This window comes from Methylomicrobium agile (assembly GCF_000733855.1).
Classification (GTDB): domain Bacteria; phylum Pseudomonadota; class Gammaproteobacteria; order Methylococcales; family Methylomonadaceae; genus Methylomicrobium; species Methylomicrobium agile.
Genome location: NZ_JPOJ01000001.1, coordinates 2,174,857 through 2,289,178, shown reverse-complemented (window position 1 = coordinate 2,289,178; position 114,322 = coordinate 2,174,857). Strand labels below are relative to the sequence as shown.

Genomic DNA, 114,322 nt, shown 5'->3' with positions numbered 1-114,322 from the left:
GTTAACGGCTTTCGGCGGTGGTCGGATCGATCACGGTCCTGACTTCGGAGATCCGGTTGGCCGGAAAGCCGCCTTTTTCGGCATGCTCCCTGACGCTGGCTTCGTCCGGCGCGATATACACGCAATAGACCTTGTCGTCGGTCACATAGCTTTGCACCCACTGGATTTGCGGCCCCATGGAGCGAAGCACGCCGCATGACTTTTCGGAGATGCCTTGCAGCTGTTCCGGGGTTAAGGCGCCGGCATTCGGAATGTCGCGTTCGATGATGTATTTGGGCATTGCGGTTCTCCTCGTAGTTATGAATGGCCCGCCCGGCAGGGCGGAATGGGTCGAGCCTTGAAATAATCGCCGAGCAGGTCGCGGCAGCATTGCCGGAGCGGCTCGGCCGATTTTTCGATTTTCATGCGCAGCAGCGCGCCCTGCCAGGCGTTCGTCAACAGATCGGCCATCGCCTCGGCGGACTTGTCGGTTCTGACGGTACCTTGCCGCTGCGCGGCGGCCAGTCCTTTCGCCAATAAATCACGGTAGCGGTGCACGGCCTGTTGCAGCGATTCCCGGCACGGCTCGCTGGTGTCGCCGACCTCGCCCATCAGATTGCCGAGCAGACAGCCCCCCTGAAACCCGGAGGTTTCCAGCGCGCCGATCAATTCATCGAAATAGCGTTCGATCGCACCCAGCGCATCGCCCTCTCCGTCCCGCAGGTGGCCGTCGAGCTGCCGGATGAACGGCTCGATATAGTGCCGGACCACTTCCGCGGCGAACTGCTCCTTGCTGCCGAAATAGTTGTAGAAGGACCCCTTCGGAATCCGCACCGCATCGAGAATCTCCTTCAGCCCGGTGCCGTGGTAGCCCTGCCGCATCAGCAAGGACACACCCTGGCTCAAGAGGTTTTCGCGATTGAATTGTTTTTGTGATTTGGTTTCCATGAAAAAATAATATGACCGGTCGTCTCAATATGTCAAGATAAATTTTTAGCGAAAGCTCCGGGCTTGACGGAACTCCGCCCTTCGCTCTTCGACTTTCTTCATCTTCGCATTACAATACTCTCAACTCAATTTCAATCATTCGACCGTATGCAAAAAGTCAAAGTCCTATTCGTCTGCATGGGCAACATCTGCCGTTCGCCGACGGCCGAAGGCGTCTTCACCAAGCTCGTGCACGAGCGTGATCTAGCCCATCATTTCTCGATCGACTCGGCCGGCACCCATGCCTATCATGTAGGCGATGCGCCCGATCGGCGCGCGGAAAAAGCGGCCGGCGAACGCGGAGTCGACATTTCGCATTTGCGCGCACGGAAATTCGTACTCGGCGATTTCGAAGATTTCGAGTATATCCTCGCCATGGACGGCGACAACTATGCGATTCTGTCTTCGGCCTGCCCTGCGCCGCACCGGCACAAAATCAACTATTTCCTCGACTACGCGCCGCACCTCGGCACCCGCGAAGTCCCCGACCCGTATTACGGCGGCGCCTACGGCTTCGAACGGGTACTGGACATGGTGGAAGCCGCTTCGGAAGGCTTTCTGAACGAATTGCTCGAAACGGGCAAAATCAAATCGAACAAACAATAGGAGCATGTTATGGCGATCGTCTCGAATACCGTCAATTACATGGACGGCGACACCGTTCTGGAAGCCTTTTTCGCCTACGACGACGCGATCGAAGGCCGCCGCCCGGCCGTATTGATCAATCACGCCTGGGGCGGCCGCGACGAATTCGTCGGCAACAAGGCGATCAAGCTCGCCGAACTCGGCTATGTCGGCTTCGCGCTCGACATGTACGGCAAAGGCGTGCTGGGCTCGGGCCCCGAGGAGAACGCGAAACTGATGCAGCCGTTCGTCGACGACCGCGCGAAGCTGCAAAGACGGATCGGCGCCGCACTGTCCGCGGCAAAGCTGCTGCCCTGGGTCGACGACAAAAAAATCGCCGCGATCGGCTTCTGCTTTGGCGGCCTCTGCGTGCTTGACCTGGCGCGGACCGGTGCGGACCTCAAGGGAGTGGTCAGTTTTCACGGCCTGCTGAACGCGCCGGGCAATACCGAAGACAAGCCCGTCAGGGCCAAGATCCTCGCCCTGCACGGCCACGACGACCCGATGGTGCCACCGGAGCAAGTACTCGCATTCGAACGGGAAATGACCAAGGCCGGCGCCGACTGGCAGGTGCATGTGTACGGCCACACGATGCACGCCTTCACCAACCCGGTCGCGAATAACCCGGATTTCGGCACGGTTTACCAGGCCGACGCGGACCGGCGTTCGTGGATTGCGATGAAGCAGTTTCTGGAGGAAATTTTCGAATAGCCGCGGATCATCGGCGAACTTCCTTGCAGGAACGGCTTAAAAAGCGGCTCGTCACCTTTGGACAACGATCGGCGATCTAAAAGTACAATTTTCGCTCTAATGATTAAGCTGCTTCGAGACCTTTGCCGGAACAATCGGGAGGTGGTCAATACGAAGAAAAAATGGAGGCATGACGAACGGCATTCAAAAGGCTATCATTTATTCACCTTAATCTCAGCCTTGACCTCAATGAATAAACCCACAGCCAAGATCATTGCCGGCCTGGCCTTGACCGGATTGCTCGTCGCCTGTTCCGGGCACAAGCCTGCCTCCCTCGCGCCCAGGATCGCCGCCGTCAAGCCCCAACCCCAGGTCCAGCCCGACCGGCAAATGCAAATGTATTACATCCCTCCCAAGCCGTCCGGCGAACGGACCGTAGCGGATGTGCTGCAAATTTACGGCGAACATACCACGACCAAACTCAAATCCTATTTCGCCAAAGCCAAAGTTTCCTATCCTCCGCAGGAAGTCACCCTTGTGGCCTTGAAACAGGAAATGAAGCTGGAGCTCTGGGCCCGGGACAGCGGCGCATTCCGTTTCATCCGCGACTACCGCATCCGCGCCGCCAGCGGCGTGTCCGGCCCCAAACTGCGCCAGGGCGACATGCAGGTCCCGGAAGGCATCTACCGAATTGCGGGACTGAATCCGAACAGCCATTTCCATTTATCGATGAAGCTCGATTACCCGAACGAATTCGACCTTTTCCATGCCTGGCAGGAGGGGCGCACGAATCCCGGCTCGGATATTTTCATCCACGGCCAGGCCAAGTCCATCGGCTGCCTGGCGATGGGCGATGAAACCATCGAGGAACTGTTCGTGCTGGCCGCGCACACGGGCGCAGGAAACGTGAAAGTCGTGATCGCTCCGCACGATCCGAGGACTTATCCGCTGGCGGCGGATATCGAAGGACTGCCGGCGTGGACCCCGGAGCTGTATTCGATCATTTCCCGCGAAATTAACGCCCTGACGCCTGGGGTAAAATCGGCGAAAACGGGGTTGTGATCATCGAGCTTGAAAATTTCAGGCTATACTTTTTTGTAATGTACATAGCTCGCTCTAGCAGGCAAGTTTGAAATCGGGGCCGGGTAATCCGGCCGAAACCCGAAGCTTTTTAACCCCGTCCCCCACGTTTAAAGACCTACCGCCAACATAAAATCATTGTCTGTATTCGCGCGATTCCAAACGTTACGGACGGGATAAATATCCCGTCCGGCATCGGTATCTTACGGGTTCAGTCCCGTAGGGTACGCTGTGCGTACCTTCCATGTTGAAAGGTACGCACAGCGTACCCTACGGGGCTGGCTTCAGACGGTGAGGACTTCCCTACACACGATATGAAAATGCTCTAGATAGTGTCGTCACAAGATAAGTCTTTGTCAGGTATAATACGGAGATTGTCGTTGCTGATGAGATTAAAGAGCCATGTCCCAACCTGCCCACCGCCGCCATGACATTTCCGATACGGTTTGGAGCTTACTGGAACCCCATCTGCCCGGCCGTGCCGGGGCCTGGGGCGGAAAAGCGCGAGACAACCGCTTGTTTATCAATGCGGTCTTCTGGATTTTGCGTACCGGTGCGCCATGGCGCGACCTGCCACCTGACTATGGCGATTGGAAGAACACCCATCGCCGGTTTTGCCGTTGGCGAGATCACGGCGTCTGGGAAGCCCTGTTGGAACAGTTGGTCACCGAACCCGACTATGAATGGTTGATGATTGATGCCAGCCACATCAAAGTCCATCCGCATGCGACCGGCGCGCAAGGCGGCAATCAGGGCATGGCGGTCACAAAAGGGGGCTCAACAGTAAGATACATCTGGCCGTGGATGCGCATGGTATGCCGGTCAGAATCCTTATTACAGCAGGTACCACAGCAGATTGTTCGCAGGCTTCAGCCTTGATCGAAGGCGTGGATGCTCAGTACTTATTGGCGGACAAAGGCTACGATAGCGATGCTATCGTAGCCCAAGCCGAAGCAAATCAGATGACGGTGGTCATTCCGCCACGCCGCAATCGAAAACAACCCCGCGACTACGATCGCGACCTGTACAAACTGCGGCATTTAGTAGAAAACGCGTTCTTGCACCTCAAGCGCTGGCGAGGTATTGCCACACGCTATGCCAAGAACACCGCATCGTTCCTGGCCGCTGTGCAGATCCGGTGCATCGCCCTGTGGACAGCTATCTTATGACGACACTATCTAGTGAATAAAGTCTCTGTTTTAGGTAATGAACTTTTTAGAGCATAGGCTATTCTATTTTTTGCCGGTTTATGAGGCTTTATCCGGCTCTTTCCAAAAAACGATGGGTTGATAATAGGTAATAACACGATGATTCCATTTTTGCGTTCCCTGATTTTACTGGGGTTGTTGACCGGTACCGCCGCGGCTTCGGAGGAAGCGTTTACCCAGACGGCTTTCGATCGTTTACAACAGCAAGGCGCTCCGATTCTGGTGTGGATTCATGCCGATTGGTGTCCGACCTGCCGCGCCCAGGAGCCGGTTTTAAAAGAACTGCTGGAGCAGGAAGAGTTCAAGCCGATCCGGGCGCTGCGCGTCGACTTCGACCGACAGAAAGAGATCGTGAAAGCGTTCAAAGTGCTCAAACAAAGCACCTTGATCGTATTCAAGGGCGGCAAGGAAGTCGACCGGAACTTGGGCGTGACCCGCGAACAGGACATCGCGGATTTCTTAAGAAAAGCCTTGTAACCGGCCGCCGCGATGATTGTGGGCATGGGCGTTTATGGGCTCAGTCTCGTAGCGGGAATGCTGTCCACGCTGTCGCCGTGCACGTTGCCGTTGATCCCGATCATTCTCGGCACCGCCTTGACGGCGCATCGATGGGGACCCTGGGCATTGGCTGCCGGTCTGGCGCTCGCCTATGCGCTGGCAGGCATCTTTTTGGCTACCGTAGGTCAGATGATCGGGTTGGACCCGGCGCTTTTCCGCTATTTTGCCGCCGGGCTATTGATCCTGTTCGGAGGGGTGTTGCTGTCGGCGCGATTACAAGGGGTTTTTGCGGAAGCCTTGGCGGGCTTGAGTCGCCGAGGTCAATCCTGGCTCGAACACGTAGCAACCGACTCTTTGGCAGGGCAGTTTCTGTTGGGCGCATTGTTGGGCATCGTCTGGAGTCCTTGCGTCGGCCCGACCCTGGGCGCGGCGATTGTGCTCGCCGGCCAGGGCAAAGACCTCGTTCACGTATCGGCCATCATGGCCTTATTCGGCGTGGGCGCCGCGCTGCCATTGGTTGGCTTGGGTTTGATGTCGCATCAAGCCATGCGGCGTTTTAGAAGCCGGTTGCTCGCGACCGGCACCCTCGGTAAAAAACTATTGGGCTCGATGCTGTTGCTGTTAGGTTCGATTGTGGTGACCGGGATGGATAAGGTGTTTGAAGCCTGGATTTTAACGCACGCCCCGGCATGGCTGAGCAACTTGACGATTTCGGTTTAAGGTCGTGCCCTTTGGGGGACGGGAACGTTCCTTCGCGAATCCAACATAAACAAGGGCCGTAGGATGTGGTGAGGAACGAACCGCATCGTTCGCGATTGATGCGGTTCCTATCGTCACCGCATCCTACAGCCCTATCGAGCTACTGACATCCTGAGCCCTTCATGAAGGGGTGAAGGTAAAAGTGAAGCTTCTGAAACTTTTCTCAAACAAATCTTTATCGGCCGGAACCGGCAGCGGCGAGGCTTGGAGCACCGCATTCCGAGCCGAAGTATCGAACGTTTCATCGCCACTCGTGGCAATGATCTCGGCATCAACGACACGGCCATCCGGCATCAATCTGACTCTGACTCGGCATTTAAGGCCCTTTTTCGCCATTACCGGGCGAATCCAACTGTGGTTTATCTTGAGCCTAATGGCTTGAATCGCGCTGGCGATCTGGGCTTGCTGTGCGGTAGCGAGAGCGTTTGCCTCGGCTTGCGCTCTTGCCGCTGCTTGGGCGGCTTGTTCCGCGGCTTCCTGGCCCTCGCTTTCCATCGCTGATGGCGCCGGTACGGTATCCGGAATCGCCGGGTTGGTGGGGAGTAGAGGGGGGACCGTGGTCGGCTCGGCCGTTACAGGTTGATCCTGCGTTTCTGCGGGCCGGGAATCCGAGGCCGGTTGAATGCCATCGCTATGGCTTTCGTAAAAATCGTAGGCGTTGAACGCCGTCCATAAAAGCAGTAAAGCGGCGGCTCCATATAAAACCGGACGCCCCTTAAAAAACCGCAACCTATCGGCGGTTCGGGCGGAACCGGAAGGGACCAAAGGCGCGCCGCACCGGTCGCAATATCGGGCGGTAGTCCGGTTTTCGGTCTGGCATGAGCGACAGTAAAGTACCTTGAGCAGCGAAGCTCCGCAATGATCGCAAAACTGCGCGTTAGGCCGATTCTCGGTATGACAGAAAGAACACTTCATGCAGGTTAGCCAGTTTTTGAAATGGGGAAGCGATTATGGCATGAGGGTTAGTTGATCGTCATCTCGATATTATCTGCAGCCGATTTTGTTCGTCTGGTTCAGAAAAACATCATTCAAAATGGGATGGTAACCGAATCGCCCCCTTTCGGTATTTTAACTGCCAAGCATGCGGAAGTCTTTAAGTGGTAGGTTATCATTCCAAACTTGGGCTTATCCGCTCTAAACTGACAACCACTTATTCCAATACCTATTCCGCCAAGATTATGATGATGTGATCAAGCCACCATTTGCCGCAAACTCTGCTGCATGGCGGCCTTGAATGCCGGATCGTTGGCCAGCAGTTTATACAGCTCCAATTCATTGCGCCGGTTCTTGAGTATCACGTCTTCGAATATCTTTTCGAATGCCAATAGCCGGGTATGGACATCGGGGTTGTTTTGATATTTTTCCTGGAAATCCGGGTGCGCCTTGATGCCGTCGGCGATGTTGATGAACTTGATGCGTTGCGCTTCCGGCGTTGCACCCCAGCCCTGAAACCAGCGTTCGTTAAAACTGCGGATGATTTCATCCAGCGGATCGCGTTCCCCGCCACCGCCATGCGTTCCACGCGGATTGGAATTTGACGGCTCCAATTCGGATTCACTGGCATCCAAGCCAATGCCGTGATTGAGTTTGATGCGCTCCAGGCCGTATGACGACAAATCGACTGACTCCAGTAATTCGTCAATCCGATCCGCAGAGGGGTCTTTGACGATCAGCTTGGGAATCAAAAATTTCAAGAACCAGAACAGCTTCTCCCACGCCGCAATTTCAAAAGGCATGATGGCGGCCATTTGTCCGTAGATTTTGACGAACTGTTTGGCTTTGATCTTGAAGTCGGCTTTAGCCAGTTCATCGAGCGCCAATTCCTGATTGAACCGGTCCGCCGCCGTATCGATAATCGGGCTCAGTTGCTGGGCATCGGCATTGCCAAAATACAATTCGACAAACTGCTCAATCTCAAACCACTCATATACCGCCACTTCGTCCAGCGCGTCTTTTAACTCATGCAACACATTGACGTCCGTGGCTTCCGACAAGCGCGTGGCGGTGTAAAAAGGATCGAAGGCCGTTTTAATATCGTCCACCGAGTTAAAGAAATCCAGGATGAACAAATCCTCGGTCTTCTTGCCCCACTTCGGCGCCGCCCGATTCAACCGCGACAAAGCCTGCACGGCCAGCACGCCTTGCAATTTTTTATCGACATACATCGCGCACAGCTTGGGCTGATCGAATCCGGTCAAGTATTTGTTGGCCACGATCAACAAGCGATATTCATCTTTATCGAAAGTGTCGCGGGTTTCGTTTTCGGCAAAACTATTGATTTGCGCTTCGCTGTACTCGATGCCATCCACTTCTTTAGTGCCGGAAAAGGCAATCGCGACCTTGAACGGATTGCCTCGATCCGTCAATAACTGGCTAATCGCCCGGTAATAACGAATGGCCGCCTCGATGTTCTGGGTAATCACCATGCCCTTGGCTTTGCCTTTCAGCTTTTTGCTGTTGACCACCTGCGGAATGAAATGGTCCAGCATGATTTCCGCTTTCACGGCAATGGTTTGCTGGTGGCGCTCGACAAAGGCGCGCAGCTTTTTCTGCGCCTTGGCGCTGTCGAACAGCGGATTGTCGGCGACAGATTTTTGGATCTCGTAATAGCTTTTATAAGTGGTGTAGTTGGCCAGCACGTCCAGAATAAAACCTTCCTCGATCGCCTGTTTCATGGAATACAAATGAAAAGGCTCGAAACTGCCATCCGCTTGTTTAACGCCGAACTTTTCCAAAGTGGTGTTTTTCGGCGTCGCGGTAAAGGCAAAATACGAGGCATTGCCGCGCATTTTTCGCGATTGCATGGCTTGCAGGATTTTATCCTGCACATCCACCGCGTCTTCCTCGGCCTGCTCGCTTTTGCCCATCGCCCGGTTCATATTGTCGTGCGCCGAGCCGCTTTGCGAACTGTGGGCTTCGTCGATGATCACCGCAAAACGCTTGTCGCTCAAATCGGCAATGCCGTCGATGATAAAAGGGAACTTCTGGATGGTGGTAATGATGATTTTCTTGCCTTGCTCTAGGGCGCTTTTCAGCTCCGAAGACTTGAATGCCGGGGCGACGATATTCTTGACTTCGGAAAAATCCTTGATATTGTCGCGCAGTTGTTTATCCAGCAGGCGGCGATCGGTGACGACAATCACCGAATCGAACAGCGGCTTTTCCAAAGCGATAGCACCCGGCGTGTCCAGACTGGCCGGATACGCTTCGATCAATTGATACGCCGCCCAGGTGATGGAATTGGATTTACCGGAACCGGCCGAGTGTTGAATCAAATAGGTTTGCCCAACGCCATTTTGACCGGCATGCGCCACCAATTTGCGCACCACATCCAGTTGGTGATAACGCGGAAAAAACAAGGTGCGCTTATCTAGCGGCTCTTTGCTGCTACCGTCCAATCGCACGAAATGCTGAATGATGTTGGCGACGCTGTTCTTGCTGAACACAGCCTGCCATAAATACGCGCTTTTGTGGCCGTTGGGATTGGGCGGATTGCCGGCCCCAAAATTGTGGCCTTGGTTGAACGGCAAAAAAAACGTTTGTTGCCCGGCCAGTTTGGTAGTCATGTAGATTTCGTCGGTATCCACCGCCATGTGCACCAGACAGCGGCCGAATTGCAGCAATGGCTGGTTGATGTCGCGGTCTTCGCAGTATTGTTTCTGGCCGTGGTAACGCGCGGTCTGGCCGCTCCAGGGGTTTTTCAGTTCCAGCGTGGCAAACGGCAGACCGTTGACGAACAGCACCAGATCGATTTCTTCCAGGGTATTGCTCAAGGAATAGCGCACTTGGCGGGTACTGCTAAAGAGGTTGTCGGCAAAGTTTTGTTTCACTTTGTCGGAACTGCTGGCCAGTGGCGCCGGATACATCAGGTGCAAGGTGGCATCGTCGACGCTCAGGCCCTTTTTCAGCAAATGCAGCAGGCCGTATTTCTTGATCAGCTTGTCGAAGCGCTCCAGTACTTTAAGCCGCCAATCGCCGCCGTGCTTTTGCAGTTTTTCCAGCCCGTCATGCTGGGTGTGCTCCAGAAACGCCCAAAAGCGTTTACTGTCGATGGCGTAACGGGCGTTGAAATCCTGCGCCAAGCCGAGTTGGTAGCCGTGGTTGGGGCTGAACGGCAAATCGCCCACTTCGGCAACACTTTTTTGCGCTTCCAGACAGGTGCCGGTCAATTGTTTTTCAATCGCGATTTCCAGTTCTTTCTCGGTGGTTTTGCTGACCATGGCACTCACTTGCTGAATAGACGGGGCTTTGCAGAGCCCAGACGCTCCACAAACGGGTTTGTTGCCGATAGCGGCTCCATATACGATTCATTAAACTTCCATCGTACTCACACAGAGCGTGAAATCCATAAAAACAGGTCATCATCAAATGAAGCGCTCTTAGTATGCTTTTGATTTGTATGTACAAAACAAAAACCTCCCTGAATCGAATGCTTGCACAATCAAATGACCATCAAATGAAAACAGGTCATGCCCAAAATGGCACATAGCGGTAAGCCTTATGGTTAGCCGTAGATGCGGCAAGACACGAACCACATCTTTCGCGTTTTGCAGAGTCCAGCCACTCCACAAAACAATTTGTGGAGTCTATTTTTAAATACACGCTCCACAAACTTATTTGTTGCCGATAGCGACTCCACAAAATAGTCATAAAATTTTCCTCCCTTCCGCCAGATTCAGTAGCGCAGGAAAACAAAGCGTTGCAGAACGGCGACCGCTACCGGGCTGTAAAATCGACAAGATGCCAGCCTCTTTTAGCTGCCTAAACAAATCGGCTGTGTTTTTTTCGTGTATCGCGTAAGTACGGCTAAGCTGTTTGGTGACATCTGAAACCCGAAAAATCGGTTTATTAAAAATGGCATCCAGTAAATACACCGAATACTGGGACCGCGTGATTTCATGCACTTGAACTTTCATCGTTTCATACAGCACCATGATTTCCTTCACGCGACGGCTATTGTCCTTGGCCTGATAAGCAACCGCCTGTAAGAAAAAGGCAATCCAGCCATTCCAGTCACCCGCCGACGAAATTGAACTTAAGCGTTGATAATACTCGTCGCGATGGCTTTCAAGATATTCGCTCAGATAAAACATCGGTTCGGCCAACAGTCTTTTCTGATACAGAAACAGCGGTATCAAAATCCGGCCAATACGGCCATTACCGTCGTTAAACGGATGCAGCAATTCAAATTGGGCGTGTACCACGGCTGTTTGCAACAACACATACTGTCCTCTCTATCCATATAACCTATCAAGGCTTGCAGATAGTCCGGCAGCCGCAGGGGATCAGGCGGGACAAAACTGGCTTGTTCAATGCTGCAACCTGCTGTACCAATCCAGTTTTGCGTGCGGCGAAATTCGCCGGGTTCTTTGTTTTCGCCACGCACACTGGACATCAAAATTTTGTGCAGTTGCAAAATAAACCCTAGGCGAATCGGATAATCCTGTAAATAATCCCGCGCCTGATATAAAGCCGAGCGGTAATTGGCAATCTCTTGAATGTCCTTATAGTTCTCACCCTCCTTGGCTAAACCCGCGTCGTATTCCAACACATCGTCCACGGTCGCCTGCGTGCCTTCAATTTTGGAGGACAACACCGCCTCGCGAGTGGTCAACGGCGACAGCATCACCGCCGGGCTGGGAATGCCCAGTAATAAGCCGTCATAGCGCGCCAGTTCGGCGCTGGCATCAGCCACCAGCGCAAATAAGCGTTGATAATCGAGCTCGGTAATCGGCAACTGATCGGGAACATAGGGTTTCATCGCACCCCCTCAAGCTGAACAGCGTCAGAAATGCGGACTTTGCCGGTGACGGCGCTGTTGATCAGGGTCGCTTTGTATTCCTTGAGCTTGTCGATTTGCTGTTGCTGAATGGCAATGGCTTGGTCGATTTTGGCGGATTGGGTTTCGATGTGGGTGACGATGGCGGTTTGTTCCTCCATGTTTGGCATAGGTAGAACAAGATTTCCCACAATAGCTGTATTCAAGTTGTCCATCGTTGAACCTACTGAATCTAATCCTAATACTTCAGCAACACCTCGACCAGATATTATTCTAAAAAAATATTTAACATTGAAATAATCATGTTTCAACCGAATCACAATAGAGCCTGTGCCACATAGCCATCCGTGTTCCTTTGTTGAAACAACTGCACATCTTCCCAGTTCTCCACGCCTGGCCATAATTAAATCACCATTTGCCAATTGGTATTTTTTTAAGCGTAGCAGAGTATTGTTGTCTACTGAGCAGGTGGCGTCTGGAATTATATTTCCCTCTTTCATATGCTTGGGATTGATAAGAGGGGTCCCATTTTCTACATAATCATGGGCATGTAATTCTGCCCCAAACGGCCCAGTTTGTATGAAATAAACTATGCGCTTTAACGTAATCAATTCCCAGTGCTCCGGAATCTTGCCGATCCACTCCACGCCGGAGTTGCGCATCGGTACATTGGGGTCAAGGCCGCGGGTAACGGCATTTTGAATCAGGATTTGCTTGCGCTCTTTCAGCAAGGCGATTTGTTGCTCCTTGATCGCCACGGCTTGGTCGATTTGCGCGGTTTTGCAGTCCAGAAAAGCGGCGATGGCGGTTTGTTCGAAAAGTGGTGGAAATAAAAAATGAATATTAGTTAGCTTTTCTTTAGTTAAATGAGCAATACTCACTCTATTAACTATAGAGTCAAATAAACCAATTTTTCCAGTTATAAAAAATAGGTAAAGAAAAAATCGAGAGTTATTCTCTTTTGAAAAGGTAATCTTATGAGCTGAATTTTGAATGTAACATTCATCAAGCTCATTGTTCCAAATACATGTTTTTCCAACTTCGCCTCCCTCGCTTAAAATCAAATCACCATGCATCAAGCGATAAAGCTCAATTTCTGATGGAGAAAACCACATTTCATCAGTAGAGGATATATCAACGTTAAGCCACTGAATATTTTTTGATTTCAAGTATGGTTTTAATTGGTAGTTGCCTTTATTTTCAGTGCAGAGCATTTTCCCTAAAACAACATTAGCTTCATATTTAAGCCTTTTAATATTCCAATACGCCGGAATCTCCCCCAACCATTCCACCCCGGAATCCTTATAAGCCTCGTAAGTCGGCATTTCCGCCAGTTGCTCAATCATCGTCCGCCTCGTCCGTTTTAGTCAGCAATTGCGCCTGTACCTTAATCCGCTCCCGTTCCAATTCGCGTTTCAGCTCCGCCTCGGTCGGTAGATACGGCAGGTATTTGGCGGCGAACAATTGTTCGCTGTCGGTCAACACCGAATATTTCACGACCGCTTCGCTTTTCTGGCTGCACAGGATCAGGCCGATGGTCGGGTTGTCGTCCGCCGAGCGTTGCTGTTGGTCGTAGATGCGCACATAGCTGTCCATCTGGCCGACATCCTGATGGGTGAGTTTGCCCAATTTCAGGTCGATCAGTAAAAAGCACTTTAGCTTGAAATGGTAAAACACCAGATCGATGTAAAAGTCTTGGTCTTCGGTTCGGATGCGCTGTTGCCGGGCGACAAAGGCAAAGCCTTTGCCCAATTCCAACAAGAAGGCTTGCAGGTTATCCAGCAGGCCTTGTTCCAGATCGGATTCCAACCAGTGCTGGCCGGGCAGGTTCAAAAAGTCGAGAATATAGGGGTCGCGCAATACATCTTGGGGCCGCAGTTGTTGCTCACGTTGATTTTCTTCGGCAATTTTTTGTTCGGCCTCGGCCTGAACCGGCGCTTTATCCTGAGTGGACAACAGGCGTTCGTAGTAGAGTTTGTCGATTTGCCGTTCCAGTGCGCGGGCGCTCCAATACTGTTCTATCGCCTCCCGTTGATACCAACTTCTGGCATCCGGATTTTCCACCCGGAGTAAGGTGCGGTAGTGCGTCCAGCTTAATTCGGTACGCACTGCGTTCCAATTTGGATAGGCCAGAAAAAAACTTCGCATATTGCGCAGGTTGCGAGGATCAAATCCCTTGCCAAATTCCACCGTCAATTGCGCGGAGAGTATCTGCAATTGTTGTTTGCCGTAGGCGGCTCTGGCCTGTCCGCGTTGCTCGTGCTCAACAATCAAACAACCTATTTGCCAATAACATTGCACCATTTCGCTATTCACCGCCTGTTGCACTTGCTGGCGAGCCTGCTGAATAACGCGGGCGATGTTTTCGAAAAGCGGCGCTAGTCCATCGGATGACGAAAGTGGGGCGTTGGCTGATTTCAAGGGTTTGGCATCGTTCATCATCGTCACCTATAGCAGGTTCACGTCAATGCCCAAAATATCGGCAATCAAGCCTTCGGCCTGCTTTTCCAGGGCGATGATGTCTTTAGCCACCTCATCCATGCCGCGCAACGGCTTGTGCCGGTAGAAATATTTGTTGAAGCTGATTTCGTAACCGATTTTGGTGGAATCGAGGTTAATCCAGGCCTCTTCGACATGCGGCTTTACCTCGGCCAGGAAATAGCGGTGAATGCGGTCGTTCAGAGGCACCGATTCGCTGTCACGCAGGTCGGCGTGGGTTTCGTAGGTGAGATATTCACCTTTTTTACCGGTGGGGTAATAGCCGAAATCCGGTAGCCCATCTTCGCTGCAATCCAGATGATGCAGTAAAGCATCGAGTTTGTCGCCACTCAGTTTGAGCTGTTGCGCGATGACTTTTTCGGCGGTTTCGTCGTACCAACTGACGGCATTGAGGATGGCGTTTTTGTCGCTGGCGGTCAGCTTGATCGTTTGCGCCTTGAGAACGGCGTCTACGGAGGATTTGAATTGGTTGAAATCGCTGGATTCGTCGGTACCGATCGCCGCCATCAGGGTTTGAGCGGTTTGCATCAGGTTTTGCTGCTTCAGCCAGGTGTCCAGGCTGAGCAATTTGCCGCGATTTTTGGCATTGAGCCCAAGCTCGTTATCTTCGCACCAGGCCAGGATGGTTTTTTCGTGCTTCCCCAACCAGCCGGCTTGATAGACGGCATCGCCCCATTGCCGGTAGATCCACTGCATCGGCTGATTCAGCGCCTTGTCGAAACGCAAGGTTTCAATGCGCTCCAGGCTGAATTGGGCCTTGCGGCGGTCGGGCCGTTCGATATTGACCTTGTAATAGCCAAAATCGCTATTGTCGAAAACCTGAGCGGCAATGCCGGAATCATCCGTCTCGCGTTCCTTTGTTACCAATTCCAGGTAGGTGTCTACGATTTCCCGGATATGCTCGGGGGCGAATTCGCAGTTTTTATTGCCGAGATTTTTGCGCAGCTTGCGGTAGAGCTGGCTGGCATCGGTCAACTGCACTTTGTTTTTACGCGATGGCGCCTTGCGGTTGGACAGCAACCAGATATAGGTGGTGATGCCGGTGTTGTAAAACAGGTTGTTGGGTAGCTGAATAATGGCTTCCAGCAAGTCGTTTTCGATAATGTGGCGGCGAATATTGCTTTCACCGCTGCCGGCATCGCCGGTGAACAGGCTGGAGCCGTTATGGACGGAAGCGATGCGCGAGCCATGCGGACTTTGATCCAGGCTTTTCATCTTGCTGACCATTTCCATCAAGAACAGCAATTGGCCGTCGCTGGAACGCGGGGTGGCATCCAAGGTTTCCGGCTTGCCCCAGTAATCTTTCAGCGTGACCCGAAAGCGGGAGTCGATCACGTCGCCGCCGTCTTTGATATATTTCTGCTCGCTGGCCCAGCTTTTGCCATAGGGGGGATTGGACAGCATGAAATCGAAGCGCGTGCCTGAAAATTCGTCGCTGGACAGCGTGGAACCGACACGAATGTTGGCCGGGTTGTTGCCCTTGATCATCATGTCGGATTTGCAGATGGCATAGGTTTCGTCATTGATTTCCTTGCCGTACAAATAGACGTCGCCGGTTGCCCGTATCGCGCCTTCCTCGTCCTTGATGAAGTTTTGCGATTCGGTGAGCATGCCGCCGGAGCCGCAGGCCGGGTCGTAGATGGTCATGACCGGCGGCAGTTGGTCTTTTACCGGATCGAAGATCAAATGCGTCATCAACTCGATCACTTCGCGGGGCGTGAAATGCTCGCCGGCCTCTTCGTTATTTTCTTCGTTGAATTTTCGGATCAGCTCTTCAAACACGTAGCCCATGCCCAGATTGGTCAGGGCTGGCAGTCGATTGCCGTCCGGGTCGCCCTTGTCATACGGCGTGAGGTTGATATAAGGCGAGGTAAACTTTTCCAGCACGCCGAGCAAAACATCCTTGCCGGCCATGTGGCGAACCTGGGATTTGAGATTGAACTTGTCGACGATTTCCTTGACGTTGGCGCTGTAGCCGTTCAAGTAGTCTTCGACATTGGCTAATAGAATTTGCTGATTGTTGGTCGCGGTTTTCAGCAATTGCGTGAGCGTCCATTTGCTGGTGTTGTAAAACACATAGCCGGAGGCCTCTTTCAAGCCGTTATCGTCCAACTCGGTCAGGCCCATGTCGTTTTTTTGGAAAGCGAGTTCGCCCAGCACTTTGTCCTTGCTGGGTTCGAGTAATGCATCCAGGCGGCGCAACACCACCATCGGCAAGATAACATCGCGGTATTTGCCGCGGACGTAGACGTCGCGCAAACAATCGTCGGCGATCGACCAGATAAAGGAAACGAGTTTATTGTGTGCTGCGTGATTCATGCGCTGGGTTCACTTGTCCGAATCTTAAATGATTTTATTAGTTAAACACTGGATCTTTTTTAATCTTCTCCATCGCCTCATCTTCGCTCATGGTTGGCAAACGATCACGACTCAGAAAGAAAAAGTCTAGTGCTGCGGGGTGTTCTCCGTTCAGCCCGGCGTTGTGCAAGTCCATGCTTCGATCTTGAAGGAACCTTGCTTGTGGCGCTCTTTATTATCAAGGACATTAGTTTTCACATGCCCTTCACTTTGGCCCAGTCCAGACCGAACTTGGCCAGGTATTTGCGCAGGCGGTCGGAATCGTTGCTGCTGCCGCGCCGGGCGCGGGACGCCGCGAACAGTTTCCGGCCCGCTTCCGACAGGCTGTGGCAATCCTGGCACGCGGCGAGCACGGCCTCCAATTGCAGGCGGTCGAACAAGTCCAGCCCGGCCAGTTGTTCACTGTCCAGCGCCTGCGTCATGTTGCCTTGGGTTTTTACCTGCGGCTGACCCCAAAATATAGACAAACGGCCAATTTCCTGCTCAACCAGTTCCTCAGTGATCCGTCCGCCCTGGGCCAGGGTCGATAGGCGCAAGATGGACGCGCTCAGGTCGCGGAAATTGCCTTGCCAGGTCGCAGAGGGTGAAGTGGCGAAATCAAGATACTTGCGTCTTGCCTCCTTATTGAAACTGACTTTTTGACCCAGCTCGGCAAATTGCTGGGTCAGCAGGTAGTCGATGTTGGGCTCGATGTCCTCGGGCCGTTGGGCGAGCGATGGCAAATTATAGGTCCACAGGTTGATCCGGGCGAACAAATCCTCCCGGAACCGCCCGGCCTGCACGTCCTGGCGCAAGTTCCGGTGGGTGCCGGCAATCAGTTGGAAGTCGCTGGTTGCCAACTTGTCGCCGCCGACCGGATAAAACTGTTTCTCTTCCACCGCCTTCAACAGCATGGCCTGTTCGTCCGCGCCCAACTCGCCGATCTCGTCCAGAAACAACAAACCCTTGTTGGCGCTTCTCAACAAGCCCGCCCGGTCATGTTGCGCCCCGGTGAAAGCGCCTTTGACATGGCCGAACAACGCGGAAGCCGCGCCGTCGCCGCGCAAAGTCGCGCAATTGACTTCGACGAACGGGCCGCTGACCTGATGCCGGGCCTTTTTCAGTTCATACACCCGCTTGGCCAGGAATGACTTCCCTGCCCCAGTCTGCCCCATGAACAACAGCGGCGCTTTGGAACGCACCGCCACCTGCTCGATTTCGCCGATCATCTTGTTGAAGGCCGGATTCAAAGTTTCTATGCCGGATTTCAACAAAGTGATGGCATCGGCCTCCGCCCTGGCGTAGCGCTGGGCAATCGCATCGTAATGGCTTAAGTCCAAGTCGATCAGGGTATAACTGCCCAAGGCATCCCCTCTTTTCTTGGATGGCGGAGAAGTTTGCAACAGCACGCCCGGAAAATACCGCGCTTCCACCATCAAAAACAGGCAAATCTGGACGACGTGGGTGCCGGTCGTGATGTGGATCCAATATTCTTCATGTTCGATGTCAAACGGGTATTGCTCGGCAAGATCGAATAAAGCGGCGTAGACCTGGCCGAAGTCCCACGGGTTGGCAATGCTCATTTCCACGGGCGTGACCTCCGTTTCCGGCGACACGGTGGCGATGTCCTGCTTGAGCAAATCGGCCAATGCCTGGTAATTGCGGTCGTACAGCAACATCATCTTGTCGATGACCAAGTTTTCGCGCAGCACCAGCGAGACGGTGGGCCGCCAGCGTTCCCAGCGGCTGGCCGCGATTCCTGAATCCAGTTGGGTACCGATGAAGCCGATGACCACTTTTTTCTTCATGAGAATAATTTATAAATCCAGATAAATATTTCTACAGCCAGCAGTATAGCCGAGTTTTAAAAACCCAAGCGCAATTAAATTTTTTAAAGAACTTATCCCATAATATCAGTCAGTTAAAAACATAAAACAAGTTGAAAGCAAAGCTGGCACAGTTATCGCTTTTTCTGTAAGCGTCGGTGAGTGAAGTCAGTGCTTACAAGTGGCGCATTCCGGCACCCTGGCGCGGTTTATCCTGGTTTAGGTCATCAAGCCGTATCGCCAGCTTCAGGAATGACAGGCAGAGAAACGATGGCATCGCCTGTAGTTCAGCTCCACGACAAAATTGAGTGGCTCAATCGGAGTCCATCTGTCGCATGATTCGATTCCTACTCCAATTCGGTCAATATCCGTTCGTACCGAGTCCTGAGTTTATCGAAGGGTCGAAGCATGAACGGATAATTTCACAAACGTTTGTAAAAGGCAATGTGACGTAAAGTCATATCAGAATAGAGAGATAACAACCATGCCTAGCCAAAATTACCAAGTGCTGCAAGAAGACCAGGGCAAGCCGATCAAACTGTGGGCGCAGGGCGTGCCAGTCGATGACGCTGCCAAGAAACAGTTATTGAACATGGCCCGGATGCCCTTTGTGTTCAAGCATATTGCGGTGATGCCGGACGTGCATTTTGGTTTGGGTTCCACCATCGGCAGCGTGATCCCCACGCGGGGCGCGATCATCCCGGCGGCGGTGGGCGTGGACATCGGCTGCGGCATGATGGCGGCCAAGACCACTTTGACCGCCAGCGACCTGCCGGACCACTTGCACGGCTGGCGCACCGCCATTGAACGGGCCGTGCCGCATGGTTTGACCTTTAAAGGCCGCGACAAGGGTTCCTGGGAGAACCCGGCAGCGAACGTAGACCGGCAGTGGGCGGAATTGTTGCCGGAATTTGAAGCCATTTGCGATAAACATCCGTGCCTGAAGAACACCAATAACTATAAGCATTTGGGTACTTTAGGAACCGGCAACCACTTTATCGAAGTCTGTCTGGATGAAAGCCAAAACGTCTGGTTCATGCTGCATTCCGGTTCGCGCGGCGTAGGCAACCGCATCGGCATGCACTTCATCGAACTGGCGCGGAAGGACATGGAAAAATTCTATATCCAGTTGCCGGATCGGGATTTGGCCTATTTCCCGGAAGGGACGGAACATTTTGACGACTACGTACAAGCGGTCAGTTGGGCGCAGGACTTCGCCAGACGCAACCGCGAGCTGATGATGCACAACCTGGTGGCGGCCGTCCAGGCGATTTGCCCCAAGCCGTTCACGACGGATGTGGAAGCGGTGAACTGCCATCATAACTATGTGCAGCGCGAGCATCATTTCGGCCATAACGTACTGGTGACGCGCAAAGGCGCGGTAGCGGCCTGGCCGGGGCAGATGGGCATCATTCCGGGGTCGATGGGGGCCAAGTCTTTCATTGTGCGCGGCAAGGGTCAGGCGGAATCCTTCTGCTCTTGCAGCCACGGCGCTGGCCGGGCCATGTCCCGCACCGAAGCCAAGAAACGGTTCAGCATTGCCGACCAGATTGCGGCCACCGAGGGCGTGGAATGCCGGAAGGATGCCGATGTCATCGACGAAATCCCGATGGCGTACAAGGATATCGACGCGGTGATGGCGGCACAAACCGATCTAGTGGAGATTGTGCATACCTTGAAACAGGTGGTTTGCGTGAAGGGTTGATAGGCCGCGGCAGTTCCCGTGCCAGACAAGCACGGGAACAAAATTAATTTGTCATTAGGCTAAACCACAACACACCGCCGTTATTGACTTTGAACGACGAATTGAAGGTTTTGGAATTCTACAAAGTAGTCGATCCTTTCACGGCATTCAATAACATATCGGGCTTTATATCCGGTGTGCTAGGCAGCAAGGAACACGAAATGGTCCACATTAACGACAAAGACATGTTGGTCGCTAAAGGCTTTGACCAATGGTCTTTCAAAACCATGAAAAGTAAACAATCATGACAATTGAAATTGACGGCTCCCAAGGCGAAGGCGGCGGGCAAATCCTACGCACTGCGCTGACTTTGTCGGTCATTACTGGGCAAGCCTTCCGCATTAACAACATCCGCGCCCGGCGCAAGTCGCCCGGCCTGATGCGCCAGCATTTGACCGCCGTGCAAGCGGCGGCAGCCATTTCGGGAGCGGAACTGGTTGGCGCCGCAGTGGGTTCGCTTGAATTGAGCTTTTGCCCACGACATTTACAAGGCGGCCATTACCGCTTCGACATTGGCACGGCAGGCAGTTGTACCCTGGTGTTGCAAACCGTATTGCCGGCGTTGTTGCTGGCGGCGGAAGATAGCCGTGTCGTCATCACCGGCGGCACCCACAATACCATGAGCCCGCCCTTTCACTTTTTACAGCGGGCTTTTTTGCCGTTGTTAAGGCGCATGGGCGCGGAAGTTGATTTGCAGTTGAACCGCTTCGGCTTTTATCCGGCGGGCGGTGGCGAGATCGTCGCCACCATCACGGGCGGCACTCAGCTTGCGCCCTTGCATTTGGCCGAACGCGGAACGGCATTGAATAGCTATGCCGAAAGCTACATCGCGGCCCTGCCCGTCCACATTGCCGAGCGCGAACTGGCCTTGGTCAAGTGGAAGCTGGCTTGGGACAATGAGCAACTTCGACTGCATAAACTCGACAACAACCAAGGCCCCGGCAATGTGCTGCTGCTCACCTTGGAGCACGAACAGGTTACTGAAGTGTTTACCGGCTTTGCCGAACGCGGCGTGCCGGCCGAACATATCGCCCAAAGCGCGGTCGCCCAGGCGCACAAATATCTTGCCAGCGCGGCGGCGGTGGGCGCCAACTTGGCCGACCAATTGCTATTGCCCTTGGCCCTGGCGGGCGGCGGTTCGTTCACTGCCACCGAATGGAGTCAACACGCCGACAGCAATGCGGAAGTCATCCAGCGGTTTTTGCCTGTTCGTATCCTGTCCAAGCCAACCCATACGGACTCAGTAGGGGTGGAAGTGGCTGGACAATAAAGCTTGGCGAGATAGGCTGGCTAGAGCATTTTCATATCGCCTATAGGGAGATAATGCCGTTAAGTCAAACCGTCATCTCGGCAGGGATTCATGCCAGGCTTTCCTGCCTGGCCCCCTTCGGGTCAATGCAAATCTGTTCCAGACAGATTTGTGCCGAGATCCAGACTGCAGGGATGCATTAAAGCTTGCCATCCCTGGCTTCTGGATTCGGCAACCGCTCCCTGCGTTGCTCTCGATCGCGTGTTCCTGACGCGATCTACCTCGCCCTTCCTTGGGCTCGTATCTCCTGCATCCCTGCAGTCGTCCGGCAATCCCTGCCGGAATGACGCGTTTCCCCTCACTTTGCGGTATTGATTATGATCGTACACCCAAAACGAAAATGCTCTAATGTTTGTTGTCTCGCTTTGGACTGAGAAATCAAGGCTTAAAGGAGCATGACGAAATGATAAACAATCCTTTGATGAAACAGGCAGAAGCCTTTGACCAATTCGAGTTGAAGATTGACATTAAAGCTTCTGACACGTCGAACCAACCACACTCTGTGTAACACCAGCGGTCTTTTATCAATGGCAATGAACTACAACGCCTGGTGGCCGCCATCGAGGCTCAAACGCTGGATGAGGTGCGAAGCGCGCTGGCCGCAGCGCAAACTCCAATGCCTATCATGGTGCGTATTCCATGCTAGGGCTACATGACAATCATGGTTGTGATATTACGGACAGGTATTTGGCAGAACAAGCTGCCGCTGAAATAACAGACAGAAAACCGAACTCATGATAACCCAACGCTATTTCATCATCGAACCGAAATATTCCGACCCCGATACATTCTGTCATTTCATTGTCGGCAGCGACCGGGTACGGGCTTCCATTCAAATCTACGCCGACCGGTGCATACTTGACGAAGTGGCTACTGCACTCTTAGCTCCGTCGCTAAAGGAGGAAACAGCTCGCCCTTTCTTTGTCGATTACAAGGATGACGATGATCTCTTTCATTTCTTCCTGACGGTTCTGCCGCATGAAGGCAAAAACAGGTGCCTTCGCTTTTGTATCTTTCAGGGCTTCCTTGATGACAGCGCACCGTTCCGGGCCGACATCCGTTTCAACCTCACGCCGGAGGAGGCTGAAGAGCTCGCCAACGATCTGAAAGCGTGGTGCGCCAACCCGGTGTATCAATTTGTATGGAAAGAGGATTAGACAACGCCATGAACAATGAAGAAAACACGCCATTCATTCCTGTCCTCACCGTAATGGTGGACTACGGCAATGCGCCGTTCCTGTGGTGGGTCAAGAGCCCAGACGAACGCGGCGTCGGTGGTAATATCTGCGACGGCGCCTATTGGGATGAGTCGCTCCCGGTGTCGGAAGGGCTATGGCAGAAGTTCGCGGTTTGGGCCATCACGTTCGACCGAACATCGTTCTACTCGGACGACTTCGATGCCGATAGCTGGGACTGGATCGCTTTTAATGTGCGCGGCCTGCAACTGTCGCGCTGGCTCAAGGAAGAAGTGGGAAACGCCTACCGCGTCGTTTATATCAAGCCCGGCGAGGACCCCAACCACAGCATCGACGAGCGCACCGAAATCCTCGCCGGTGGCTGGCTGTCGCCACTGCCTTCGTTCCGCAGGCTGTACCAGACATTTCCCGACCCGCCGCGTTTCTGCCAACACATTGTCTCCGGCGGACAGACCAGCGCGGATCGTGGCGCGTTGGATTTCGCCATCCATCATGGCTATCGCTACACGCACGGTGGTTGGGTACCACGCGGACGCAAAGCCGAGGACGGCATCATCCCGTTGAAATACCAGCTCACCGAATTGGCCGATGGGGGCTACCGCCAGCGCACCCGCCGCAACGTGGAAGACAGCGACGGCACCCTGATTGTCAATCTGGGCGAACTGGAAGGTGGAACGTTAGCGACCCAAGCCTTCGCCCAGCAGATAGCCAAACCACATCTCGTCGTACAGCTCGATGCCGGTGTTACGGCGGAAGCAACGGCCAGCGTACTTGCTTGGTTGCGTACGCACATCATTAAGACCCTGAACGTTGCCGGCCCGCGTGAGAGTAAGCGGCCGGGCATTTACCACCTGACCGTCGAACTGCTCAAAGCCGTTGATGTCGCGTTTAAGACCTAAATTTGTGCTGACAATTGCAACACAAAAACCGAGCATAAATAGCCCATTACCCTCCGGTCATTTGAAATGAAAACAGAATAACTTTCCGCCGAGGTCAATATCCATCTTCGCGGCCGTGCCGCCGAATTGCTGGGTTCCAATCGCTCGCAATTTATGTTGGCATCGGCGCTGAAGGAAACCAAGAACGTCATTCTTGACCAAAGCGCATTCCATGTCGATAACAAAACGTTTAATCAGCTATTGGATTTGCTGGTTCGGAGGCCAGCCAAGAACAGCTTGAGGGTATGAAACGCTTACATTCCACATCATTGCCCTGATCGCGTGACTAAGGGGCGGTAAAACGATAATCTAGCCGCAGTTAGCCAGCATGTCTCCTATAAACTGGCTGTAGCCGTCCTTTATGGGCAAATCGAAGTCTACTTTTATGCGGCTTCGATAGGCTGTTGCAGGTTCACCGGTCAGCGGGTTCATCGCCGTTTTTTCATAGCTTTCCCAATACACGCCCGTGCCGCGTTTTTGCCAATTGGGGAGGTCGTTGAAGTTGACGCCTTTCTGGAAAAGCAATTCGTTTTTCTCGGCCACTGATTTTTTAGATAAAGCTGTGGTCGCGTTCTGAACCGATGCGCCTTCCTTGCGAAGGCTCCAATAACAATGGGCATTCAAGGCGTTTCGGCGGGCATCTTCCTGCCGCCACCGAAAATAATCGATGACCAGTTGTTGGGTCGGCAGTTGGCAAATCCGGCAATCGAAAGCGGCGACATCGCCCAAGAGCAAGCTGAATTTCGCGCTGGCTTCTCCTGCCAGGATGGAATTCAGCTTGCGTTCCTTGCGCTCAAACAGGCCGTCATTCAGATCAAGCCAAAGCGAAATTTCATCGCTTTGGGTATAGCCGTAATTGATCTTGAACCCGCATTGCATCAAGTGTTTGACAGTCTCGATCATCATATCCCGAAACTTCAGGTCAAAAGGCGCTTCAAGCCGATGCTTGTCCTTGGTCAAGGTAGTAAAGCAACGCCCATCAATGCGGGCGACGATGTGGATGCCCGGCAACACGCAGTGGTCGTGCGCGGTCTCGAACACGCGCATTTTTCGGTCAAGCTCACTGAATTTCATGTTTCCAGCCTTCTACCTTGAAGTGGTTGTGGTGGATGCTCACATAATACAACTGGTCAAACCCTTCTGCGTATTCCGGCAACTCCAGTTTATTGTAAGTGCCCTTGAGACCAGCCTCGGGAATGTTTCCCTTGCCTGTTCGCAAGGCATTCCTCTTGAGGCAGGCTTCCAGATTGGCCGAGAAATAATAGCCAATGACTTCAAATCGATGTGTCTTAAAGCCTTTGATGTATTTTCCCCGCTCTTGTCTGGTTGGATTGGTGTTGTCAATCACCACGGGTTGTTTTGCCTCCAGGCAGGCATGGAGCAGCAGATTTTCCCGATGACGGGTTTTCAGCATGTCCATGCTCAGCCGGATATGGGTCTTGGCAAATTGCTGAAAATAAAACGTGGTTTTGCCGCTAGCTTGCAGTCCAATGAGAATAATGCCTTGCATGGGGTGAAGGGGAATTGATTTTTTCTTGCCAGTTGTTTCTGCTTGGGAGCTGAAAAGGGTATCAGGTAGCCGCGCCAGTATTTAGTGGATGATCGCCGATTACCATTCGATCCTTTTTTCAGCTTCCGCCAGCAAAACGGTCAGATAGTCAGCCACCTCGTTCAGCTTCGTCTCGTACTCTTCCATCAGCCCGGCCCGCTCGATCTTCTCCACGAGATCATCCAACCGCTTAAAGGCATACATGTCAGTCTTTGACGGCAAGGATGCGATCTCCGCGTCGATCTCGGAGCGGGTATTGGATACTTGGCCTTTTACGGCTTCCGATGTTTCAGATGCCTCATTAAGCTTAGGATAGCTATTTAAAAGAAGCTCTAACTGCCCTATATCTTCCGCATATTCCCTAGAAGATCAAAAACTGTATACGCTTAAAGATAGATGTCGTGTCTTTAAAAAATCCCAATACAGGGAAACCATGGACAGGAGACAGACAAATCAGGAAGTTTTGGGGATGGGCTCTTAAGCGTACAGGTATTCGTTACCGTAAACCCTATCAAACTCGTCACACTTATGCCTGCATGATGTTTTGACTGCATGTGAATCATTGGCCTGGATAAGTTGGCAGATGGGTCAGGCTCAGTCATCATAACAACAAAGTCTTATGCGCGATTCATTAAAGACAGCCTGCCCGATGCAGGCAACAAAGCGGTGGAGATGTTCACATAAAAAACAGACATTCATTTCGATTTATATCTGTTTATTTCGGTTTTAATGTACGTTTTTCCCTGAAAATACTAATTTCATTGGTCGGGACGAGAGGATTTGAACCTCCGACCCCTTGCACCCCATGCAAGTGCGCTACCAAACTGCGCTACGCCCCGATGATTTGACAACTGCTCGGGCACGCCGCCTTTGCAATTTATAAGATAAGGATAAAACCGGCTTTTGAAAAAAGCCGAAGAGGGAGAATTATATTACAGCCGACCTTATTTAAGCAATTCCAGAATGTCTTCGAGTTCTACGACCATCTGGTGGATCAGTTGCTTGGTGCGGGTCGCGTCCTCTTTGTGCTGGTCACTGGTCAGGTGTGCCCTGGCGCCACCGATCGTGTAGCCCTGCTCGTACAGCAGGGAACGGATCTGGCGGATCATCAGCACGTCGTGACGCTGATAATACCGGCGGTTGCCCCGGCGTTTGACCGGGCTCAGTTCGGTAAATTCCTGCTCCCAGTAGCGCAGTACATGGGGTTTGACGGCGCATAGCTCGCTGACTTCACCGATCGTGAAGTAGCGCTTTGCCGGGATGGGAGGCAGTTCGTTATTATGACTCGGTTCCAGCATAGGCTTCTACCCGCGCTTTGAGTTTTTGTCCGGACCTGAATGTTACCACACGTCTGGCAGTAATGGGTATTTCTTCTCCGGTTTTCGGATTTCTTCCCGGACGGCTATTCTTGTCGCGCAGTTCGAACTTGCCGAAACCGGACAGTTTGACTTGCTCGCCGCGCTCCAGAGCGGTTTTGATTTCTTCAAAAAACAGCTCCACGATATCTTTGGCTTCACGCTTGTTCAAGCCGAGCTCTTCGAAAAGTTTTTCAGCAAAATCAGCTTTGGTTAATGCCATTTAATCAATCCCTCAACTTCGCACCAATTTTATTTTTCAAGTTTTCCAAAAGCTTACTAACTATAGCATCGATTTCGGAATCTGTCAGCGTCTGTGAATAGTCCTGCAGAGCCAAGCTCAGGGCGATGCTCTTGTGGCCTTCGTCGACGCCTTTGCCGCGGTATACGTCGAAGGGGACGACAGTTTGCAGCGCAGGTTCCCGGAGCTCGCCAATGCAATTCGTGATCTGTTCGGCGGTGACATCCTCCCTGACGATCAGCGCCAGGTCGCGCCGTACCGACGGATATTTCGACAGCGGCGTGAACCGGGCCTTCTGTTTGGCGAGCAATGTGTCCTGATCCAGCTCGAACAGGAATACCCGGCCGTCGAAGCCGAACCGTTTTTCGAGATTCGGGTGCAGCATGCCGATCAGGCCGATCAGTTCACCGTTCGGGGCCAGAATTTCGGCGGTCTGGCCGGGATGCAGCGCCGGATGTTCGGACGGGACGAAGCGTGCGGCGCAACCGGTCAACGAGAACAGGGCCTCGACATCGGCCTTGACATCGTAGAAGTCGACCGTTCGGGACGGCTCGCCCCATTGTTCGGGATGTGCGCTGCCGAGCGCTACGCCGGCCAGCATTTTTTCCTGCAGCACTTGGCCCTCGAACCGGACGAAACGCAAACCGGTTTCGAACAGGTGGACCCGGTTCTGCTGCCGGTTGACGTTATGCTGGGCCGCCTTGATCAGTCCGCACCAGAGCGTGCCGCGCATCACCGACAATTCGGAGGAAATCGGGTTCTGCAGGGTGATCATGTCGGCGCCCGGCGTGATCGCCTGCTGCGTTTCCGCATCGACAAAGCTGAACGTGATCGCTTCCTGATAGCCGCGGTCGACCAGCAGGTCGCGGGCGCGATCCAGCTCCAGCAGCGATTCGCTCGCCTTGTGCAGTTCCGTGCGCACCAGCAGGCGATTGCTCGGCAGGTTGTTGTAACCATAGATGCGCGCGATTTCTTCGATCAGGTCGGCTTCGATCGCGACATCGAAGCGGAAGCCGGGCGGCGTTACGTGCCAGCCGTCCGCAGTCGTTTCGACCGCCATGCCCAGGCGGCGGAAGATGCCGGAAATCTGTTCGTCGCTCGGCAACAGACCGAGCAATCTTTCGATTCGCGCGCGGCGGAGTTCGACCGGAAGCCGTTTCGGTAGGTGGGCTTCGGAAACCGCCTCGCCGATCAGGCCGGCGCTGCCGCCGGCGATTTCGGTAATCAGTTGCGTCGCGCGTTCGATCGCACGTTCCTGCAGAAACGGATCGACGCCGCGCTCGAAGCGGTGTGAGGAATCGGTATGCAGGCCGAAGCGGCGCGCCTTGCCGGCAATGCTTTGCGGCGTAAAAAACGCGCATTCGAGGAAGATGTTCCGCGTTTCCCCGCCAACCGCCGATTCGCTGCCGCCCATCACACCGGCCAGGGCCAACGCGCGCGCGTCGTCCGCAATCACCAACGATTCGGGATCGAGCTTGACCGTCTGACCATTGAGCAGCGCCAGTTCTTCGCCGTCTTTCGCCCAGCGCACATGGATGCTGCCGTTCAATTTGTCCGCATCGAATGCGTGCAAAGGTTGTCCGAGTTCGAGCAAGACATAGTTGGTCACGTCGACCACCGGACCAAGGCTTCGGAGGCCCGAGCGCCGAAGCCGTTCCTGCATCCAGAGCGGCGTTTCGGCTTTCGAATTGACGCTCTTGATCAGACGGCCGAGATAGCGCGGGCAGGCATCAGTCGCATCGACGGCAATATGCAGCGTATCGCGATGCGCGGCGGACGCCTTTTTCATCGGTGCGCCTTGCCAGTCAATTTGATTCAGCACCGCGACTTCGCGGGCCAAGCCTTCGATGCTCAGGCAGTCGGCCCGGTTCGGGGTCAGAGCGACCTCGATCAGGTTATCGTTCAGCGACAGGTATTCGCGGATGTCGGCCCCGACCGGCGCGTCCTGCGCGAGCTCCATCAGGCCCTGTGATTCTTCGGCCAGACCGAGTTCCTTTTCGGAGCAAAGCATGCCGTAGGATTCGACCCCGCGCAGCTTGGATTTCTTGATCTTGAAATCGCCCGGCAGCACCGCACCGATCAGCGCGGCCGGAATTTTCAGGCCGGGACGCACGTTGCTGGCGCCGCAGACGATTTGCAGCGGCTCGCCCTGCCCGACTTCGACCTTGCAGACGCGCAGGCGGTCCGCATCGGGATGCTGCACCGTTTCGAGCACTTCGCCGACGACCACGCCGCTGAACACCGCGGCAGCCGGGGTGACCGAGTCGACTTCGAGACCGGCCATGGTCAATTGCGCGACCAGTTCTTCGGTGCTGACGACCGGATTGACGTAAGTTCTTAACCAAGCTTCACTAATTTGCATGACGTACGGCTACTTACTTGAATTGTTGCAGGAATTTCAGATCGTTTTCGAAAAACAGGCGCAGGTCGTTGATGCCGTAACGCAGCATCGCGAGCCGTTCGACGCCCATTCCGAACGCGAAGCCGGTGTATTTTTCGCTGTCGATGTCGACCGCCTTGAACACTTCGGGATGAATCATCCCGCAGCCCATCACTTCCAGCCAACCGGACTGGCCGCAGACGCGGCAGCCCGAGCCGTTACAGATCACACATTCGATGTCGACCTCGGCCGACGGTTCGGTGAACGGGAAATAAGACGGCCGGAAACGGACCCGACTGTCTTTCTCAAAAAAGGCCTGCAGAAAATCGTAGATCACGCCTTTCAGGTCGGCGAAGCTGACGTCGCGGTCGACCAGAAAACCCTCGACCTGATGGAACATCGGCGAATGGGTCAGATCCGAATCGCAGCGGTAAACACGGCCGGGGGCGATCACTTTGAGCGGCGGCTCTTCGGACTCCATCACCCGAATCTGCACCGGCGACGTGTGGGTCCGGAGGACGGTGTGCGCATCGAAATAAAAGGTATCGTGCATCGCCCGCGCCGGATGGTGGGCGGGAATGTTCAACGCCTCGAAATTATGATAGTCGTCCTCGATCTCGGGGCCTTCGACGGCTCTGAAACCGGCGCTGGTAAAAATCTTCGCGATCCGCCGCAACGTGGTCGTGACCGGATGCAGGCCGGCAACCGCCTGGCCTCGTCCCGGCAGGGTGACGTCGATCCGCTCGCTCGCCAGCCGGGTGGCCAGTTCCTTCGCCTCGAGCACTTGCTTGCGGCCGTCCAACTGCTCCTGGAAACGGTCTTTCGCCTGATTGATCTTCTGGCCGGCTTCGCGGCGCTGGTCGGGATCGAGCGCGCCGAGCTCCTTCATCAGCTGGGTCAATAAGCCCTTCTTGCCGAGGTAATGAACGCGGACCTGATCGAGTTGCGTAAGGTCTTGGGCATCCGCAAGCGCTGTCGAAGCTTGCGCGAGAATTTCTTCAGGAGTGAAAGACACTGCTTGGCTCGCTGCTGGAATGGGAGAAAATGGAGTTACGCTAACACGACAAAGCGGCTGCGGATCGATCTCCGATCCGGCCGCTTTGTCTGACAAAACACTTATAAATTGCCTGACATATCCGCTGGGGTCACGCACAGGATGGGTAGAGCGAAGCGAAACCCATCATTAAGCTTTCCCTCATGAGTTTCGACGATGGGTTTCGGCTGGCGCCTCTCGGCAACTGCTCCCTGCGTTGCTCTAACTCCTGCATCCCTGCAGTCGTCGGCAACCGCTCCCTGCGTTGCCCTGCCTCCTGCATCCATGCAGTCGTACCCACCCTCCGCTCTACCTTCGCATTCCGCCCACCTCGCAGGGTGAAACGGACGGAGCTTCTTCGATGCGGACCAGCCGGTTTACAGCGGGCTGACGTTGGCTTTCGCGATCTTGGCGATTTCGGCGAAAGCGTCCATGTCGCGTACCGCGATGTCGGCCAGCACCTTACGGTCGATCGCGACGTTCGCGTTCGACAGGCCGTTGATCAGGCGGCTGTAGGACAGCCCGCATTGTCTGGCGGCGGCGTTGATACGCACGATCCACAAGGCGCGGAACTGGCGTTTTTTCTGTCTGCGGTCGCGGTAAGCATACTGGCCGGCCTTGATGACGGCTTGCTTCGCAACGCGGTAGACCCGGCTGCGGGCACCGTAGTAGCCTTTGGCCTGCTTTAAAATTTTCTTGTGTCTCGCTCTGGCGGTAACGCCGCGTTTCACTCTAGGCATCGTGATTCTCCCGGCTTAGGTGTAAGGCAGCATGCGGGCTGCGCTACGCACGTCGGATGGATGAATCGAAGCCGGACTACGCAATTGGCGTTTCCGCTTGGTGCTTTTCTTGGTCAGAATATGACGCTTATGCGATTGGCCGCATTTGAAACCGCCGTTGCCGGTGCGTCTGAAACGCTTGGCTGCGCCGCGGTTGGTTTTGATTTTTGGCATTTGTTTGCTCCAACGTTAACAATAAAAATCCCTGAGAAAATAACCCAGCAAGGCAAAATGCATGGCCCTGAAGAATTAGGCGCATCGAATCGATGTTAAGATGCTGGCAGATTCATCCTGAAGCTGCAGGAAAGATTCAGGCCCGTCGGGTGCGGGTGCGCGCCGACGGGCCTGCTTGAATTTTACTCGCGTTATTTTTTCTTTTTCGGGGCCATTACCATAATCATTTGACGGCCCTCCATCTTCGGAAACTGCTCGACGACCGCAATGTCTTCCAGATCCTTTTCGAGCCGCTTTAGCTGCTCCATGCCGATTTCGCGATGCGCCAGTTCGCGTCCGCGGTAGCGCACGGTGATCTTGGTCTTATCCCCATCGTTCAGAAACTTGATCAGGCTTCTGAGCTTGACCTGATAGTCGCCTTCGTCCGTACCCGGCCTGAATTTGATTTCCTTGACCTGAATCTGTTTCTGCTTTTTCTTGGCAAGGGCCAGTTTCTTGTTCTGCTCGAACTGGTACTTGCCGTAATTCATGATCTTGCAAACCGGAGGATCCGCATTGGGCGATATTTCGACCAGATCCAGATCGGCCGCATAGGCCAACTGCTTGGCTTCTTCCAATGAAATGATGCCCAATGACTCGCCATCGGCACCTGTCACCCTCACCCGCTTGGCGGTGATCGCATCGTTCAGGCGGATTTCATCTTTTTTAGCAGCGATACCTAGATCCTCCAGCTACACTCATTTTCTGTCCGCGACTTCCTGGCCCAGCCGTTCGCCGAATGCCTCTATCGCCAGACTACCCAAATTGCCACCCTTTTGCGTGCGCACCGTAATCGTCCGATCTTCGAGCTCCTTGTCGCCGATGATCAACAGGTAGGGTATACGCTGCATCGAGTGCTCGCGGATTTTAAACCCGATCTTCTCATTTCTCAAGTCAATTTTGACTCTGAAGCCCCGTTTTTCAAGGGTTTTCATTACCTCGACCGCATAATCGTCGTGACGGTCCGCGATCGTCAGTACGACGGCCTGCACCGGCGCCAGCCAGACCGGGAAAGTGCCGGCATAGTGTTCGATCAGAATGCCGGTAAAACGCTCCAGCGAACCGAGAATCGCCCGGTGCAGCATCACCGGCGTTTGCCGCGAGCTGTCCTCGGCGATATAAGCCGCGCCGAGGCGGCCGGGCATCGAGAAATCGACCTGGATCGTACCGCACTGCCAGACCCGGCCGATGCAGTCCTTCAATGAAAATTCGATCTTCGGGCCGTAGAAAGCGCCCTCGCCCGGCTGCAAATCCCACTTCAGGCTCTTGTTGTTCAAGGCCAGTTCCAGCGCATTTTCGGCTTTGTCCCAGACCGCATCGTCGCCAACCCGGCTTTCCGGACGGGTCGACAGCTTGATGACCACCTCGTCGAAACCAAAGTCTTTGTAGACGTCGAACAGCATGTCGATAAAATTCGACACCTCGTCCTGAATCTGCGCTTCGGTACAGAAAATATGCGCATCGTCCTGCACGAAGTTTCTGACCCGCATCAGCCCGTGCAAGGTGCCGGAAGGCTCGTTCCGGTGACAGGAGCCGAACTCGGCCAGACGGATCGGCAGATCGCGGTAGCTTTTCAGCCCCTGATTGAAAATTTGAACATGGCACGGGCAGTTCATCGGCTTGATCGCGTAATCGCGGTTTTCCGAATGGGTCGTGAACATGCCGGCGCTGAATTTGTCCCAATGCCCGGATTTCTCCCACAGCGAACGGTCGACGATCTGCGGTGTCCTGACTTCGCCGTAGCCGTTCACGCGCAGCTTCTCGCGAATGTATTGCTCGATCTGCTGATAGATCGTCCAGCCTTTCTCGTGCCAGAACACCATGCCGGGCGCTTCTTCCTGGGTATGGAACAAGCCCAGGGTTTTACCCAATTTTCGGTGATCGCGTTTTTCGGCTTCTTCGAGACGCGTGAGGTAAGCCTGCAACTCTTTTTTGTCGCCCCAGGCGGTGCCGTAGATGCGTTGCAGCATTTCGTTTTCGGAATTGCCGCGCCAGTACGCCCCGGCAATCTTCATCAGTTTGAACGCTGTTAGCTTGCCGGTGCTCGGCACATGCGGACCGCGGCACAAATCGGTAAAATCGCCCTGCGAATATAAGGAGATGGACTGATCGGACGGAATCGATCCGATGATCTCGGCCTTGTAATTTTCGCCGAGTTCGCGGAAATATTGCACCGCTTCGTCGCGGGGCATCAGCGCGCGGCTCACTTTGCAGTCGTCGGCGGCCAGCTTCTGCATTCGGGCTTCGATTGCTTCGAGATCTTCCGGCGTAAACGGGCGCTGATAGGAAAAGTCGTAGTAGAAGCCGTTTTCGATGACCGGGCCGATCGTGACCTGGGCGTCGGGGAACAGCTGCTTGACGGCCTGGGCCAGAAGATGGGCGGTGGAGTGACGGATGATGTCGACGCCTTCGGCATCCTTGGCAGTGATGATCTGCAGCGAGGCATCCCGATCGATCAATGCGCTCGCATCGACCAGCCTGTCGTTTACCTTACCCGCCAGAGTCGCCTTGGCCAACCCGGCACCGATGGACTGCGCAACTTCCAGCACAGTGACCGCGCGGTCGAAATCGCGCCTGGAGCCGTCGGGAAGGGTGATTACTGGCATGCTAGATCAACACAATTCGAATTCGGTTTCCGCAATAAAAAAGCACTGCGGAGCAGTGCTTTAGGATATCTGGTAGGCGCGATTGGACTCGAACCAACGACCCCCACCATGTCAAGGTGGTGCTCTAACCAACTGAGCTACGCGCCTGAAGTAGTCACTTCAGCCCGCGCATTATAGCGAGGAATCGGCGATGAGTAAACCCTCGTTTTCCAAAATAATCGAACTCATTCGTTCTTCGCCTTTTCGTAGAGCCGCTGGCAGGCCACGCAACGCTTGGCGGTCGGAAAGGCCAACAGCCGCTTGAAATAGATCGGATACCCGCAGTCCTGACAAATGCCGTATTGGTTTTCGGTGATACGCGTTTGCGCTGCCTCGATATCTTTGATCTCGTTCAGATAGTGATTCAGGTCGATCCTTTTCAAGCCGGCCAAAAGATGCGCCAATGCCGCCGTCGCCGCCTGATAAACCGTCTCGGCGATTTTCGAGCCGTACTCTTTGTCGATCGAAAGAATCTCTTTATAAAGGTCGGAGCGCACCATGTAGAAGCGGTCGTGCAGCAGATTCTTGAACTGTTCGAGCTGAAACCCGGTCAGTTTTTCGGACATACCCGACACTCCCCTCACGCCTTGCCCGGCTTTCCAAAGTATCCGTCCGCATAGCCTCCGGCCGCCTCAGAGAATCCCGCGTACACGTTCGACATGAACTTTTCCGCTCCGCCTGAAATAATGACGCCTCATCCGGGTTTTTTAGGAGGTAAGCCGCCTTTGGATGTTCTTATAGGCAACCTTCAATTCTTCGCCCACGATACGGGTTTTTTCGACAAACTCGGCCGTGGTTTCCTTGCTTTCATCAATAATCTCGGCGAGTTTGTCTTTGAAATGCCCCCATTCTCTTTCGCTTTCTTCCCAATCATCTTTCAAATCGGCAGTGGCCAGATGAATCTGCAGCCTGATTTCATCGCGTTGCTGTTTGAGAGTGTCGGACAGTTTGCCCAATTCTTCATACAGTTCCATACCCGTTCCCCCGGATTTTCAGAATGGGCTCAATCTAAAGAATTTTTCCGGGACTGACCATTCGTATGATTGCCTAAGTAGTCATACTAATTGTATCGCGCGGCTATTTTCGGTAATGACTTGTCGGATAAAATAAAAATGCGATTGCCAAGCTTTCGGCCGGCCGATAGACACTCTCGCGAACGCCGAGCCTGAGGCATCGCATCGTACCCGCGTTCGAAGCGGGAGTGAAGGAAATAAGGAAGCAAGCCGTCCCACCTTGCCGAGGCCGGGACGCAGCACCTGATGTGTCAACACTTTTCTGGACACATGGTTAAGCCGCTTTATGCAGCAATTCGTAGTCCACTGGCGACCTATAGCCATTGGCGGAATGCAGTCGCTCGCGGTTGTAAAACACTTCGATATATTCGAACACAGCCTGTTTAGCTTCCGATCGGGTTTGATAGGTCTGCTGATGCACCCGTTCGGTTTTCAAGGTATGGAAGAAGCTTTCTGAAACACTATTATCCCAGCAGTTGCCCTTACGGCTCATGCTTTGCCTTATGCCATGCCGGGCTAATAGCGCCCGATGGCTTTCCGAGGCGTATTGACTGCCGCGATCGGTATGCCACATCAGACCCTTCTCTGGCTTTCGCTTCCAAATGGCCATCAATAAGGCGTCGTTGACCAGCTGAGTCCGCATATGCTCGGCCATGGACCAGCCCACCACCTGCCGGGAATAGAGATCAATCACCACGGCTAAATACAGCCAGCCTTCCTGAGTAAGAATAGAGGTAATGTCGCCGGCATAGACCCGATTGGGCTGATCCACGTTAAACTGCCGATCCAGATGGTTAAGCGCAATCGGCTGATCATGCTGGGAGTTCGTTGTGGCTTTGAATTTGCGCTTAGTTTTACAGGCTAACCCCGCTTCTCGCATCAGACGGCCTATTCGCCGGCGACTGACCGTCCGATCTCGGCCTAATAAGGCAGCCTTGAGGCGGCGAGTCCCGTAGGTGGCTCTGCTCTTGGCAAAGGCGATTTTAATGAACTCGGTCAACACGGCATCCTCTTTTTCACCGGCGGTTTCAGGGCGCTGCAGCCAAGCATAGTAAGCGCTCCGGGACACCTGCATAAACCGGCACATCGTCTCCACGGTAAATTCGCTGACATGCTGTTGGATCCAGGCGTACTTCACCGGGGCTCCTTGGCAAAGTACGCGGCCGCCTTTTTTAACAAATCGCGCTCCTCGGTCAGACGGGCAACTTCTTTCTTGAGGCGTTTGAGTTCGTCGTAAAGATGCTCGTCGGTTCGTGCCGTTTTATCGTTCTCTTTAGGACGGCTGTACTTGCTGATCCAGGTGTGCAGGGTATTGACGTTAATGCCGAGATCTTTGGCGACCTGAGCGATGGGTTTATCTGATTCATTCGCCAGCTTGACGGCTGAAGCCCTGAATTCGGCTGTATAAGTATTGGGTTTTTCTAGACTCATTGGGGGGCGCTCTTGTTTGAGAATATTTTAAAGAGTGTGTCCGGTTTAGTGTAGCCACTTCACACCCGGAGTTAAAAATAAAAAAAGGAGAACGCCCCGCCGCGGCGTCCTCCGATGAGGAAAAGCCTGCACACAGAGCGCCGCGACGGCGGCATATCATTTCATCAATGAGTAGCCATACTGGCCATTTGTTTGCAGCTTTCGGCGCATTCGCGGCAAATCGACACACATTCATCCATATCTCCGATACTGGCGCAGTCCTTGGCGCAAGCTTCGCAGATTTCGGCGCACACTTCGCAGGTACGGGTATGGAAAGGCGAACTGCTCAGCATAAAGTTGGCCGACAACCGGCAGATTTCCGCACAGCAGATCATCAGGCGAAAGTGCTCCGGCTCAACGTGCCGTCCGCCCATTTCCAGACATTGGTTCATCGCCGTCTGCAGACAGGTCTGGGCGCAACGGTTACAGTTGTCTATACAAGGCTGCATGGATTGAAAAGCTGCAGTGGAGGTTTTTTGGGGTTCAGTTTGAGGCGTATACATGATGCCATTCTCCTAAATATCGAAATAACAAATACCAACTGGAAAGGAATGCGCGCTATTTTTTTGAAAAAAATCAGATTTCGGCGCGCCTTATCGAGGGGCGTCCCTTAAATAGACCGGCATATCGCACAATCAAATCGGACACTTAAACCGAATCAGACCGCTTCTATTCAAGGATCGCCTCAATGAATCAAAACCGGATAAACAATTTGAACCGAACAGGTAAAAAAATCGGTGCGTTGCCACACCTGTAACCTTCGATGCCTCCACGCTCCGGGCAATTTTTCGCTCCGTTATACCGCCTGGATAAACAGCCCGTCCGGAAAGCAGACAAACCTTGCCGTTTCGTGCGCATACGGAAAATACTAAGGCATCGGCCCCTGCGGCGGCATCGGTTTTCTGCCCGCCTGCGGCTTGCGCATGGAGGCTTCGACCATGCCCATATCCATTTGCAGCTCCTGTTTGCGCAGATTGAGTTCTTCGCCCAGCGCGGCCAGATCGATCGATGATTTTTTCAACTTGGGGAACATCTTGCCTTCCTCTTCCTGGACATGATGCTCGACCATGTCTCTCAGAACATTCACTTCGGCATCGAAATAATCATCCTCCGGCGCCATCGACACCACCTGGTCGATCTGCTCCTTGGCTTTCCCATGTTCGACCAGCGCTTCATCCATGATGTCCAACTGGCCGATCGCATCGATGGCGGCGGGATAGAAGATTTCTTCTTCGAGCTGCGTGTGGATTGTCAATTCCATGCATATCCGCTGCACCAAATCCAGCTTGTCATCTTCGCCGCCCTCTTCCGCTTCGAGCATTTCGAACTCGTCGAACAACTCTTTTACCCTCTCGTGATCCCGAGTGAGCAGCACAATGGCATCCTGTCCCCTGCCAGCGCTTCCCGCTGCATGTCTTTGTTTTTGATTCATAATGCTTACCTCTCATCCATTGGCAATGACACAGGCACCGCGCTTGCAAGACCTTGATTTTATGCGGTCGTATGAGTTAGCGGCTCATGCTTTTCTCGCGCGCCTCTCCGTCCGGCATCTGTGTGCCGACATAACCGCCTACCGCGGCCGCGACGGCGCTCACCAGGATTACCAGAAAACCCCATAAGGCCGACCATGCCACCGCTTTCGCCGTCTGATCGGCGGCTTCCCGTACTTTTTGTTCGGCCTGTTCGTAGATTCTTTCCCATCGATTTACTCGATTGGTCGCTTCGTCGATACTCAACCCGGTCCGCGCGGTCAGCAGATTGATCAACGCGGTGCGATTGGTTTCCTTGACGTTTCTGTCTTCCGCCGTCAGAAACCGTTCCAGCGCCATGCTGAACTCCGGATCCATGATGGCCGAACGAGACTCTCCGCCCGCACGGGGTTCAATCGTCTGCGGAATTCCCGGCCTCGACCGCAGCACCCCTTCGGCATCCTTTCTGATATCGTCCCACGAAACGACCGTTACCGCTTTTTCCGCCACGCCGCGCGTGCCTGCGCTCAATACATTGCTGGCGCCGCTCGCTACCGAACCGATCGCGCTGCCCAGGAAATAGATCGTGACCAGCGTACCCAGCGCCCAGACGAGCAGCCCGTGCAAGATCCCGTCCAGATGGCGCAGGTACCCCGAAAACTGCGCCGCCACCCAGCCGCCGATAAACAGCGAAAGAAAGCTCGAGACGACCCACCATAAGCCAGCGCCGATGCTGAATTCGCGCACAGTCGGCGTATCATGCGCACGCAACGGGTCGATCATGCTCATCCCGATCCCGGTGCCCAGCGTGCTCAGCAGCATCTGAACCCCCAAAGCGACCACCACCCCGGCAAATACCGACGTCCAGGATATCCCTTTTATCCACCGCATCCGTCTCGATCTCTGGGGGGAAATGCCGGAGCCGATATGCGGTTTGTGCGTTTCTTCATAAGGTAAATTGCTCATAGCCATATTCTCCACAACCGGTTAAAAGAAACTGATGAACACCTACTCGGGCGATAGCCGCCAACCCAAAATCGAATAGCTGCTCAGCGTGCATTTGTTCGGTCTCTATATCAATAGATGCGCGAAAGATTACCGGTTTACGGGCGCCCCGTCGGTACGCTTAGGCACATAAACCGGCCGCGGCCGGCAACCCGGGCGGCAAATTCTTCTTACTCGAAATGAGTTTTCAAAGTGCGGCACCGTACCGATTTTTTCCGGCGCTGCAGTTATTTTTCCGCCTAGGGTTCTGGACGAAATGTTCCAGTGATTTCGATTTATTTCATGATTGGGGACACGAAGATGAGTTATGTAGATCGCGATACTTACGGCATATACAAAAACCGGCTCGGCGACGAAGGTCCGGGGCCGCACCTGATGGGAGCGGACACGCTGCTTGGCAATGATGTCTACAACGGCAAGGAGGAAGATCTCGGAGATATCAAAGAGATCATGCTGGACATGACCACCGGCAAAGTCGCTTATGCGGTCTTGTCTTTCGGAGGCATCCTGTCGCTCGGCGAAAAATTGTTTGCCGTACCATGGAATGCCTTAAAGCTCGATACGAAAAACAAACGCTTTACTTTGGATGTCGACAAGGAACGCCTGGAAAGCGCGCCGGGCTTCGACCCCGACCGCTGGCCCGATATGGCCGACGAAACCTGGGTCAACGAAGTGCATTCGTTCTATGGAACGCAGCCGTATTCCAGCGAATCCGGCACGACACGTCATTAATCCACGGATTTTTTTACCGCGCTGCCAAAGCGGCGCGGTTTCGTTCCGGGCTTGCACGGCCCGTTTTTTTCGGCAAAAGGAGATTCCTGATGACTATTAAAATGATCAATATGCTGTCCGGCATTATGCTGGGTTTGGGCGCCGTTACCGTCTATGCGGAAGAAAATCACCTTCAGCAAGCTGTCGAGCATACGATGATGGCCGCCAAACAAACCGACGGCAAGGCAATCGCCCAACACGCTCAAGAAGCGCTAACACATGCCGTAACCGCCGACCAGCACCTGGATGCGGGCATCAAGAGCCTGCAGGAGGCGGTCAATCAAGGCAATCAAAACAACGGCAGCGCCGCTCAGAAGGCCGCTCAGGAAGCCAGTCAACATCTGACGGCGGCCCAATAGCGCTTATTCGACACTTGCCCGGAAAAAAGAACGGCAATCAATCGCAAACCGATTGAGCGCCGTTCTTTATCGAGGATTGGACAGTTCCACCCCGGCTTCCGGTTTTCCGGCTACGGCAGCAGGTTCCGTTTTCGGCTTCGCCTCTTCTTCGGCCGGATGGAAAGTTTCCATGATCCAGGCGGGCGGCAACGCGTGAAACAGCGCAATCAGCAAACTGCCGAAATCCAGCGCTTCCTTCAAGGGCGTCGCTTCGGCACGCAAAGCACCCTCGATCGCCTTGTCGGCGGCTGCGTATTCCGGTTTGGACGGGCGCTTTTTAGTCAATTCGCCGACAATAAAACCCAGCTCGCTCACCAGTAACAACGTCGTGGGCGACGCCAGCTCATGCCTCAGGTCCTTGATCAATGCCCCCGTGTGGACATGCGTACTCAGTTGCCGGTCCAACAACCGGCGCTCGGTTTCCTCGATCCGAGCGGTCAGCGTACCGTTGTCCTCTTTGCGGTGATGATAATTCCGGTCCGCCATTTTTTACTCCTTATCTCGAAAGCTATTAACCGTCTCAGGAAAGAGCAGGTCACGGCTCTTGCGCCGCACGAACCAGAACAGAAGCCATGCAGCCACCAAATTGGCTCCGGCAATCGATAAAATGGTTTCGATATCGCCCATGACATGACTTTTCATCAAGGCCAGCGCAGCGGCGGCCATCAGCCCGCCCCACACGCCGATCAGCAGGACCGCCATCACCACGCCCGCCGCCAGCATGGCGGCCAAGCTGGTGCCGGCCCGTCTCGCTTCGAGCGCGGCAAGCTGCAGATGATCGTGCGTCAGTCCGCGCAGATCAAGCCATAGCAGATGGAGATCTTCCAACAAGTCCGCATGCCGTTCCGCCGGTTCGGCGGGAGCGGCGGAAAAACGGGCCGACCGCTCTTCATGGGGACGAATCGCCATTTATCTTCTCCGGTGCTCGCAGGTATGGGTCATCCGGCTCAAAATATAACCGGCCGCCAATGCGATGCCGATCGAGGTGATCGGATGATTGCGGATGCAGTCGCGGCATTGCTTCACGAGCCGCTCCTCCATGTCCATCAATTGTTCACCCTTTTCGCCAAGCGCTTCGGCGGCCTGGCGGGTGGCGCCGACGATTCTTTCGCCCGCTTCTTCTGCCGCACTCGACAATTTGTCCATGTTTGCCATAACAGTTACCTCCGTTAAATATTAAAAAATAGGCGTCCCGGCGGAACCGAAGCCGGTATGAAACAGCCTCCGGCAGCCGGAATTACCGGCCTTTTTCCCGGCTTTTTTCCATCACCAGATTGCCATACTCGTGTTCTTCCAGGCGTCCCGTCTTGCCGGCATCCACCTCATCGAAGCGCTTGAGCAAGTGCGGGTAGTCCGCCAGCTCGTCCTTGGTCACGTAATGGTCGCCGTTTTTATCCGCTTCCCGGAAGCTGGGGGCCTGCTCTACGGGGGCGCCTTTTTCCAAGGCACCGCCCGGCCCGGTTTCTGCGCCGCGTGAATGCGAAAGTTGAGCGATACCGGCCAGCATGACGCCGAACACGAACGGCGCCCCTCCTTTTTTCCGGAGAAAAGTGAAAGTCTTCATCTCGATTACCTCTAGCTCTGGAGCAGCCTGTTGAGAACACGGATATTCTCTTGTTGGGAATTCATAAACTTCGACTTGATCAGGTCGCTCACTTCGAGAGGCACGTCGGGGTCCTCCGCGGCGTCCTGATAATCGTCCAGGCCGCTCTTTTCCCCGGCTAAAAGCGCATTCAGCATCGCATCCTTGCCGATCAGCTTGGCGCCACCCATCAGCGCTTCGGACCAGGACCCCCATAAGCCGGAGCCGCTGGGGGGCATGCCGCCCAACTGCTGAATTTTTTCCTGCAGCTCGGAAACCGCCTCGGTATGTTCTTCGTAAATCGGCTGCAGCGAACTGATTTCGCTGCCTTGGGCCTCTTCTTCGAACTTTTCCAGGGCTTGATGATAGGTTTCCGCCGCTGCCATCTCGTTCTTCAGCAATTTCTCGATTTTGTTGATATTCAGCATCTGGACCTCCTCAAAGGTTGGATAACACCACGGAATTTCAATAATGTCTGGGCTCGGAGCGGCCGGACGAAGAATAGCGCTTAGGTTGGGCTTCGCCGGTCGATGAAATATCTTCCGCGTTCTCGCGCTCGAAAATGTCTTCCACTTTCGAGCGGGCTTCCGGAGTCTCGGTATGGACGGAAATCAGGGCATTGCCGCCCTGAATCCGGCTTTCATAACGTTTGGCCTCGTATTCGGGAATCCCCAGGCCCACCAACGCGCCGGCCAGACCGCCCGCGGCAGCCCCCACTCCGGCGCCACCCAGCGCCGCCATGATAGGTCCCGCCGCGACGAAGGGCCCCAGGCCCGGTATGGCGAGAGTACCGATACCCGCCAGCCAGCCCAGCACCGCGCCGGTGCCGATGCCTATCGTGCCGCCGATCGCGGTGCCTTCCGGCGATTTGGTATGCTTTTCATGGCCCGCTTCGCGTTCGCTAGTCTTGTCCGGCAACAGCACGGAAATATCGTTATTGGAAAAGCCCGCCGCTTTCAGTTCGCTGACGATGCGTTCCACTTGGTCGTTCGTTTGAGTGATGCAAAAAACTGCTTTCTTCATGACGTTCTCCTGCAATCGATTAGGGCGCCCGGACTTCCAGCTGATTGTCGACCTGGTTTACGCCGGGCGTTTTCTGGGCGATGTCCTGCAGTTTGTTTTTTTCGGCATCACTGTTGACGGGTCCCCGCAAAGTGACCGTACCGTTGCGCGTAATGACTTTCGCATTATGCGCGTTGACCGACAGCGAGCCGTCGCCGGTAATCGCTTTGCGGACATCGGCAGTGATCCTCAGGTCGCCCTCATTCTGAAGCTGATCTTCCGGCGTCAGGGTTGCATTGCCTTTATCGCGCACATTGCGCTCGGTACTTTCTACCGGACTGCCGGCCGTTCCACCTGCGGCTCCGGCCCAATCCGCGATCAGCATCAAACCGGCAGCCAATATGATGGCCAGTCTTGAGAATCTTTTTGACATAGGGTTTCTCCTTAATTAAGCGATGGAATAAACGCCCCGTTTCCGCGTCCGGACAGCCTCGGCAATCAAGCGGCGCCCTGCTCGCCTCGCGGAAAAACACCGGCACTTCCGCTCGTTTGCACATCACCCCGTAAAATACGGTTTGAACCCGCAGTTGTCTGCGTATCGGAACGCAACGCGAGCGGAATGGGAATAAAGCGCCCCGCATAACGGTACGGTAAAGGCCGGAGAACGGATGAAGCGATGTCCGAAAGGCAGCGCAAACCCGATTCAGCGATGCCCCATCAGACGGCTCAAAATAAACCCGCTGCCCAGGGCGATGCCCAGCGAAGTCACCGGATTTTCGCGGACATATTCGCGTATCTGTTCCTGCAGCCGCTCCTGAGCGTCCCTGACCTGTCCGCTTCTTTCGCTGAGGGTGTCCGCCGCCCTGAGCGTCATGTCGGCCGCTCTTTCTACTGCTTCATGCGCGCCTGCTTTGACGCGTTCCACGGTTTCATTCGTAGCGCCTGTTCTTGTCGTTTCCATAATTAACTCCTGGTATTGATGGGTTAAAAGATCATAGGGATCTCAATAAAAGTGCCGTCACAGCACCGGTTATTGATTACGATTCCGGATGGCGAACGCCTCTCGGCAACCGTTGAATGAAAAATCAATTGAAGATCAGATAAATGATAATCAGTAAAGACACCGGCACGCCGAGTAGCCATGCAAGTACATATCTGCCCATCGTGTTTCTCCTCTGAAATAGTGAGGTACCGTCGCTCCGTTTACCGTAACCGCCGGGTACAGGCCAAAGGGAACTCGATTAGCGAGATGCCCTTTTCCATGCGTTTCCGCCGACTGGAGTTGCCCATCTATAATGCATCCTGAGCGTCATCATAAAAACAAAACGACACCGCGTCGGTTCGATAGCTCACAAAAAACATTGAACCGTAATCGGGAGAAGCATCACCCGCCGGCACACCGTTCGCAGAAAAGCTTAAGAGCCGCGGCGATAGCTAATCCGAGACAGTACAGTCGGACCCGTTCGCCGTACCCGCCGCCGGAGAGTTGGACCGACAGCCCGATCATCGCGGGCAGAGACCCGGCTTTCATGAGCCGGATGCCGCCAAGCGTTCCTGCAGCAGATCGGCCAGTTCGTCGGCATGCTCCTCCTCCACCGCGAGAATGTTTTCCAGCATATTGCGCGTGGTCGGGTCATTGTCGCCCAGATACAGGATCATCTCTCGGTAACTGTCGATCGCTATCCGCTCCGCCACCAGATCTTCCTTGATCATATCGACCAGCGAACGGCCTTCCACATATTCCGCATGGCTGCGGCGGGACAGGGTATCCGGGGAAAAATCGGGTTCGCCGCCCAACTGTACGATGCGCCGCGCGATCTGGTCGGCATGTTCCTGCTCCTCGTTGGCGTGCGTAAGAAACTCCTCGGCGACGCCTTTCGATTGAATGCCTTGCGCCATGAAATAATGACGGCGGTAGCGCAGAACGCAGACCAGTTCCGTGGCCAGGGCCTCGTTGAGCAGTTTGACGACCGACTCCGCGTCCGCCGCATAGCCTGCGGTGACCGCGCCCTGCTCGATGTGCCGGCGGGCTTGCGCACGTAAAGTCTGGACCTCGGTCAAATGATGCTGGTTGGACATAAAAAATTCTCCGCATGGGAAATCATGAATCGAACCGAAAACCGCCAGCCCGCGCGAATGCGATGGCTCGCCACCTGCCCGGCTTATCGCGCGCGGCTTTTAAGACGCATATCGTTCTTTACCGATTTGACGCCTTCGACCTGTCGAGCCACTCGAACCGCCCGTTCGATATCTTCCTGAGATTCCACAAACCCGCTGAGCTGCACATTGCCTCGATAAGTCTCGACGCTGATTTCCGCCGAATCCAGACCGGGCTCATTGAAGATGGCCGTTTTAACCTTGGTGGTGATCATGCTGTCGTCAAGGTAGGCGCCGGCGCTTTCTCGCGCCGAGCGGTCGCCGTCGGACGCACAGCCGGATAGGGAAGTCAACACGAGAACCAGAAACCATACCGGATAATATTTGACCGATTTCATAACACACCCTCCTTATGAAGAACCCATTTGACTCGACTCTAAAAGGTTCGGCGCCCGCTGTCGGTGCGATGCCGAACTAATGATCGGGCCGATCATCACTTCTCCGAGCACTCATCGTTATTTATGTAGTGGTACGTTGGGTGACGCAATCGCTAACCCCACCTGCGCGCATTGTTGCAGTGGGTTTACACTCCAAAAAGGCACAAACCGCCGTAGGGTACGATCCCAGGGTGGGAGGAGGTAGATCGCGCCGGGAACACGCGATCGAGGGCAATGCCACCACTGAAGGGTGGTCTAAGGACAAAGCAATTGCCGACGACTGCAGGGAGGCAGGAGATAGAGCAATGCAGGAGCAATTGCCGACGACTGCAAGGAGGCAGGAGATAGAGCAATGCAGGAGAGCAATTGCCGAGTGCGTACCTTTTCAATCCGCATGGTACGCACAGCGTACCCTACAGCTGAAAAGGGTTGAGGGTGTAAATAATTCCGTGTAACCGCTTATTTTCAGTGTAGTAAACTTCTCTCAAGGAGAGCAGAAAATGAGCGATATTATTAAAGACCCCACGATGGTTGCCGCTTTACAAGATTTGGCCCGTGGCGTTAAGTCAGAGCGTGATTTAGCGGCACTGACTCAGGATTTACTGAAAATCACGGTAGAAGCCTCGCTGAATGCCGAAATGGATGCCCATTTAGGGTATGCCAAGCCTTCTCCCGAAGGCTATGGTTCCGGCAATAGTCGCAACGGTTATGGCACAAAAAAGCTGAAAAGCGGACACGGGGTCATTGAGATTGACACCCCACGCGATCGTAACGGCAGCTTCGAGCCGCCGCTGGTCACCAAGCATCAAACCCGCTTGAGTCATTTTGACGATAAGATTCTGACCTTGTATGCCAAGGGCATGAGCACGCGAGATATCGTCGAAACCTTCCGCGAACTCTATGGCGCCGATATCTCGCCCACCCTGGTGTCTAATGTCACGGAAGCGGTACTGGGCAAAGTGATCGAGTGGCAATCCCGACCCTTGGATGCGCTCTATCCTATCCTCTATCTGGACTGCATTGTCGTCAAAATCCGGCAGGACAAGCGAGTCATCAACAAAGCCGTTTACCTGGCGCTCGGCGTCACCCTGGAAGGCAGAAAGGAGTTGCTGGGTCTGTGGCTGTCCGAAAATGAAGGCGCCAAATTCTGGCTGTCGGGCCTGACCGAACTGAAAAACCGCGGCGTCAAGGATGTGCTCATTGCCTGTGTCGATGGCTTAACCGGTTTTCCGGAAGCGATCGCCGCCGCTTTCCCAAGCACACAAGTCCAACTCTGTATCGTGCATAGGGTGCGCAATTCCTTGCGTTTCGTGTCCTGGAAAGACCGCAAAACCGTCGCCGCCGGGCTCCGGAAAATCTACCAGTCCGTTACCGTGACTGAAGCAGAACAGGAATTGGAAGCCTTTGCCGCGCAATGGGACGGCCAATACCCCTCCATCAGTCGCTCCTGGCGCAACCACTGGGCCAACTTGATCGCATTCTTCGATTACCCTGACGCGATCCGGAAAATCATTTACACCACCAATGCCATTGAATCGATCAATAGCGTGATTAGAAAAGCCATCAATCAACGGAAACTGTTCCCCAATGACGATTCGGCTATGAAAGTCATTTATTTGGCAATCGAGAATGCCTCTAAAAAATGGTCCATGCCATTGCGCGATTGGAAGCCGGCTATTAATCAGTTTATGATTATGTTCCCAGACCGCATGCCCAATTAAATTTAACCGCGGTTTACACGGATTGTTTTACACTCTCTTAAAGTGTGGGGTTATTGGTTTTCCACGGCCTTTCTCCTCGCTTAAACCGATAGGAATCGCTTCCCGTTTCTAATCCTTTTTTTAGCCTACAGCATGAGGTGTACGGTAATGAAGACGATACCAATTAGCAAGTCCTTTACTTTGATTGAACCTGGGCCAGTTATCCTCGTTACGACAAGCGATGGGGAGAAGAACAACATTATGACCATCTCCTGGACCATGGTGATGGATTTTTCTCCGAGATTTGCCATAACGACGGGTCCCTGGAACTATTCCTATAAGGCGCTTCGGAACTCCAAAGAATGCGTCATTGCTATTCCTACCGTGGACCTAATAGATCAGGTTGTTGGGATAGGAGCTTGTTCCGGCAGCGATACGGACAAGTTTTATAAGTTCGGATTGACTCCTCTCAAGGGAAAGCATGTCGGTGCGCCGCTGATCAAGGAATGCCTGGCAAATATTGAATGTAAAGTGATCGATGTCGTCGAAAAGCACAACATCATTATCCTTGAAGGTGTCGAAACGTACTTAGATGATTCACGAGAAGAGAAGCGGACTATTCATGCAATCGGCGATGGCACCTTTGTCGTCGATGGAGACAAGTTGGATCGAAGGGAAATGATGCGCTCGAAGCTTCCAGAGGGTGTCTAACGACGTCATTTGAAAAATTAGCAACAAACCGCTCGTGGCCGAATTTGCTCTATCAAAACTGAAGGAGCAAAACCGACCCAAAGCGGGCATTCAACAATTCTCGCTCCCTGTGGCAGGTAACTGAGTAGAGCAGACGTTCGGAGGCACTTCACATCGGCCAAATCCGATGTTGAGCTTGTTGATTACTAACCGGCCGTAACAGGGTTCGACCGGCCGTTGGACAATTCAGGCGATTGGCGGCGGCAAGCTCGAATGAAGTAAACAAATCTGCTCATCAGCCCAGTCCTTAAGTTCTATCACAAGCTTAAGGAGAGAGTAAAATCGCATGCATGAAGACAGTATTTCGTTTAGCGCGGCCTAATTCTGGTGTAGGACTTGAAATATCGCAGTTTCAAGCCCCCGCCTCCGCCGGTTTCAACATTGAGGTTTTACCGACCATAATGTCGACGGCTTTGCGCAGCCTTTTGAATAACGAATCCTGGCAATACGGAATACTGTGCTTCTCGCAGAGAGCCTTAGCCTGCGGTTGCAACTTCTGATACTGGCTGAGTGGCAAATCCGGCCATAGATGATGTTCGATCTGGTAGTTCAGCCAACCGTAGAGGAAGTCGTTGGCATTGGAGCCGGTCGGATAGTTGACCGAGCCGAGTATTTGGCGCAGGTAAAACTCGCCCTTGCTGTGCGCCTTTTCATCGAAGCTCATCACATCATCGCCGGCATGGTTGGGAATCATCACCACAAAGCTGTGGATGTTGGTCAGGATTTCCGCCAATACGGAATTCAATAACACACTGGTCACGGCAACACTTCCTAATGGCAGAAATAACGCCGGCAGCAATACAAAGCGGTAAGCGACATAGGGCAGAATGCTTTTTAACCACAAGCCTCGGCCCTGGGGAGTGAATAAACTCCAGGCGTCGATGCGGGTCATCGTGGGTGCGGGCTGATGCTGGTGCCGATATTCGTTAAGGCGTAATTCTTTGTGGGTGCGTGGGGTGTAATAGCTAAGCTTCCAAACGCCCGAGAAAAATGCCACGATCGCGTAGCGTAACCACATCGGTAATTTCGACTGTCGCAGCCATTCCATGTTGTGCTGGGCATTGTTGGGGTCGGCCGTCTCGCCAAGGCGGTAGTGATGCAGGACGTCGTGTTCGTGGTGCCAACCCGCCGGCGTCATCCAGTCCGGCCAATCCAGAAAACGGCGGCAGCCTTTAGCGAAGCCTTTGCTTTGGTAACGTGCACTGGCGCTGTCGATTTTGTCGTAACCGCGATGCTGGATCGGATGCGCAACTTGAGTCCAACGGGTAAAACTACCCTGACTGATCAGCAGCGCGGACACGAGATTGGGAGCTATCCATGCGGTCGCATACCCCAACAATGAACAGGCTTGGCCCCAGAGCTCCATCCGCTTCATATGGCGAAAATCTTCCGGTCCCATGTCGGCCTGCGCTTGCAGATACAGCTGTTTAATATCTTTGGCTAGCTGTTCTCGGTTGACGGTCTGGTAACTATTCAAGCTCAAATTAGGTAGCCTCGCTGAAGTTCAATTGGAAAATATTCATTTCATTTATGCAATGTTTGATTACGGAAACAAAAAAAAGCCCCTCGACCAGAAGTAGAGAGGCTGGATGGTTTTGATCTCAGAATCAAAGATTCCGAGACCGATCCCTTTATCCCGAAGTGAAGTTATAACCAAAAAGTCCTGAGAAGGATCGACTTCGACTGCTACGGTGTCACCCATTCAAATGGCTAATCAAACGGCTAATGAGGAGGTAACCGACGGAGTGACCACCACATAAAGTGTAAGCGTCTCCTTCAAACATCGGGGATTGCATTAAACTATTAATTATCAGGATTGAAAAGTGCAAAAATTCGCTCATACCTATCGAATTCATCGATCAATATGACCTCAAACCATAAAATTTCGCTGGACCAGTGGCGAGCCCTTGTGTCAGTTAAGGAAAGATTTCAGATTGGCAAATCCTTCGCGAGCTGCTTTCAATTCTTGCGCAGCACCTGGAAAATCCGATTTTTTCGCGGCATCGCGAGCTTTTTTCAGGACTTGTTGCACTTTGGTGCGTTCAAAGTCAAATTTGTAATTGGCGTCCAGTTCTTTAGTTTTTTCGTTAGCGTCTTTGATTAAGGTAGCCAGTTGTTGTGCATTGCCTGCAGGAACGGCCTCTAAAGCGATTTGGATTTTGGCATCGACTTCTTTCAACGTGTCAGACACGTTAACTTTGGCTTCGGCGAAAGTTGCGCCGGAAAAGCCCAGCATGGCGAAAAACAGAGCGAATGCGATAAATACTTTTTTCAATGACATGATTTAATCTCTATAAAAATAATGGGGTATTAAAATATCTTTCAGGTATGACGTTTGACTTTCTTGTTGTCTGCTCCTCATAAAGTGTAAGTGTCTCCTTCAAACATCGGAGATTGCATTAAACTATTGATTATCAGTATTGAAAAGCGCGAAAATTCGCTCATACCTATCGAATTCATCGATCAATATGACCTCAAACCATAAAATTTCGCTGGACCAGTGGCGAGCGCTTGTGTCAGTTGTGGATGCGGGCGGCTATGCGCAGGCTGCTGACCAACTCCACAAGAGCCAATCCACGATGACTTATGCGGTGCATAAACTGGAACAGTCGCTGGGCATTAAAGTCTTCGAAATACAGGGCCGAAAGGCAGTGCTGACCAGCGTCGGTCAAGTGTTGTATCGACGAGGAAAGACACTCATGGAGGAAGCCGTGCGTCTGGAACACGTGGCGGCCAGCCTGGCGGCAGGTTGGGAGCCAGAATTGCGACTGGCCGTGGACACCATTTTCCCCACTTGGCTGTTGTTGGAAGCCTTGGCGCGCTTTTCCGATGAACATCCCGAAACACGCATCGAGCTTATCGAGACGGTGCTGAGTGGCACCGATGAAGCGTTGCAGGAGGGCCTTGTCGAACTGGGTATCGGTCCGACGGTGCCGGCGGGATTTGTCGGCGATCCACTCATACGAGTGCGCTTCATCGCCAGCGCCCACCCTGACCATCCACTACATCAGTTGAGACGGCCGCTTACGATGGCGGATTTGCGTCAGCACAGGCATCTGGTGGTTCGTGACACTGGCCGTGAGCGAACGCGCACAGTCAGCTGGCTCAATGAGCAGCGCTGGACCGTGGGCCAGCAGGCTACCTCGATTCGTGCCGCTTGCCTAGGACTAGGTTATGCTTGGTATGCTGAGGATCTCATCCGTCTGGAACTCGATACAGGAAAGTTAAAACCGCTCCCGCTGGAGGAGGGGTCGGAACGCTGGTCGACCCTGTACTTGATCTTCGCCGACCGCGATGCAACAGGTCCTGGCGCCTTGCGGATCGCTGAAATCCTTCGCGATCAATTGGCCCTACGATGTCCCCAATCCTGCCTGACGGATACCATCCTAGGGCGGAATACTTCGCCGCCGAACGGTTAGTCAAAGGCAGCAGCTCCGGTCTGTGATTCCAGCAGAACGCCATACCGCCTTGGGTGTTCCGTCATCCTGAGCGAGCACAGGTGAAAGCTTCAGAGCCCCGCGTGGCCGCGAAGGGATTGCGGGCCGATGCCCAACTTCTGATGAGCCAGCATGTCAGCCATCTTAAAGCCGATGCCGTGAATATCTAATGCTAAGCGATAGGGATTTTCGCGCACTTTCTCGATTGCCTGCTCACCATAAGGTTTTGTATATTCGCACCGAACGCGAGGTACCGACGCCATGCGATTGGAGAAAAAGGGCGGCGGTTTGTAGGAAGGCAATAAAGAATCATACCGGGTAATAAAGTCTCATACTGGCTAGGCAATAATGTTTCATACCATCGCAAAATCAACGACATAAACACCTGTGGTTGATCGGGTATGCAACGAAACCACGTTTTCAGTATGAAACTTTAATTTTCAAGCGATTTTTGTTGATGTGACGAAATACGGCTTGCAGCCGTTTCCAGTATTAATCTTTAATTGCTTAATTACATGGTTGCCACGGCATTGGCATCGATTTGACCCTCGCTTCCGGGCTATCGCGGCCATTTGAGTGTCTGCTTGCCCGCAATGATGAACTTCCGCTTTTGGCCGCTAGCACTCGATGGCAATTTGGCTGGTACTATCGACTCTAAGAGGGCGCTTGATCTTGGACCTTGAGTTTATAACCCATTTATACCGAACCGGATCTTCGCGAAGCAGGAATGCCCTTATTTCCTCGCGTTTAGCCTTATCCGCACGCAGGAAGATGCCATGCAGGTCATAGTCAATCGTCCGCTCACTGGCTCCGCGTTCTGTCGCCTTGGCATACCAGTCCCTCCCGAGGTCGTAAGTTTCCCATCTCGAAATTTACCGCACCTAATAGGGTGCAGGGGCGGAAATCCTTCGGCGTCAGAGCATGTGCCTGGTCGTCAAAATTCAAAGCTTCATTGAAACGCTTCAAATCTCGCATCACACCGCCATGGGTCGTGCAGATGGCAGAGATCAGTTTGGGGGCTTTCTGACGCCCGGCAGGGATCGAAGCCAGCCGATCATGGGCTTTTCTGGCTTGGTTGCACTTGCGGTAGTGGCCGCTGGCATTCACCGCATTCCATGGATCAGCTGTTCGTTTGTACTCAGCCGTATAGAACTCAGCCTCGCGCTCATGAAAGGCCGTCTGTAGAGCCTCAGTATAGTAATCCGAGCCCTCGGTGGTAAGCCACAGAATGTCTTCGTCAGAGAGACGATTGCCACCGTCTAGGCGATGAAGAATGTCCATCAAACGGGCAAAAAACTGTTTTTCAATGAACTGATCCAGCCCATAGCGTGACCGAAGCTGCTGGTTTTTTATTTTGGCGAACTATTTCGGGTCGCTCTCCCGCTGACGTCGAGCTTCCTCCGCCTGCTGACACTTACGTTCGTATTCGGCTTTACGGATAGCCTCTTGAGCTTTTTCTTGTTCAAATAGTCGCAACTGCGCCGTGAATCACGCTGGTTTTTCAAGGCTCCCCAAGCGACAATAGCGGCTGGAAAGGACATTGCCGGCAATGACCGATAGCGGCTTGCCGAATGCGTCCGTTAATAGAGCTTCTGTATCAATAAGACGAGAATGAAAGACAAGTTAAATCAGGGCCATGGAGAAGGCCAGCAAAAAGAACATACGCCGATGATGCAGCAGTATCTGCGCATCAAGTCCGACTATCCCGAAACCCTGCTGTTTTACCGGATGGGGGATTTCTATGAACTTTTCTACGACGATGCGAAAAAAGCCGCGCGGCTGCTCGACATTACGTTGACCGCCCGCGGCCAGTCGCAGGGCCTGCCGATACCGATGGCGGGCATTCCGTATCATGCAGCGGAAGGCTATATCGCGAAGTTAATCCGGATTGGCGAATCGGTCGCGATCTGCGAACAGATCGGCGATCCGGCCGCCTCCAAGGGGCCGGTCGAGCGCAAGGTGGTCCGAATCATCACGCCCGGCACGGTCACCGACGAAGCGCTGCTCGAAGACCGGAAGGACAACCTGCTGGTCGCGCTCTGCCAATTGCAGGGGCGTTACGGGATCGCAAGCCTCGACTTGACCAGCGGCCGTTTCGTGCTGCAGGAAGCCGAATCGGAAGACCAGTTGCTCGGCGAAGTGGGGCGGCTTAATCCGGCGGAACTTTTGTACAGCGAAAGCTGGCCGCTGCCGGACAATCTGAAGCAGCGCAGCGGCCTGTGCCGGCGTCCGCCCTGGCATTTCGAAGCGGAAAGCGCGCGGCTGTTGGTGTTGAAGCAGTTCAAAGCGCACGATCTGAAAGGTTTCGGCTGCGAGGCGATGCCGGCGGCGGTGGCGGCGGCCGGCGGGCTTCTGCAATACGTCCGCGATACCCAGCAGAACGTGCTGCCGCACATTCAGGGCATCCGTACCGAAACCAGCGACGATTCCATTCAGCTCGACGCGTCGAGCCGGCGGAATCTCGAAATCGACACGCATCCGAGCGGACAACTGCAATTCACGCTGCTCGGCGTGCTGGACAAAACCGCGACCGCGATGGGCAGCCGCTGCCTCCGGCGCTGGCTGAACCGGCCGCTCCGGGATCACTTCGTCCTGAACCGGCGCTATGCCTGCATCGAAACCCTGCTTCAGGACGGCCTGTACCGGGCGCTGCAGGACACCTTGCGGCAGGTCGGCGACATCGAGCGAATCAGTACCCGGATCGCGCTGAAATCGGCCCGGCCCCGCGATTTGCTGGTGCTGCGTTCGACGCTGGCGGCCCTGCCGGTTCTGCAGAAACGCCTGGACGGGTTCGACGATCCGCATCTGGCCGGGCTGCGCGCGGACATCGGCGAACATCCGGCCATGCTGGAGCTGCTCGGCAGGGCAATCGTCGACAATCCGCCGATGCTGATCCGCGACGGCGGGGTAATCGCGGCGGGTTACGACGAAGAACTCGACGAACTGCGCAATCTGAGCCAGAACGCCGACCGGTTTCTGATCGAGATGGAGCGGCGCGAGCGGCAAGCGACCGGGATTCATAACCTGAAGGTCAACTACAATCGAGTGCACGGTTTTTACATCGAAATTTCGAACGCGAACGCGGACAAGGTGCCGGTTCACTATACCCGCAAGCAGACCCTGAAAGGCGCCGAACGCTACATCACCGAAGAGCTGAAGGCGTTCGAGGACAAGGTGCTGAGCGCCCGTGAAAAATCGCTGGCCTTCGAGAAGGCCCTGTACGACGAACTGCTGGACGTGATCGCCAGTTCTTTAGGCGAACTGCAACTGTGCGCGGCGGCGCTGGCCGAACTCGATGTGCTGGTCAACTTCGCCGAGCGCGCCGAGACGCTGAACCTGTCGCGGCCCATGCTGCAGGCCGAGCCGGGCATCCGGATCGAAGCCGGCCGGCATCCGGTGGTCGAGCAGGTTGGCGGCGTGCCTTTTGTGCCGAACGATTTGAATTTGGCAGGCGAAAGCCGGATGCTGGTCATTACCGGTCCGAACATGGGCGGCAAGTCGACCTACATGCGGCAGGCCGCGCTGATCGTACTGATCGCGCATGTCGGCTGTTTCGTGCCGGCAAAGTCGGCGGTTCTCGGGCCGGTCGACAAGATCTTCACCCGGATCGGCGCTTCGGACGATCTGGCCTCGGGCCGTTCGACGTTCATGGTCGAAATGTCCGAAACCGCCAACATTTTGCACAACGCGACCGCGCAAAGCCTGATCCTGATGGACGAAATCGGCCGCGGCACCAGCACCTTCGACGGTCTGTCGCTGGCCTGGGCCTGCGCGGACCACCTGGCGAGAGTCACGCAGGCGTTCACGCTGTTCGCCACCCATTATTTCGAATTGACCACGCTGGCCGAGGAGCGTCCGTCGATCCGCAACGTGCATCTGGAGGCGATGGAGCACGGTGACCGGATCGTGTTCCTGCATGCGGTGAAGGACGGCCCGGCCAACCAGAGTTACGGGCTGCAGGTGGCGGCGCTGGCCGGCGTGCCGCGCGCGGTGATCGAGAAAGCCAAAACCAAACTGGCGCATCTCGAAAACAACGCCTATATCGAGCAGCGGGCCGAATCGGGCATCGATCAGTTCGACCTGTTTTCCGTGCCGGAATGCCACCCGGCGGTCGGCTTGCTGGAGGACATCGATCCCGACGCACTGAGTCCGAAACAGGCATTGGATGCGTTGTACCGGCTCAAGGCGCTGTTATAGGACCCGCCACTTCGCGGGATACCGCGAAGCATTCCGGGCTTTCGCCGTCTCGAAGACTGACGAAGCGGTGCCTTCCTCATTCGCTCTGCTTTATCGTTTGACGCGCGGCTCCCCCGTATCCGGGCGGCCGCGAATAAAAAGTCGCACTTGCAAACCTTATTTGACTCTAATGGACGACTTGCATCATCAAAAAGGAGTGAAACGGCGTAAAACCGGGTTGCTGTCCCGATGTGGGCGGACCATTCCGTGTGCGGCTCAGGGTACAGACAGCGCCCTAACCTAACCGTAGATTAAATCTACGGGCCTGTTCTTGGGCATCAAGCCGGGTATCCGGAGGGTGCCGGCGATTGGGTTTTGAATCATTTGCGGTGCAGATTCAATACCGCCGCGGGAGCGAAGCGGGGATGCCGGTACCGAAGTCTCGGGGTTCCAGGCCGAAGCCCGGCTTCAGGATTAGCGTTTACGTTTTATGGAGAATCGTTATGTCGACAAGTACTCTATTGCTGGTCATTTTACTCTTGATCATTTTGGGCGCGGTTCCCGTTTGGCCTTATAGCCGGAGCTGAGGGTATGGACCCAGCGGCATACTCGGCCTGATACTGGTAATTTTTCTCGTTATGCTGCTCTTGGGCGCGGTATAGGCATGAGGAGAGCCGTGATTCCCGGTTCCCCGAATAACCACGGCCAAAAACACATGGATAAACGGCCTTGAGGCTTTTGGCTTATCCGATAAATCCGCTGAAACGGAGGTTTTCGTCGAACTGTTTCCCACTCTCGCGAACGGCGGTAAGGATGTAATCAGCAGGACGGGGCGGAATGGGGCAATGCCGTTAAGTTAAGGGGCCGTAGGATGGATAAGCGAAGCGCATCCACCACGCACAATCGGCCGGATACCCCCCGCCCCGGCGGGCACTCACCTTAGCGATTTACCGTGCGAAGGAAAGCCTAAAAAACGACCCTCTAACAAATCCGTTATTAGAGAGCCGTTTTTATTACGGAAATGAATGAATTTAATGCGCTCTTCCTTCCCCTTCCCCTCCTTCTTCTTCTCTGCCGCCGCCATGCGAAGCTTTGCCGCCTTTGCGTCCGGCTTCCCGGGCTTCTTCGGAAGTGAACTCGTGGGCGGTGCCTTTCTCGTGGGCGGCCTTGCCGCCTTTGCGTCCGGCTTCGCGGGCTTCTTCGGAAGTGAACTCGTGGGCGGTGCCTTTCTGATGAGCGACCTGGCCGCCTTTGCGTCCGGCTTCGCGGGCTTCTTCGGAAGTGAATTCGTGGGCGGTGCCTCTCTCATGAGCGACTTGGCCGCCTTTGCGTCCGGCTTCCCGAGCTTCTTCCGGCGTGAACTCGTGGGCGGTGCCTTTCTCATGGCTGGCGTGGCCGCCTTTGCTGGCAATTGCGCGTTGTTTTTCTTCATCCATTGAAGCAAAGCCGCGGGCTGACTTGCCTTGGCCGGTTTCTTCTCTTTGTCTGGGCATGATATACATCCTCGAAAATATTAATGAATCATTGGTTGATTTGTGTCTGAAATCTAGCCAATTACCCCATTCTTTTTATATAAAAAGAATGATGAAAATATACGGGGCTGATATAAAAGTTCTGTACGGTATCGAACATTCCCTGTGGCATGAATCAAACAAAATAAAGCTTTATGAAGAAAGCAGCTTAGTATGAGTTATAGTTTATATTTATTTTTTTATATAAATAATTCACTAAATGTAAAGAAATTTTTCCCGAGAAATGAATTAACGAAGTTATTTTTTAATCGAAGTATTTAGAAGTTATCGTTTGGGTTTTATTTAATAATCATGGCTCTTAAATAATCGATTCGATAGTTTTCGCGATGAAAATATTGAATGTCAAAAATGTCCTTCTTCAAGGCAGCTTATGCGCGCTGTTGAGTGCGAGTCCGGGATTGCCGGGGTGTACCGGGAAAGAAGAAGGGGAAGCGGCCTCCAAAACGGAGACGAAAGTTCAGGATGCAGCGCCCCGGAAGGCTCATAAAGAAGTAGGGGAAGCCTCTTGGTACGGTCCCGGTTTTCATGGCTGCAAGACGGCCAGCGGCGAGGTTTTCGATCAGCGGGAAATGACGGCTGCCCATCCTGAGTTGCCTTTGGGGACCGAAGTGGAAGTGACCAATCTCGAAAACAAGAAAAAGGTCGAAGTCGAGATCAACGACCGAGGGCCCTATGCGAAGGATCGCGTAATCGACCTCTCGAAGGCCGCGGCGAAAAAGCTTGGAATGAAGGAACAGGGAGTCAGTACGGTCAAGATCGAAACCGCCGAGCCCGTCGAAAAAAAAATTCGCCGCCCAAGACTTCGAGTCAAACCCGGAAAAAGCGGGCCGGCAAGTCATCGCAGGCGATATCCTCGAAGAGGTAGGCGCTGTCCGGTCAGCGGAAAATCGGGCATACATCGGGAGACGCTAGCGTAGAGAAGCCAAACAACGCCTCTTATGTTGTAAGCTCCGTAACCCTTTGAGAGGGTAAAACAATCCGTGTAAACCGCGGTTAAATTTAATTGGGCATGCGGTCTGGAAACATAATCATAAACTGATTAATAGCCGGCTTCCAATCGCGCAATGGCATGGACCATTTTTTAGAGGCATTCTCGATTGCCAAATAAATGACTTTCATAGCCGAATCGTCATTGGGGAACAGTTTCCGTTGATTGATGGCTTTTCTAATCACGCTATTGATCGATTCAATGGCATTGGTGGTGTAAATGATTTTCCGGATCGCGTCAGGGTAATCGAAGAATGCGATCAAGTTGGCCCAGTGGTTGCGCCAGGAGCGACTGATGGAGGGGTATTGGCCGTCCCATTGCGCGGCAAAGGCTTCCAATTCCTGTTCTGCTTCAGTCACGGTAACGGACTGGTAGATTTTCCGGAGCCCGGCGGCGACGGTTTTGCGGTCTTTCCAGGACACGAAACGCAAGGAATTGCGCACCCTATGCACGATACAGAGTTGGACTTGTGTGCTTGGGAAAGCGGCGGCGATCGCTTCCGGAAAACCGGTTAAGCCATCGACACAGGCAATGAGCACATCCTTGACGCCGCGGTTTTTCAGTTCGGTCAGGACCGACAGCCAGAATTTGGCGCCTTCATTTTCGGACAGCCACAGACCCAGCAACTCCTTTCTGCCTTCCAGGGTGACGCCGAGCGCCAGGTAAACGGCTTTGTTGATGACTCGCTTGTCCTGCCGGATTTTGACGACAATGCAGTCCAGATAGAGGATAGGATAGAGCGCATCCAAGGGTCGGGATTGCCACTCGATCACTTTGCCCAGTACCGCTTCCGTGACATTAGACACCAGGGTGGGCGAGATATCGGCGCCATAGAGTTCGCGGAAGGTTTCGACGATATCTCGCGTGCTCATGCCCTTGGCATACAAGGTCAGAATCTTATCGTCAAAATGACTCAAGCGGGTTTGATGCTTGGTGACCAGCGGCGGCTCGAAGCTGCCGTTACGATCGCGTGGGGTGTCAATCTCAATGACCCCGTGTCCGCTTTTCAGCTTTTTTGTGCCATAACCGTTGCGACTATTGCCGGAACCATAGCCTTCGGGAGAAGGCTTGGCATACCCTAAATGGGCATCCATTTCGGCATTCAGCGAGGCTTCTACCGTGATTTTCAGTAAATCCTGAGTCAGTGCCGCTAAATCACGCTCTGACTTAACGCCACGGGCCAAATCTTGTCAAGCGGCAACCATCGTGGGGTCTTTAATAATATCGCTCATTTTCTGCTCTCCTTGAGAGAAGTTTACTACACTGAAAATAAGCGGTTACACGGAATTATTTACACCCTCCACTTTAACTGGGAACTATTCGACGCTCTTTACTGGAAACTGTTCAACTCTGTTTGACGCTAACGTGCTGGAGCAACCAGACGGTCTCCGTTGATGCGACTTTTCCCTTCAAACCTCCCGCGACACGCTTGCTTTCAACTGCCTTTAATTGGTACATAGCGCCATAATGTTGCTTGACTTCGTTTTCGTTAACTGAAAACGGAGGGCCATCCATCAACCGTTGGTCGTATTCATAACAGATCAGCAACTGCGGCGCTGTGCCGGTTATGTTCATCAGATGGGACGTATATCGCTCTCGTATGCTGGAAGGCAAGGCGACTAAAGCAGCGCGATCGTATATCGCGCTTATGGGCCCAAGAAATTCAGCAGACACATCAAAAATATCGCCCACGAATATGTCGATATCTTTAGCGCTGTAGCGGACCAACTCCCTAGCTTTAAAGATTTGCGGCTCTAACCCAAGTTCTTTAAACAACTCGTTAACGGCGAGTTCGCTCAATTCGGCGCCAGCCACTCGATAACCGCAGCCAAGTAACCAGGAAATGTCGCGTGTTTTGCCGCATAAAGGCAGGAACACACGGCAACCTTTTGCCAGCTTTAATTTTTCAAAATGGGCTATCAGAAATGGGTTTGCTTCGCTTTCATGAAAAGCAATCTCACCGCGCTCCCATTTTTGATGCCAGAAACTTGCTTCCATATCGACTCCTTAAATGTTCAAATATAAAAAATCACCACAAAATTATTGCTTCAGTGTTGTACCACGTTATGTTCAGGGCTAGGATAAAATTTCAAGTCAACTTGAAGTCAAGTATTAATTACGACAGGTGAAATAATGGATATATCTGAGGTAGCAAAGGCAACTGGCTTGCCCGCTTCAACGTTACGGTTTTATGAAGAAAAAGGACTGATCCAGTCTACCGGTCGCTTGGGTTTGCGCCGTCTATTCAGCGCCAATGTCAAATCGTAAAAATTGTTCCATGGAACAAGGGTAAGTTGATGGGTCAGCTTCTTCCATGCCGCAACTGATGAGCAACCCAGCGATTCGGATGCACGTACGTTTAACCCGAACGCCGGTCTTTACCATGGTACAATTATTTGCACTTTACGATTCGGCGGCTTCTCGCCAAAACCCATCTGCACATGAGCGACTTTTAGGGCCAAAAGCGTGTTAAATCCGGGGCCATGCGCCTCGGTAAACATCAACCCGTTTGAGCTTAAATTCTGAATGAAGAAGAACAAGAAAAATAAGAATCTTTGGCTGAAAGAATCAGAGATTGCAGTTGGCGATTTGTATTTCACCACAGCAAATCAATATCGCGCGGTCCTGGCCATGAAAGGCGGTTTTTTAATCTATGCGCCAAGCTTGGAAGGAATGGAGCCTTTGCGTTCAGATTCAAAAATGCCATTCGATAATTCTCCGGTTAAGAAATGCCAAATCGCTACCTTTGCTCAAAAGGAATACCAACCATTTGAATGGCATGGTGTTGCATCAATCAAGCATCAATTAAATAACGCGCAACTCGCCGAAGCCATCGCTCAATGCAATGCGAAAGCCGCTATTGAAGCTCTGTTAGCCGAATAAAAGTTGAGAGCCGTTCAGCGGCAGACTTTTCAACGGGTTTTTTGTTTATGGAAAACCGTTTGAAAATTAACCCCCTCTAACTGGGTCTCTATAAACCGTTAGCGTTCTTTGATTCTGACAGAGCAGGTTCGGCCGCCATTTGCTGACACGGAACACGCATTGACCACTGGCCGTAAACTGGCTCAATCCTGCCAATGATTTGGTTTGCTTCAAAATCCAGATGTAGGGTACGCACCGCGTACCTTGTTGGGCGATCCAATTGCCGAGGCTTCAAAAGGTACGCGGTGCGTACCCTACTTGGCTACTTGGCTGGAGAGAGATCGCAAGAAGCTGTCGGAAGACAGGAAGAAAAAGGGAGAACAAAAGATAATGACCGAACAAGAAAAACAGTGGTTTGATGAGCTGGCAACGCGCCGTGTTAAGCTTGCCGACGCATTTGATGACCCAGCCGCACGCGGCATCTGGGGCGGCATCGTGGACAAATATTCCGATCAAGCGCACTTCATCTACGAGCTTTTGCAAAACGCAGATGATGTCAAGGCGACAACTGCCACATTCCGCCTTGAAGAAAGCGGACTTTATTTCACGCATAACGGCTCTGTCCGATTCACCATTTCCAATCCGCAGAACGAAGAAGCGGATACGAACAACGGCACTCTGGGGCATATCAACGCCATTACTTCCATTGCCAATTCAAACAAGACGGAGGCTTCCATCGGCAAGTTCGGCGTTGGGTTCAAGGCGGTCTTTCAATACACGCAAACACCGCACATTTACGACCCGGAAATTCGGTTCAAGATCGAACGCTTCATCGTGCCGCACATGCTGGATGCCGACCTTGATTGGCGGAACTCTTCAAAGACGGTGTTCTTCTTTCCGTTTGACCATAAGAAAAAACAGCCCCAAGAGAGCCATGATGAAATTCTTGAGAAACTAAAGGCTCTGGAGTTTCCTGTCCTGTTCCTTTCCAGTCTGAAATCCGTGTCCTTTGAGGCGGAGAAAGTCTCTGGTAAATACACCAAGAAAGTCACTCGGAAAATTGAGGAAGGAGGCATAACCGCTCAGTGGATCACGCTGGCATTGAAGTTGGACGGCAAAAGAACTAGCCAACGTTTGGTGATGTTCACGCGAAACAACGCGAGCGGGCATCCCTGTTCCATCGGCTATGCCTTGGGAGAGAGCGGAAATCTCGTGCCGATTGATCGCACGGCATTCTGTTTTTTCCCGACAAAAGAGGCGACGAATCTGAATTTCATCCTTCACGCGCCCTTTCTTCTGACGGATAGCCGCGAAGGCATCAAAGCCGGAGAAAAGCACAATAATGAATTGATTGAGCAGTTGGCAGAACTCGCCGCGAACAGTTTGCCGATTCTTCGGGATGAAAAACTGATTGACGACGGCATCCTTGACATCATCCCCTACGACGAGGCGAGATTCAGCGAACTGGGCGATAGACGCATAATTTCATTCAAGCCGTTCTATACCGCTTTTAATTCAAAATTACAGACAGAAGCATTGCTTCCTTCCACGGACAATCTATTCGCAGAATCGAAAAACGCATATTGGGCATCTGTTCCTCGAATTGCGCAGCTCATTTCTAACAAACAATTGGCGCACATAACCAACAACAAGAATGCACGCTGGGTGTTTACTTCATTTGGACGTGACGAGTGCTTACGCAAAAACAAAGAAATTGCGACGTATATTGATGAAGTTATATGCACATGGTTGGACGAAAAAGACATTCTTACCGGTTGGAAAGGTGATGGAGGCAAAAGCTTTGACGGTATTTCTGCTGACTTCATAAAAAAACAACCGCACGACTGGTTGTTTAATTTTTATCAATGGCTGTCTGAAACAAAAACAAGAACAGAGATAACAAAAAACAGGAAAATCTTCATTGACAGTGTCGGTAATGCCGTTGCCTCGTATGGCCAAGACGGAAAACTAATCCTATTTCTTCCAGACAATGATGGTGATGGCTATACCACTTTGTCTTCTAAATTATTTTCCAAAGTGGAAAAAATTCTGCAACGCATTGATAGTACAAAAACTCAAACCGCCAAGGAGTTTTTTGACCGTTTTGGTATTCGAGGGCACACCGTAAAAGACGAAATCGAATCTGCCATTGAAAAAATGAAGAAGGGCGAAATTCCGGCAGATAATTTCCTTATTAAATCGTTCAAATACTTCAAAGATGAGTGTCCACAAAATGAGATTGAGGAATTCATTTCAAAAATCCGATCGTTGGCGTTTTTGCCTTATGAAACAAAGATCGGAAAGACTGGTTTTTCATCAGGACAGGGGTTGTACTTCCCAACCCCACGTCTCGTTTCCTTCTATGTGCTTAGGCCAGAAACAAAATTTGTCGCTTGGGAAACACTTCGTGCGAGATACCCTGAATCCGACCATGAGACATTGAAAAATTTCTTGGGGAAATTAGGCGTCAATAGTCAGGAACCGTCTAAACGCGATGAGGTTTATAATATTATTCTTCCTCAATGGCGGCAGAATCAAAAGCCCGACAACACCGTTGATGAAGGACTTGTCCATTTTAAGACATTCTTCGACTATTTCACGTCTCTTTCTCAATACCTAGGCGATACTTTCTTAAGAGACATCATAGAACTGCCTTTTCTTCTCTGTTCAACCAAACAGGATTCAGAAAAAAAATGTTTCTGGGGGAAATCCGCCAATATCTATCTGCCGACCGATGATTTGAAAGTGTGGTTTGAAACCAAGCCCGACAGTATGTTTCTATTGTTAGATAAATACTATAAGACGGTGGATGAAGAAGACCGCGCAAACCTCAAGGGGTTTTTTGACAAATTGGGGGTCAGGAAGACCCCAAGTGTGCTTTCTCGTACGATCTCGCCTGCGGAGCTTGGTAATCAACGTGTGTCGTGGAGCGGGAAACATCATGAGTTTGAAGATAAATATCTTGATGGATGCCAACAAGTCATCGAAAACATTAACGCTACTCGCTCCGTCCTGCTATGGCGTGTTCTTGCAACCACTGTCCAGCTTCATGGTTTGAGAGGGCGGCACACTTGGTTTTATTACAGCCATCAAAGCGAATACTTCAAATCAACGGAAGAACAGAGACTCCTGACGGCGAAGTGGATTCTCAACAAGGCGGGCGAACTGGTTTCTGCCGATGCCGTGACAATCCAATCACTTTCAGATCAATATGACACAACCAGCGCAGGAGCAGAGGCGCTCATCAGGTTTTTGGGAATCCATGACGAAGCACAGGACACCGCGCATCTAAACGAGGAGGAGCGGCGAAAGATTGCGCTCGCGGAGAAAATCGAAAAATCAGGGTATTCCCCTGAGCAAATTCTTTCGCTAATCGAAGATGACAAGCGTACAAAGGCCGCTCAGACCTCGACGGTTACGATTGGAGGTGGTAGCGAACAGACCTCTCCTGGATCGACTCTGATTCAAGAGATTCAAAAGCGTCGCCCCTCCGTCAAGCACGACAACTCGTCGGGTCGTCAGGAAAATGATCCCACACCACCTACCCAGCCAAGTGATGCCAACGAAGACGCGGACGACTACACACCGAAAGCAGTGGACTACGGCAAAAAACTGGATCGCGCCAAAGATCGTTACGCCAGCGAGCTTGACCGTATAGAGCGTGAGCAGGTTCTGCATGACAAAGCCAATACTTTGCCGCGTTACAGCTACGGCTGGTTTCTCGCCCTGCTGGAACTGGAGTGCATGGCAAGCAGTGAAAAAAACGCGGACGGCAAGACCATTTCCATCAGCTTCGGCAAGGTGGAGCGGAACAGTCAATCGTCCAGAACCATCGTCCTGAAAGAGCCGAGCCGTTTCATCCCGCAGTCCATCGAAGAGTTTTCGGGCGTGCGTGTGGATCTCGATTTTGGCAATGGCCGCACAGGGACGTTGCATGTCGAATCGTTTACTGCCAGAGAGTTTTCATTGCTCGGCAAACTGGCGTCCGCGGGTGAGTTGAGCGGGATTGACTTGGGCGAGGTATTAGAGGCACGCATCGAAGTTCAGAATCCGTCCTTCCTGTTGCAAGAGTTGCTGGAGCGATTCCGTGAGTTGAGGCTTGCCGAAAAATTCGACATGAAGGCGAGCCTGACGCCCGACATCGAATTCGTATTCGGCCCGCCGGGAACAGGCAAGACCACTCACCTCGCGGAAAAGGTGCTGATTCCCATGATGCAGGCAACGGAGCAGGCAAGAGTGCTTGTCCTGACGCCGACCAACAAAGCGGCCGATGTGCTGACGACCCGCATAATGGAAAAGATGGGCGCGGATACTTCATTTCTGAACTGGCTGGTTCGCTTCGGAACCTCGGCTGACGAGCGCATCGAGAAAGCAGGCGTGTGGCGGGATCGTTCTTTTGACATCGGTGCATTGCCTCGCTCCGTAACGGTTACGACCATTGCCCGCTTCGCCTACGATGGGCTTGCGGTCGAGTATGGCAGCAAGAAGCTGCATGAAATGGAGTGGGATGCCATCGTCATTGACGAGGCTTCGATGATTTCGCTTGCCAGCATCATCTACCCACTTTACCGCCAGAAACCCCGGAAATTCATCGTTGCCGGAGACCCTTTCCAGATTGAACCGATTGTCGCAGTCGAGCAATGGAAGGACGAAAACATCTACACGTTGGTCGGCCTCAATAAGCCAGGCGCTTTTGCAAAGCCTGCTACGAAGCCACACGACTACTTGGTGACGAATCTGGAAACGCAATACCGAAGTATCCCGGCCATCGGCGAGATTTTCAGCCGTTTCACCTATGACGGCATCTTGAAGCACCACCGCGCGACTGGAACGCAGCGTCCACTGGAACTTGACGGCCTTGCTGTCCAACCGCTCAACCTCATCAAGTTCCCCGTCAGCAAATACGAAAGCATCTACCGGGCGAAGCGGTTGGAGAGCGGAACGCCCTATCAAACCTATTCGGCACTGTTCACTTTCGAATTCGTCCGGTGGCTTGCAGAGCAGATACGGATCGGCCATGAAAACAAATTTCGCATCGGGGTCATTGCGCCCTATCGTGCCCAGGCGAACCTGTTGAGCAGGCTGAACGACTCGTGGGCGTACAAGCCTGATGTCGTGGAGATTCAGGTCGGCACAATTCACGGTTTTCAGGGCGATGAGTGCGACATTATCATTGCCGTTTTCAATCCACCGCCGACTATCTCTTCAAGCCCGCAGATGTTTCTCAACAAGCGGAGCATCCTGAATGTCGCCATCAGTCGTGCACGAGACTACCTCTTTATCATCATGCCGGACGATGAAACAGAGGGCCTAAGAAATCTGCACAAAATTGCCAAGATTGAAGGACTTGTGAAGTCAGGTGGTGCGTTCGGTGAGTATGCGTCCCGTACTATTGAGGAAATGATCTGGGGCAATGCAAATTACCTTGAGGAAAACACCTTCTCAACCGGCCATCAGATGGTGAATATTTATCGCAACCCGGAGCGTTACTATGAAGTCCGTAGCGACGATTCGGCAATTGATGTTCAGATTCACGGAAAACAATGAAGGAATCCTCAAACCCGTGTGCTTCGTGATCGACTTCGCACCCAAAAAAAGGAAAAGAGGACGCTACCCTTTTTCGAAGCACATCGCTTTTTTGCTTGTGGCTGCACGGTTTTGGATGTACTCTCTGGCCTAACAAAACGATCAAAGGCGCGCCATCCGTTGGCGGTTTTGAAGTTTGGTTTTTATCATGGTGAGAAGGTCACGGTCTGGGAATCCTACCTGCGACGTTCCTGCGTCATTTGTGGTCGTGTTCCGCAACTTTTCGCTTCAATGACAAGATCAACGTCATTGGCTGGGTCGGTGAAGCCACAAAGCCATGATGTTCATAAAAAGCCTTAGCTTCAGCGGAGAGGGCATGCACCAAAAGGCCTCGAATGCCGAGAATTTCACTCGCGTGGAGCGTGCGCAGCACTGCGTCTTGCAACAGTGCGACGCCCACGCCTCGACCTTGCCACGCTTGATGGATGGCCAGACGGCCGAGTATGGCGACCGGTACGGGATCTGGCATATTGCGACGCAGTAAAGCCGGCGCATCGCTCAAGGCCAACGCCCCGGAGGCTAGGCAGTAATAGCCGACCACCTGCGTCCTTTCAGCGACCACATAGGTCCGTGAGGCGCCGCTTACCTGATTAGAACGAGCGCGCCGCTTAAGCCAGTCGTCCAGACTATCGACTCCGCAGGCAAAGTCATCCAGCCGATGTTCCGGCGAGAGCGGAGCCGGGGCGGATAGCATTATTCCTGCCAGGGTTTGGCAGCAGCCATCAGGCGTTCAAACCCTTCACCGCTCGGCGGCTGATCCAGCACCTCGAGAAAATGGTCATACGTTTTTTGATCGACGCGCACGAGGGTTTGATCGAGCAAGGATTCTTCAGCGGCACGGCGCGCTGCATCAATCATAAAGTCTGAGCGCGTCTTACCCTGGGCCTTGGCGGCTCTGTCAATCAAGGAACGAATGTCACTGCGCACCCGTAAATTGACTGCCTGGGTTTGCGTATCCGTGGGTGTTTGGTGCTTAGGGGGCATGGCAACCTCTTTCATTATCTGTAGGAATGAATCCTAACATAGTAGATACACATTGTGTATCTCATTTTTAATTGATCGATCCCTCGCACGGTCCGATCTTCGTAGCCGACGCCGATGCGCTTCGGAGCGGGTTGTCGGCACCTAAGCGCTTTTTGCACAGAGTTGAGCTCTTCTTCATGGTGACGAGAGTCCGGTTATCGGGGCAAGCTCGAACAATTGGATGCCGAAAGCCTTGCGCAGGTGCGCACCGCCAAATTGACTAACATAGGCGCCTGATTTGATGAAGTACGGCCTTGGCATCATTGTAGTCATATTGGATGGCGGTAAAGACACCTTCTTTTTCCAATAAGAGTGTCGGAAAACCTTTTACTTCCAGTCTGCGAGTGCATTCAATCTCTTTTAACAGCTCCTCCTGGACGGCTAGACTTTCGATATCCGCTGAAAAGAGCGCCCCATCCAAACCGATCTCACCGGCAAGTTCAATCAGCGTGTTTTTATCGGCAGGATTTCTTGCCTCCAAATAGTAGGCCTGTTGGATTGCCAGGATCATCTTTTCTTCATGGCCGGAATTTTGTCGCCGGGCAGCGATGACGGCACGACAGGCCGCATAAGTGGACCGCCGAGGCACACATTTCTCCCAGAATTCAAAATTGAACGGCGTCCCGGGAACCGTGTGTTGGATTTTTTGCCAGATACTTCTCAGCTTGGTCTGCATTTCTGCCGGCATCGTTTGATCCGTGTCCGGAGCCAGACCTCCCAGAACACGTTGGCTATGCACATGATCTGGAAGACCCGCAACGATTTCTTGCCAGCGCGGACTGAAGGCCCAACACCAACTGCACATGGGATCATGGAAGTAGTAAAGCGTAAGCGGCATAGCCGAACCTGTGCGAATGAGAGGTGATCAAAATTTTATCGCCACTGAGCCTTATGAAATTTATTATAGAGACAGGACTGACAATCAGTCCCGGATATTGACTTCCTTCTAAAGGTCAATAGATAGCATCTGCATTTTTCCGTATAACCGTTCCGGCATTTTTGTATTTTGTTTCAAAAGTAACATGGTAAATTCCAAATCAATGCGCTGAGGTTTTGAAATGATGGCTTTCCCCTCACCTTCTTCAAACAACCGAAATGCCGAAGCCAAGGTCTTTCTGGTCACCGGCGCGACCGGCGCGATGGGTCAAGCCATTGCCCGGCAATTGGCTGCAACCCCGGATTCCGAGGTCGTGCTGGTCTGCCGCCATCAAGATAAGGCCAAACAGGCGGTCAAGGAAATCGTCGATTCGACAGGAAATTCCAGGGTGCGTTATGAACTTGCCGACTTGAGCCGGCAGGATGACATCCGCGGACTGGTGGCGCGCTGGACAGGTCCCCTGCACGTCTTGATCAACAATGCCGCCTGCACGCCGCGCACCCGGCAGGAGACGCCCGAGGGCATCGAAATGCAGTTTGCCACCAATGTGCTCGGTTATTTTTGGTTAACCGAGGCATTCACGCCGGTTTTAAAAACATCTGCACCCGCGCGTGTCGTCAATGTCGCCAGCTACTGGGCCGGCGGCCTGGATTTAAACGATTTGGAATTTGTCCGCCGACGCTACGACAACGACACCGCCTACCGTCAGTCCAAACAGGCCGACCGCATGCTGAGCGCTGCCTTTGCTGAAACGCTCGCGCCTTACCGCATCAGCGTCAATGCCTGCCATCCCGGCGACGTCCATTCGACATTAAGCCATAATCTGGGGTTCGGAGGTCACGAAACGCCGGACCAGGGGGCTGCGACGCCTGTCTGGCTGGCGACCCATCCCGTCGGCCAGCAATCTACCGGACGCTATTTCGAGCACAGGTGCGAGTCCAACTGCGCTTTCAGCCGCGACAGGCAGGCGGTACGCACCCTCTATGAGCTATGCGCCAACTACTCAAACGGTAAACTCCGGCGCTAACCAGCGATTTTTGCAGGATGCTTGATCACCCATCCCGGCGGGATGGCGTATCCCGCAAGGAATGGATGAATACACACAGTAAACCCCGTGTCATGTCGGTTTGATCCGGTGCTAACGCCGTGCAAACCGATGCCCTTGCATGAAATCCCGATACTGCTGGGCCTCAAGTTTGGACTGAAACCGCGCATGCACGACATCGTCGATCCATACTTCCCATGGCAAGCGTTGCAGAGCGCCCTTGACCAGGGTAACGTCGCCCACCCGAAACGTCGCATGCTGATAGAGTACCTTGCGCGGGGTATCGATGCGGATGATGCAATGATCCAGCAATGCCGGTCCGCCGATTTCGCCGGGCTCGACCAGTAACGGGACTTTGATAGGACCCGTCGACCGGCCTATACAACCGATGACATCGTGTTCCTCGTGCCAGGACTGACCGGTTGCCGGGTCGCCGTAAAACAGCCGGATCTTGCGCCGGCTTTGCCGCAACTGTTCCAACAGCTCGATAACCGGTACCGGTGTCTCGGCATGGAAACAGGTGCCGGATGGCAACCGGCGATAGTGCACGCACTGGCCATTGCCGAAGCGATATGCAAAGATTTCTGGATTCATGATGACTGTCCTCAAAAAAACGGAAATGTCATGAATCCCCGGCCGGGAATGAGACATTCCCGTTCGGGTTGATAAAATGAACCCCGCAACAAATGACGGAGCTAACTCGAGTTGTGATGATTAACGCTGTTTTAGCCAACCATCGGCTGAAAGACTCAGGTTGGCAGCGCGCTCTTGCCCAAGGCTTGCAGTGCCAAGGGTACCCACGGATCCAAATCTTCCCAGTTGATGCTGCCGCCGTTGGCTTCGCCCTGTTGATAGGCTTCGACCAATCCACGGCAGACCTGCATGGCCGCTTGTTCCTTTTTCAGTTGTTGTACCGAGTAGTCGGGATCCGGCCATCGCTCGACTGCCACGCATTCCCAAACCAACCTCTCATCACCCGACTCCTGGTAATCGTCGGCCAATAAGGGCATCGCCGCGGTATCATCCCAGATCGTGGCCTCATTGAATGCCTGTTCGGCGATCTGTTGGGCGACTTCGGGACTCTCCGCTTCAATACCCACCGAGACACGATGGACATAATCGATTTCATACGAGACGACAAAGTGTTGCGTCATGGCTATTCTCCACAATGATCGACGGTAAGCCTCCTTCCATGGAAGGAAGGTTCCCGTCAGGTTAAAGTGCAATGTCTTCGCTGTGTAGCGAGACGATTTCTTTGTGACACCCGGGGCAGCGATCATGACAAGCGCAGTCCCATTCATCCTGCCAATCGAGTAGGCAATACGGGCAACGGTAATCATTGAGGTACTTGGCGATCGTGTCATCAGCCATTGCTTGACTGATAGGAATACGGGATTGGGACATGAGTGATCTCCAAAAGAATGTGGCAGGAAACCCATCCGTCAGGATGGCTGTTCCGGCCGGATAATTGAAGCGGATAAGACCCCAAAATATAGCCTGCCCAGCCCGCTTGATTTTGCATAAAAAACGGATTATGGTAGCTATCTTTCACGAATTAACGGGAAATAAGCCATGTTTGAGCCGATTTTACGCATTTTTGATTTCCTCAGTCCGAACCGGACAGAGACTCGACATCAACCGCCTAAACCGATGGCAATTCCGGTCGATGAGCGACTCAAAACCATTCAACAGTGCGAACACATTTTCAAAAAACTCGATGCGGTAGAAGCCGAGGTGTTGAGCCGAATTGCCAACCCGGAGCAAGCCTGGCCCTTTTTATGTCGAATCCGGCAACTCAGACGCGAGACCCAGAGTGACCTGTTATCGCTGTTGCCGGAGGGCAGTTGGGTCTTTAGCGCTGACTCCCCTGCCCTCGACAGCCCGGTTCGCGCGGCTAGCACACGAACCGGCGCACCCTTGCAGGTGTTCAATGGCGGGCTGGCTGATTATTAGGTGGTGTCGTTCCGCCACCCTTTAATGCTTCCCTGAGTTGAAAAACCTGCTGGGCGGTTTTGGATGAAGTGTCATCGGTGACCGCCTGAACCGGCTGGGTTTTAGCCTTGCGGCGTTTTTTGACTTCCGGTTCGGGACTCACGTCCACCGGTTTGATCTTGTGTAATTCCCGCTCCAGCTTGGCGATTTCAATTTCCACCTCATACAACTTGATGGTTTTCTGTTTGGCTTGATATTGAAGCTCCAGACGATCAAGTTCATTGCCCGAGCTGCTGTTGCGCCGTTGTATTTCCCGGCGCACCATTTCCGACATCGCCTCCCAATCGACCGCTTGGCTGATTCGAGGCAGGACGACCGGCACGGCCTTTCGGGCTGACCGCCCCGCAGTGTGGCGCCGGATGGCGGATAAACCGTTTTTCACGATCACGAATAGTTGAAAGGCCGTTGCCCAGATCACCCGCAGCGCGAGAATGAACATCGCCACGATGATGATGCCAAAGATAAAGTTCATTGAAGATCTCCTGTTTGAAAGTTAAACACCTGTCTTCGAATGAACTGCGCCCGGCGGGCGATGATCGCCCGAAGCGGGATTGAGTGGAATACAGCTTGAGGTTGCAAAATGCGCTTGAACATCGGGCTTAACGCACCCGATCCGCATAGATGATTCTATGCGCCGCCTGTAGACGGTACGCCGGCCAATGCCGGATTCAGCATTCTCGAACGAATGCATGAAATGTCTGTTTTTCCGATGATCTCGGTCTGTCCAATATCATGGGAAAAATACATGGATGATTTGACTACCAATAGCCACAATCCCTGAACTGATACTCAGGGATTGGGCTACGGATAACGACCTGGTATTTAGGCCGCCGCTAACAGCACCGCTTTCGACAGCGCGAACAATTGGGTTCTGAGCTCCCTCAGTTCGTTGATCATGATCGCCGCCGGAAACAGATGGCTGACATCGATGCCCAAGCCCACACCCACGGTCTCAATTCCGCTGTTACGGCAGCGCTGCAAAATCTCCAGCGTACTCAGGATGTCGTTGGGCTGACCGTCGGTCATCACCAGCAACACCTTGCGCGGTTCCCGGCAACGGAGCAACGCCGCGGCGGCAAACCAGACGGCTTCCGTCATCGGCGTCGTGCCGCTGGCTCGTAACGAGAACGCCGCAGAATTTGCGCGAACGCGTTCGCCGTGTTCCAGCAGACGAAACACCGACGTGTCATCCCTGCCGGGAAAGGCCGTCATGCCCGGATTAACCCCGGCTATGCCCTCGAATGCCAAAGCCAGTGCCATGGATGCTTCCAAGGCGATCGATAGCCGGTTTGTCACAGACTGATGCTTATCGCCCAACACCGGTTCATCCATGCTGTCGGACTTGTCCAGCAGCAGATGGATGGCGGTATTCGGCGCGGATTTGACGACACGGCGCGCAAACACCTTAGGATCGCCCAGAGCAAGTTGAGGAAGCCGCCGGCCGATCACGCGCCGACCCCGGCATGCGGGATGGCTTCGATTGAGGCTTTGCGATTGCACCCAGCCTTGCAAGGCGGCACGAATTTTCACCGATTCGCTTTGTACGCGGTTGAGCAGGTTCAGGCCCGCCGCTGCATTACCCAGTGGCTTGAGCCCGACCGGCATCACCGTCTCAGGCGCATCCCGAACGTCCAGTGCCAAAGCGGACTTGACCACATCAAACACGTCGCGGTCGAAGTCTGCATCCGAAGCCGATTGCAGCGTTGCCATCAAAGACGGGTAGTCCGGCCCGTCTGCTTGCCCGGCCAATTCCTTGTCAGACATTTGGCTGGGCATGAAATCGTTGCCGGCCGAGTCATCGCGATCGGTGGCTTCGTCTGGGCCGGAAGATCCCGCTGAAGAATCAGCATCATCCGTGTTTGAAGTTGTATGATCGTGACCATCGTCAGGTTCAGTTTCGCCTTTGCTTCCGTTCGCTTCGGCATCAGTATCTCCCTGAACCGGCTGGTTTTGCTGTTGCTGCGTGTCTTCCTGTGCAGGGCTCTCACATTCCTGTTCAATGAGGGTCAGGATGCGGTCCGCCAGGTACAGACAATCGGCTTCCGAAGTCAGGCTATCCGGGACTTCGGATAGCAGCCCTTTCAGTCGTATCACCGCACCGGTCGGAAAATGGGATTTCAGCACCTGCTCGCTGATTTCGACCAAAGGATTCAGGGCCGTCTGACCGAGCACGCGTGCCCTTAGGCTTTTCAGCACATAGCCGTACAACACGTTGGCCGGGTGATCGTCCTGATTGGCGGCAACAAAGCCGCCGCTCGCGATCATTTTTTCGATCACCGTGCGCAGCGTGAGCCGGGTCCCGGGAAAGTCCTTGGCCAGCTCGTATTCGATGCGGACATCTTCGATGGCGCCGCACAGCCGTCGTCGCAATACCGACGGCCCATAAGTAATGGTAAAGTCGGAATAGCGAAGATGCGCGGCTTCGTGCGCCAACAATCCCCAGGCATAATCCTGATAATCGGGATCGTTGCCGTTGTAAGCCGGCAATTGAATCAACTTGCCGTCGGTATAGGCTTGATCGCCGCCGACTTTGACCTGGATGCCGAAGCGGTTACCGATGGCAGCCGCCACAATCGGAAAAGCATGGTGTAAGGTGTTATCTCTCATGGCTTGCTCCTAAAAGTGAGGGGCAAGCCACCGCCCCAAAGGGACAGTGAATTGCCCCGTTGGGTATCAAATAAATGAATGCTATTCGTTAAAACCAATAATCGGGGTCTGCAACTGCCTGATCGTCGCCATCGTCTACCGTCATCACCGTTTCCGGCTCAGCATTAGACGATCTTGACTTGTCCGGATTGGACGCCTCGATGGTTACGGCTGTAAGAACAGTGGGATTTGACGGATGTCCCGTGCTTTCGGCTATAAGGATGGGTTCGTCCAAACTCTCCGTTCGGCGATCACCCTGTTCCATATCCCCTGCCCCCTCGTCCTCGAAAATGCCATCGAACAACCCGGAAAACAGATCACTGTCCGGACTGGCTTCGTTATTTTCTCGGGATGCGACCGTGCCCCCACCTCCATCGGTCTCGACTGCGGTGGATGGGTCATCCTGTCCATAAGCCATTTCGATGTCACTGTCAGACAGTACTGAGGGCGATAAAAGCGGTAACGGTAAAGACTGATCCGCCGTTGCCAGCAAATCAGGGGTTTCTGCAAGATCATCCTCCGCTTCCGTTCCGGCATCATTCATTGCATAATTTTGCTCGGCCAGCAGCCCTTCGCCGTGGCGCCGGGTTTTGTCCGGATCGGCCAACAGCATGGCGGTGGCGAGAATCTCTTGCAGGATACTGCCGGTAATCGCGCCTTTGTCAGGAATCCTCGCCAATAGCGCATCGATGGTGCCGACCACGGGCGCCACCCGGTAATCGAGAAAACCCAAACCATCGAGCTTGTCACGCATGCGGCGAATCGGCCGGAGCGCATTGCGCGTGACCTGATCCTTACCCAATAGCGATTGCTCGATCAATAGATTGGCCTCTACCGAGATTTCATAGAACATCTGCTCGCTCAAGGTACCAATTTTGGTTTCCAGACGCGCAAGGTCTTCCGCTGGCAACGTGTCCGGCACGCCGACCGTAACGATCAAAAAGTCAAACGATAAACGCGTCGAAACGAACTCCACCGAATCCACCGCTTGCTCGATAATGTCGGCAAATTCCGGATGGCGAACCACCCAGTCTGTCACTGCGGCATCGTAGCCGGCCAAAAACTCCGCTTTGGCATGGGCAAAGTCCTGGGCAATCCGTTCAAGCTCGAGGGTAATGCCGGCGGCAGATTCGCTGGGAATCGCAAAACCGCCCAAAAACCGGGTGCCGACCCGCAAACAGATGCGTTCGGCTTCCTTTTTCAGGCGGTTGAATACCGTCAGCCGATCCGGATCGAGCAAACGCTTGGAACCCAGACTGGCTAAATCCTCGGGCGGCAATTTGCTGCCATCGGCGAGCACCAGGTCTTCCTTTTTCAGTTTTTTGCGGGCGCCGTAAATGTTGGCTTCGACTTTCACCAACACGACGCGGTCTAAGATGATATTGGCTGCTTGGGTCATACAAACCTCCTTGGGAGAAAGAGGCGCAGCCGGCCCGGATGGGCAAGCGCACCCCTTCCGGGTTAAAGTAAAAATGAACGGGATTAATCTTCTAAAACCAACGATCGTCTGTATCGGATAAAACCGAGGCCAGATTCAACCGAGGTTTCAGTAAACCTAACATTTCAGCCGTTCCTCTGATTCGGTCGAGATCCGTGCCAAAAAAAACCAACACGTCCTGTTCGGCCTTCAGATCGGCTGAAACCTCGCGGCTGCTTTCGGTTGCTATACCGATCTCAACGCCGGCAAAGCCCTGCTGTTTTAACGTCATCAAAAACAGCCAGGGCAGAACGCCATGGGCGGGTCTGATCTGGCCGCTTTGCGAAAACGGCGCGGCGCCCAGTGCCAGAGCGCTCAATCGCTGCCAGCCTTCCCAGAGGGAATGAGGCATCGCGGCATGGTCCGGCAAGGATTGAATCACATCGATCAGACGCCTGATTTCGCTGGCCAAGGCCAGACAGACTTCCTGACTTGCCCGGCAATCGATATGCCAATACAAGGCTCCACCCGAAGTAGCCGGTGGATCGGGCTTGGCTGGCTCAGAAAAAAGCACGTGTCCTTCGCTGTCTATAGCCACCTCGGCGACGAATACATAGCCTTTGGCCTGTTTTTGCTTTTCGAGGTCGAATTGCCTCACCCCCCTCCGGGTATTTACCCCAGGCAAACGCGGAGCGGTTCTGCCCCAACGAGTCGTGATCGTACCGTCCGCATTCGCCCTGACCGCCCAGTCTTTCGAGCGGCCATCGCTGTGGCGATAACGGTATAAACGCCACGCCGCCATGACTACGCCTGCCAGTCATCGCCGAACACGTCCTTGGCGATGCGATGAATCGCTTCGCGTTCCGACGGTTCCGCCCGGAAAGTCAAGGCTCTGTCCAGGGAATAGGCCAAGGCATTGGGGGCACTTTTAAAGGTCGCTACCAGTGTCGCCCACCGCACTAAACCGCGGGTCGATAGCGTAACCGACAACATCCCTGCGCCATCCTGACCGCCCATGAAGACCTTGCGGATCTGATTGGCGACTTTGATCATGCTTTCGCGCAGCGTTTCCGGCATGCTGGGGACGACATCGGCCAAGAGTTTCATTTCGTCTTCGGGCTCGGGATAGCCCACTTCCATCAAACGAAACCGGTCCAGAAAGGCCAGGTTCTGTCTCAATACGCCCTGATACAAACCCGACTGATCGCCTGCACCCTGGCTATTGCCGGTGGCGACCAGCCTAAACTTGGGATGCGGTAGGATCACGTCCCCGGTCTGCGGAATCGTCAACGGCTTGCCTTCAACGACTTCGTTCAAACCGATCAATTCGGCCGGGTCGACCGCATCGATTTCATTGATCAACAAGATGTGTCCGAGGCGAACCGCCCGCGTCAACGGACCGTCGATCCATTTCATGGCGCCGCCATCGACCAGCATGTATTGGCCGAGCAAATCGTTCAGTTCCAGGCGGCCGTGTCCGGTGACGGAATGGACGCCCCAATGCAGCCGGGCGGCCACTTGCTCCAAGAGCGACGTTTTACCGGAGCCGGTGGGGCCGGTCAGATACAAGCCATCGCCATTGGCCGAGCCCAGAAACGCCAGCACATCGCGCAGATGATCCTTGCGAAACACATAGGCCTTTTTGATCGGCACATACGGATTGTGCGCCGGGCTAAAACCTTCCACTTTCATCGAAGCGGGCGCAGGAATGCCGAAGGTGTCGGCAATGGAATACTGTTGCATCATGGTGAACTCCTTAAGTTTGGGTTGAAACCCGAAACCGGAGACACACCCTACCCCTGAAGGGTGCTGTGTCTCCTTCGGGTGAGTAGATTCCCTGGCAGTCCAGGGGATGAATAATGTGTAAAGGTAAAAAAATCGGGATCAGTGGGCCATGGACAAGCGCATGATATTCGCCAGTTCGGCGCGGGCAACCATTTCTTCGTCCATAAAACGCAAGATCCGGCGAATGTCGGCTTTCAAGTCGCGGTCGCGGCTTTCACCCAACAGTTGCCGCACGCATTGCTGTTTAGTCCTGATCTCTTCCAGACTGGCCGTTTCCAGCCAGGCATATAAGGTTTTCCAAAAGTCTTTGTTCATGAGAGACCTCCTCTGATTAAAATAAGGGGCCACCCTGACCCGGCGGGACGATGAACCCCGACGGGACGACAACATCAGGCTTGACGCACCTGATACAGGAGAGGGGTGACCTTTCCTGCCGCTCAACAGCGGAACGCCGGCAAGCGCCGGATTCGGGGTTCCTCGAAAGGAACGCCTGAATGTTCTGGCTTTTCCTCTGGCCTTGGCGCGCAAGGACAGAGGAAAAACCGGAAAAACGGGCCGATCAAACTGACATCCTTGGAGATGCCGGTCCCCGGCAAAAGGATCAGGACACCCCGCAGGCCCAATAGGCCATGCAGGGGTCCAGTTCCATTAAAGACAACCTTCAGAACCAGTAATCGACACCCGCCAGGTCTTTCAACGCTTCCGCATCGAAAGGCACTTCCACACGCTTTCCGTCGTCATCTCGACAGGTGATTCGAACCCGCTCGGAGGGTTTTTTCCGGTAGGGTTCCAGCGCCGGTTCCGGCACCTCCGGCAGCATGGCGTTAAGGACCGCTTTGTAATCAATGCCCCCTGCACGTGAAAGCGGCTGATCCGCAATCCGGAGTGCTCGGCCGCCAGGAAGGGTCCCATCAAACCGACCAACGTGTGTTCGATCGTGGCTTGCTGCAATTCCATCGCTTTGAGCTGGGCTTTGATATCGTCGATTTTCTCCGCATTCTGGCGATAGTCAGCGGCCAATCGTTGCCACTGCTGCTCATCATTCCCTTGGGGTAGATAAAGATCGCGTTCCGGATCTTTTTTCGGCTCCCGACCGGTTTTGACGTCCGACCAGAAATCCATGGCCGTTTCGATCAGTTGCGTGAGAAAGGCTTCGTCACGCTTGATCACGAACTCGACGTCCTGCCCCTGGTGATAAAAAAACAAAAACCCGCGCGCGGCTTCGGCGACCAGGAGCTGTTGTTGCACCTGGCACCAATACAGTTGATAGGCCACCGATTGCTCGCGGTTTAACAGCACCTCCAGAAAAGTGGATTCATGCGGACATTTCACTTCCACGGGCTCATGGCTTTCGGACAACCCATCGAACGATGCCCGCATCTGGGGATAGCGCTCCGATTCACCGCAGAGCGGCAACAACAGCACATCGTGCTTATCCTCAAAACGTTGCAGCGCTTGCGGCTCGCATTCGAGGCCTAGGCGAATCAATGGATTATTTTCCAGCGGCTGTTCCAACACGAGTCCTTTCTTCTCCGCCCATAGCCGCCAGGGCGTCTTGTACGGAGAGCGGTTCATGATGATCGCCGCCTCACTGGCGCTGATGCCTTGTGTCCGCCATAACCGCCATTCGGACGAGCGCTGCGAAACATTGATGACTTTCATCACTCCACCCCGTGCAGCTGGATGCAGCACCCCCAACGCAGCGTCGATTGCCCGAGCTTGACGAGCTGCGCATCACAACGCCGGGTCCAGTGATAGTCATCAAAGATCAGCAGAATGGAGTCAGCTGTTGTCACACAGTGACCGCCATAGCTTTCGACCAGGCTGTGAAGCTGGGTTTTTGATAACGTAGCAGTGTTTTTGACTGTCCCTTCCGGTTTCCAGGCCCGTTCCAAAAAACTGCGGCCATGTCGGCGAATCACGGTGGGCGAGTCGTAACGATGCCAGTCCGTATGGCAAGGTATTCGATTGAATGATTGATCGATGGCGTTCATGACATCTCCTTTTAATACAGGACGTCATGCCATTCACCCAGAGGGCGAAACATGACGCCCTGGAAGGGTGGATAACGACCGGCTGAGTAACCGGCGTAAAATGTAAAGGCTTGACCTCAATTAGCGTAACGAACCCAAGGTCTCACGGGCCTTATGCAAGGCTTCCGAGGCTACCGTGGACACGGGCGGCATCGAAGCTTCGTCGATGGCCTGATTTCCAGGATCGATGGGATTCGATGCCGCTTTCGCCGCTTGTGACGCCTTGTCCAGTTCGGTAATGGCATAGGTCAATTCCAGCCCCGCAAACTTGTTGTTGGCGTAGTCGTAGGCAGCCTTCCAGGCACCGGCCATGGCCGTGCGCCTGACCAGTTCCGCGACCGCTTTCTGGACCTTGGGACTGATCATCGACAGATCGATCACGCGGGGACCGGTATCGGCATCAGTCCCGCCATCGACCGCATCGAGACGGCTGGCACTGCCGTTAATCACGGCGCCGTCGTTCAGGTCGTCAAGGCTTTTGCCGTCCATCTCCTCAGCGGCATAACCGCATTCCTCCGGAAAGGCGGCGCGCAGCGAGGCGGCTTTACCGCATTTCCCTAACTGGCCCTTGGGTCGTTTGATCCACATGGCCGTCGGCAGCTGGGAGTTTTTACCGCCCGCGGTGCTGTAGGCCTCCATCCAGTACACTTCCTCGGTAAAGGCGCAGTGGCGGCCGCCGACCAGACGGTAAACCGTCACCGCTACCCATTCGGGAAAGGTCACGGTGACCGCGCTTTCCTGCCAGGTATCGGTGTCGTCTTTGAATTTACCGGTAAAGGTGTGAGTCACATCGGGCCCCCAGACCGGCCGATCCATGCCCGCCCAAAGCCCGGTCCGGGTTGCCGTGGTCTGTATTTCCATAATCGATGGCCAGACAGTTTCCACATTGCGTCCCAAGGCGGTGCTCCACATCGGCACGATATGCACGGGTTTTTTGAAAATATCGAGCTTGCGGGCCCTGCAATAATCCAGCGCCATCATGATGGCTTCGGGGGTTTTTGCCGTCGGAAAGGTCACTTCGGTGAGCACTTTCCAGGATTGCTCCGAGAGCCCGTAAACCTGATGCGCGTCGACCGGCATCGGCAGGTTCCGGGCTTTTGGCTGCGTGTTTTTGGATGGATAGCTCATTGCGTTTCTCCTTAATAAAGTGAGGACGCAATGCCCCAGACGGGGAATGGCATCCCCATGGGGTTTAAGAAACCGAAACAGCGCAGGCTGCAACGGCAGGGTTAATGATTACTCGAGATGAAAAGCTTTTTTCTGTGAGTTGAAAAATTAACTCACCAATTGATCATCTTGATCATCGCCCTTCCCATCCGCGTCGAGCCGATGAGTTCGAGCGGTGTTGCCGAGGCTTTGCGAAACTCGGCTTATCGCAGTTCCCGACAGCCGCCTCGTAACCGTTTGTCCGATCCAGGATTTGCAGATCGTTGGCGACCACTTCGGTGGTCGTGCGTTTCTCACCGTCTTTCTCCCATTGCTGGGTTCGTAAACTGCCTTCGACGTAGATCTTGCTGCCTTTCCTCAGTAACTCACCGGCAATTTCAGCCAAGCGGCGATAAAACACCACCTGGTGCCATTCGGTACGCTCCTGCTGAGTGCCGTTTTGATCTTTCCAGACTTCGCCCGTTGCCAGACGAATCACCGTAACCCTGTCGCCATTGGCTAAAAACCGGATATCTGGATTGGCGCCCAAGTTGCCGACCAGGATGACTTTGTTAACACCGCGACTTGCCATACTGCTAACCTCCTCCGTCCGTGCCCGGATCAAGACTTGAATTAAAACCCACCGGCACGGCTGTGAGTTTTATGCTCGGGAGGCAAATCACCCCGGCCGGGGAATTGGCTTTCCCAGAACAGGATTAACAAATGCACAATGCATTCACATCATCGGGCTTAACGCACCCGACTCGTCGATGAATATCATCCACGCCGCCTGCAGGCGGAACGCCGACGCAAAGTCGGTCCACAGCGTCTCGTAAGACGGCAGGAAATGTTATGTCTCCATTTGATCAGCAAAAAAGTACCCATGGGAAAAGCCAGGCTGATTTAAAAACGAAAGTCAGCGCCATTGCCAAACATTGAAGCGGATAACTCAGTATCACTGTCAGCAATAGATCGTTAAATCGGCCATTTTTTGCACGGTTAGTCAGAACAAAGCAACTTACTATCGGGCGAGATACGGCAATTATTCAGAGGAAATGGCATGGCAGACCTAACAGCACCAGAAAAGACCGTCCGCCCGGCCATCAGTCGTCCGGTTTTCGAACGCACCATCAAAATCCAGAGCGAACAAGCCATTCGGGTGATTCGCCGGAGCTACGGCCGCTTGATTCGCTCGTTGTATGCGATTGACGTCACCTTGCGAATCGTCGGCGCGGAACAGGCGATTGATGATATCGAAGAGATCGTCAGTAACATGATCGGCGACTGTGCACGGCAACTGCAGCAGGAAAAAGCCCGGCTCGATAAACTCTGCGCCGATAACGGCATTGCTGAATCGCCGCGCTATACCCACCCGACGGATTTCAAAGCCCGCATCACCTCACCGCAGATCGCTCAGTTTGTGGAGCTGATCCGCTTGCTGGACCAGCTGATGATCGCCATGGATACGCTATGGCTTTGCCAGATATTAACGAGCAAGCAATGCTCAACCGCACGGTATCAATGGCAACAACGGTTACACCGATTAGCACGGCGTATTGTCTCGATTGAACAGAGGGCGCATCAAGCCGCTTATGCAAAAGGCAAAGGCGAAGAAGTACGTACAGCCCGAGAAGAATCGGGGCTATTGGCGGAACCGGAGACGATGTCTGAAAACGACAACGATTATGAATCCGAAGAAAAGGGTGTTGGGAACTGATGTAATCAGTCGATCGCTTGTTAAAATCCATTGCCCAAGCACGCCAGTCGATGGTTGTTTTCTAGCCAGTTTTATTGTTTATTAGTTATTTTGTCCCATAATTCTGCCAGCTAACCACTTATAATAGGTGGGGCATCCTCTAGAATCAGAGACCAAATTAACAATAGCAATCAAATGAACAATGTCTTCGAATTTCGCAATGAGCTTATCGCCGATTACAGCGCTTTCTCGCGCAGCTTTACCAGCATTTCCGCGCCGGACATAGCGAAAGAAGTCGAAAGACAATACGATGCTGGTCGTTACTGGCCGGAGCCGCTCATTCAGATCAATGCTAACTACCAACGTAAGGCAACTGTACAGCAGTTGGTTGAACAGGGAATCCTTCATAAACAATGTGCTGAAATTTTCCAAGTCAACAAATTGGAAAATAATCCTCAGCCGCTGCATCTTTATACCCATCAGATTGAGGCCATAGCGAAGGCGCAGTCAAGCCAAAGCTATGTGGTCACTACGGGCACAGGATCAGGTAAATCGTTGACTTTTTTCATCCCGATTATCGACCGAATTCTTAAATCGAAACAGCTTGATACCGCCGCTAGAACGCGAGCTATCGTGATTTATCCGATGAACGCGTTGGCGAACAGCCAATTGGAGGAACTCAGCAAGTTTTTATACGGATTTGATGCAAATAATCAGCCATTTACAGTTGCCCGCTACACCGGACAGGAATCCACTGCAGAACGAGAAGCTATCGCCGACAACCCGCCGGATATTCTGTTGACCAACTTCATGATGTTGGAGCTGATCCTCACTCGCTATGAAGATACTGATCGTCGTGTTGTCGAGCATTGCAAAGGACTGAACTTTCTGATCCTCGATGAACTGCATACCTATCGAGGCCGTCAGGGTGCTGACGTTGCTTTACTGGTCCGTCGCTTGCGGGAGCGATTACATGCTGAACAGATGATTTGCATCGGTACATCCGCAACCATGTCCAGTACGGGCAACGTCAACGATCAAATGAAAACCGTAGCCGAGGTTTCAAGTAAACTATTCGGCACCCCCATTTCCGCGAATGATATTATTCGTGAAACACTTGAACGCGTAACCGACCCTTTCAAGGACGTTGCATCTGTTCGCGCGCAACTCTCCGCGTGTCTGAGCCAGGAGAAATTCACTTGGCCAACTTTTGAAGCGTTTCGTCAGGATCCGCTGGCTATCTGGGTCGAGTTGAATTTGGGTATCGAACTACCGACCGAAGGCGAACCACACCGAGCCAAACCGCTCAGTTTGACGGAAGCGTCAACCCGATTGGCACAAGATGCCGGCTGTTCAGAAGCTGTTGCCAAAGCCGGATTGCAGAAATTCCTGATCGCGGTTCAGCATGAAGTTACGACTCCACAGGGACGTTCGCCTTTTGCATTCAAACTCCATCAATTCATCAGTGGTCCTGGAAAAGTTCACACCACTCTGGAAGCAATAGACCAAAGACAAATCACCCTCGATGCTCAACGTTTCGCACCAGGTCGGCAAACCGAATCGGTGCTCTTGTACCCTACCCATTTCTGCCGTGAATGCGGCCAGGAATACCACCCCGTATGGCGAGAAGAACAAGGTAGCGTAAATTATTATAAGCCTCGTGAAATCGACGATATCAGCGCCGATGACAATGAAGACGTAAAATTCGGCTTTTTGTGCCCATCAAAACTTGATCAACAATATCAAGGTGGTCTGGAGGATCTACCGGAAATCTGGCTCGACCTCACAAAAGCAGAGCCAAAAATAAAAAGCGCCTATAAAAAAGCTGTACCTCTTGCTACCCGCGTCGATGCACAAGGTTGCGAAGGTCGAGGCGAAAATTATTGGTTTATCCCCGGCAAATTTCGTTTTTGTCTGAGTTGTGGTTTTGTCCACGAGGCGCATGGTAAAGACATTAACCGCCTAGCCAGTCTATCTGGTGAAGGCCGTTCATCGGCAACGACCATGTTAACGCTTAGTGCTTTGCGTCAGTTGTTCATGCAAACTGACTTCCCGGAAGGCGTGCCAGATCCTCGAAAATTACTCGGCTTTACCGATAACCGTCAGGATGCCGCACTGCAAGCCGGACACTTTAATGATTTTGTGTTTTTGCTGACATTACGTGCCGGTCTGATTGCGGCTTTGCAAAACAATGCTGGCTTGCTCACCGAAGAGCATTTAGCCGATGAAGTTTTCAAAGCACTCGGCTTCGATCGGATCGACGCCGTTACCCTGGCGGAATATTTACGCACCCCTAAATTGATGGGGCTTGCCCGGCAAGAAGCGCAACGGACGCTCCGTTTCATCTTAGGCTATCGTTTATTCAGGGATTTACGACGCGGCTGGCGTTTCAACAACCCTAATCTCGACCAGCTCAATCTATTGACGATTCAGTATCGGGGATTGGAAGAATTTTGCGCCGACGACGCCGTGTTCGGCCAGCCGGGTACCGTATTGCGAAGCCTTGATCCAACCACGCGAGCTGATTTCTGTCAGCTGGTGTTCGATGAAATGCGCCGGGCGCTATGTCTGGAAAGCCGTTATCTGGATGCCGTCGAGCAAGACAAGGCCAAAACGACAGCCCATCAATACCTCAACGAACGCTGGGCATTTGCGCCTGACGAGTCGCTGGCCACCTCAAAATACCTGATTCTCGGCAAACGACCCGAATACAAAGGCAAACCGCGTACCGATTTGGTCAGTGCCGGCCCACGCTCCCGTATCGCCAAACAGATCAAGCGTGCCGAATTCTGGAAAAACTCGCCATTCGCAAATCTTATATCCGCGTGGAAAGAACAGGAGTTCGTCAATGTGCTTGAGCTCTTGTTACACGCGGCTGCTAACTACGGTTACGTCCATAAGCACACAATCGATAACTCGATATTGGGTTGGCGCTTGAACGCGGCAGCCATGGATTGGCTCATCCCCCCAAAAAAAGAAGCCGATGATTCAATCAAAACCAATGCCTTTTTCCGCCAGCTCTACTTGATGATGGCGGAAATGATCAAATTACCCTCTCACCCCTTGTTTGATTTTGAAGCTCACGAACATACCGCTCAGGTCGATGCCGCACGCCGGCAATTGCTGGAGCAACGCTTCCGCTTTACCGACAAGGACCGGCAGGACTGGGCCGATAATCCGGCCCACGAAGCACCTTTGGAGCGTCTGCCGGTGATGTTTTGCTCACCCACTATGGAATTGGGCGTCGACATTTCCGCGCTGAATACCGTCTATCTGCGCAATGTGCCACCCACGCCAGCAAATTATGCACAGCGTAGTGGCCGCGCCGGTCGCTCCGGTCAGCAAGCTTTAGTGGTGACCTACTGCGCCGCACAAAGCCCGCATGACCAATGGTTTTTTCATCATGCCGATAAGATGGTGCACGGCATCGTTAAACCACCTACATTGGATCTGGCAAACCGCGATTTAGTCGAAAGTCATCTGCATGCTGTCTGGCTGGCATGCTGCGAAGTGGAGCTTGATAGCAGCATTGCGCCCTTGGTTGAATTAGGGCAAGACGACAAGCCGATCAAACCCAATCTGCTGGATCGCCTCAGCAACCCCGAAGTTCTGGCGACAGCAAGCCAGGCAGCCCAGCGCGTAATTGACCAACTGCAGACCGAAATCAAGGATGCCGGCTGGTACCATACCGACTATGTTGACCTGGTTATCAACGATTCGCCGAAGGCTTTTGCCGACGCCCTCGATCGTTGGCGGACGCTGTTTGAAGCCACCCGCAAACAAATGGACATGGCCGACAGCATTGTCAAAAGTCATACCGCTTCAAATACTGAAAGGGATAATGCTCGCCGCCGCTATGGTGATGCCGCACGGCAATATTCCGTGCTGTTAAAAAACAGCAATACGCAAAATTCTGATTTTTATACCTATCGTTATCTGGCCAGCCAAGGTTTTCTGCCCGGTTATAACTTCCCACGGTTGCCATTGATGGCTTGGATTCCGGCGCGAGGCGGTACCGGCAACAACGGCAAAAATGACGAAGGCAGTATGGTCAGTCGGCCGCGCTTTTTGGCTTTGTCCGAATTCGGTCCCCGCAGCCTGATCTATCATGAGGGCCAGATGTATCGCGTTATCCGCGCCAAGTTGAATGTCGGATCGGCCGATCATGTTTCCGGCAACAGCACCTTGGGTACGGTATCTGCACTGGTCTGCAGCCAGTGCGGTTACGGTCATTTAGGCGAAGAAAACGGGGCGGCGCCGCTGGAAAATTGCTGCGAAAACTGTGGCGCTTTGCTCACGCAACACGATTGGGTCAATCAGCTTTATCGAATCGAGACCGTGGAAACGCTACCGGTCGAGCGTATTTCAATCAACGACGAAGAACGCCAGCGCCAGGGCTTCGAGCTACAAACCACCTACCGTTTTTTGCCGGGCGCCAACGGCGAGATACAGAAGCAAGACGCTCATGTTGTTCATCAAGATGAAACGCTCTGTTCCATCACCTATTCGCCGGCTGCACGGATCTGGCGTATCAACCGGGGTTGGCGTCGCCGTAAGGATAAAAATCAACTGGGATTTTACATCAACCCGATCACCGGCGTCTGGAGCAAGCAAGACGATCCCGGTCAAAACGAATCCGCAGACAATGACGAAGCGTTGCTGGATAAAGTCCCCAATCAACGTATCGTGCCGTTTGTCGAAGACCATCGCAATGTTCTGATTCTGACCCCGGTGAAGCCCTTGTCCGTTACCGCGATGGCAACGTTGCAATCGGCGCTGAAACGCGGCATCGAACAGACTTTTCAAATCGAAGAGTCCGAATTGGTGGTGGAACCCTTACCGACCACCGATAACCGCCAAGCGTTGTTGTTCTATGAAGCGGCAGAAGGCGGCGCCGGCGTATTGACCCGCTTGATCGGCGAGCCGGCCAGTCTGTCCTGGGTCGCAAAAGCGACACTTAACCTGATGCACTACGAGAAAATCGATCAGGCGGATAGTGCTGAACGACTTTTACAAAGCGAGCAAAAGACTATTGCCGGGGACAGTATTTGCGAAGCGGGCTGTTACCAATGCTTATTGTCCTATTACAATCAGCCGGACCACGATCATATCGATCGCCGCGACTCCGATGCCTTGAGTTTATTGATCGGCTTGGTTCATGCGACGGTTGCGCCGACGGATAGACAAAGCCATGCCGAACAACCTCCTTCCGCCAAAAGTGATCTTGTCAGTGAATGGCTGGCCGCATTGCGGTCACATAAGCTGAAGCAGCCCGACGCAACTGAAGTCTCCATCAATCAGGCACAGGCGACAGCGGCCGGGCAGTATAAAAGCCAGCGTGTACTGGTGTTTGTCGAAGCCGTCCCCGACGACATAAAAAATCAATTGCAAGACAAAGGCTGGCAGGTATTGGACTTTTCCAACCCGTCTGAGTGGCCCCTTTTATTTGAAAACTACGCCGATCTTCTCGGCAAACAAGAGAGCATTGCATGAACATGCCCGCCCCGACTTTCAGTATCGGCAACCTGGTGCGCGCCCGTGGCCGCGAATGGGTCGTTCAACCCGATTCCAAAGCCGATTGGCTGCGATTGCGTCCCTTGGGCGGCGCCGATGATGACATCATTGCGCTGATCCCGGAGCTTGAATTACAGCTCGTCGAAGCGGCGACCTTTCCCTGGCCAAACCCGGAAAAACCGGGTAACCATGCTTCCGCCTTGTTGTTGCGCGACGCCCTACGCCTCAAACTGCGCGCCGGCGGCGGGCCGTTCCGTTCCTTCGGCAATATCGCTGTCGAACCGCGTGCCTATCAACTTGTGCCGTTATTGATGGCGCTGCGTTTAACCACAGTCAGATTGCTGATAGCCGACGACGTAGGGATCGGCAAAACGATCGAAGCCGGCCTGATCGTGCGTGAATTGATGGACCGCGGCGAAATTGGCCGTCTAGCCGTCCTATGTCCACCGCACTTGGTCGATCAATGGCAAAACGAACTGGAAGAGCGTTTTAACCTGCATGCCGTGGCGCTCACTTCCGCCAGCGCGGCCCGTATCGAGCGCGATTTACCGCACGGCGTTAGCTTGTTCGATCATCACCCCTGCGTCGTGGTGAGCCTGGATTACATCAAAAGCGAACGCCACCGTGAACACTTTCTCGCCATCGCTCCCGAATGCGTGATCGTCGATGAAGCCCACACTTGCGCGAGCAGCGGCCAAGGCAAGCAGTTGCGCTTTGAATTGTTGCAGCGCCTGGTTGCCGATGAAGAACGGCATTTGCTGTTGTTGACGGCAACGCCTCACTCCGGCGACGAAGCGGCCTTTTATAATTTACTGTCGCTGCTGAATCCCAAATTCGCTGAATTGCAGCATCGTACCTCCTCTACCGACCCGCTCCGCCAGGAACTCGCCCGTCATTTCGTGCAACGCCGGCGAAAGGACATCGACGAATGGCATGACACTCGCGGTTTTCCGAAGCGGATGACCACCGAAATCACTTATCAGCTCAGCGGCGCCTGGGGAAATTTTTTCGATGACGTGCAAACCTATTGCCGTGAACTGGCCGAATCGGTCGAGCAGTCGGGAAACGGCAGCGCCCGCCTGATTTGGTACGCCACGCTGGCCTTGCTGCGTTGTGTCGCGTCATCCCCGGCCGCAGCCGTCAAAGCGCTGAATACCCGGCTCGCAGGCGCCTTGGATAACGACACCTGTTTGAGCGACGATCGGCTTTACGATGGTCAGGCCGACGATCTGGCCGGGAGCGATCTGGAACCCCCCGCGCAATGGCAGGATGTCGATCGCTTACAAAACCTGATCGTGCAGGCTAAAAGCCTCAGCGGTAAAATTGGCGATCCAAAACTGGCGGTGCTCATCGAACACATCAGACATCTGCTCGCGGAAGGCTATCACCCGGTGATCTTCTGCCGTTATATCGCCACCGCGCATTACGTCGCCGACCATTTGCGTAAACAGTTCCCGGAGGTTTCCATCGCAGCCGTTACCGGCGAATACACCCCGGAAGAGCGCGAACAGCGCGTACAAGCCTTAGATGAGACCGATCAACGCTTGCTGGTCGCTACCGACTGTCTGTCCGAGGGCATCAACCTGCAACATTTGTTCACCGCCGTCGTCCATTACGATCTGGCTTGGAATCCCACCCGCCATGAACAGCGCGAAGGCCGCGTCGACCGTTTTGGCCAGCAGGCGCCGGAAGTGCGCTGTTCCATGCTATATGGCCAGGACAATCCGGTTGATGGCTTCGTGTTGAATGTCATCCTGCGCAAAGCTGATGCGATTCGTCAGGAACTGGGGGTTCTGGTGCCGATGCCGGAGGATGAAACCCGGATCAACCAGGCGCTGGTCAAGGCGGCGCTGATGAAGCGCGGCGAATCCCAGAAATCCTCCTTTCAAAGCAGCCTGTTTGATTTCGCAGATGCCGAAGAACCTCTTAAACCACTGCAAGCGCAATGGCGCGACGCCCTGGAAAAAGCCAAAATCAATCGTACCGTCTTTGCCCAGCGCAGGATCCGCCCGGAGGAGGTCATGCCGGAATGGCAAAAGCAGCAAACCGCTTTGGGTACCGAAGAAGACGTCAAACGCTTTGTGCAAACTGCGTGCGCCCGACTCAACGCACCGCTGGAGGGAGGAAAACGCAATATCTACAAATTGCTGCCCCAACATTTTCCGGAAGCATTAAAACAGCGTTTCGTCGATGAAGGGGTCGATAAACCCCTATTCCTGAACTTTACAGAACTGCACCGCAGTCATCCGGTAGTCGCCTTGCTGGCCGAACATTTGCTGGAAGATGCCTTGTTGGGCGATAAGCCTTTGGCGGCCCGCTGCGCAGCTACGGTAACCGAATCTGTCGATGTCGTTACCACCCTGTATTTGCTCCGCTTGCGTCATCAACTCAGCTATGTGCGGCGCCGCCAACCCTATCAATTAATGGCTGAAGAAACTGTTACCTTGGCTGTGCGGGGTCGCACCCAACCTGAATGGCTAATCGACGAAAATGCCGACGAATTATTGAAATGCCAGCCCAGCGGCAACCTGCCGCCCGCCGTCATGCAACGGGAAATCACCCAGGCACTGGATTTCATTCAATCCCAGTCGCTCCGTATTGAAGAGCTGGCCCGGCTACGCTCCGAAGCCTTGCTTGCCGATCACCAACGGGTGCGCGAAGCGGCCCGCGATGTCGGCCAATACAGCATCGCGCCTTGCCTGCCGGTCGATGTGATCGGCGTTTATGTGTTACTCCCCGACGCACTGTAAGGAAACTGGATGAAACGCGTTCGAAAAAACCATGCCTCTTTACTCAATTTGCCGACCCTGCACCTGGAAGGCAGCCTATTTTTACCCGATCAACTCGAAAAAGCCGCCCTTGGTAAAGCGACGCTACAAACTGAAGCTGATTATCGCATTCCGGCGGGCCTTAAACTCAGGGACGAATACAGCCGGGCTTTCCAGATCGCCTCCGCGCAGTGGAAACATTTCTCTCCTAATCTGGAACGCTTGGATGTCGACGCCCACGCCGTTACCGTCAAGTTCGTCCAAGAGCTGTTGCGCGACGCCTTGGCTTATCAATCCGTCGAGCCGATTTCCGGCGTGAGCGCGGGCGACCGTTATTATCCGATCAGCGCATTTGCCGGCGGCAGCGTTCCCGTCGTCATCGCCCCGCATAATCTCGGCCTGGATGAACCCGATCCGCGTTTTGTTGTTGCCGGAAGTGGCGCGCGCAAAAAAAGCCCGTTCCAGGTGGCGCAGGAATTTCTGAACGCCAGCAGTCAGCATCTCTGGGCGCTAGTCAGCAACGGCAAGCAGGTGCGCCTGCTCCGCGATGCCGCCACGCTGACCCGTCCCAGTTTTTTGGAGTTTGACCTGCAGGACATGCTCGGCGGCGGTCGTTTTGCCGAGTTTGAAATGGCCTGGCGCATCCTGCACGCCAGTCGTGTTGGTGTCGCTGGAGACTGTATCTGGGAAGCCTGGCGCAACGAAGGCCAGCGCGAAGGCACCCGCCTTCGCGACGGCCTGCGTCAGGGCGTGACCGAGGCATTGATCAATCTGGGTAACGGTTTTATTCAGCATCCGACCAACGACAGCTTGCGTCTGGATTTGCTGGAGGGCCGTTTGAGCAAGGAAGACTATTTTCAGCAACTGTTGCGCCTGGTGTATCGGCTGATTTTCCTGTTCACCGTCGAAGAACGCGGCGTGCTGCATACCGACGACGACAATCCGCAAGCCATCACCGCCCGCAAAGCCTATGCCGAAGGCTATGCGCTCTCCCGGTTACGGGATCGGTGCCTGCGCCGCCGCGCCCGTACTCCGTTCGACGATCACTGGCAAGCGCTGCGTATCATCTTTCGCAGCCTCGCGCAGGGCGAGCCGCGTTTGGCCTTGCCGGCGCTGGGCGGCCTGTTCGCCGTCAATCAATGCCCGGATTTGGATGCCGCCAGCCTCAGCAACGCCAATTTGCTGGATACCATCAGACAAATGCGCTGGTCCAACATCAACGGCAACCTCGCGCCGGTCGATTACCGCAACATGGGGCCGGAAGAACTGGGTTCGGTTTATGAGAGTCTGCTCGAACTGGTGCCGGAAGTCGACATTCCCGCCCGCCGCTTCGGTTTTGTCGGCTTGACCAGCGAAGGCAGCACTCAGGGCAATGCGCGCAAGACCACGGGCAGTTACTACACGCCGGACAGTCTGGTGCAGGAGTTGATTAAATCTGCGCTCGATCCTGTGATCGAAGACCGCTTGGGCAGCAATCTGGAAAACCCGACCGCCGCACTCCTCAGCATCAAAGTCATCGATCCGGCTTGTGGCAGCGGCCATTTTTTATTGGCGGCTGCACGTCGTCTGGCCGAACGTTTGGCGGCACTGCGCGCACCGGAAGGCGCGGTCAGACCGCAAGACTACCGCCATGCACTGCGCGAAGTGATCAGCAAATGTATCTTCGGCGTCGACCGCAACCCAATGGCGATTGAACTGGCCCGAACAGCGTTATGGCTGGAAGGTTTCGAAGAAGGCTTAGCGCTATCGTTTTTGGATCACCATTTGCTTTGCGGCGATGCACTGATTGGTCTGACCGATCTGAAACAACTGCAATCCGGTATCCCGGACGCCGCCTTCAAACCCTTGTCCGGCAACGACAAGGTCATATGCAAGGCGATTGCGAATGCCAATAAGGAAGGGCTCAAAGCGTTCGGAAAACTCAAAAACAACCGCAACCTGGACATTGCTATAGACGATGCTTCCGGATTATCCGAACTCGAAGCAATCGAAAATCTGCCGGACGCCACGGCCGCCGAAATCGCCGCCAAGGAAGCCGCTTACCGCGATTTCCTGCAACACGCCAAGGAACACCGCCTGGGCCATGCGGCCGATCTGTTAATCGGCGCCTTCCTGGCGCCGAAGGCGGATGCCGATGCCAAAATCACGACCCCGACCAGCCAAAACCTGTATTTGGAGCTGTTTACCGATCAAGCCGCCGAGGAGCTGGCGGAAGTGCATCAAAAAGAACGATTGCAAGCGGCGCGGCAATTGTGCGCATCGGCACGCGTCCTGCATTGGCCGCTGGCGTTTCCGCAAGTGTTCGCCAAGGGCGGCTTCGATTGCGTGCTGGGCAATCCGCCATGGGAGCGCATCAAACTGCAGGAGGAAGAGTTTTTCGCGACCCGAAACCGCCACGTCGCGGAAGCCAAAAACAAGGCCGAACGCGGCAAGCGCATCGATTGGCTGGCGCAAGGCATATTGGGGCAGCAGTTGTATCCAGAATTTCAACACGCACCGCATGAATGCGAAGCGGAGCAGCGTTTGTATCAGGACTTCATCAACGCCCGCCGCACCGCCGAAGCCGCCAGCGTGTTCGCCCATGTCAAAGGCGAAGACGGCGGGCGTTATCCGCTAACCGGCGTCGGCGACGTCAACACCTATGCGTTGTTTGCGGAATCCATCACCCAGATTACGTCAGAAAAGGGCCGCGCCGGCTTCATCGTACCGACCGGCATAGCGACCGACGATTCCACCAAAGCCTATTTCGGCCATATCGCGCAAAGTGAGCGTCTGGCAAGCCTGTTTGATTTCGAAAACCGCGACGCTATTTTCCCTGGTGTTCATCGTAGCTATAAGTTCTGCCTGCTGACCCTGGGCAAAACGGAACAAGCCGAATTCGCCTTTTTCCTGACCCAGACCGAGCAACTGGCCGACAGCCGCCGCCGCTTCGCTTTGAGTGCCGAGGATTTCAGCCGCATCAACCCAAATACACTGACCTGTCCTGTGTTCCGCTCGCGGATGGATGCGGAATTGACCCGCAAGGTTTACCAGCGCGTGCCGGTATTGATACGAGAGATGCGCGGCAAGGAGCCGGAGCAAAATCCCTGGGGCATTCGTTTCATGACGATGTTTCATATGTCTGGCGACAGCCATTTATTTGCCGACACTGCCGACGAAAACAAACTACCTCTGTACGAAGCCAAGATGATCCACCAGTTTGATCATCGCTGGGCCAGTTATCGGCTTGAAGATAGCAAGGATGTGTCGTCAGATGTTAGTTTGGCAGAAAAGCAGAATCCTGCTTTTCCGGTGACGCCACGTTATTGGGTGGATAAGACGGAAGTCGAGCAGCGTTTGCGTGATAAGGGATGGGTGCGTAATTGGTTAATGGGTTGGCGGAATATTGCCAGGAGCACTGACGAGCGCACATTTATATCTTCGGTAATGCCAATGTATGCTGTGGGTCATTCCATGCCTTTATGGTTATTGTCAGAATCCCCTAATAAGGCCACCGCATTTTTAGCGAATATGACTTCACTAGTTTTTGATTATATTGTCAGACAAAAATTAGGTGGCACAAACATGACATTTGGCTATTACAAGCAGATACCAGTTTTACCTCCCGACTTCTACACGGAATCCGACCTCAATTTCATCGTCCCCCGCGTTTTGGAACTGACCTACACCGCCCACGACCTGCAACCCTGGGCACAAGACCTCGGCTACGACGGCCCGCCATTCGCCTTCGATCGCGATCGACGCGCCCAACTCCGCGCCGAACTCGACGCCCGGTACGCCAAAGCCTACGGCCTGACCCGCGACGAACTGCGTTACATCCTCGACCCCGCCGACGTAATGGGCGACGACTACCCCTCCGAAACCTTCCGCGTGCTCAAAAACAACGAACTCAAGGAATTCGGCGAATACCGCACCCGCCGCTTGGTGCTGGAAGCTTGGGATAGACTTGAAAACGGGGAACTCGTGTCATGACGATTAACAGCAACCCTTTATTTAATGTATATATCGATGAGTCATGCCATTTAGAAAATGACGGCATGCCGATCATGGCTTTTGGAGCCGTGTGGTGCCCGAAAGATGAAGCTCGGCGGCTTTCCCAAGAGTTGCGGGACATAAAAACCCGGCATCATGCACGAGGCGAACTCAAATGGGCCAAGGTGTCGGAAGCCAAACAGGATTTTTATATCGAATTGGTCGATTGGTTTCTGGCCGAGCAACCTTTGCATTACCGAGGCTTGGTGGTACAAAACAAGCATCTGCTCAATCATCAGCAATTCAATCAAGGCAACCATGACCTGTTTTACTACAAGATGATTTTTTCGTTGCTGAACAAGATTCTAAGTCCTGATTGCCAATATGACATCTACTTAGACATCAAAGATACCCGCAGCCGCCTTAAGCTAAAAAAATTGCATGAAGTGCTTTGTAATAACGTCTATGACTTTACCAGCCAGATGATCCATCATCTGCAAAATACCCATTCCCATGAAATGGAGTTGATGCAGGTCGCCGATCTCATCACAGGCGCCATCAGTTACAGGCATCGCAATCTGTCCTCCAACAACGCCAAATTGGCGGTAATCGATCGACTAGAGCAACGTTTAGGGCGTTCGTTGTTGTATACCACACCGCTTTTTGAACAAAAATTGAATCTTTTTGTTTTCCAACCGCAGCGGGTGTAATCATGTACCAGCTACCCGGGTGGTTGCCGCCGATGTTCGAGATGTCGCCGTGGTCTGAGGCGCTGATGGAATCGCTGTATGCGTTGTTTAAACGCGACTTTATCGATAATCCAGCTAATTATTCCGGTTATCCAATTTGGTTTTTCCCTCAAAAAGACCGTGATAAAGAGGAAATTTTTTGGCATTTGGTCGAGCGGGAAGACCCGCCAAAGTCAGGCAATCGCTTTCCGGACTTTAGACGCTCAGAAAGATTGCCGTGGGCGCGGCCAATGCTGAACAATTTGCCGGAACCCGAAGTTTTGCATTGGGACTACGAAGAGGGTAACAAGGACATCCGCACATATGTGTGGCTTAAGGACCACGATTATCTGATCGTGATGAAAAAATACAAAAATGGGCAACGGCGATTGATCACAGCGTATTATGTAAACTATGACAACGCACGTATTAAACTACTGAAAAAATATGAAAACCGCATTTTGTAGGGCTATTGAACATTGGCCCTACAAATAAAAAAAGCCAACGCACATGGCGTTGGCTCAACTCCTTCAGCCTTTGGCTGATGAGATGAGCAAAGTATGAGGGGTAACTAGCTACTTGTCAATGACCGAGCTGAGATTAGCTAGTCCTGAGCAGCCTTCTTATGATTATGCCGTAAAGTTGACCTTGAAGTAGCTAATACAGAACCAAATACTCAGAATCCTTGTGACTGGAAAACCTTTTAGAACAGTTAGTTACCCTTAAACCGAAAGATATGGTTATGAAATATTTGAACATGACACTATATACGGTGTCACAATGAATGCTAAACTAGACATTCAAAAAACAATAGAACAACTACAGCAGCGTAAGACCAATTTATGCTGTGAAGAGGTGAAAAGCTTATTGCAAAGCTTGGGCTTCGAGGTACGCGATGGCAACCGAGGTGGGCATAAAATCTTTGTCCATCGAGGGCTGCCTTCATTTTTGAGCTCATCGTTCAACTGCGGTCACGGCAAAAACCCCGAAATCAAGCCTGCTTACATAGGCAAAATTATTCAAGTTCTCAAGCAGTACCACGACGAACTTGAGGCTTATCTGGAGAAAACATCATGATCGATGCATCAAATTATAATATTACCGTGCGTAAAGGCTGGTTCGATGGCGAACATTGCTATGAAGCGCGCGTCGCCGAATTGCCCGACGTCGCCGAATACGCCGACAGCTTTGAGGAAGCGTATGCGCTTGCGATCGACACCATTGAAGTAACGGCGGAAATGTTGGCTGCACAAGGCAAGGCCATGCCAGCCCCGATGATTCCGGCAGACGATTACAGCGGCCGCGTGACATTGCGTTTGGCCAAAAGCCTGCATCGTTCGCTCGCTCAGGCCGCCGATAAGGAAGGGGTCAGCTTGAATCAGCATTTGACCAATATTCTGAACTATTACGCCGGCTATGCGCAGGCCGGAGAAGAACGAAATAGCGGAAATATATGGCAATCCCATCCCATGCCGCAAGTCGGAAAACGGCAACGCCCGTCATATTTACGTTCGATTTCAACATCATTCTCCGTTCATGAGCCTACGTTGAGATACGGTTCATGAACGCTGACTTGCAAAAAGCGATCGATACGCTGCGTATTCATGACGTTTATCAAAGGTCTTCCATCGCTCAATGTGTCGGCGACTTTGAACCCAAATACGACCAGGAGATTGAGCAATTGGTCACCCAGACCAAACACGGTGTTAAACAGACACAATTAGCGGAAATTGACGAATCGCAATGGCTGGTACGGGTGTTTATCGAGTTGGGGGCGCGTTTAGTAGACCCTCGCGTTGAAAATGAAATCGACTCTGTAAAGGCAGTTATCGAGGCTGAATATATCGCCGAATACACGGCGGATGAAGCATTGGAACAAGCGTGCATCGACGAATACGCGCTAAAAAACGCCAGTTATCACGTATGGCCCTACTGGCGCGAATTTTTGATGAGCCAGTGCGGGCGCATGCATTTGCCGAGATTCGTGTTACCGACCATGCAGTTAGCCCACAATCGGCATCAGGAAAAATCCCCCACAACGGGCGAAAAACCAGAGTGATCACGGATGTGAGCTTGGCATGAACCCGCTCGAACGAATACTGATTGAGAAAGCGGGGCGAGAGCACGGTTTTGAGAATGTCTTGCCTGACCAGGACAATGCTATTGTATTAGGCTCCGCCCGGCATCGAGTCCAAGTCAAAATTATCGTTGAGAACCGTATTTGGCTCTTAAAACTGCCTGCCGGCTTGTTAACGCACGAGCTTAAAAGAAGCTTTCCGGGAGTTGAATGCAGTCAAGGCCAGTTTATCGCTCCAAGCATCGATTTGCTGGCGCAATTGCTGAGTCGAGCAGCGGCATTGGCCCAATCGCTACCTAATCAAGCCGAAATCGATTACGAGGCCGAAGTTCAAAAAACGCTGGCCAAGCTTCCACCCAACGGAACCGAGATCGAACGCATGGTGCGGCAGCGTATCGGGCAAAATACCTTCCGCAACGCAATGATGGATTACTGGGGGCAGGCCTGTTCGGTTACCGGTATCTCCGTTCCCGAAGTTCTGCGGGCCAGCCACGCTAAGCCCTGGGCCGATTGCGACAACGATGCCGAGCGTCTGGATGTCTTTAACGGCTTTTTGCTCGTAGCCAACCTGGATGCAATGTTTGACTGTTTTCTGATTAGTTTTGACGATAACGGGGCAATGCTTGTCTCGCCGCGTTTGACTATGGAACAACGCTTGGGGCTGAGGCTTAATCAAAATCTTTGTTTGCGTTGGCTAGCTGAAGAACATTTGCCGTACCTTCACTATCACAGGCGTTTACTGCTGGTTTAAAGAATTGCATAGTCAGCCAAAAGATTACGAGTGCTGCCGCAAAAAAAATTTTAAAACCAGGCAAAGCCTTTAAAGATGCGGTCAACGCTTGATCGTTTCGGGGCCGGTTATTGCGGCCCCATGCCCCAGCCTTCCAGTTCGGCTTGCCGTTTGACCGTAGGCACATCCAACTCGGTCATGCGGCCTTGGGTACGGGTCAAGGTGTCTTGCCGGTTACCAGTGACGGCACCATACCGTTGAGGATTGAGTCGGCTGCCAGTGCCGGTCAATTGGTCGAGATTGAGCATCGACGCGGCATTTTCCGCCGTCGGTAAATGCTGGGTTTGCGCCAAGAGTCCCAGCCATTCGTCCAGATTGACCTGAGTCCAATCGACCTTGTCCAGATCATCGACTTTCATGCCGGTGCAATCGGGCGCTTCAGCGGTACCAAAGCCCATGCCCAGTTGCGGTTTGATTTGTTCGTTCAGGATCCTTGCCAGCGGCGTGTTGTAGCAGCAGTAGCTTTCCTTACGAATCAGGCAGAGTCCTGTAATCGGGTCCTTACTATCGCAATAGGTACCCAAGTCCTTACAGACTTTCAGCTGTTTCTTGGCCGCCAGTTCGTATTCCGGAATCTCGCACGACCAGACAATCTGGATGATCATGATCGCGATCATGACCGCCGTGTAGGCGGCCATCAGCGTGCTTAACATCGTCCCTGCAAATGCCGCTCCGCCCCCCAATTGAACGCCTCCCGATTGCGCGGCCGGCGTCAGGTTGCCCAGTGAATCAAACGCCACTTGCCCCCCGGCGCTGAACAGCGCATTGCCGGCCGCTTCCCCAAAGGTGCTGCCGATCCATTCCGCCACCGTTTTCATCAATTCGCCTTTCAATGAATCCAGCAAACCTTGCGAAGCGATATCGGTGGTGCTCAGCATGTCGGTGCCGACCAGATCATTGACGGTCGAGGCGAAATCGGCCTGAAAACTGTTCCAGGCCTCCCCTGCCACGGAAAAGGGCGTCCGCAGGGTTTCCCAAACGCCCCGCACCGCAGAGGTGGCATCCATGCGCATCACCGCATTGTCCAGTTGACTGGTAGCCAGGATCAAATCGATGTATTGACTCAGCCCCATACTGCCGGCGGGCGTTTTGCAACAATCGACCAGGGTCACCACACCGCCGACCATTTTGCAACTGGCGTCTTCGCCTTTGAATACCTCGCAGGAACTGGGATCTTTTTGTTGCAGCTCGGCGTTGGCATAATCGCAACTCAAATCCATCGCCATTTGCTGGGCCGTATTGAGCAACGCCAGCGCCTGGGTAAAATCCTGACTTTGCGTCCGATTCACGGCAATGCAATCTTCACCCATGCAACGAATCGGACCTGAGCATTGCTGTTGCGTGCTGCTTTGAATGCCGGGAATGCCGGCCTCTTGGCCGCAGTCATAGGTATCCACACTATCCCAGCAGGTACCCGAGGCCAAGGTGTCCAGGCATTGGCTTTTGATGAAGGCACAGCCCTGGCTCTCCAGATCAGCGCACGCCGTGCTCGGGGTTCCCGCGTCGGGCGGCGACAGACAATGCGTGCCCGCCGAGTCCGTCCAGCATTGCCCGGTGCTGTTCAGATCGCACTGTCCGGCCGCGGTGATGCTCATACAGGTATTGCGAATCCCTGCGGAAGCGGCCACCGGCGCCATGGCCAGATCCGACTCGCACACCATCACTTGCGACACCGGATCGACGTAACATCCGGATGCGTTGGCCGGATCGTTGGTACAGCTGAGCTGGCTGCCCGCTTGGCAAATGCCATCGGTAATGGCGCTGGCGAGATTCTGACAATTCGGACCGTTCCAGCTCCACTCGTCCTGGGTCATCAGTTTCGACAAGTCGTAACGAAGGCGGATGCGCGAATAGCCTTCGCCATTGCCGCCGACCATCGTATCCTGCCGAAAGACCTTGTTGCCGGTACTGTTAAACGCATACGAGACATCCTTGTTGGGATGATCGACCCAGCTGTTGCTGAGTTCACAAGAACCTCCCCAGCCGGTAGAACCGGTATAAATCAGGCTGCCGCCATAGTAAACCCGGGCATGATCGTCGAACTCGACATCCTCCAAAGTAGCGCTGACAATCGCCTCGGGATGCAGCACATGGTAAGTGACCTGCCAGCTGAATACGGCGCAGCCGGCCGACCAGTAATTGTCACCGACCACGCCGACATATAAATCCATGCAGCCCGGCCCGCAACTGGACAATCCGCCATTTCCCGAAACGTAGCTGAGCAGCGGCTCGACTTTCACCTCATGCGTTGCGGTACAGTTCTGCGGCACGGTCGGCTGCCTTAAACACAACTGATAGTCGGGAATGTGAACCGGCTGCGTGGTCGTGGTTTGGGTCGTGGTGGTCGTGCAGTCCGAGAACGACGCTGCCCACGGCGTAAAATCGGCAAACACCTGATCGCCGGCTTTCCAGAGCGGATCATTTTGTAAGTCCGGATGCGATTGGTGCGCATTGTTGATGAGGGTGCGATAGGCTTCGCCGGTGGCGCTGGGTTCTCCGTTCAAGATCGTTTGGGCATTGAGACCTGCGGCGATCGTGCCGGGGTTATTGCCATACAGACGGGTGAGGTTGGCCGTGACACTGTTATTACTGTTCGCATCCGGAAACAGGGTGCTGACATTAATCGAGCTTTCCTGCGTCGTGCCGGGATTCAACGTCATCGTGCCATTGCCGGCATCCACGGGAAACTGGAAAGCCCCCACTATTTGCTGCCCGGTTTGCTGCCCTTCGCTGCCCGCGGCCTGCATGGGATCCGCCCAGGTCACAGCGAACGGCGTCCAGACCATGGTGACACTCAGTGTCATGGCGAGCGAGCGCATCAACCTGAGATGACGATCAAAAAACGCGCCCAAACCCATCTAAAGTCCCACGCAGCAGTCCTGCCAGCGCCATAGGATATAAAGATGATCTTCTCCGGGGCCGGGGAAGGTACGCCCTGCTCCCCAGGTGAAGGTGGTTTCGCCGATCGCATGATTGGATTCGGTTTCCGCGACCGGATAAAACATGCTGAGCCGGTATTGGGATTTCGGGATGAAGGGATAAATCAACCCGCCGCACAAGGCGTCGTTCCCCGAGGTCTTCCAGGCCAGTCCCCGGCGATGCAAGGCCGCCGTCGCCCGGGTGGCCAGTAAACTGGAAATGCGCGGATCGGTGCCGTAGCTGGTCGGTGAAATCCCGGACAAGGGATACATGTGCCCCCAGGCGCCGGCACACCAGAACAGAGCATCGAGCGGATTGCCGGTCGCGGCGGCGGCTGCATCGGCGACACAGGCGGCGATGGCCGCCGGATTGGCAAACAGCGCCGTTTCGGGACTGGTGAAAAACGCCAGCAGATCGCTGTTCCAGGTGGGGTCGAGTTCTGAAACATACAGCAGATCGAAATCCCGGTAGCCGTCGGCGTTACAACGATCATCCCAAAACAGATCCAGCAGAATGGTGAGCGGAAACGCGAAGTAGTGGTAATTGAAAAACGACATCTCGCTGGCATCGAAATCGGCCTTGCCGGTGGTCGCGATCAAACGCACTTTCGAGGCGCTGAACGTGTGCCCGCCCAAGGCAGGTGAGCACCAGGGATTTCTGACCACTTCGATCAGCCGGGCCGGATTCCATAGCCCGACGGTCATGCCCAATTGCGGCAGCCCCAAAGGATCGGTACAGAAGCAAAACTTCTGATCGGTCGCGATACTCGGCACGTTTCCGCCTCCGAGCGATGCCCCGGCCGCACGGATCGGAAACAAACAGCTCCAGCAAATATCGGTGATCAGTTTGCCGGACCACAGCTCGGCATCGGCGCAGAGCGGATCCATCGCTTTGCTCGTCGTCTCGGCATGGCCGGCGACCGCCAGGCACAAAAGCAACCCCAACAGCCATGCTGGAGCTGGCCGTTTCATGACCGAGCTCCTACCGCCGGTTTTAGGACTTTGCGTTCCCGGACGACGATCCGGTTGCCGGCCTGTTCGACCACGGCCGGCACCTGCTGCAACTGAAAACGCTGACGCACATCGGGCGTCAGCAAATACACCGGCGCATCGAGCATTGTTTCCAGACTTTTTAAGCCCTCCCAGCCGTTCTCACGAGACAGTTGCGTCGCTAGATACAGGACGCGTGAGTTCTTGTCCCGGCAGGACATCTGCTTGACGGTATCGACCTGGGCTTTTTGGGTGGCATCGAAGACGATCAGGCACAGCCCAAACGCCATCTGGTCCAGGGGATTGACGGCGTGTCCGGCACGAATGATCAGATTGCCGTTGGGCGCCACCAAATCCCGAGGCGCGGTGACGGTCAGATCAATGAGTCGGTCCCGATCTTCCCGGGACGCCGGCAACACTTCGAATTGGCGTTTTTCCCAAAACCGGGCCATGGCCTGCTGCCTCATACGCGGCCCATCCAGCGTAGCCAATCGGCTTTTGATGGCTTCGAGCAGATCGATTTCGGCAATGTCATACACCTCGCCGAAGCGTCCCAAATCGCCCTGGCGTCCGGCATTCTGGCGCGACTTTAACCAATCGAGACTGGTCACTCCCTTGACACGAACCAGCGCCCTGCCCTGCGCCTCGACGACGATTTCGGGGACGGTAGTCACCTTCCATCTCTGAAAGCGGGTCGGGTCGATCACGATATTCGGAAGGGGCTCGATGTCTTTCAATAGCACTTTCAAGTCGGCGAAAAATCCCGGCAGCTTTTGCCGGGGTTTGGGGCCACGGAAGACCAGCAACACATCCTCCTGACCCGAGGCTTCCTGAAAGATACCCTTGAGCACCGGCCCCCCCAGCGAGAACGAGACGAACACCACCCGCACCGGTTTGCCTTGTGGCTGGGTTGCCAGTCCATCGGGCATCGCAGCCAAGGCTTTGGATTTTGAGGCGTTAACAAGGTCCATCGCTTGCCCGTTGGCTTCGGCCTGATAAGGATTGCTGTCCAGCCAGGCAGGCCGAGGCTGCCCTTCCAGACGATCGAGAATGTGTTGCGATCGGGCCAGCCAGTCCTCTTCGCCATGTGCGACAGTCTGAATCAACAAAGTCGCCAGCATGATGAATCCGCTCATCCGGCGCACCGAACGTGATTGCCGCGCGTGCTTAAAAGATCGCATAAGCCCGGCCAATCACCTGGTGGTCATAGACGTATCCCCAGTAACGCGAATCGAAACTTTTCGGCGTTAAACCCGTAACCCAATACGCGGCCGTCGGGATGGTTTCGTCGCGTTTGAAGGCGGACGGCGATTTTCTGAGTTTCTCGGCCAGCGGCAGCCCTTCAATAATGACGGCCCCGTTAATCCGGGTTTGACGGCTATCGACCTGGACATGATCGCCGGTGACACCGGCAGCGATCTTGACGATGATCTGGCCGTCCTTGAAATACGGTTTCATGCGTTCCGCCCGAAAGGCGATCAAATCGCCGCGCCAGATGTCCTTGTTGTAGGTATCGATGAGATAAATGCGCTTATCCGGCAAACAGCGGTCGACCTGATCATCGCCGCCGATCAAAAACCGCTGGCCGATGTAATGCTCCACGGCCAACAGCAGAATCAGAAGCGGCAAGGCTTTCAGCAGAAACGGCCCGAGCGGGACCTTGGGCCGAATGCTTCGAAAGGATGTCTTTGGTCTCATGACCTCACTGCCCTTCCGGCCTGACATAGGTATCGTCCGGTGCCGCGACTACGGCCGTCGAATCCAGTATTATGTAACCGGCATTACTCAACTTGGTGGCCAGGCGCTGCCAGTCTTCGACGGTCCGGGCCATTTGCTCCGGGGTGGCATTCGGCGGAAGCGCCTGGATCAAGCGGGTACGATCCAGCACAAAAACCGGCGTGATCAGGTTCAATCGCTGCAAGGGTTCTTTCAGCATCTGAGTGGCGGCAATCGTGCCGCCCATGAGACCCAAGACCAACGCCATAAGGCCGATACCCAACCACTGCGCTTTAGCGACCATGGGTGACCTCCCGCTCTTTGGCTTTACGACTGCTTTGCAGTTGCTGGATGGCATCGCCCAGACTCAATCCTTGGCGGCGCAGTTGTTTCAGCGCCTGCACATCTTCCGGCTTGGTGGAAAACAACAGCCGTTTGAAGGGGTCGACGATCAGACGGCCGATGCCCGAGCCCATCTCGGTCAGGAAAAAGATTTCGGAATACGCGCCCGGCAAGGTATGGACGGTCTTGAGCAATTCGTAACCGCCGTCCGACAAGGGCAGCCGCCGGTCCTGCTTCATGCCTTCGATGACTTCGGCTTTCTGGCCCAACAGATACATATTCGCCGAGTTCTCGACGATGGCCCGGCCGGCGGCATTTCGGTACAGGTCGTTGACCGACTGGGTGATGGTGACCGCGGCCCCGCCGTACTTCCGAAAACGCCGATAGCCGTGTTCCATGAATTTGGCAACATCACCCTCGGTAAGCAGATCCCAGGCTTCATCGATGATCACGATCTTGGGACGGTTGCGTTCGCCGAGATACATTTCCTGCTGGATTTGATAGATCAGTTGCAGTAACACGACCTGCTGCAGGTGTTTCCGGCCTTTCAGTTCCTCCAGTTCCAGCACCGTGAAATCGTTGCTGAAGCGCGCATTGTTGCGGCCGTTGAAATAACGGCCGTATTCGCCGCGGCTCGTGAACGGGAACAACTGCTCGCCGACATCTCTGAGGCGCTGATCGTCTTCCCGGCAGAGGATGGCCGCGATATCGTCGACCGACATCGCCTGGGCTTTCTCGGTCCAGAGGTTTTTCAGTACGCGTTTCAAGCCGGCCGTTTGAAAATCACTGAGCTTTTCCGTGGGCGCGGCCATTTGACTGACCAGTCCGGCCAGCATGTCGGCTTCCTCTTCAAAGTTCTGCACGATTTCGAAAGGATTCATGCAAATCCCCGAGCCGTGGGTAAATTTGACGAAATCGCCTTCCAGCACTTCGCAGAGATTTTCATAGGAGCGGCCGACATCGATCGTCCAGATTTGCGCGCCTTCGGTCAGGTAGCTGACGATGATTTCGTTGGTCAGAAACGATTTGCCCTTGCCGGATTCGGCGGCGATGCAGAGATTGTAATTGCCGGTGGTATCGAACAACGACACCGCCATGTGTTCGCCATTGCGCGAGACAAAATTCAACGTCGGCGTGCCGGTGCCGGCCCAATCGCCGAACAGCGGCAGCAACGGAATCGCATGCCGGGTGGCCAGGGTGCGGTAGCGTTTGAGATCCGCTATCGCAGCCCGTTCGGCCCCAAACGGCAGGCAATTGAGAAAAAACGGCAAACAAAAATACTTGTCTTCCAGCAGCTGAAAACCCAGCTCCCGGAAGTACACCCGGGCATTGGAAATCGCCGCAGATTCCTCACCGTCATCGCAGAACAACACCAGGCCAAAATAGCTCCGGATCGGCCGGTCGCCGTCGCCATAGGCATCGAACAGCACGTCGAAGTTATGCTTGCGCTGAATCAGCGCCGGCAGGAAACGGGCGATCGGCGTATTGACCTGATTGGTGATGAACTGTCTGACGCCTTCCTGGCGGGCGCGGGTGGACTCGGCATCCGGGTAATGTAGGGTCAGGCTGATAAGCGTATTCTGCCGAATGCCGCGCGTGCCGGACAGAATATCGCCGAGATAGCTTTTGGCGCTGCCGAAATAGAAATGATCGGGCGTGCGCTTGGCGGACAAGGTTTTGACCCGCTTGGTACCCAGCCAGACGCCCTTCTCGTCCGTCTCCAGCGCATTGTCATAATCCAGCAACTGGTCGCGGATCAGTTGCGTCGGGTCGCATTCGGGAACGACGCGGTCTTTCCAGCCGGCATCATCATTCCAATTGAGGACGGTATTCAGCACGCGCACATAATGATCCGCGTCGAGCACGTCAGGCACGAGCCCGATCGTGGTCAAGGATTGTTGGGTCGCCCGCTGCAATTCTGCGGCCCTGACTAATTCATTCTCACTGGGCCGTGGGTTAACAATGGGTAGCTTGACGGTCACAATCACCTGGCTGCGGCGCAGGCGTGCTCCGGAAACCGTTTCCGGCGCTTTACCGGTTCCCTGCCGCAAAAAATCGATGCTGGCTTGCGTCATCGCTTTATAGATCGTCTTCTGCTGCTTGAGACGGCGGGTTTGCATGATGGCCAACGATTCTTCTATATCCGGGGAGGTCCAGAGACTGACCTGCAGCAGGGTCTCGGTGGGCCAGTCCTGATTCAGCAGCACATTGACCCGCGCCGAAACGCTCGGATCGGCGCCAGTCAGCGGCCGGCAAATAAAACCGAAGCCGATGCTCGCGTCCGCCAGCAGAAAAAGCTGGTGATCGGGATCATAAGCCAATGCCGAAAACAGGGAATCGGCAGGATGAATGCGGGAGGATTTCATGAGGCTTCCTGCAGCATTGATTTGGCCTCAGTCTCTTCCGGACTCGTCCCTATCAAACGAATCGTGTAAGGATAACGACTGAGTCGCAGGGCGCGCCCTTTGCGGATGAGCTCACGGGCGCGCGCCGGATGACAGGGATTGAGCACCCGCCCATCGCTCGCCACGACCTGCACACGCACCACCTTGGAAACCCGAGTTGAAATTCGACAGTTGCCCGCCGCCGTCTCGGAATGGGAATGGCTTCCGGTGATCTCGTTCATGGCGAACTCACAGCGTGGCGGTGACGATATTGGTAATGATCGTCGGGGCGGCGAACAAGCCGACGCCACTGGCAATACCCAATACGAAACCCATGATGCTGCCGCGCACGACGCCGGCAACCAAACCCACGATCACAAACACGATGGCGATGATGCGGCCGAGCAGCCCTTCTACCCAGCCGGTGAGCAGCGTCCAGACATTGTTGAACTCGGTGCCGCCGGCCCCGGCCAGCGCATCGGGCGCCAGCATGACCAGCAATAGGGATGCCAGGACCACCGACGCGCCCGTTTGACGTGACAAACTCATAAAAACGACCTCATGGGGAAATGAAAAGACGGTTGCCCGTCCTGTCTCGGACCCAATGTCCGGCTCGCCCAAGCGGTTGCCCGCGGCATCTCGCTCATTCCGGTAAGGATCGGCGGAAGGATGGTTTAATGCGTGTTTGGCGCTTTCAATGAACCTGGCGGCATCCCTTCGGTGTCGGTACCGGCCTGATCCCGATCTAGCGGCCTTTCCGGAGGACGCTGCTCGATTTGCAGCGGAATCAGCGACGGGCTGACCGTCGGCGCACTTTTACCGATCATCCAGCGCCGAGGTTCCAGTTCGGTGTACACATAGCCCGAGACCATCAGGTCGCCGTCGCTGTCTTCCCAGGGCGCAATCCAGATGCGCATGACCTGAGCCGGGGTTCGAATCGGCGTGGGATCCTCGATTTTAGGGACGGGTTGCCGAGCATGGCGCGGGAAAGGGGCTATGGCACCCGCTTTAACTACCTCAATTTTTTGGGTTTCGGGTTTGGACAGCTCCGGCAAGGCTTTGTCGGTCACCTGATAGGCTTCCGTGGTGGAGAGACACTTGGGATCGTCCGGCATGCCCTTGCAGCCGTATTGCGTGGCGCAGCCGGCGCTGAGTAAGACGACCAATCCCAGGAAAAGCGGTAGAATCAATCGGCGCGGGCTCATGGCTTTTTCTCCAGCTTGTCGGTCTTGGCCGGGGCTTGAACGACGGCAGGTTTGTTTTCCAGCCAGTCGGCCAGCGATTCGGGCGCGCCGCTGTGCGTGCGCCCATCCGGGGCGATCAGAAACGGCACCCCAGGCAGGCCAAACAGCTTGGCAGTTACGATCGCCCGTTGCAGCGGCTCTTTGTTACAGGACGCAGGATTATCGGTGGGAAGACCGGCATAATCCTGTTTCAGGAGGCGCTGACGGACGCTGTCCTGAACTTTTTGATCTTTGGAGGCTTGCTGACAGGCCAGTTGCACGACGATGTTTTGCGATTCCTGGCCCAGGATCGGCACCATGACCAGTTTGAAGGTATAGCGGTCCTGCAAGGCTTGCAGGTCTTTCATGACCTTGCCGCAATAGGGGCAGCGCGGATCGATGAAGATCAGCACGGACTCTTTGCCGCGACCGACGGTGACTGGACCCAGATCGTCGATATTGAGCTTCATCCGGGAGAGATCAATCCGCCTGGCGATCCGGTCAATATCGGGAAGATCCTTGATTTCCTGCTGGGTCCAGACATCGAGCAATTTGCCGCCGTACAGCGCAAAGCGGCCATTACTCGACATGAACACGATCTGCTCACCGGTCTTGACCATTTTGAGCCCGGTTATCGGCAAATCCTGCATGCCATCGATTTTGACCGACATCAAGCCGGCGGCGATATCGGCCGGTGAAATCTTCGGCGCATCGGCCGCCATCGCGGCAGCGCCTGTGCAAAGCAGTAACAAAAAAGCGAATCGGCTAAGACAATTCATGAGAACGACCGTTAAGGATTAAAATGATGGCAACAGCTTACTGGCTGGCGAAAAGCCGATACGAACAATAAATTTCAGAAACACCCATCTTTTGCATCAGGCCGGGGTTTTCAATTTGAGCGCCGTGCCTTTTTGCACGATGAAATTCACCTGCCGGGTGGCATCGACTTCGATCACCGGGTAAATCTCTTCGGCCATGTCCATGTAAAAGTGCGAGAGGCGCTCCATCGCATAACCGGCTCCTTTCAGCGCCCCGCCTTCCATCGACTGGGCGGAAAAGGCGCTTTGAAACGGCGTCGTGCCGGCTAGGCTCCCCAGACCGCCGGTCAGCAGCACCGGAACCTGGTTACGGCCGAAGGCATCGGAAAAGCCGCGCAGAAAGCCGGCCATCATTGACTGTGCCAGCAAGGCGCCTTGTTTGGACACGACACGGCCTCTGACGCCGTTCTTGCCATCCTCACCAGTCGCATAGGCGTTCATCGGCACTTCAATCACGCCGCCGTCCTGACGCACGCAGGAAAACGTCTCGCCGCGAAAATAGGCGCGCTCGGCACTCAAATCGCCGAAACCGGCGGCCAACAGGAAGCATTCACGCAAATCCGCATGGAAGCGATTGGGCAAAATGGCTTCCTTTTTGATCCGGAACAGCACCGGCATCGGCTCCTTCTTAGCCTTTTTACCGGTGGGCGCATCCAATCCGTTCAACAAGACGCCGGTCAGAATGCTGCCGGCCGGAATAAAGACTTCGCTGTGTCGGGCGTTTTGATCAGGCAATGCTTTTCTTTCCGATACAGACGGTGACGCCTTGTCATCCTTGATCACGCGAATCTGCAAGACCGCCTGCGGTTGGGCATTCGGAGACGCACGTCCTCCGGATAGACCAGGATTGCCCGAATTCGGGCCGGGGATGGCCGCTTGTTCGAAAACGCTAGTCAGGTCATTGGGGTCCGGCGTGGTGTGAGTGACGCTCGATCGCCGATCGGACGTATTGGGCAGGGGTAATACGGTACCCGCTGTCGAGCAGGTATCCGGAAGCACAGCCCCAGGCGCTGCCGGTTTGTTCCTGAGCGCTTCCAGTTCACCGGAGACGGCTTTCAACTTGGCGTCATAGGCCTCCCGCTCGGCCAGGGTCCATTGTTTGAAGCGCATCTCATCGGATTGTTGCTGGCGTTTTTGCTGCTCCTCGATCGCCCCCAGACGGCGGCCCTGCTCTTCATTCTTCTGCAGCAGGTCGCGTAACTGGGCGGAAATACCGTCGATACCCAACGAGCGGGGATCGCTATCGGTGAGAATGTGCTGGATCGTGGCCTGCTTGCTGGAAGGCTTGACGACTTCCGGAGACACCGAGGCCAAGCCGATGATCGTCACGATCAACACGGTACCGATGCTGCCTACGACGACTTGACGTTTAGCAGTCGGGCTCAGCGCCGACCATCCCTTATCGATACCGGCCATCAAGGCATCCTCCCGTTCAGCAAGGACGGTCTGACCGTAATGGCTGCGTCGTCTTTTCGTCTAACCGCGACATAGAGTTCGGTCGATTCACCGGGCCCCAACACCACTTTCGGCCAGGCGGCCACGGCCAGGACTTCGTCCTGGGTGGAAGCACAGGTGCGTTCATCGAATTCGATCGAGGTGACGCCGGTGTTATGGGCGACCCCCACGAATATCAGCAGCTCCTGGCCTTCCAGTAGCTGGCCGGTACGAATCCGGACCCGGTCTTGATGACAATGGATTTGTTCGGATTGACTGGGATCGCGTAATGAAAAGCCGGCGGGCGTTTTTTGTAATCCCAAATCGCGGAACAGCTGCTTCAAGGTGGTGATGTAGTCCTGTTCCCGGTTCGCGGGTATTTCGGACGAAGTCGTGTTTTGCTGCTGCCATTGCGTCAGCCGTTTATACGTCTCCTGATCCAGGCTAAGATGGATTTCACGGGCGGGTATCCGTTTGGGAATCAGCGTCAGCGAGAGCGCGATGTCCTGATTGTCGCCGGGAGTGATGTACAAGGTCACCGGGGTTTCATCGGCGGTCGCGACATAGACGATCTTGCCTTTGGTGCTGGTGGTCGCCTGACTGGTCGTAGTCACCACCGGGTTGTCGAAGGGCGTCACCAGCCGGTTCAAATGACCGACCGCAATCGGCATCAGCTCGTTGATACCGGGCTTGACCTGAAGGGTTTGCGGCGCGACAGAAGTGGCCGCCTGCTGAGGGGGCGTATTCAGGATACTGGCATCGACGGGCGGCAATTCGACTTGCAGTGGAGACTGATCAGTTGCCATACCTGGCAACTCCTGCAAGGACGCGGTTTCCAGAGCCTTATTGTCTTGATGCGGAGGTGAGGTTAACCCGTTAGCCGGTAATTCCTGGGCGGATACCGGCATGCTGATGATCAGCAATAACGCGAGCGGATAACAGGCACTTTTCATGGCGTTGCTCTCTGTGGCGATTGCATGGCTTTCAGGCGTTCCAGCGTTCTGGGGTCTTCAGGATAGACATCGATGAACTCCAGGCGCGGCCGGTAGTTTTTGATGGCGATGATGAATTCGTAGGTACGCGGCTTGATGTCCGGTTTAGAACTGGGCCCCTGGCTTTTGAGTTCGCCGCTGACAAAGACCTTGTTGGTTTCGGCTTCATAATCCACATGCCGGGGTGTAAAGCTGATCGCGACCCGATCCATTTTGATCGCCTTGATCTGATCGGTCATCGCATCCAGCACGGTGCGGTAGATCTCGGGCGCCAACAGCGGCTCGATGGCGATTTTCAGAAAGTCGGCATTGGCCGGCGTGGTATTGCCCAACAGCTCGGCCAGAAACAGGCCCCAGGACTCCTTGAACTCGCTGGAAGCCGCCGTTCGGGTCACCTCGACTTCTTTCGTCAAGGTCGGCGGCACCATAATGATGCTGCGCTCGGTGCGCCAGGCGGCGAGCGAGGTTATCACGCACACCGTCAGCAAACCCAGGATGATGATGCGACTGAAACGGTTCTCGGCCTCATGCCCTTCCCAGGTGCGCAGAAATTCCGAAAGCCTCACGGGTAAAACCGCCGGATAAAAGGATTGGGAATGGTGATCGCTTTGCTGGGCAGCAAACCCAGCCAATAGATCGCATGCAAGGTATAACCGTCCGGGCGGTTGTCACGAAAGCGCCGGTAGAATTTGACGGCAATAGCGCCAATGGCCAGGGCGGGAATGAATTGATCGATCAGCATGCCGGTCAGCATGCACACCATGAAAGGCACGATTTCATCGGCGCTCCACAGCAAGAGGTGAATTGGATCGTCGATGGTTTTAGGGATGGCAACGGGTTCCATAATGATCTCCGGGATGGGTGATCATTATTTTGGTGATTTGAAAGCTCACGCCACACTCAATAAATTTTATTGCTGTAAATCTTTTGTTATAAAGACAAGCTTTTTTATGGTTGAGAAGCCGAATTATCATAATTCAGAGTAAGCAGATCGTCGTCTGGTTTAAAGTCGGCATACACCAGATTTATCTATTTCTCGTCCAATGCCGTTCCCGCCGCGTTTAGAGATGGCGTTTTACGGGTTAATCTAGAACATTGAGCGAATTCTCAACATTACCGCACCAATCCATCGGAAGAATGCCTTCGCGAACGTAGCGGTGAAAAGAGGAATACGGCCAATCGCATACTCGCTTGACGTGACCATGTTTTAGCGGATTGGCATGAAGATAATCAACATGTTGCGCATAATCGCGATCGGTCGTAATGGTATGTTCCCAATAGCGGCGCTGCCAGATGCCGCGTTCGTCCCGTTGGCGGCGGGCGGATGAGAGGCGTTCGGTGCGGGGCAATCCTTTTGAAAATAGCAGCTTGATCAAGCGCCAGCGGACAGGGAAATCATCCGTACCGGGCGGTAGCGTCCAGATGGCATGCATGTGATCCGGCAGTACCACCCAAGCATCAATGTGAAAGGGATACAAAACCTTAACCCGCCTGACCGAATCCCGTAACAAATCGATATGATCCGTCAACAAGGTTCGTTGCCGCTCAAGCAAATTGACCGTGAAAAAGTAACAGCCACCCGCGACGAAGCTGCGTCGATAATTTGGCATCGCTCCCCATCCCAAATAAAAACAAGCATAGCAAATGGGACGAGGCGTATGGCGGTTTCGCGCCAGCAAACCGCCAATGCCGAATGTTCACCGAAAACGAAAGAGCAAAATGCTAGTTAGAGTTTGCTCAGTAAATCAGCCATAGGCCTGTACAAGCCGAACGACCGAGTGGGGCTGAGCGCTGGGTTAAAAACATTTGCTTCCAGGCATGTGCAACTGTCTTGATCAAACCCGCAAGGCAGCATTGACTGAGGCCAAAAAAGATCCTTTGCAGGATCAGCAGGTTCATGACCAGGAAGATGGTGTTGATCCAGGCAAAAGAGGTATTGGCGCGCTTGGCCCGGATGTCGTTGAGCCGGTAACCCTTCTTGCCCTGGCCGAATTTGCCCTTGATGGGAATGCGCTGCAGGTAGTCTTGCCGGCGCTGCGCCTTGGCTTGCTTGAGCTGTTCGCGATTGGCGTCGGTCACTTGCTGGGGCGTCCGAGCGGCTTGCCGGCAAAGCGGATGCCGCGTTGTTTCAAGTAGCTGCGGTTGGCGCGCGTGCCATAGAGCGGATCGGCGATTACCCTTTCCGGATAGTGGCCGTAGCGCTCGCGGTAAGCTTCAACCTGTGTAGGCAAGTCCAAGCCTTCATGAAAGGCGTCCCAACGCAGGTGATCGACATGGGCCAAGCCGTCGCCGGTTAAACTGACGCTGAGCTTGGCGCCAAACTCGACCGGCTTGTCTTGTTTGCCGCGCACCATCGGTCGCACATACGGCTTGACGATACGCTGGTCGCAGCGGTGGGTCTGGGTGCGATACATCTCCCTTTGCTGTAGGTACAGGTGCTGGATTACCCTGTAGCGATGCAGTAGCCAGCCGGGCAAAGGCAGGGGCTGGCCCTGCGGAATCGGCGCCATCAGTTGCTCGATATGGCCCAGGTTGCGGCGCAGATACTGCAATTGCTGTTTGATGCCCCGGCGCCATGACTTCCGGCCAGGGCGCTTTTGTTTGGCGATGGCCAGATACGCGGCGCGGGCTTGCCGGCGATAGGTTCTGGGTTTAGTGTCAACCTTCAGGTTGGCGCACAGGGTGTCGATGATTTTCTCACTGAATTCACGCGCTTCGTTCAACAAACTCAAATCGGTGGGAAAACGGATGGCTTGCTCGGCCCCGGTGGCATCGACAATCAATTGGCCGCGATGCTTGGCTGGCGTGGCTTCTGGCTCAGTTGTTAGCTGGCAGGCCTTGATAATAGCTTTCCGCCAGTTCGTCCCAGGGGATGCATTCGCTGAGCTTGACCCAACGATTGTTTTTATCCAGGGCCGTCTCAAAGGGCCAGTCGAATTCGGCCATCGTCAGTTGTTTTGCGCTGGTAGTTCGAATCATCGCTGCACGGTTTTTGGCAGTAAGAGCGGGTTTTTCATGCATTAATTATAGCAAATTATGCCTAATATTTATTTTTATTCAATGGGTTATATTTACTGAGTAGACTCTAATTAGCGCACAAATAGCGGACGATGCTGTTAGACTCCCAAACTGCCAGGTAGCCATCGGCCAACATTGGAATACGACCATGCGGATTCATGGCTAGAAAATCGGGCTGGTCGAGACCGTCTGCACTACCGCCGGCATCAATATTCTGATAAGGTTAAGTCCAGTTCGCCGACAGCCTATACATCCTCTTAGAAGCTGTTTGGAAACTCCAAAGCCAAGCCAGATGGGGCAAGGCTTTGGGGATCTTTAATCGTTGAACTGATGTTTATGGCTGAATGCCACACCAGTCGTAGTCTTGGTTGATAATTTCCAAACAGCCTCTTAGGCATTATCTTCCACCTGCCAATTCAATGAATGTGCCTGTTGAATATGATGCCTCATCAGATAGCAGCCACATGATTGCATTTGCTACTTCGGTGGGGTGGCCACCTCGTTTCATTGGCAAAGACTCTTTTATCCGATCTACACGCCCTGGCTCACCACCATCAGCATGCATGTCGGTATAGATAAATGCAGGGCGCACAGCGTTAACGCGAATGCCTTCTTCCGCCACCTCGCGGGATAGACCTATAGTAAACGTGTCGATAGCGCCTTTGGATGCTGCATAATCAACATATTCACCCGCTGACCCAAGTCGTGATGCGGCAGATGATACATTAACAATAGCTCCGCCTTGCCCGCCATGTTTTATGGACATGCGTTTCACGGCCTCTCTTGCGCATAAAAAAGAACCGACTACGTTCGCCGCTAGAATTCTATTTAGTCGGGCAGCATCCATATCCTCAACCTTCATTTGCCTTTCAAGAATGCCGGCATTATTGACCAGTGCCGCAATAGGCCCCATTTTCTCATCAATGATTTTAAATAGATTTTTAACATCCGATTCCAAAGAAACATCGGCTGCAACAGCAATGGCCTTTCCGCCGCTTGCTTCAATCTCCTCAACGACTGTGTGAGCAGCTGTTTGGTTTTTATGATAATTGACG

General features: G+C 53.9%; 114 protein-coding genes, 2 tRNA genes and 2 pseudogenes (1 of these 118 cut by a window edge). 35 read left to right on the top strand and 83 right to left on the bottom strand.

Annotation, left to right across the window (positions count from 1 at the left end):
* Position 1 precedes the first annotated feature (1 nt).
* Together CC94_RS0110780 and CC94_RS0110775 are read right to left on the bottom strand one after the other, a co-directional pair.
* Positions 2-280: a DUF4242 domain-containing protein gene (locus CC94_RS0110780; protein ID WP_031430811.1), complete on the bottom strand. Its 279-nt coding sequence runs from the start codon at positions 278-280 to the stop codon at positions 2-4.
* 17 nt (positions 281-297) lie between these two features.
* Positions 298-927: a TetR/AcrR family transcriptional regulator gene (locus tag CC94_RS0110775; protein ID WP_036303915.1), complete on the bottom strand. Its 630-nt coding sequence runs from the start codon at positions 925-927 to the stop codon at positions 298-300.
* Between the two features lie 147 nt (positions 928-1,074).
* On the opposite strand from CC94_RS0110775, the gene CC94_RS0110770 reads away from it, so the two are divergent.
* The 6 genes from CC94_RS0110770 (at position 1,075) to CC94_RS0110740 (ending at position 5,786) form a co-directional block, all read left to right on the top strand.
* Entirely contained in the window at positions 1,075-1,572 is a 498-nt protein-coding gene (locus tag CC94_RS0110770) for a low molecular weight protein-tyrosine-phosphatase (RefSeq protein WP_031430809.1), read from the top strand.
* A 9-nt stretch (positions 1,573-1,581) separates the two neighbouring features.
* Positions 1,582-2,301, top strand: a complete 720-nt coding sequence (locus tag CC94_RS0110765) for a dienelactone hydrolase family protein (RefSeq protein WP_031430807.1) — start codon at positions 1,582-1,584, stop codon at positions 2,299-2,301.
* Positions 2,302-2,529: 228 nt separating this feature from the next.
* Positions 2,530-3,342 (top strand): L,D-transpeptidase family protein, encoded by an 813-nt coding sequence (locus tag CC94_RS0110760; RefSeq protein WP_031430805.1) that lies wholly within the window; start codon positions 2,530-2,532, stop codon positions 3,340-3,342.
* Between the two features lie 420 nt (positions 3,343-3,762).
* A protein-coding gene (locus tag CC94_RS25505; protein WP_157203341.1) for an IS5 family transposase occupies positions 3,763-4,529 on the top strand; the annotation gives its coding sequence in 2 pieces (ribosomal slippage) (positions 3,763-4,138 and positions 4,138-4,529; 768 coding nt in all).
* A 138-nt stretch (positions 4,530-4,667) separates the two neighbouring features.
* Complete coding sequence (locus tag CC94_RS0110745; protein WP_005369687.1) at positions 4,668-5,045, top strand: thioredoxin family protein; 378 nt, start codon at positions 4,668-4,670, stop codon at positions 5,043-5,045.
* 12 nt (positions 5,046-5,057) lie between these two features.
* The gene (locus tag CC94_RS0110740) at positions 5,058-5,786 is read left to right on the top strand and encodes a cytochrome c biogenesis CcdA family protein (RefSeq protein ID WP_005369685.1); all 729 of its coding nucleotides are present in this window, start codon (positions 5,058-5,060) and stop codon (positions 5,784-5,786) included.
* Positions 5,787-5,945: 159 nt separating this feature from the next.
* Here the strand turns inward: CC94_RS0110740 and tolA are convergent, their stop codons facing one another.
* The 10 genes and pseudogenes from tolA to rtcR form a co-directional block, all read right to left on the bottom strand.
* Positions 5,946-6,554 (bottom strand): cell envelope integrity protein TolA, encoded by a 609-nt coding sequence (gene tolA, locus CC94_RS22340; RefSeq protein ID WP_031430803.1) that lies wholly within the window; start codon positions 6,552-6,554, stop codon positions 5,946-5,948.
* Between the two features lie 39 nt (positions 6,555-6,593).
* Positions 6,594-6,740: pseudogene (locus tag CC94_RS25500) on the bottom strand (zinc-ribbon domain-containing protein); the annotation flags it as partial.
* A 275-nt stretch (positions 6,741-7,015) separates the two neighbouring features.
* Positions 7,016-10,045 (bottom strand): type I restriction endonuclease subunit R, encoded by a 3,030-nt coding sequence (locus CC94_RS0110730; protein ID WP_005369681.1) that lies wholly within the window; start codon positions 10,043-10,045, stop codon positions 7,016-7,018.
* 426 nt (positions 10,046-10,471) lie between these two features.
* Positions 10,472-11,029: a Fic family protein gene (locus tag CC94_RS24295; RefSeq protein ID WP_425411961.1), complete on the bottom strand. Its 558-nt coding sequence runs from the start codon at positions 11,027-11,029 to the stop codon at positions 10,472-10,474.
* On the bottom strand, positions 10,960-11,586 hold the full coding sequence (locus tag CC94_RS24290) for a Fic family protein (protein WP_215731675.1): 627 nt from the start codon (positions 11,584-11,586) through the stop codon (positions 10,960-10,962). Before CC94_RS24290 ends, CC94_RS24295 begins: the two co-directional genes overlap by 70 nt.
* Positions 11,583-12,950: a restriction endonuclease subunit S gene (locus tag CC94_RS22335; RefSeq protein ID WP_005369677.1), complete on the bottom strand. Its 1,368-nt coding sequence runs from the start codon at positions 12,948-12,950 to the stop codon at positions 11,583-11,585. The genes CC94_RS24290 and CC94_RS22335 overlap by 4 nt, the downstream gene beginning before the upstream one ends.
* Positions 12,943-14,043: a PDDEXK nuclease domain-containing protein gene (locus tag CC94_RS0110715; protein ID WP_031430800.1), complete on the bottom strand. Its 1,101-nt coding sequence runs from the start codon at positions 14,041-14,043 to the stop codon at positions 12,943-12,945. The genes CC94_RS22335 and CC94_RS0110715 overlap by 8 nt, the downstream gene beginning before the upstream one ends.
* A gap of 9 nt (positions 14,044-14,052) precedes the next feature.
* Positions 14,053-16,422 (bottom strand): type I restriction-modification system subunit M, encoded by a 2,370-nt coding sequence (locus CC94_RS0110710; RefSeq protein WP_005369675.1) that lies wholly within the window; start codon positions 16,420-16,422, stop codon positions 14,053-14,055.
* 37 nt (positions 16,423-16,459) lie between these two features.
* Positions 16,460-16,597, bottom strand: a complete 138-nt coding sequence (locus CC94_RS23735) for a hypothetical protein (RefSeq protein ID WP_157203421.1) — start codon at positions 16,595-16,597, stop codon at positions 16,460-16,462.
* 58 nt (positions 16,598-16,655) lie between these two features.
* A complete protein-coding gene (rtcR, locus tag CC94_RS0110700) occupies positions 16,656-18,248 on the bottom strand; it encodes an RNA repair transcriptional activator RtcR (RefSeq protein WP_005369674.1) in 1,593 nt (530 codons plus the stop codon).
* Positions 18,249-18,750: 502 nt separating this feature from the next.
* Between rtcR and CC94_RS0110695 the strand changes: the two genes are divergently transcribed.
* The 6 genes from CC94_RS0110695 to CC94_RS25495 all read left to right on the top strand — a co-directional run bounded on the left by CC94_RS0110695 (position 18,751) and on the right by CC94_RS25495 (position 23,702).
* The gene (locus tag CC94_RS0110695) at positions 18,751-19,971 is read left to right on the top strand and encodes an RtcB family protein (RefSeq protein WP_005369673.1); all 1,221 of its coding nucleotides are present in this window, start codon (positions 18,751-18,753) and stop codon (positions 19,969-19,971) included.
* Between the two features lie 89 nt (positions 19,972-20,060).
* Positions 20,061-20,258 (top strand): hypothetical protein, encoded by a 198-nt coding sequence (locus CC94_RS0110690; RefSeq protein ID WP_157203420.1) that lies wholly within the window; start codon positions 20,061-20,063, stop codon positions 20,256-20,258.
* Entirely contained in the window at positions 20,255-21,280 is a 1,026-nt protein-coding gene (gene rtcA / locus CC94_RS0110685; RefSeq protein ID WP_005369671.1) for an RNA 3'-terminal phosphate cyclase, read from the top strand. Before CC94_RS0110690 ends, rtcA begins: the two co-directional genes overlap by 4 nt.
* Before the next feature lie 773 nt (positions 21,281-22,053).
* Positions 22,054-22,476 carry a hypothetical protein gene (locus CC94_RS0110675; RefSeq protein WP_005369668.1) on the top strand — a complete coding sequence of 141 codons (423 nt, stop codon included), beginning with the start codon at positions 22,054-22,056 and terminating at the stop codon, positions 22,474-22,476.
* A gap of 8 nt (positions 22,477-22,484) precedes the next feature.
* The gene (locus CC94_RS23055; protein ID WP_005369666.1) at positions 22,485-23,414 is read left to right on the top strand and encodes a putative molybdenum carrier protein; all 930 of its coding nucleotides are present in this window, start codon (positions 22,485-22,487) and stop codon (positions 23,412-23,414) included.
* Between the two features lie 153 nt (positions 23,415-23,567).
* Positions 23,568-23,702, top strand: coding sequence for a type II toxin -antitoxin system TacA 1-like antitoxin (locus CC94_RS25495; RefSeq protein ID WP_213069443.1), 135 nt, complete (start codon positions 23,568-23,570; stop codon positions 23,700-23,702).
* A 60-nt stretch (positions 23,703-23,762) separates the two neighbouring features.
* On the opposite strand, the gene CC94_RS0110660 is transcribed toward CC94_RS25495, so the two are convergent.
* The 19 genes from CC94_RS0110660 to CC94_RS0110560 all read right to left on the bottom strand — a co-directional run bounded on the left by CC94_RS0110660 (position 23,763) and on the right by CC94_RS0110560 (position 38,566).
* Positions 23,763-24,527: a tRNA(His) guanylyltransferase Thg1 family protein gene (locus CC94_RS0110660; protein ID WP_005369664.1), complete on the bottom strand. Its 765-nt coding sequence runs from the start codon at positions 24,525-24,527 to the stop codon at positions 23,763-23,765.
* Complete coding sequence (locus CC94_RS0110655) at positions 24,514-24,963, bottom strand: ATP-binding protein (protein WP_031430797.1); 450 nt, start codon at positions 24,961-24,963, stop codon at positions 24,514-24,516. Before CC94_RS0110655 ends, CC94_RS0110660 begins: the two co-directional genes overlap by 14 nt.
* Positions 24,964-25,062: 99 nt before the next feature.
* Positions 25,063-25,224, bottom strand: a complete 162-nt coding sequence (locus tag CC94_RS23730; RefSeq protein WP_157203419.1) for a hypothetical protein — start codon at positions 25,222-25,224, stop codon at positions 25,063-25,065.
* A 540-nt stretch (positions 25,225-25,764) separates the two neighbouring features.
* Positions 25,765-25,841: transfer RNA gene (locus CC94_RS0110645), tRNA-Pro, on the bottom strand.
* A gap of 105 nt (positions 25,842-25,946) precedes the next feature.
* A complete protein-coding gene (locus tag CC94_RS0110640) occupies positions 25,947-26,300 on the bottom strand; it encodes a MerR family transcriptional regulator (RefSeq protein WP_005369656.1) in 354 nt (117 codons plus the stop codon).
* Entirely contained in the window at positions 26,281-26,580 is a 300-nt protein-coding gene (gene ihfA / locus CC94_RS0110635) for an integration host factor subunit alpha (protein ID WP_005369653.1), read from the bottom strand. The genes CC94_RS0110640 and ihfA overlap by 20 nt, the downstream gene beginning before the upstream one ends.
* A gap of 4 nt (positions 26,581-26,584) precedes the next feature.
* Positions 26,585-28,960 (bottom strand): phenylalanine--tRNA ligase subunit beta, encoded by a 2,376-nt coding sequence (gene pheT / locus CC94_RS0110630; protein ID WP_005369651.1) that lies wholly within the window; start codon positions 28,958-28,960, stop codon positions 26,585-26,587.
* Positions 28,961-28,973: 13 nt separating this feature from the next.
* Complete coding sequence (gene pheS, locus CC94_RS0110625) at positions 28,974-29,993, bottom strand: phenylalanine--tRNA ligase subunit alpha (RefSeq protein WP_005369649.1); 1,020 nt, start codon at positions 29,991-29,993, stop codon at positions 28,974-28,976.
* Positions 29,994-30,388: 395 nt separating this feature from the next.
* Positions 30,389-30,751: a 50S ribosomal protein L20 gene (rplT, locus tag CC94_RS0110615; protein WP_005369647.1), complete on the bottom strand. Its 363-nt coding sequence runs from the start codon at positions 30,749-30,751 to the stop codon at positions 30,389-30,391.
* 15 nt (positions 30,752-30,766) lie between these two features.
* Positions 30,767-30,964, bottom strand: a complete 198-nt coding sequence (rpmI, locus tag CC94_RS0110610; protein WP_005369644.1) for a 50S ribosomal protein L35 — start codon at positions 30,962-30,964, stop codon at positions 30,767-30,769.
* 191 nt (positions 30,965-31,155) lie between these two features.
* Complete coding sequence (gene infC / locus CC94_RS0110605) at positions 31,156-31,659, bottom strand: translation initiation factor IF-3 (RefSeq protein WP_281174039.1); 504 nt, start codon at positions 31,657-31,659, stop codon at positions 31,156-31,158.
* 42 nt (positions 31,660-31,701) lie between these two features.
* Positions 31,702-33,609, bottom strand: coding sequence for a threonine--tRNA ligase (thrS, locus tag CC94_RS0110600; protein ID WP_005369640.1), 1,908 nt, complete (start codon positions 33,607-33,609; stop codon positions 31,702-31,704).
* A 70-nt stretch (positions 33,610-33,679) separates the two neighbouring features.
* Positions 33,680-33,756 (bottom strand) — tRNA-Val (locus CC94_RS0110595).
* Positions 33,757-33,833: 77 nt separating this feature from the next.
* Entirely contained in the window at positions 33,834-34,214 is a 381-nt protein-coding gene (locus tag CC94_RS0110590; RefSeq protein ID WP_005369638.1) for a TraR/DksA family transcriptional regulator, read from the bottom strand.
* A gap of 141 nt (positions 34,215-34,355) precedes the next feature.
* Positions 34,356-34,622 (bottom strand): hypothetical protein, encoded by a 267-nt coding sequence (locus CC94_RS0110585; protein ID WP_005369636.1) that lies wholly within the window; start codon positions 34,620-34,622, stop codon positions 34,356-34,358.
* 313 nt (positions 34,623-34,935) lie between these two features.
* A protein-coding gene (locus CC94_RS0110580) for an IS3 family transposase (protein ID WP_157203417.1) occupies positions 34,936-36,092 on the bottom strand; the annotation gives its coding sequence in 2 pieces (ribosomal slippage) (positions 34,936-35,801 and positions 35,801-36,092; 1,158 coding nt in all).
* A gap of 164 nt (positions 36,093-36,256) precedes the next feature.
* On the bottom strand, positions 36,257-36,580 hold the full coding sequence (locus CC94_RS0110570) for a four-helix bundle copper-binding protein (RefSeq protein ID WP_031430794.1): 324 nt from the start codon (positions 36,578-36,580) through the stop codon (positions 36,257-36,259).
* A 419-nt stretch (positions 36,581-36,999) separates the two neighbouring features.
* Complete coding sequence (locus tag CC94_RS0110565) at positions 37,000-37,563, bottom strand: hemerythrin domain-containing protein (RefSeq protein WP_005369628.1); 564 nt, start codon at positions 37,561-37,563, stop codon at positions 37,000-37,002.
* A gap of 76 nt (positions 37,564-37,639) precedes the next feature.
* Entirely contained in the window at positions 37,640-38,566 is a 927-nt protein-coding gene (locus tag CC94_RS0110560; RefSeq protein ID WP_031430793.1) for a hypothetical protein, read from the bottom strand.
* A 339-nt stretch (positions 38,567-38,905) separates the two neighbouring features.
* On the opposite strand from CC94_RS0110560, the gene CC94_RS0110555 reads away from it, so the two are divergent.
* A complete protein-coding gene (locus CC94_RS0110555; RefSeq protein WP_005369625.1) occupies positions 38,906-39,337 on the top strand; it encodes a PRC-barrel domain-containing protein in 432 nt (143 codons plus the stop codon).
* A gap of 89 nt (positions 39,338-39,426) precedes the next feature.
* A complete protein-coding gene (gene smbP / locus CC94_RS0110550) occupies positions 39,427-39,735 on the top strand; it encodes a small metal-binding protein SmbP (RefSeq protein WP_005369624.1) in 309 nt (102 codons plus the stop codon).
* 66 nt (positions 39,736-39,801) lie between these two features.
* Here the strand turns inward: smbP and CC94_RS0110545 are convergent, their stop codons facing one another.
* From CC94_RS0110545 to CC94_RS0110495, 10 genes are all read right to left on the bottom strand, one after another.
* Positions 39,802-40,260, bottom strand: a complete 459-nt coding sequence (locus CC94_RS0110545) for a hypothetical protein (RefSeq protein WP_005369623.1) — start codon at positions 40,258-40,260, stop codon at positions 39,802-39,804.
* Between the two features lie 3 nt (positions 40,261-40,263).
* Positions 40,264-40,683 (bottom strand): phage holin family protein, encoded by a 420-nt coding sequence (locus CC94_RS0110540; RefSeq protein ID WP_005369622.1) that lies wholly within the window; start codon positions 40,681-40,683, stop codon positions 40,264-40,266.
* Positions 40,684-40,929 carry a hypothetical protein gene (locus CC94_RS0110535; RefSeq protein WP_005369621.1) on the bottom strand — a complete coding sequence of 82 codons (246 nt, stop codon included), beginning with the start codon at positions 40,927-40,929 and terminating at the stop codon, positions 40,684-40,686. It lies immediately after the preceding gene.
* 82 nt (positions 40,930-41,011) lie between these two features.
* Complete coding sequence (locus tag CC94_RS0110530) at positions 41,012-41,338, bottom strand: hypothetical protein (protein ID WP_005369620.1); 327 nt, start codon at positions 41,336-41,338, stop codon at positions 41,012-41,014.
* Between the two features lie 11 nt (positions 41,339-41,349).
* Positions 41,350-41,784: a DUF2383 domain-containing protein gene (locus CC94_RS0110525; protein ID WP_005369619.1), complete on the bottom strand. Its 435-nt coding sequence runs from the start codon at positions 41,782-41,784 to the stop codon at positions 41,350-41,352.
* A 37-nt stretch (positions 41,785-41,821) separates the two neighbouring features.
* On the bottom strand, positions 41,822-42,379 hold the full coding sequence (locus CC94_RS0110520) for a hypothetical protein (RefSeq protein ID WP_005369618.1): 558 nt from the start codon (positions 42,377-42,379) through the stop codon (positions 41,822-41,824).
* Positions 42,380-42,398: 19 nt separating this feature from the next.
* Positions 42,399-42,791 (bottom strand): BON domain-containing protein, encoded by a 393-nt coding sequence (locus CC94_RS0110515; RefSeq protein WP_005369616.1) that lies wholly within the window; start codon positions 42,789-42,791, stop codon positions 42,399-42,401.
* Between the two features lie 270 nt (positions 42,792-43,061).
* Positions 43,062-43,319 (bottom strand): ElaB/YgaM/YqjD family protein, encoded by a 258-nt coding sequence (locus CC94_RS0110510; protein WP_005369615.1) that lies wholly within the window; start codon positions 43,317-43,319, stop codon positions 43,062-43,064.
* A 566-nt stretch (positions 43,320-43,885) separates the two neighbouring features.
* Positions 43,886-44,437, bottom strand: a complete 552-nt coding sequence (locus tag CC94_RS0110500) for a ferritin-like domain-containing protein (RefSeq protein ID WP_005369611.1) — start codon at positions 44,435-44,437, stop codon at positions 43,886-43,888.
* An 83-nt stretch (positions 44,438-44,520) separates the two neighbouring features.
* The gene (locus tag CC94_RS0110495) at positions 44,521-44,853 is read right to left on the bottom strand and encodes a BON domain-containing protein (RefSeq protein ID WP_005369609.1); all 333 of its coding nucleotides are present in this window, start codon (positions 44,851-44,853) and stop codon (positions 44,521-44,523) included.
* Positions 44,854-45,404: 551 nt separating this feature from the next.
* Between CC94_RS0110495 and CC94_RS0110485 the strand changes: the two genes are divergently transcribed.
* Together CC94_RS0110485 and CC94_RS0110480 are read left to right on the top strand one after the other, a co-directional pair.
* Positions 45,405-46,613 (top strand): IS256 family transposase, encoded by a 1,209-nt coding sequence (locus tag CC94_RS0110485; protein WP_425411960.1) that lies wholly within the window; start codon positions 45,405-45,407, stop codon positions 46,611-46,613.
* A gap of 147 nt (positions 46,614-46,760) precedes the next feature.
* Entirely contained in the window at positions 46,761-47,303 is a 543-nt protein-coding gene (locus tag CC94_RS0110480; RefSeq protein ID WP_005369606.1) for a flavin reductase family protein, read from the top strand.
* A 391-nt stretch (positions 47,304-47,694) separates the two neighbouring features.
* Here the strand turns inward: CC94_RS0110480 and CC94_RS0110475 are convergent, their stop codons facing one another.
* Positions 47,695-48,819, bottom strand: a complete 1,125-nt coding sequence (locus tag CC94_RS0110475) for a fatty acid desaturase family protein (RefSeq protein WP_245619741.1) — start codon at positions 48,817-48,819, stop codon at positions 47,695-47,697.
* A 435-nt stretch (positions 48,820-49,254) separates the two neighbouring features.
* Positions 49,255-49,623: a hypothetical protein gene (locus tag CC94_RS0110465; RefSeq protein WP_005369602.1), complete on the bottom strand. Its 369-nt coding sequence runs from the start codon at positions 49,621-49,623 to the stop codon at positions 49,255-49,257.
* Between the two features lie 139 nt (positions 49,624-49,762).
* Here CC94_RS0110465 and CC94_RS0110460 point away from each other — a divergent pair, with 139 nt between their 5' ends.
* Positions 49,763-50,761, top strand: a complete 999-nt coding sequence (locus CC94_RS0110460; RefSeq protein WP_236993962.1) for a LysR family transcriptional regulator — start codon at positions 49,763-49,765, stop codon at positions 50,759-50,761.
* An 89-nt stretch (positions 50,762-50,850) separates the two neighbouring features.
* Here CC94_RS0110460 and CC94_RS0110455 read toward each other — a convergent pair whose 3' ends face one another.
* Together CC94_RS0110455 and CC94_RS22330 are read right to left on the bottom strand one after the other, a co-directional pair.
* Positions 50,851-51,042: a helix-hairpin-helix domain-containing protein gene (locus tag CC94_RS0110455; RefSeq protein ID WP_031430789.1), complete on the bottom strand. Its 192-nt coding sequence runs from the start codon at positions 51,040-51,042 to the stop codon at positions 50,851-50,853.
* A gap of 538 nt (positions 51,043-51,580) precedes the next feature.
* Positions 51,581-52,060: a hypothetical protein gene (locus CC94_RS22330; RefSeq protein ID WP_051040289.1), complete on the bottom strand. Its 480-nt coding sequence runs from the start codon at positions 52,058-52,060 to the stop codon at positions 51,581-51,583.
* Between the two features lie 330 nt (positions 52,061-52,390).
* Here CC94_RS22330 and mutS point away from each other — a divergent pair, with 330 nt between their 5' ends.
* On the top strand, positions 52,391-54,976 hold the full coding sequence (gene mutS / locus CC94_RS0110445; protein WP_005369600.1) for a DNA mismatch repair protein MutS: 2,586 nt from the start codon (positions 52,391-52,393) through the stop codon (positions 54,974-54,976).
* A gap of 404 nt (positions 54,977-55,380) precedes the next feature.
* Positions 55,381-55,617, top strand: a pseudogene (locus tag CC94_RS23050) (DUF3309 domain-containing protein).
* Between the two features lie 369 nt (positions 55,618-55,986).
* On the opposite strand, the gene CC94_RS0110440 reads toward CC94_RS23050, so the two are convergent.
* Positions 55,987-56,448, bottom strand: coding sequence for a KGG domain-containing protein (locus CC94_RS0110440; protein ID WP_005369599.1), 462 nt, complete (start codon positions 56,446-56,448; stop codon positions 55,987-55,989).
* Positions 56,449-56,813: 365 nt separating this feature from the next.
* On the opposite strand from CC94_RS0110440, the gene CC94_RS22325 reads away from it, so the two are divergent.
* A complete protein-coding gene (locus tag CC94_RS22325) occupies positions 56,814-57,404 on the top strand; it encodes a septal ring lytic transglycosylase RlpA family protein (RefSeq protein WP_005369598.1) in 591 nt (196 codons plus the stop codon).
* 82 nt (positions 57,405-57,486) lie between these two features.
* Here CC94_RS22325 and CC94_RS0110430 read toward each other — a convergent pair whose 3' ends face one another.
* Complete coding sequence (locus tag CC94_RS0110430; protein WP_031430785.1) at positions 57,487-58,659, bottom strand: IS256 family transposase; 1,173 nt, start codon at positions 58,657-58,659, stop codon at positions 57,487-57,489.
* A 160-nt stretch (positions 58,660-58,819) separates the two neighbouring features.
* A complete protein-coding gene (gene tmpT, locus CC94_RS0110425; RefSeq protein ID WP_005369596.1) occupies positions 58,820-59,473 on the bottom strand; it encodes a thiopurine S-methyltransferase in 654 nt (217 codons plus the stop codon).
* A gap of 135 nt (positions 59,474-59,608) precedes the next feature.
* Between tmpT and CC94_RS23045 the strand changes: the two genes are divergently transcribed.
* The 3 genes from CC94_RS23045 to CC94_RS0110415 all read left to right on the top strand — a co-directional run bounded on the left by CC94_RS23045 (position 59,609) and on the right by CC94_RS0110415 (position 65,884).
* Entirely contained in the window at positions 59,609-59,743 is a 135-nt protein-coding gene (locus tag CC94_RS23045) for a MerR family DNA-binding transcriptional regulator (RefSeq protein ID WP_342666511.1), read from the top strand.
* 258 nt (positions 59,744-60,001) lie between these two features.
* Positions 60,002-60,358 carry a hypothetical protein gene (locus CC94_RS0110420; RefSeq protein ID WP_005369594.1) on the top strand — a complete coding sequence of 119 codons (357 nt, stop codon included), beginning with the start codon at positions 60,002-60,004 and terminating at the stop codon, positions 60,356-60,358.
* A gap of 369 nt (positions 60,359-60,727) precedes the next feature.
* Positions 60,728-65,884 carry a DEAD/DEAH box helicase gene (locus tag CC94_RS0110415; RefSeq protein ID WP_031430783.1) on the top strand — a complete coding sequence of 1,719 codons (5,157 nt, stop codon included), beginning with the start codon at positions 60,728-60,730 and terminating at the stop codon, positions 65,882-65,884.
* Positions 65,885-66,119: 235 nt separating this feature from the next.
* Here CC94_RS0110415 and CC94_RS0110410 read toward each other — a convergent pair whose 3' ends face one another.
* The 3 genes from CC94_RS0110410 to CC94_RS0110400 all read right to left on the bottom strand — a co-directional run bounded on the left by CC94_RS0110410 (position 66,120) and on the right by CC94_RS0110400 (position 67,784).
* Positions 66,120-66,617, bottom strand: a complete 498-nt coding sequence (locus CC94_RS0110410; RefSeq protein ID WP_005369589.1) for a GNAT family N-acetyltransferase — start codon at positions 66,615-66,617, stop codon at positions 66,120-66,122.
* Complete coding sequence (locus tag CC94_RS0110405; protein WP_245549462.1) at positions 66,617-66,922, bottom strand: type II toxin-antitoxin system TacA family antitoxin; 306 nt, start codon at positions 66,920-66,922, stop codon at positions 66,617-66,619. The genes CC94_RS0110410 and CC94_RS0110405 overlap by 1 nt, the downstream gene beginning before the upstream one ends.
* Before the next feature lie 244 nt (positions 66,923-67,166).
* Complete coding sequence (locus tag CC94_RS0110400) at positions 67,167-67,784, bottom strand: DsbA family protein (RefSeq protein WP_005369580.1); 618 nt, start codon at positions 67,782-67,784, stop codon at positions 67,167-67,169.
* Positions 67,785-68,004: 220 nt separating this feature from the next.
* Between CC94_RS0110400 and CC94_RS0110395 the strand changes: the two genes are divergently transcribed.
* Positions 68,005-68,850, top strand: a complete 846-nt coding sequence (locus tag CC94_RS0110395; RefSeq protein WP_005369571.1) for an SDR family NAD(P)-dependent oxidoreductase — start codon at positions 68,005-68,007, stop codon at positions 68,848-68,850.
* 111 nt (positions 68,851-68,961) lie between these two features.
* On the opposite strand, the gene CC94_RS0110390 is transcribed toward CC94_RS0110395, so the two are convergent.
* Positions 68,962-69,462, bottom strand: a complete 501-nt coding sequence (locus CC94_RS0110390; RefSeq protein ID WP_031430781.1) for a hypothetical protein — start codon at positions 69,460-69,462, stop codon at positions 68,962-68,964.
* 155 nt (positions 69,463-69,617) lie between these two features.
* Positions 69,618-70,022, bottom strand: coding sequence for a hypothetical protein (locus tag CC94_RS24725; RefSeq protein WP_245619740.1), 405 nt, complete (start codon positions 70,020-70,022; stop codon positions 69,618-69,620).
* Positions 70,023-70,440: 418 nt separating this feature from the next.
* Between CC94_RS24725 and CC94_RS0110380 the strand changes: the two genes are divergently transcribed.
* A complete protein-coding gene (locus CC94_RS0110380; RefSeq protein ID WP_031430778.1) occupies positions 70,441-70,821 on the top strand; it encodes a hypothetical protein in 381 nt (126 codons plus the stop codon).
* Here the strand turns inward: CC94_RS0110380 and CC94_RS0110375 are convergent.
* From CC94_RS0110375 to ssb, 10 genes are all read right to left on the bottom strand, one after another.
* The gene (locus tag CC94_RS0110375) at positions 70,796-71,332 is read right to left on the bottom strand and encodes a hypothetical protein (RefSeq protein WP_031430777.1); all 537 of its coding nucleotides are present in this window, start codon (positions 71,330-71,332) and stop codon (positions 70,796-70,798) included. The two genes, CC94_RS0110380 and CC94_RS0110375, sit on opposite strands and share 26 nt — an antisense overlap.
* 350 nt (positions 71,333-71,682) lie before the next feature.
* Positions 71,683-73,467: a VWA domain-containing protein gene (locus CC94_RS0110370; RefSeq protein WP_031430776.1), complete on the bottom strand. Its 1,785-nt coding sequence runs from the start codon at positions 73,465-73,467 to the stop codon at positions 71,683-71,685.
* Between the two features lie 88 nt (positions 73,468-73,555).
* Positions 73,556-74,905: a DUF3150 domain-containing protein gene (locus tag CC94_RS0110365; protein WP_031430774.1), complete on the bottom strand. Its 1,350-nt coding sequence runs from the start codon at positions 74,903-74,905 to the stop codon at positions 73,556-73,558.
* A gap of 91 nt (positions 74,906-74,996) precedes the next feature.
* A complete protein-coding gene (locus CC94_RS0110360; protein WP_031430773.1) occupies positions 74,997-75,725 on the bottom strand; it encodes a hypothetical protein in 729 nt (242 codons plus the stop codon).
* Positions 75,726-75,727: 2 nt separating this feature from the next.
* Entirely contained in the window at positions 75,728-76,669 is a 942-nt protein-coding gene (locus CC94_RS0110355; protein ID WP_031430771.1) for an AAA family ATPase, read from the bottom strand.
* Positions 76,670-76,807: 138 nt separating this feature from the next.
* Positions 76,808-77,023: a hypothetical protein gene (locus CC94_RS0110350; protein WP_031430769.1), complete on the bottom strand. Its 216-nt coding sequence runs from the start codon at positions 77,021-77,023 to the stop codon at positions 76,808-76,810.
* 378 nt (positions 77,024-77,401) lie between these two features.
* Positions 77,402-78,370, bottom strand: a complete 969-nt coding sequence (locus CC94_RS21465) for a YqaJ viral recombinase family nuclease (RefSeq protein WP_245619739.1) — start codon at positions 78,368-78,370, stop codon at positions 77,402-77,404.
* On the bottom strand, positions 78,370-78,702 hold the full coding sequence (locus tag CC94_RS23040; protein ID WP_084675330.1) for a hypothetical protein: 333 nt from the start codon (positions 78,700-78,702) through the stop codon (positions 78,370-78,372). Before CC94_RS23040 ends, CC94_RS21465 begins: the two co-directional genes overlap by 1 nt.
* Positions 78,703-78,822: 120 nt before the next feature.
* Entirely contained in the window at positions 78,823-79,869 is a 1,047-nt protein-coding gene (gene bet / locus CC94_RS0110335; RefSeq protein ID WP_031430768.1) for a phage recombination protein Bet, read from the bottom strand.
* A 172-nt stretch (positions 79,870-80,041) separates the two neighbouring features.
* The gene (gene ssb / locus CC94_RS21460; RefSeq protein ID WP_036303908.1) at positions 80,042-80,479 is read right to left on the bottom strand and encodes a single-stranded DNA-binding protein; all 438 of its coding nucleotides are present in this window, start codon (positions 80,477-80,479) and stop codon (positions 80,042-80,044) included.
* 468 nt (positions 80,480-80,947) lie between these two features.
* Between ssb and CC94_RS0110325 the strand changes: the two genes are divergently transcribed.
* The 10 genes from CC94_RS0110325 to CC94_RS0110280 all read left to right on the top strand — a co-directional run bounded on the left by CC94_RS0110325 (position 80,948) and on the right by CC94_RS0110280 (position 97,393).
* Positions 80,948-81,604 (top strand): hypothetical protein, encoded by a 657-nt coding sequence (locus CC94_RS0110325; RefSeq protein WP_031430764.1) that lies wholly within the window; start codon positions 80,948-80,950, stop codon positions 81,602-81,604.
* Between the two features lie 174 nt (positions 81,605-81,778).
* A complete protein-coding gene (locus CC94_RS0110320; RefSeq protein ID WP_031430763.1) occupies positions 81,779-87,076 on the top strand; it encodes a DEAD/DEAH box helicase in 5,298 nt (1,765 codons plus the stop codon).
* Positions 87,073-89,847 carry a helicase-related protein gene (locus CC94_RS0110315; RefSeq protein WP_031430761.1) on the top strand — a complete coding sequence of 925 codons (2,775 nt, stop codon included), beginning with the start codon at positions 87,073-87,075 and terminating at the stop codon, positions 89,845-89,847. The genes CC94_RS0110320 and CC94_RS0110315 overlap by 4 nt, the downstream gene beginning before the upstream one ends.
* A 9-nt stretch (positions 89,848-89,856) precedes the next feature.
* A complete protein-coding gene (locus tag CC94_RS0110310) occupies positions 89,857-93,837 on the top strand; it encodes an Eco57I restriction-modification methylase domain-containing protein (protein WP_031430760.1) in 3,981 nt (1,326 codons plus the stop codon).
* Positions 93,834-94,547 carry a DUF3800 domain-containing protein gene (locus CC94_RS0110305; protein ID WP_031430759.1) on the top strand — a complete coding sequence of 238 codons (714 nt, stop codon included), beginning with the start codon at positions 93,834-93,836 and terminating at the stop codon, positions 94,545-94,547. The genes CC94_RS0110310 and CC94_RS0110305 overlap by 4 nt, the downstream gene beginning before the upstream one ends.
* A gap of 2 nt (positions 94,548-94,549) precedes the next feature.
* Positions 94,550-95,032: a hypothetical protein gene (locus CC94_RS24280; protein ID WP_215731674.1), complete on the top strand. Its 483-nt coding sequence runs from the start codon at positions 94,550-94,552 to the stop codon at positions 95,030-95,032.
* Positions 95,033-95,345: 313 nt separating this feature from the next.
* Positions 95,346-95,642 carry a type II toxin-antitoxin system HicA family toxin gene (locus CC94_RS0110295; protein WP_031430757.1) on the top strand — a complete coding sequence of 99 codons (297 nt, stop codon included), beginning with the start codon at positions 95,346-95,348 and terminating at the stop codon, positions 95,640-95,642.
* The gene (locus CC94_RS21455; RefSeq protein ID WP_051911462.1) at positions 95,639-96,130 is read left to right on the top strand and encodes a type II toxin-antitoxin system HicB family antitoxin; all 492 of its coding nucleotides are present in this window, start codon (positions 95,639-95,641) and stop codon (positions 96,128-96,130) included. The genes CC94_RS0110295 and CC94_RS21455 overlap by 4 nt, the downstream gene beginning before the upstream one ends.
* On the top strand, positions 96,127-96,624 hold the full coding sequence (locus CC94_RS0110285) for a hypothetical protein (RefSeq protein WP_031430756.1): 498 nt from the start codon (positions 96,127-96,129) through the stop codon (positions 96,622-96,624). The genes CC94_RS21455 and CC94_RS0110285 overlap by 4 nt, the downstream gene beginning before the upstream one ends.
* Positions 96,625-96,643: 19 nt before the next feature.
* Complete coding sequence (locus CC94_RS0110280; RefSeq protein WP_031430754.1) at positions 96,644-97,393, top strand: HNH endonuclease; 750 nt, start codon at positions 96,644-96,646, stop codon at positions 97,391-97,393.
* Between the two features lie 107 nt (positions 97,394-97,500).
* Here the strand turns inward: CC94_RS0110280 and traN are convergent, their stop codons facing one another.
* The 20 genes from traN to CC94_RS0110200 all read right to left on the bottom strand — a co-directional run.
* A complete protein-coding gene (gene traN / locus CC94_RS0110275) occupies positions 97,501-100,251 on the bottom strand; it encodes a conjugal transfer mating pair stabilization protein TraN (protein ID WP_281174009.1) in 2,751 nt (916 codons plus the stop codon).
* A gap of 39 nt (positions 100,252-100,290) precedes the next feature.
* Positions 100,291-101,322, bottom strand: coding sequence for a TraU family protein (locus CC94_RS0110270; RefSeq protein ID WP_031430750.1), 1,032 nt, complete (start codon positions 101,320-101,322; stop codon positions 100,291-100,293).
* Positions 101,319-102,476, bottom strand: a complete 1,158-nt coding sequence (locus CC94_RS0110265; RefSeq protein WP_245619737.1) for a TrbC family F-type conjugative pilus assembly protein — start codon at positions 102,474-102,476, stop codon at positions 101,319-101,321. Before CC94_RS0110265 ends, CC94_RS0110270 begins: the two co-directional genes overlap by 4 nt.
* A 31-nt stretch (positions 102,477-102,507) precedes the next feature.
* Complete coding sequence (gene lepB / locus CC94_RS0110260; RefSeq protein ID WP_031430747.1) at positions 102,508-103,038, bottom strand: signal peptidase I; 531 nt, start codon at positions 103,036-103,038, stop codon at positions 102,508-102,510.
* A 4-nt stretch (positions 103,039-103,042) separates the two neighbouring features.
* On the bottom strand, positions 103,043-103,360 hold the full coding sequence (locus CC94_RS0110255; RefSeq protein ID WP_031430745.1) for a hypothetical protein: 318 nt from the start codon (positions 103,358-103,360) through the stop codon (positions 103,043-103,045).
* Complete coding sequence (traC, locus tag CC94_RS0110250; RefSeq protein WP_031430744.1) at positions 103,350-105,764, bottom strand: type IV secretion system protein TraC; 2,415 nt, start codon at positions 105,762-105,764, stop codon at positions 103,350-103,352. The genes CC94_RS0110255 and traC overlap by 11 nt, the downstream gene beginning before the upstream one ends.
* Positions 105,761-106,024, bottom strand: a complete 264-nt coding sequence (locus CC94_RS23035) for an RRXRR domain-containing protein (protein WP_245619736.1) — start codon at positions 106,022-106,024, stop codon at positions 105,761-105,763. The genes traC and CC94_RS23035 overlap by 4 nt, the downstream gene beginning before the upstream one ends.
* A 7-nt stretch (positions 106,025-106,031) precedes the next feature.
* On the bottom strand, positions 106,032-106,331 hold the full coding sequence (gene traA / locus CC94_RS0110245) for a TraA family conjugative transfer protein (protein ID WP_031430743.1): 300 nt from the start codon (positions 106,329-106,331) through the stop codon (positions 106,032-106,034).
* Positions 106,332-106,456: 125 nt separating this feature from the next.
* Positions 106,457-106,987, bottom strand: coding sequence for a TraV family lipoprotein (locus CC94_RS0110240; RefSeq protein ID WP_031430741.1), 531 nt, complete (start codon positions 106,985-106,987; stop codon positions 106,457-106,459).
* Positions 106,984-107,727, bottom strand: coding sequence for a DsbC family protein (locus CC94_RS0110235; protein WP_031430739.1), 744 nt, complete (start codon positions 107,725-107,727; stop codon positions 106,984-106,986). The genes CC94_RS0110240 and CC94_RS0110235 overlap by 4 nt, the downstream gene beginning before the upstream one ends.
* A 153-nt stretch (positions 107,728-107,880) precedes the next feature.
* Positions 107,881-109,239, bottom strand: a complete 1,359-nt coding sequence (locus CC94_RS0110230; RefSeq protein WP_031430737.1) for a TraB/VirB10 family protein — start codon at positions 109,237-109,239, stop codon at positions 107,881-107,883.
* Positions 109,239-110,210 carry a TraK domain-containing protein gene (locus CC94_RS0110225; protein ID WP_031430736.1) on the bottom strand — a complete coding sequence of 324 codons (972 nt, stop codon included), beginning with the start codon at positions 110,208-110,210 and terminating at the stop codon, positions 109,239-109,241. Before CC94_RS0110225 ends, CC94_RS0110230 begins: the two co-directional genes overlap by 1 nt.
* Entirely contained in the window at positions 110,207-110,815 is a 609-nt protein-coding gene (locus CC94_RS0110220; RefSeq protein ID WP_031430735.1) for a TraE/TraK family type IV conjugative transfer system protein, read from the bottom strand. Before CC94_RS0110220 ends, CC94_RS0110225 begins: the two co-directional genes overlap by 4 nt.
* Positions 110,812-111,093, bottom strand: coding sequence for a type IV conjugative transfer system protein TraL (gene traL / locus CC94_RS0110215; protein ID WP_020563525.1), 282 nt, complete (start codon positions 111,091-111,093; stop codon positions 110,812-110,814). Before traL ends, CC94_RS0110220 begins: the two co-directional genes overlap by 4 nt.
* Before the next feature lie 238 nt (positions 111,094-111,331).
* The gene (locus CC94_RS0110210) at positions 111,332-111,859 is read right to left on the bottom strand and encodes an REP-associated tyrosine transposase (protein WP_031430733.1); all 528 of its coding nucleotides are present in this window, start codon (positions 111,857-111,859) and stop codon (positions 111,332-111,334) included.
* Positions 111,860-111,986: 127 nt separating this feature from the next.
* The gene (locus tag CC94_RS22315; protein ID WP_051911460.1) at positions 111,987-112,328 is read right to left on the bottom strand and encodes a transposase; all 342 of its coding nucleotides are present in this window, start codon (positions 112,326-112,328) and stop codon (positions 111,987-111,989) included.
* Positions 112,325-113,032: a hypothetical protein gene (locus CC94_RS21450; RefSeq protein WP_051911458.1), complete on the bottom strand. Its 708-nt coding sequence runs from the start codon at positions 113,030-113,032 to the stop codon at positions 112,325-112,327. The genes CC94_RS22315 and CC94_RS21450 overlap by 4 nt, the downstream gene beginning before the upstream one ends.
* A 34-nt stretch (positions 113,033-113,066) precedes the next feature.
* The gene (locus CC94_RS22310; protein WP_051911456.1) at positions 113,067-113,270 is read right to left on the bottom strand and encodes a hypothetical protein; all 204 of its coding nucleotides are present in this window, start codon (positions 113,268-113,270) and stop codon (positions 113,067-113,069) included.
* 64 nt (positions 113,271-113,334) lie between these two features.
* Entirely contained in the window at positions 113,335-113,403 is a 69-nt protein-coding gene (locus CC94_RS25490; protein WP_425411959.1) for a thioredoxin domain-containing protein, read from the bottom strand.
* 261 nt (positions 113,404-113,664) lie between these two features.
* On the bottom strand, positions 113,665-114,322 hold the 3' portion of the coding sequence (locus CC94_RS0110200) for an SDR family oxidoreductase (RefSeq protein WP_031430732.1). 89 nt of this gene lie beyond the right edge of the window; 658 of the gene's 747 nt are visible here — the last part of the coding sequence; its start codon lies beyond the right edge, outside the window — the gene reads right to left on this strand; its stop codon occupies positions 113,665-113,667.

Excerpts from the sequence above, each read along its gene's own strand:
- ihfA (WP_005369653.1), bottom strand. The coding sequence starts at position 26,580 with ATGGCATTAACCAAAGCTGATTTTGCTGAAAAACTTTTCGAAGAGCTC.
- CC94_RS21465 (WP_245619739.1), bottom strand. The coding sequence starts at position 78,370 with ATGAAAGTCATCAATGTTTCGCAGCGCTCGTCCGAATGGCGGTTATGG.
- CC94_RS0110295 (WP_031430757.1), top strand. The coding sequence starts at position 95,346 with ATGAATGCTAAACTAGACATTCAAAAAACAATAGAACAACTACAGCAG.
- CC94_RS0110745 (WP_005369687.1), top strand. The coding sequence starts at position 4,668 with ATGATTCCATTTTTGCGTTCCCTGATTTTACTGGGGTTGTTGACCGGT.
- CC94_RS0110515 (WP_005369616.1), bottom strand. The coding sequence starts at position 42,791 with ATGTCAAAAAGATTCTCAAGACTGGCCATCATATTGGCTGCCGGTTTG.
- CC94_RS22330 (WP_051040289.1), bottom strand. The coding sequence starts at position 52,060 with ATGGACATTCTTCATCGCCTAGACGGTGGCAATCGTCTCTCTGACGAA.
- thrS (WP_005369640.1), bottom strand. The coding sequence starts at position 33,609 with ATGCCAGTAATCACCCTTCCCGACGGCTCCAGGCGCGATTTCGACCGC.
- rtcR (WP_005369674.1), bottom strand. The coding sequence starts at position 18,248 with ATGAAGAAAAAAGTGGTCATCGGCTTCATCGGTACCCAACTGGATTCA.
- CC94_RS0110325 (WP_031430764.1), top strand. The coding sequence starts at position 80,948 with ATGGCAGACCTAACAGCACCAGAAAAGACCGTCCGCCCGGCCATCAGT.
- CC94_RS0110760 (WP_031430805.1), top strand. The coding sequence starts at position 2,530 with ATGAATAAACCCACAGCCAAGATCATTGCCGGCCTGGCCTTGACCGGA.
- CC94_RS0110210 (WP_031430733.1), bottom strand. The coding sequence starts at position 111,859 with ATGCCAAATTATCGACGCAGCTTCGTCGCGGGTGGCTGTTACTTTTTC.
- CC94_RS0110525 (WP_005369619.1), bottom strand. The coding sequence starts at position 41,784 with ATGCTGAATATCAACAAAATCGAGAAATTGCTGAAGAACGAGATGGCA.
- CC94_RS0110590 (WP_005369638.1), bottom strand. The coding sequence starts at position 34,214 with ATGTCCGAAAAACTGACCGGGTTTCAGCTCGAACAGTTCAAGAATCTG.
- CC94_RS0110240 (WP_031430741.1), bottom strand. The coding sequence starts at position 106,987 with ATGAGCCCGCGCCGATTGATTCTACCGCTTTTCCTGGGATTGGTCGTC.
- CC94_RS0110540 (WP_005369622.1), bottom strand. The coding sequence starts at position 40,683 with ATGGCGATTCGTCCCCATGAAGAGCGGTCGGCCCGTTTTTCCGCCGCT.
- CC94_RS0110355 (WP_031430771.1), bottom strand. The coding sequence starts at position 76,669 with ATGATGCAACAGTATTCCATTGCCGACACCTTCGGCATTCCTGCGCCC.
- CC94_RS0110320 (WP_031430763.1), top strand. The coding sequence starts at position 81,779 with ATGAACAATGTCTTCGAATTTCGCAATGAGCTTATCGCCGATTACAGC.
- CC94_RS0110410 (WP_005369589.1), bottom strand. The coding sequence starts at position 66,617 with ATGCTATCCGCCCCGGCTCCGCTCTCGCCGGAACATCGGCTGGATGAC.
- CC94_RS0110535 (WP_005369621.1), bottom strand. The coding sequence starts at position 40,929 with ATGGCAAACATGGACAAATTGTCGAGTGCGGCAGAAGAAGCGGGCGAA.
- CC94_RS0110285 (WP_031430756.1), top strand. The coding sequence starts at position 96,127 with ATGAACGCTGACTTGCAAAAAGCGATCGATACGCTGCGTATTCATGAC.
- CC94_RS0110730 (WP_005369681.1), bottom strand. The coding sequence starts at position 10,045 with ATGGTCAGCAAAACCACCGAGAAAGAACTGGAAATCGCGATTGAAAAA.
- CC94_RS0110365 (WP_031430774.1), bottom strand. The coding sequence starts at position 74,905 with ATGACCCAAGCAGCCAATATCATCTTAGACCGCGTCGTGTTGGTGAAA.
- rplT (WP_005369647.1), bottom strand. The coding sequence starts at position 30,751 with ATGCCTAGAGTGAAACGCGGCGTTACCGCCAGAGCGAGACACAAGAAA.
- CC94_RS0110375 (WP_031430777.1), bottom strand. The coding sequence starts at position 71,332 with ATGAACTTTATCTTTGGCATCATCATCGTGGCGATGTTCATTCTCGCG.
- CC94_RS23040 (WP_084675330.1), bottom strand. The coding sequence starts at position 78,702 with ATGAACGCCATCGATCAATCATTCAATCGAATACCTTGCCATACGGAC.
- CC94_RS22310 (WP_051911456.1), bottom strand. The coding sequence starts at position 113,270 with ATGCATGAAAAACCCGCTCTTACTGCCAAAAACCGTGCAGCGATGATT.
- CC94_RS0110495 (WP_005369609.1), bottom strand. The coding sequence starts at position 44,853 with ATGAAATCGGTCAAATATTATCCGGTATGGTTTCTGGTTCTCGTGTTG.
- CC94_RS0110640 (WP_005369656.1), bottom strand. The coding sequence starts at position 26,300 with ATGCTGGAACCGAGTCATAATAACGAACTGCCTCCCATCCCGGCAAAG.
- ssb (WP_036303908.1), bottom strand. The coding sequence starts at position 80,479 with ATGGCAAGTCGCGGTGTTAACAAAGTCATCCTGGTCGGCAACTTGGGC.
- CC94_RS23055 (WP_005369666.1), top strand. The coding sequence starts at position 22,485 with ATGAACAATGAAGAAAACACGCCATTCATTCCTGTCCTCACCGTAATG.
- CC94_RS0110775 (WP_036303915.1), bottom strand. The coding sequence starts at position 927 with ATGGAAACCAAATCACAAAAACAATTCAATCGCGAAAACCTCTTGAGC.
- CC94_RS0110305 (WP_031430759.1), top strand. The coding sequence starts at position 93,834 with ATGACGATTAACAGCAACCCTTTATTTAATGTATATATCGATGAGTCA.
- CC94_RS0110360 (WP_031430773.1), bottom strand. The coding sequence starts at position 75,725 with ATGGCGGCGTGGCGTTTATACCGTTATCGCCACAGCGATGGCCGCTCG.
- bet (WP_031430768.1), bottom strand. The coding sequence starts at position 79,869 with ATGAGCTATCCATCCAAAAACACGCAGCCAAAAGCCCGGAACCTGCCG.
- CC94_RS0110440 (WP_005369599.1), bottom strand. The coding sequence starts at position 56,448 with ATGCCCAGACAAAGAGAAGAAACCGGCCAAGGCAAGTCAGCCCGCGGC.
- CC94_RS0110500 (WP_005369611.1), bottom strand. The coding sequence starts at position 44,437 with ATGTCCAACCAGCATCATTTGACCGAGGTCCAGACTTTACGTGCGCAA.
- CC94_RS0110315 (WP_031430761.1), top strand. The coding sequence starts at position 87,073 with ATGAACATGCCCGCCCCGACTTTCAGTATCGGCAACCTGGTGCGCGCC.
- CC94_RS0110405 (WP_245549462.1), bottom strand. The coding sequence starts at position 66,922 with ATGAAAGAGGTTGCCATGCCCCCTAAGCACCAAACACCCACGGATACG.
- mutS (WP_005369600.1), top strand. The coding sequence starts at position 52,391 with ATGAAAGACAAGTTAAATCAGGGCCATGGAGAAGGCCAGCAAAAAGAA.
- CC94_RS0110255 (WP_031430745.1), bottom strand. The coding sequence starts at position 103,360 with ATGGTCGCTAAAGCGCAGTGGTTGGGTATCGGCCTTATGGCGTTGGTC.
- rtcA (WP_005369671.1), top strand. The coding sequence starts at position 20,255 with ATGACAATTGAAATTGACGGCTCCCAAGGCGAAGGCGGCGGGCAAATC.
- CC94_RS0110740 (WP_005369685.1), top strand. The coding sequence starts at position 5,058 with ATGATTGTGGGCATGGGCGTTTATGGGCTCAGTCTCGTAGCGGGAATG.
- CC94_RS0110660 (WP_005369664.1), bottom strand. The coding sequence starts at position 24,527 with ATGAAATTCAGTGAGCTTGACCGAAAAATGCGCGTGTTCGAGACCGCG.
- CC94_RS0110380 (WP_031430778.1), top strand. The coding sequence starts at position 70,441 with ATGTTTGAGCCGATTTTACGCATTTTTGATTTCCTCAGTCCGAACCGG.
- lepB (WP_031430747.1), bottom strand. The coding sequence starts at position 103,038 with ATGAGACCAAAGACATCCTTTCGAAGCATTCGGCCCAAGGTCCCGCTC.
- CC94_RS0110770 (WP_031430809.1), top strand. The coding sequence starts at position 1,075 with ATGCAAAAAGTCAAAGTCCTATTCGTCTGCATGGGCAACATCTGCCGT.
- CC94_RS0110465 (WP_005369602.1), bottom strand. The coding sequence starts at position 49,623 with ATGTCATTGAAAAAAGTATTTATCGCATTCGCTCTGTTTTTCGCCATG.
- CC94_RS0110350 (WP_031430769.1), bottom strand. The coding sequence starts at position 77,023 with ATGAACAAAGACTTTTGGAAAACCTTATATGCCTGGCTGGAAACGGCC.
- CC94_RS24725 (WP_245619740.1), bottom strand. The coding sequence starts at position 70,022 with ATGACGCAACACTTTGTCGTCTCGTATGAAATCGATTATGTCCATCGT.
- CC94_RS24280 (WP_215731674.1), top strand. The coding sequence starts at position 94,550 with ATGTACCAGCTACCCGGGTGGTTGCCGCCGATGTTCGAGATGTCGCCG.
- CC94_RS0110715 (WP_031430800.1), bottom strand. The coding sequence starts at position 14,043 with ATGAACGATGCCAAACCCTTGAAATCAGCCAACGCCCCACTTTCGTCA.
- CC94_RS0110560 (WP_031430793.1), bottom strand. The coding sequence starts at position 38,566 with ATGAGCAATTTACCTTATGAAGAAACGCACAAACCGCATATCGGCTCC.
- CC94_RS24290 (WP_215731675.1), bottom strand. The coding sequence starts at position 11,586 with ATGAAACCCTATGTTCCCGATCAGTTGCCGATTACCGAGCTCGATTAT.
- smbP (WP_005369624.1), top strand. The coding sequence starts at position 39,427 with ATGACTATTAAAATGATCAATATGCTGTCCGGCATTATGCTGGGTTTG.
- CC94_RS21455 (WP_051911462.1), top strand. The coding sequence starts at position 95,639 with ATGATCGATGCATCAAATTATAATATTACCGTGCGTAAAGGCTGGTTC.
- CC94_RS0110765 (WP_031430807.1), top strand. The coding sequence starts at position 1,582 with ATGGCGATCGTCTCGAATACCGTCAATTACATGGACGGCGACACCGTT.
- CC94_RS23735 (WP_157203421.1), bottom strand. The coding sequence starts at position 16,597 with ATGGACTTGCACAACGCCGGGCTGAACGGAGAACACCCCGCAGCACTA.
- traL (WP_020563525.1), bottom strand. The coding sequence starts at position 111,093 with ATGGAACCCGTTGCCATCCCTAAAACCATCGACGATCCAATTCACCTC.
- pheT (WP_005369651.1), bottom strand. The coding sequence starts at position 28,960 with ATGCAAATTAGTGAAGCTTGGTTAAGAACTTACGTCAATCCGGTCGTC.
- CC94_RS25495 (WP_213069443.1), top strand. The coding sequence starts at position 23,568 with ATGTTGGCATCGGCGCTGAAGGAAACCAAGAACGTCATTCTTGACCAA.
- CC94_RS0110565 (WP_005369628.1), bottom strand. The coding sequence starts at position 37,563 with ATGAATCAAAAACAAAGACATGCAGCGGGAAGCGCTGGCAGGGGACAG.
- CC94_RS0110710 (WP_005369675.1), bottom strand. The coding sequence starts at position 16,422 with ATGAATCACGCAGCACACAATAAACTCGTTTCCTTTATCTGGTCGATC.
- CC94_RS0110545 (WP_005369623.1), bottom strand. The coding sequence starts at position 40,260 with ATGGCGGACCGGAATTATCATCACCGCAAAGAGGACAACGGTACGCTG.
- CC94_RS0110530 (WP_005369620.1), bottom strand. The coding sequence starts at position 41,338 with ATGAAGACTTTCACTTTTCTCCGGAAAAAAGGAGGGGCGCCGTTCGTG.
- CC94_RS0110555 (WP_005369625.1), top strand. The coding sequence starts at position 38,906 with ATGAGTTATGTAGATCGCGATACTTACGGCATATACAAAAACCGGCTC.
- CC94_RS0110225 (WP_031430736.1), bottom strand. The coding sequence starts at position 110,210 with ATGAAAAGTGCCTGTTATCCGCTCGCGTTATTGCTGATCATCAGCATG.
- CC94_RS0110455 (WP_031430789.1), bottom strand. The coding sequence starts at position 51,042 with ATGGCGTCGGTACCTCGCGTTCGGTGCGAATATACAAAACCTTATGGT.
- CC94_RS0110390 (WP_031430781.1), bottom strand. The coding sequence starts at position 69,462 with ATGAATCCAGAAATCTTTGCATATCGCTTCGGCAATGGCCAGTGCGTG.
- tmpT (WP_005369596.1), bottom strand. The coding sequence starts at position 59,473 with ATGGAAGCAAGTTTCTGGCATCAAAAATGGGAGCGCGGTGAGATTGCT.
- CC94_RS0110695 (WP_005369673.1), top strand. The coding sequence starts at position 18,751 with ATGCCTAGCCAAAATTACCAAGTGCTGCAAGAAGACCAGGGCAAGCCG.
- rpmI (WP_005369644.1), bottom strand. The coding sequence starts at position 30,964 with ATGCCAAAAATCAAAACCAACCGCGGCGCAGCCAAGCGTTTCAGACGC.
- CC94_RS23035 (WP_245619736.1), bottom strand. The coding sequence starts at position 106,024 with ATGAACGAGATCACCGGAAGCCATTCCCATTCCGAGACGGCGGCGGGC.
- CC94_RS0110585 (WP_005369636.1), bottom strand. The coding sequence starts at position 34,622 with ATGGAACTGTATGAAGAATTGGGCAAACTGTCCGACACTCTCAAACAG.
- CC94_RS0110310 (WP_031430760.1), top strand. The coding sequence starts at position 89,857 with ATGAAACGCGTTCGAAAAAACCATGCCTCTTTACTCAATTTGCCGACC.
- CC94_RS0110370 (WP_031430776.1), bottom strand. The coding sequence starts at position 73,467 with ATGAGAGATAACACCTTACACCATGCTTTTCCGATTGTGGCGGCTGCC.
- CC94_RS0110510 (WP_005369615.1), bottom strand. The coding sequence starts at position 43,319 with ATGGAAACGACAAGAACAGGCGCTACGAATGAAACCGTGGAACGCGTC.
- CC94_RS0110400 (WP_005369580.1), bottom strand. The coding sequence starts at position 67,784 with ATGCCGCTTACGCTTTACTACTTCCATGATCCCATGTGCAGTTGGTGT.
- CC94_RS0110280 (WP_031430754.1), top strand. The coding sequence starts at position 96,644 with ATGAACCCGCTCGAACGAATACTGATTGAGAAAGCGGGGCGAGAGCAC.
- traN (WP_281174009.1), bottom strand. The coding sequence starts at position 100,251 with ATGCGCTCGCTCGCCATGACACTGAGTGTCACCATGGTCTGGACGCCG.
- traA (WP_031430743.1), bottom strand. The coding sequence starts at position 106,331 with ATGAGTTTGTCACGTCAAACGGGCGCGTCGGTGGTCCTGGCATCCCTA.
- traC (WP_031430744.1), bottom strand. The coding sequence starts at position 105,764 with ATGAAATCCTCCCGCATTCATCCTGCCGATTCCCTGTTTTCGGCATTG.
- CC94_RS0110675 (WP_005369668.1), top strand. The coding sequence starts at position 22,054 with ATGATAACCCAACGCTATTTCATCATCGAACCGAAATATTCCGACCCC.
- CC94_RS0110780 (WP_031430811.1), bottom strand. The coding sequence starts at position 280 with ATGCCCAAATACATCATCGAACGCGACATTCCGAATGCCGGCGCCTTA.
- CC94_RS22335 (WP_005369677.1), bottom strand. The coding sequence starts at position 12,950 with ATGATTGAGCAACTGGCGGAAATGCCGACTTACGAGGCTTATAAGGAT.
- CC94_RS23045 (WP_342666511.1), top strand. The coding sequence starts at position 59,609 with ATGGATATATCTGAGGTAGCAAAGGCAACTGGCTTGCCCGCTTCAACG.
- CC94_RS0110235 (WP_031430739.1), bottom strand. The coding sequence starts at position 107,727 with ATGGCGGCCGATGCGCCGAAGATTTCACCGGCCGATATCGCCGCCGGC.
- CC94_RS0110265 (WP_245619737.1), bottom strand. The coding sequence starts at position 102,476 with ATGAGCGGATTCATCATGCTGGCGACTTTGTTGATTCAGACTGTCGCA.
- CC94_RS0110420 (WP_005369594.1), top strand. The coding sequence starts at position 60,002 with ATGAAGAAGAACAAGAAAAATAAGAATCTTTGGCTGAAAGAATCAGAG.
- CC94_RS0110520 (WP_005369618.1), bottom strand. The coding sequence starts at position 42,379 with ATGAAGAAAGCAGTTTTTTGCATCACTCAAACGAACGACCAAGTGGAA.
- CC94_RS22325 (WP_005369598.1), top strand. The coding sequence starts at position 56,814 with ATGAAAATATTGAATGTCAAAAATGTCCTTCTTCAAGGCAGCTTATGC.
- CC94_RS0110570 (WP_031430794.1), bottom strand. The coding sequence starts at position 36,580 with ATGCAGCCTTGTATAGACAACTGTAACCGTTGCGCCCAGACCTGTCTG.
- CC94_RS0110395 (WP_005369571.1), top strand. The coding sequence starts at position 68,005 with ATGATGGCTTTCCCCTCACCTTCTTCAAACAACCGAAATGCCGAAGCC.
- CC94_RS0110230 (WP_031430737.1), bottom strand. The coding sequence starts at position 109,239 with ATGGCCGGTATCGATAAGGGATGGTCGGCGCTGAGCCCGACTGCTAAA.
- CC94_RS0110270 (WP_031430750.1), bottom strand. The coding sequence starts at position 101,322 with ATGAAACGGCCAGCTCCAGCATGGCTGTTGGGGTTGCTTTTGTGCCTG.
- CC94_RS0110480 (WP_005369606.1), top strand. The coding sequence starts at position 46,761 with ATGAAGACGATACCAATTAGCAAGTCCTTTACTTTGATTGAACCTGGG.
- CC94_RS0110415 (WP_031430783.1), top strand. The coding sequence starts at position 60,728 with ATGACCGAACAAGAAAAACAGTGGTTTGATGAGCTGGCAACGCGCCGT.
- CC94_RS0110655 (WP_031430797.1), bottom strand. The coding sequence starts at position 24,963 with ATGCAAGGCATTATTCTCATTGGACTGCAAGCTAGCGGCAAAACCACG.